This window comes from Arthrobacter sp. B0316-1-20 (assembly GCF_059091865.1).
Genome location: NZ_JBNHHC010000019.1, coordinates 1 through 115,343 on the forward strand (window position 1 = coordinate 1; position 115,343 = coordinate 115,343).

At 66.5% G+C, this 115,343-nt stretch carries 96 protein-coding genes, 1 tRNA gene and 1 pseudogene (1 of these 98 running past the window's edge); 71 read left to right on the forward strand and 27 right to left on the reverse strand.

The features are described from left to right. Nucleotides 1-453 precede the first annotated feature (453 nt). Complete coding sequence (locus tag AC5RW2_RS25950) at nt 454-1,164, reverse strand: hypothetical protein (protein WP_493961764.1); 711 nt, start codon at nt 1,162-1,164, stop codon at nt 454-456. Between the two features lie 141 nt (nt 1,165-1,305). Here AC5RW2_RS25950 and AC5RW2_RS25955 point away from each other — a divergent pair, with 141 nt between their 5' ends. The 10 genes from AC5RW2_RS25955 to AC5RW2_RS26000 all read left to right on the forward strand — a co-directional run bounded on the left by AC5RW2_RS25955 (nt 1,306) and on the right by AC5RW2_RS26000 (nt 11,103). Continuing rightward, nucleotides 1,306-2,232, forward strand: coding sequence for a hypothetical protein (locus tag AC5RW2_RS25955; protein ID WP_493961765.1), 927 nt, complete (start codon nt 1,306-1,308; stop codon nt 2,230-2,232). Further along, the gene (locus tag AC5RW2_RS25960; protein WP_493961766.1) at nt 2,222-3,202 is read left to right on the forward strand and encodes an HAD-IIA family hydrolase; all 981 of its coding nucleotides are present in this window, start codon (nt 2,222-2,224) and stop codon (nt 3,200-3,202) included. Before AC5RW2_RS25955 ends, AC5RW2_RS25960 begins: the two co-directional genes overlap by 11 nt. A gap of 61 nt (nt 3,203-3,263) precedes the next feature. Continuing rightward, on the forward strand, nt 3,264-3,464 hold the full coding sequence (locus AC5RW2_RS25965) for a hypothetical protein (RefSeq protein ID WP_493961767.1): 201 nt from the start codon (nt 3,264-3,266) through the stop codon (nt 3,462-3,464). Nucleotides 3,465-3,468: 4 nt separating this feature from the next. Then, on the forward strand, nt 3,469-4,341 hold the full coding sequence (locus AC5RW2_RS25970) for a TlyA family RNA methyltransferase (RefSeq protein WP_493961768.1): 873 nt from the start codon (nt 3,469-3,471) through the stop codon (nt 4,339-4,341). Next, the gene (locus AC5RW2_RS25975) at nt 4,338-5,333 is read left to right on the forward strand and encodes an NAD kinase (RefSeq protein ID WP_493950117.1); all 996 of its coding nucleotides are present in this window, start codon (nt 4,338-4,340) and stop codon (nt 5,331-5,333) included. The genes AC5RW2_RS25970 and AC5RW2_RS25975 overlap by 4 nt, the downstream gene beginning before the upstream one ends. Further along, nucleotides 5,330-7,042, forward strand: a complete 1,713-nt coding sequence (gene recN / locus AC5RW2_RS25980; protein ID WP_493950118.1) for a DNA repair protein RecN — start codon at nt 5,330-5,332, stop codon at nt 7,040-7,042. Before AC5RW2_RS25975 ends, recN begins: the two co-directional genes overlap by 4 nt. 119 nt (nt 7,043-7,161) lie before the next feature. Beyond that, complete coding sequence (gene pyrG, locus AC5RW2_RS25985; RefSeq protein WP_493950119.1) at nt 7,162-8,883, forward strand: CTP synthase; 1,722 nt, start codon at nt 7,162-7,164, stop codon at nt 8,881-8,883. After that, on the forward strand, nt 8,846-9,559 hold the full coding sequence (locus tag AC5RW2_RS25990; protein ID WP_493961769.1) for an NUDIX domain-containing protein: 714 nt from the start codon (nt 8,846-8,848) through the stop codon (nt 9,557-9,559). Before pyrG ends, AC5RW2_RS25990 begins: the two co-directional genes overlap by 38 nt. Nucleotides 9,560-9,574: 15 nt before the next feature. Further along, nucleotides 9,575-10,546 carry a site-specific tyrosine recombinase XerD gene (gene xerD / locus AC5RW2_RS25995; protein ID WP_493961770.1) on the forward strand — a complete coding sequence of 324 codons (972 nt, stop codon included), beginning with the start codon at nt 9,575-9,577 and terminating at the stop codon, nt 10,544-10,546. 53 nt (nt 10,547-10,599) lie between these two features. Next, nucleotides 10,600-11,103, forward strand: coding sequence for an 8-oxo-dGTP diphosphatase (locus AC5RW2_RS26000; protein WP_493950122.1), 504 nt, complete (start codon nt 10,600-10,602; stop codon nt 11,101-11,103). Here AC5RW2_RS26000 and AC5RW2_RS26005 read toward each other — a convergent pair. From AC5RW2_RS26005 to AC5RW2_RS26020, 4 genes are read right to left on the reverse strand one after another with little or no spacing between them, the layout of a single operon-like run. Further along, complete coding sequence (locus AC5RW2_RS26005) at nt 11,100-12,260, reverse strand: bifunctional 2-methylcitrate synthase/citrate synthase (RefSeq protein WP_493961771.1); 1,161 nt, start codon at nt 12,258-12,260, stop codon at nt 11,100-11,102. The genes AC5RW2_RS26000 and AC5RW2_RS26005 overlap by 4 nt on opposite strands. 21 nt (nt 12,261-12,281) lie before the next feature. Further along, entirely contained in the window at nt 12,282-13,187 is a 906-nt protein-coding gene (gene prpB, locus AC5RW2_RS26010) for a methylisocitrate lyase (protein WP_493961772.1), read from the reverse strand. Then, the gene (locus tag AC5RW2_RS26015; protein WP_493961773.1) at nt 13,188-14,708 is read right to left on the reverse strand and encodes an MmgE/PrpD family protein; all 1,521 of its coding nucleotides are present in this window, start codon (nt 14,706-14,708) and stop codon (nt 13,188-13,190) included. It abuts the gene before it with no gap. Beyond that, a complete protein-coding gene (locus tag AC5RW2_RS26020; RefSeq protein WP_493950126.1) occupies nt 14,708-15,427 on the reverse strand; it encodes a GntR family transcriptional regulator in 720 nt (239 codons plus the stop codon). The genes AC5RW2_RS26015 and AC5RW2_RS26020 overlap by 1 nt, the downstream gene beginning before the upstream one ends. A gap of 300 nt (nt 15,428-15,727) precedes the next feature. Here AC5RW2_RS26020 and AC5RW2_RS26025 point away from each other — a divergent pair, with 300 nt between their 5' ends. From AC5RW2_RS26025 to AC5RW2_RS26095, 15 genes are all read left to right on the forward strand, one after another. Next, nucleotides 15,728-16,117, forward strand: coding sequence for a VOC family protein (locus tag AC5RW2_RS26025; RefSeq protein WP_493950127.1), 390 nt, complete (start codon nt 15,728-15,730; stop codon nt 16,115-16,117). Nucleotides 16,118-16,254: 137 nt separating this feature from the next. After that, nucleotides 16,255-17,145: a ParA family protein gene (locus AC5RW2_RS26030; RefSeq protein WP_493950128.1), complete on the forward strand. Its 891-nt coding sequence runs from the start codon at nt 16,255-16,257 to the stop codon at nt 17,143-17,145. Continuing rightward, nucleotides 17,145-18,071, forward strand: a complete 927-nt coding sequence (locus tag AC5RW2_RS26035) for a segregation and condensation protein A (RefSeq protein ID WP_493950129.1) — start codon at nt 17,145-17,147, stop codon at nt 18,069-18,071. The genes AC5RW2_RS26030 and AC5RW2_RS26035 overlap by 1 nt, the downstream gene beginning before the upstream one ends. After that, the gene (gene scpB / locus AC5RW2_RS26040; RefSeq protein WP_493950130.1) at nt 18,064-18,699 is read left to right on the forward strand and encodes an SMC-Scp complex subunit ScpB; all 636 of its coding nucleotides are present in this window, start codon (nt 18,064-18,066) and stop codon (nt 18,697-18,699) included. Before AC5RW2_RS26035 ends, scpB begins: the two co-directional genes overlap by 8 nt. 59 nt (nt 18,700-18,758) lie before the next feature. Then, on the forward strand, nt 18,759-20,045 hold the full coding sequence (locus AC5RW2_RS26045; protein ID WP_493950131.1) for a pseudouridine synthase: 1,287 nt from the start codon (nt 18,759-18,761) through the stop codon (nt 20,043-20,045). A 3-nt stretch (nt 20,046-20,048) separates the two neighbouring features. Continuing rightward, nucleotides 20,049-21,167, forward strand: a complete 1,119-nt coding sequence (locus AC5RW2_RS26050; protein ID WP_493950132.1) for a prephenate dehydrogenase — start codon at nt 20,049-20,051, stop codon at nt 21,165-21,167. Beyond that, on the forward strand, nt 21,164-21,868 hold the full coding sequence (cmk, locus tag AC5RW2_RS26055; RefSeq protein WP_493950133.1) for a (d)CMP kinase: 705 nt from the start codon (nt 21,164-21,166) through the stop codon (nt 21,866-21,868). The genes AC5RW2_RS26050 and cmk overlap by 4 nt, the downstream gene beginning before the upstream one ends. A gap of 186 nt (nt 21,869-22,054) precedes the next feature. After that, complete coding sequence (gene der / locus AC5RW2_RS26060) at nt 22,055-23,608, forward strand: ribosome biogenesis GTPase Der (protein ID WP_493950134.1); 1,554 nt, start codon at nt 22,055-22,057, stop codon at nt 23,606-23,608. Between the two features lie 126 nt (nt 23,609-23,734). After that, a tRNA-Pro gene (locus tag AC5RW2_RS26065) sits at nt 23,735-23,808 on the forward strand. 169 nt (nt 23,809-23,977) lie between these two features. Continuing rightward, the gene (locus AC5RW2_RS26070; RefSeq protein ID WP_493961774.1) at nt 23,978-24,703 is read left to right on the forward strand and encodes a group I intron-associated PD-(D/E)XK endonuclease; all 726 of its coding nucleotides are present in this window, start codon (nt 23,978-23,980) and stop codon (nt 24,701-24,703) included. Nucleotides 24,704-25,038: 335 nt separating this feature from the next. After that, entirely contained in the window at nt 25,039-25,425 is a 387-nt protein-coding gene (gene gcvH, locus AC5RW2_RS26075) for a glycine cleavage system protein GcvH (RefSeq protein ID WP_127514488.1), read from the forward strand. Nucleotides 25,426-25,498: 73 nt separating this feature from the next. Then, nucleotides 25,499-25,978 (forward strand): FHA domain-containing protein, encoded by a 480-nt coding sequence (locus AC5RW2_RS26080; RefSeq protein WP_493950136.1) that lies wholly within the window; start codon nt 25,499-25,501, stop codon nt 25,976-25,978. A 9-nt stretch (nt 25,979-25,987) separates the two neighbouring features. Next, entirely contained in the window at nt 25,988-26,731 is a 744-nt protein-coding gene (gene ftsR, locus AC5RW2_RS26085; protein ID WP_493942932.1) for a transcriptional regulator FtsR, read from the forward strand. A gap of 11 nt (nt 26,732-26,742) precedes the next feature. Then, on the forward strand, nt 26,743-27,246 hold the full coding sequence (locus tag AC5RW2_RS26090) for a bifunctional nuclease family protein (protein ID WP_493940299.1): 504 nt from the start codon (nt 26,743-26,745) through the stop codon (nt 27,244-27,246). Nucleotides 27,247-27,476: 230 nt separating this feature from the next. Next, complete coding sequence (locus tag AC5RW2_RS26095) at nt 27,477-28,073, forward strand: MerR family transcriptional regulator (RefSeq protein ID WP_493950137.1); 597 nt, start codon at nt 27,477-27,479, stop codon at nt 28,071-28,073. Nucleotides 28,074-28,179: 106 nt separating this feature from the next. Here AC5RW2_RS26095 and AC5RW2_RS26100 read toward each other — a convergent pair whose 3' ends face one another. Then, nucleotides 28,180-29,019: a ParA family protein gene (locus AC5RW2_RS26100; RefSeq protein ID WP_493962274.1), complete on the reverse strand. Its 840-nt coding sequence runs from the start codon at nt 29,017-29,019 to the stop codon at nt 28,180-28,182. A gap of 314 nt (nt 29,020-29,333) precedes the next feature. On the opposite strand from AC5RW2_RS26100, the gene AC5RW2_RS26105 reads away from it, so the two are divergent. Next, entirely contained in the window at nt 29,334-32,765 is a 3,432-nt protein-coding gene (locus AC5RW2_RS26105; RefSeq protein WP_493961775.1) for a pyruvate carboxylase, read from the forward strand. Nucleotides 32,766-32,850: 85 nt separating this feature from the next. Here the strand turns inward: AC5RW2_RS26105 and AC5RW2_RS26110 are convergent, their stop codons facing one another. Continuing rightward, on the reverse strand, nt 32,851-34,659 hold the full coding sequence (locus tag AC5RW2_RS26110) for an AMP-dependent synthetase/ligase (RefSeq protein WP_493961776.1): 1,809 nt from the start codon (nt 34,657-34,659) through the stop codon (nt 32,851-32,853). Nucleotides 34,660-34,833: 174 nt separating this feature from the next. Here AC5RW2_RS26110 and AC5RW2_RS26115 point away from each other — a divergent pair, with 174 nt between their 5' ends. After that, the gene (locus tag AC5RW2_RS26115; RefSeq protein WP_493961777.1) at nt 34,834-35,793 is read left to right on the forward strand and encodes an ROK family glucokinase; all 960 of its coding nucleotides are present in this window, start codon (nt 34,834-34,836) and stop codon (nt 35,791-35,793) included. A gap of 26 nt (nt 35,794-35,819) precedes the next feature. Here AC5RW2_RS26115 and AC5RW2_RS26120 read toward each other — a convergent pair whose 3' ends face one another. Continuing rightward, complete coding sequence (locus tag AC5RW2_RS26120) at nt 35,820-36,290, reverse strand: hypothetical protein (protein ID WP_493961778.1); 471 nt, start codon at nt 36,288-36,290, stop codon at nt 35,820-35,822. After that, nucleotides 36,277-37,065 carry an alpha/beta hydrolase gene (locus AC5RW2_RS26125; RefSeq protein ID WP_493961779.1) on the reverse strand — a complete coding sequence of 263 codons (789 nt, stop codon included), beginning with the start codon at nt 37,063-37,065 and terminating at the stop codon, nt 36,277-36,279. The genes AC5RW2_RS26120 and AC5RW2_RS26125 overlap by 14 nt, the downstream gene beginning before the upstream one ends. 156 nt (nt 37,066-37,221) lie before the next feature. Between AC5RW2_RS26125 and AC5RW2_RS26130 the strand changes: the two are divergent. Both AC5RW2_RS26130 and AC5RW2_RS26135 read left to right on the forward strand, forming a co-directional pair. Next, nucleotides 37,222-37,908: pseudogene (locus AC5RW2_RS26130) on the forward strand (lysophospholipid acyltransferase family protein); the annotation flags it as partial. A gap of 454 nt (nt 37,909-38,362) precedes the next feature. Continuing rightward, nucleotides 38,363-39,748: a class II 3-deoxy-7-phosphoheptulonate synthase gene (locus AC5RW2_RS26135; RefSeq protein ID WP_493950143.1), complete on the forward strand. Its 1,386-nt coding sequence runs from the start codon at nt 38,363-38,365 to the stop codon at nt 39,746-39,748. Nucleotides 39,749-39,878: 130 nt separating this feature from the next. Here AC5RW2_RS26135 and pknB read toward each other — a convergent pair whose 3' ends face one another. Both pknB and AC5RW2_RS26145 read right to left on the reverse strand, forming a co-directional pair. Next, on the reverse strand, nt 39,879-41,861 hold the full coding sequence (gene pknB, locus AC5RW2_RS26140) for a Stk1 family PASTA domain-containing Ser/Thr kinase (protein WP_493961780.1): 1,983 nt from the start codon (nt 41,859-41,861) through the stop codon (nt 39,879-39,881). A gap of 80 nt (nt 41,862-41,941) precedes the next feature. Next, complete coding sequence (locus AC5RW2_RS26145; protein ID WP_493962275.1) at nt 41,942-43,210, reverse strand: LysM peptidoglycan-binding domain-containing protein; 1,269 nt, start codon at nt 43,208-43,210, stop codon at nt 41,942-41,944. Between the two features lie 739 nt (nt 43,211-43,949). Between AC5RW2_RS26145 and AC5RW2_RS26150 the strand changes: the two genes are divergently transcribed. Continuing rightward, on the forward strand, nt 43,950-44,303 hold the full coding sequence (locus AC5RW2_RS26150) for an Rv2175c family DNA-binding protein (protein ID WP_493961781.1): 354 nt from the start codon (nt 43,950-43,952) through the stop codon (nt 44,301-44,303). Nucleotides 44,304-44,373: 70 nt separating this feature from the next. On the opposite strand, the gene AC5RW2_RS26155 is transcribed toward AC5RW2_RS26150, so the two are convergent. After that, nucleotides 44,374-45,474, reverse strand: coding sequence for a polyprenyl synthetase family protein (locus AC5RW2_RS26155; RefSeq protein WP_493961782.1), 1,101 nt, complete (start codon nt 45,472-45,474; stop codon nt 44,374-44,376). Between the two features lie 213 nt (nt 45,475-45,687). On the opposite strand from AC5RW2_RS26155, the gene dinB reads away from it, so the two are divergent. The 25 genes from dinB (at nt 45,688) to nrdR (ending at nt 74,828) form a co-directional block, all read left to right on the forward strand. Continuing rightward, the gene (gene dinB, locus AC5RW2_RS26160) at nt 45,688-46,887 is read left to right on the forward strand and encodes a DNA polymerase IV (RefSeq protein WP_493962276.1); all 1,200 of its coding nucleotides are present in this window, start codon (nt 45,688-45,690) and stop codon (nt 46,885-46,887) included. 174 nt (nt 46,888-47,061) lie between these two features. After that, the gene (locus tag AC5RW2_RS26165) at nt 47,062-47,436 is read left to right on the forward strand and encodes an SCO2097 family morphological protein (RefSeq protein ID WP_493950148.1); all 375 of its coding nucleotides are present in this window, start codon (nt 47,062-47,064) and stop codon (nt 47,434-47,436) included. A gap of 412 nt (nt 47,437-47,848) precedes the next feature. Then, entirely contained in the window at nt 47,849-48,280 is a 432-nt protein-coding gene (gene mraZ / locus AC5RW2_RS26170; protein ID WP_127514456.1) for a division/cell wall cluster transcriptional repressor MraZ, read from the forward strand. A gap of 210 nt (nt 48,281-48,490) precedes the next feature. Then, on the forward strand, nt 48,491-49,480 hold the full coding sequence (gene rsmH / locus AC5RW2_RS26175; protein ID WP_493950149.1) for a 16S rRNA (cytosine(1402)-N(4))-methyltransferase RsmH: 990 nt from the start codon (nt 48,491-48,493) through the stop codon (nt 49,478-49,480). Continuing rightward, nucleotides 49,477-50,166, forward strand: coding sequence for a cell division protein FtsL (gene ftsL / locus AC5RW2_RS26180; protein ID WP_493961783.1), 690 nt, complete (start codon nt 49,477-49,479; stop codon nt 50,164-50,166). The genes rsmH and ftsL overlap by 4 nt, the downstream gene beginning before the upstream one ends. 27 nt (nt 50,167-50,193) lie before the next feature. Beyond that, nucleotides 50,194-51,972 carry a peptidoglycan D,D-transpeptidase FtsI family protein gene (locus AC5RW2_RS26185; protein WP_493961784.1) on the forward strand — a complete coding sequence of 593 codons (1,779 nt, stop codon included), beginning with the start codon at nt 50,194-50,196 and terminating at the stop codon, nt 51,970-51,972. After that, on the forward strand, nt 51,969-53,627 hold the full coding sequence (locus AC5RW2_RS26190; RefSeq protein ID WP_493961785.1) for a UDP-N-acetylmuramoyl-L-alanyl-D-glutamate--2,6-diaminopimelate ligase: 1,659 nt from the start codon (nt 51,969-51,971) through the stop codon (nt 53,625-53,627). Before AC5RW2_RS26185 ends, AC5RW2_RS26190 begins: the two co-directional genes overlap by 4 nt. 6 nt (nt 53,628-53,633) lie before the next feature. Then, complete coding sequence (locus AC5RW2_RS26195) at nt 53,634-55,157, forward strand: UDP-N-acetylmuramoyl-tripeptide--D-alanyl-D-alanine ligase (RefSeq protein WP_493961786.1); 1,524 nt, start codon at nt 53,634-53,636, stop codon at nt 55,155-55,157. Continuing rightward, a complete protein-coding gene (mraY, locus tag AC5RW2_RS26200) occupies nt 55,154-56,266 on the forward strand; it encodes a phospho-N-acetylmuramoyl-pentapeptide-transferase (RefSeq protein WP_493961787.1) in 1,113 nt (370 codons plus the stop codon). The genes AC5RW2_RS26195 and mraY overlap by 4 nt, the downstream gene beginning before the upstream one ends. After that, nucleotides 56,263-57,795, forward strand: coding sequence for a UDP-N-acetylmuramoyl-L-alanine--D-glutamate ligase (murD, locus tag AC5RW2_RS26205; protein WP_493961788.1), 1,533 nt, complete (start codon nt 56,263-56,265; stop codon nt 57,793-57,795). The genes mraY and murD overlap by 4 nt, the downstream gene beginning before the upstream one ends. Next, the gene (gene ftsW, locus AC5RW2_RS26210; protein ID WP_493961789.1) at nt 57,795-59,117 is read left to right on the forward strand and encodes a putative lipid II flippase FtsW; all 1,323 of its coding nucleotides are present in this window, start codon (nt 57,795-57,797) and stop codon (nt 59,115-59,117) included. Before murD ends, ftsW begins: the two co-directional genes overlap by 1 nt. Nucleotides 59,118-59,159: 42 nt before the next feature. Then, a complete protein-coding gene (murG, locus tag AC5RW2_RS26215) occupies nt 59,160-60,269 on the forward strand; it encodes an undecaprenyldiphospho-muramoylpentapeptide beta-N-acetylglucosaminyltransferase (protein WP_493961790.1) in 1,110 nt (369 codons plus the stop codon). Further along, nucleotides 60,266-61,690, forward strand: coding sequence for a UDP-N-acetylmuramate--L-alanine ligase (gene murC / locus AC5RW2_RS26220; RefSeq protein ID WP_493961791.1), 1,425 nt, complete (start codon nt 60,266-60,268; stop codon nt 61,688-61,690). Before murG ends, murC begins: the two co-directional genes overlap by 4 nt. Continuing rightward, a complete protein-coding gene (locus AC5RW2_RS26225) occupies nt 61,687-62,859 on the forward strand; it encodes a cell division protein FtsQ/DivIB (RefSeq protein WP_493961792.1) in 1,173 nt (390 codons plus the stop codon). Before murC ends, AC5RW2_RS26225 begins: the two co-directional genes overlap by 4 nt. Before the next feature lie 225 nt (nt 62,860-63,084). Then, nucleotides 63,085-64,275 carry a cell division protein FtsZ gene (ftsZ, locus tag AC5RW2_RS26230; protein WP_493961793.1) on the forward strand — a complete coding sequence of 397 codons (1,191 nt, stop codon included), beginning with the start codon at nt 63,085-63,087 and terminating at the stop codon, nt 64,273-64,275. 22 nt (nt 64,276-64,297) lie between these two features. Further along, the gene (locus tag AC5RW2_RS26235) at nt 64,298-65,011 is read left to right on the forward strand and encodes a purine nucleoside phosphorylase YfiH/LACC1 family protein (RefSeq protein WP_493961794.1); all 714 of its coding nucleotides are present in this window, start codon (nt 64,298-64,300) and stop codon (nt 65,009-65,011) included. Then, nucleotides 65,008-65,757 (forward strand): YggS family pyridoxal phosphate-dependent enzyme, encoded by a 750-nt coding sequence (locus AC5RW2_RS26240; protein WP_493950162.1) that lies wholly within the window; start codon nt 65,008-65,010, stop codon nt 65,755-65,757. Before AC5RW2_RS26235 ends, AC5RW2_RS26240 begins: the two co-directional genes overlap by 4 nt. 104 nt (nt 65,758-65,861) lie before the next feature. Beyond that, a complete protein-coding gene (locus tag AC5RW2_RS26245) occupies nt 65,862-66,380 on the forward strand; it encodes a cell division protein SepF (protein ID WP_493950163.1) in 519 nt (172 codons plus the stop codon). A gap of 69 nt (nt 66,381-66,449) precedes the next feature. Further along, entirely contained in the window at nt 66,450-66,737 is a 288-nt protein-coding gene (locus AC5RW2_RS26250; RefSeq protein ID WP_493950164.1) for a YggT family protein, read from the forward strand. A 150-nt stretch (nt 66,738-66,887) separates the two neighbouring features. Then, complete coding sequence (locus AC5RW2_RS26255) at nt 66,888-67,553, forward strand: DivIVA domain-containing protein (RefSeq protein ID WP_493961795.1); 666 nt, start codon at nt 66,888-66,890, stop codon at nt 67,551-67,553. A 126-nt stretch (nt 67,554-67,679) separates the two neighbouring features. After that, nucleotides 67,680-68,327: a signal peptidase II gene (gene lspA / locus AC5RW2_RS26260; RefSeq protein WP_493961796.1), complete on the forward strand. Its 648-nt coding sequence runs from the start codon at nt 67,680-67,682 to the stop codon at nt 68,325-68,327. Further along, complete coding sequence (locus AC5RW2_RS26265) at nt 68,320-69,255, forward strand: RluA family pseudouridine synthase (RefSeq protein WP_493950167.1); 936 nt, start codon at nt 68,320-68,322, stop codon at nt 69,253-69,255. Before lspA ends, AC5RW2_RS26265 begins: the two co-directional genes overlap by 8 nt. Before the next feature lie 108 nt (nt 69,256-69,363). Beyond that, complete coding sequence (gene dnaE, locus AC5RW2_RS26270) at nt 69,364-72,843, forward strand: DNA polymerase III subunit alpha (RefSeq protein WP_493950687.1); 3,480 nt, start codon at nt 69,364-69,366, stop codon at nt 72,841-72,843. A 34-nt stretch (nt 72,844-72,877) separates the two neighbouring features. Beyond that, nucleotides 72,878-74,227, forward strand: coding sequence for a histidinol dehydrogenase (gene hisD, locus AC5RW2_RS26275; protein ID WP_493961797.1), 1,350 nt, complete (start codon nt 72,878-72,880; stop codon nt 74,225-74,227). A gap of 100 nt (nt 74,228-74,327) precedes the next feature. Continuing rightward, nucleotides 74,328-74,828, forward strand: a complete 501-nt coding sequence (gene nrdR, locus AC5RW2_RS26280; protein WP_127514416.1) for a transcriptional regulator NrdR — start codon at nt 74,328-74,330, stop codon at nt 74,826-74,828. Nucleotides 74,829-74,891: 63 nt separating this feature from the next. On the opposite strand, the gene ppgK is transcribed toward nrdR, so the two are convergent. Continuing rightward, nucleotides 74,892-75,701 carry a polyphosphate--glucose phosphotransferase gene (ppgK, locus tag AC5RW2_RS26285; protein ID WP_493961798.1) on the reverse strand — a complete coding sequence of 270 codons (810 nt, stop codon included), beginning with the start codon at nt 75,699-75,701 and terminating at the stop codon, nt 74,892-74,894. 80 nt (nt 75,702-75,781) lie between these two features. Beyond that, the gene (gene map / locus AC5RW2_RS26290; RefSeq protein WP_493950170.1) at nt 75,782-76,660 is read right to left on the reverse strand and encodes a type I methionyl aminopeptidase; all 879 of its coding nucleotides are present in this window, start codon (nt 76,658-76,660) and stop codon (nt 75,782-75,784) included. A gap of 62 nt (nt 76,661-76,722) precedes the next feature. Here map and AC5RW2_RS26295 point away from each other — a divergent pair, with 62 nt between their 5' ends. After that, nucleotides 76,723-76,917 carry an SPOR domain-containing protein gene (locus tag AC5RW2_RS26295; RefSeq protein ID WP_493940343.1) on the forward strand — a complete coding sequence of 65 codons (195 nt, stop codon included), beginning with the start codon at nt 76,723-76,725 and terminating at the stop codon, nt 76,915-76,917. 28 nt (nt 76,918-76,945) lie between these two features. Here the strand turns inward: AC5RW2_RS26295 and panB are convergent, their stop codons facing one another. Further along, nucleotides 76,946-77,818, reverse strand: coding sequence for a 3-methyl-2-oxobutanoate hydroxymethyltransferase (gene panB, locus AC5RW2_RS26300; RefSeq protein ID WP_493961799.1), 873 nt, complete (start codon nt 77,816-77,818; stop codon nt 76,946-76,948). Nucleotides 77,819-77,981: 163 nt separating this feature from the next. On the opposite strand from panB, the gene AC5RW2_RS26305 reads away from it, so the two are divergent. The 4 genes from AC5RW2_RS26305 to AC5RW2_RS26320 all read left to right on the forward strand — a co-directional run bounded on the left by AC5RW2_RS26305 (nt 77,982) and on the right by AC5RW2_RS26320 (nt 83,171). Continuing rightward, nucleotides 77,982-79,322, forward strand: a complete 1,341-nt coding sequence (locus tag AC5RW2_RS26305; RefSeq protein WP_493961800.1) for a glutamine synthetase family protein — start codon at nt 77,982-77,984, stop codon at nt 79,320-79,322. 10 nt (nt 79,323-79,332) lie between these two features. Next, nucleotides 79,333-82,350, forward strand: coding sequence for a bifunctional [glutamine synthetase] adenylyltransferase/[glutamine synthetase]-adenylyl-L-tyrosine phosphorylase (locus AC5RW2_RS26310; protein ID WP_493961801.1), 3,018 nt, complete (start codon nt 79,333-79,335; stop codon nt 82,348-82,350). Nucleotides 82,351-82,497: 147 nt separating this feature from the next. After that, complete coding sequence (locus AC5RW2_RS26315) at nt 82,498-82,824, forward strand: cupin domain-containing protein (protein WP_493950174.1); 327 nt, start codon at nt 82,498-82,500, stop codon at nt 82,822-82,824. A gap of 206 nt (nt 82,825-83,030) precedes the next feature. Continuing rightward, on the forward strand, nt 83,031-83,171 hold the full coding sequence (locus AC5RW2_RS26320; protein ID WP_494074736.1) for a hypothetical protein: 141 nt from the start codon (nt 83,031-83,033) through the stop codon (nt 83,169-83,171). 118 nt (nt 83,172-83,289) lie between these two features. On the opposite strand, the gene glnA is transcribed toward AC5RW2_RS26320, so the two are convergent. Continuing rightward, nucleotides 83,290-84,714 (reverse strand): type I glutamate--ammonia ligase, encoded by a 1,425-nt coding sequence (gene glnA / locus AC5RW2_RS26325; protein WP_493961803.1) that lies wholly within the window; start codon nt 84,712-84,714, stop codon nt 83,290-83,292. A gap of 235 nt (nt 84,715-84,949) precedes the next feature. Between glnA and AC5RW2_RS26330 the strand changes: the two genes are divergently transcribed. Beyond that, entirely contained in the window at nt 84,950-85,387 is a 438-nt protein-coding gene (locus AC5RW2_RS26330; protein WP_493961804.1) for an RDD family protein, read from the forward strand. A gap of 90 nt (nt 85,388-85,477) precedes the next feature. On the opposite strand, the gene AC5RW2_RS26335 is transcribed toward AC5RW2_RS26330, so the two are convergent. The 3 genes from AC5RW2_RS26335 to lipB form a co-directional block, all read right to left on the reverse strand. Further along, nucleotides 85,478-86,233 carry a DUF4191 domain-containing protein gene (locus tag AC5RW2_RS26335; protein WP_493950178.1) on the reverse strand — a complete coding sequence of 252 codons (756 nt, stop codon included), beginning with the start codon at nt 86,231-86,233 and terminating at the stop codon, nt 85,478-85,480. A gap of 104 nt (nt 86,234-86,337) precedes the next feature. Then, nucleotides 86,338-87,342, reverse strand: coding sequence for a lipoyl synthase (gene lipA, locus AC5RW2_RS26340; protein WP_493950179.1), 1,005 nt, complete (start codon nt 87,340-87,342; stop codon nt 86,338-86,340). Beyond that, nucleotides 87,339-88,055, reverse strand: a complete 717-nt coding sequence (gene lipB, locus AC5RW2_RS26345) for a lipoyl(octanoyl) transferase LipB (protein WP_493961805.1) — start codon at nt 88,053-88,055, stop codon at nt 87,339-87,341. The genes lipA and lipB overlap by 4 nt, the downstream gene beginning before the upstream one ends. A 101-nt stretch (nt 88,056-88,156) precedes the next feature. Between lipB and AC5RW2_RS26350 the strand changes: the two genes are divergently transcribed. Both AC5RW2_RS26350 and AC5RW2_RS26355 read left to right on the forward strand, forming a co-directional pair. After that, nucleotides 88,157-89,953, forward strand: a complete 1,797-nt coding sequence (locus AC5RW2_RS26350; RefSeq protein ID WP_493961806.1) for a serine/threonine-protein kinase — start codon at nt 88,157-88,159, stop codon at nt 89,951-89,953. Nucleotides 89,954-89,990: 37 nt separating this feature from the next. After that, nucleotides 89,991-93,482: a S41 family peptidase gene (locus AC5RW2_RS26355; RefSeq protein ID WP_493961807.1), complete on the forward strand. Its 3,492-nt coding sequence runs from the start codon at nt 89,991-89,993 to the stop codon at nt 93,480-93,482. 81 nt (nt 93,483-93,563) lie between these two features. On the opposite strand, the gene AC5RW2_RS26360 is transcribed toward AC5RW2_RS26355, so the two are convergent. The 5 genes from AC5RW2_RS26360 to AC5RW2_RS26380 form a co-directional block, all read right to left on the reverse strand. Continuing rightward, nucleotides 93,564-94,001 (reverse strand): OsmC family protein, encoded by a 438-nt coding sequence (locus AC5RW2_RS26360; RefSeq protein WP_493950183.1) that lies wholly within the window; start codon nt 93,999-94,001, stop codon nt 93,564-93,566. A 174-nt stretch (nt 94,002-94,175) separates the two neighbouring features. Then, complete coding sequence (locus tag AC5RW2_RS26365; protein WP_493950184.1) at nt 94,176-94,526, reverse strand: hypothetical protein; 351 nt, start codon at nt 94,524-94,526, stop codon at nt 94,176-94,178. 170 nt (nt 94,527-94,696) lie between these two features. Then, a complete protein-coding gene (gene sucB / locus AC5RW2_RS26370) occupies nt 94,697-96,445 on the reverse strand; it encodes a 2-oxoglutarate dehydrogenase, E2 component, dihydrolipoamide succinyltransferase (RefSeq protein ID WP_493961808.1) in 1,749 nt (582 codons plus the stop codon). Between the two features lie 112 nt (nt 96,446-96,557). After that, entirely contained in the window at nt 96,558-97,940 is a 1,383-nt protein-coding gene (lpdA, locus tag AC5RW2_RS26375; RefSeq protein WP_493950186.1) for a dihydrolipoyl dehydrogenase, read from the reverse strand. A 182-nt stretch (nt 97,941-98,122) separates the two neighbouring features. Beyond that, nucleotides 98,123-99,646 (reverse strand): leucyl aminopeptidase, encoded by a 1,524-nt coding sequence (locus AC5RW2_RS26380; RefSeq protein ID WP_493961809.1) that lies wholly within the window; start codon nt 99,644-99,646, stop codon nt 98,123-98,125. Between the two features lie 265 nt (nt 99,647-99,911). On the opposite strand from AC5RW2_RS26380, the gene AC5RW2_RS26385 reads away from it, so the two are divergent. The 4 genes from AC5RW2_RS26385 to AC5RW2_RS26400 all read left to right on the forward strand — a co-directional run bounded on the left by AC5RW2_RS26385 (nt 99,912) and on the right by AC5RW2_RS26400 (nt 105,173). Beyond that, complete coding sequence (locus AC5RW2_RS26385) at nt 99,912-100,895, forward strand: proteasome assembly chaperone family protein (protein WP_493961810.1); 984 nt, start codon at nt 99,912-99,914, stop codon at nt 100,893-100,895. A gap of 34 nt (nt 100,896-100,929) precedes the next feature. Continuing rightward, on the forward strand, nt 100,930-102,285 hold the full coding sequence (locus tag AC5RW2_RS26390) for an MFS transporter (RefSeq protein ID WP_493961811.1): 1,356 nt from the start codon (nt 100,930-100,932) through the stop codon (nt 102,283-102,285). A gap of 95 nt (nt 102,286-102,380) precedes the next feature. Further along, nucleotides 102,381-103,652 carry a DUF4192 domain-containing protein gene (locus AC5RW2_RS26395; RefSeq protein WP_493961812.1) on the forward strand — a complete coding sequence of 424 codons (1,272 nt, stop codon included), beginning with the start codon at nt 102,381-102,383 and terminating at the stop codon, nt 103,650-103,652. 249 nt (nt 103,653-103,901) lie between these two features. Beyond that, entirely contained in the window at nt 103,902-105,173 is a 1,272-nt protein-coding gene (locus AC5RW2_RS26400) for an RNA polymerase sigma factor (RefSeq protein WP_493950191.1), read from the forward strand. 243 nt (nt 105,174-105,416) lie between these two features. On the opposite strand, the gene AC5RW2_RS26405 is transcribed toward AC5RW2_RS26400, so the two are convergent. Then, a complete protein-coding gene (locus AC5RW2_RS26405; RefSeq protein ID WP_136785104.1) occupies nt 105,417-105,638 on the reverse strand; it encodes a DUF7455 domain-containing protein in 222 nt (73 codons plus the stop codon). A gap of 251 nt (nt 105,639-105,889) precedes the next feature. On the opposite strand from AC5RW2_RS26405, the gene AC5RW2_RS26410 reads away from it, so the two are divergent. Beyond that, the gene (locus AC5RW2_RS26410; RefSeq protein WP_493961813.1) at nt 105,890-108,001 is read left to right on the forward strand and encodes a DNA gyrase/topoisomerase IV subunit B; all 2,112 of its coding nucleotides are present in this window, start codon (nt 105,890-105,892) and stop codon (nt 107,999-108,001) included. Here the strand turns inward: AC5RW2_RS26410 and AC5RW2_RS26415 are convergent. Both AC5RW2_RS26415 and AC5RW2_RS26420 read right to left on the reverse strand, forming a co-directional pair. Continuing rightward, nucleotides 107,998-108,975: a M56 family metallopeptidase gene (locus AC5RW2_RS26415; RefSeq protein ID WP_493950193.1), complete on the reverse strand. Its 978-nt coding sequence runs from the start codon at nt 108,973-108,975 to the stop codon at nt 107,998-108,000. The two genes, AC5RW2_RS26410 and AC5RW2_RS26415, sit on opposite strands and share 4 nt — an antisense overlap. Before the next feature lie 6 nt (nt 108,976-108,981). Continuing rightward, the gene (locus tag AC5RW2_RS26420) at nt 108,982-109,371 is read right to left on the reverse strand and encodes a BlaI/MecI/CopY family transcriptional regulator (RefSeq protein WP_493950194.1); all 390 of its coding nucleotides are present in this window, start codon (nt 109,369-109,371) and stop codon (nt 108,982-108,984) included. A gap of 186 nt (nt 109,372-109,557) precedes the next feature. On the opposite strand from AC5RW2_RS26420, the gene AC5RW2_RS26425 reads away from it, so the two are divergent. The 3 genes from AC5RW2_RS26425 to cydD all read left to right on the forward strand — a co-directional run. After that, nucleotides 109,558-111,186: a cytochrome ubiquinol oxidase subunit I gene (locus AC5RW2_RS26425; protein ID WP_493961814.1), complete on the forward strand. Its 1,629-nt coding sequence runs from the start codon at nt 109,558-109,560 to the stop codon at nt 111,184-111,186. 32 nt (nt 111,187-111,218) lie between these two features. Continuing rightward, complete coding sequence (gene cydB, locus AC5RW2_RS26430; protein WP_493961815.1) at nt 111,219-112,238, forward strand: cytochrome d ubiquinol oxidase subunit II; 1,020 nt, start codon at nt 111,219-111,221, stop codon at nt 112,236-112,238. A 73-nt stretch (nt 112,239-112,311) separates the two neighbouring features. After that, nucleotides 112,312-115,343, forward strand: partial view of a thiol reductant ABC exporter subunit CydD gene (gene cydD / locus AC5RW2_RS26435; protein WP_493962277.1) — the 5' portion only. 349 nt of this gene lie beyond the right edge of the window; the window shows 3,032 of its 3,381 coding nt (coding positions 1-3,032); its start codon is at nt 112,312-112,314; the stop codon falls past the right edge of the window.

Below are 115,343 nucleotides of genomic sequence, written 5' to 3' on the forward strand. Positions count from 1 at the left end.
GTACTGCACTCGGGAGGGTGTGGGAGAGTAGGTCACCGCCGGACAACCATTACAAGGGAAGGCCCCGCCAACGACGGCGGGGCCTTCCCCGTTTAACAGCCTGGATTCGTTAGTGGAGTCACAGGCAGGTCTCGTCTTGGCGCGAGATGGTGAACCGTTGACTGCACTAGAATGGATCGACGGTATGGGCGCGCCAGGAAAATCTGCGCCCGAATCAAGACAACGTTTATAGAGATTTTGATGGCTGTGGTTGGTTCGATCGACCCGGCCCGCACTGAGAGGAGTTCCGGCATGGCTGATTTCCGGGGTCGTGAAGGACGAGACGACAGGGGTGCAGGCCGAGGCAACTACGACCGGTCCAGCGCTGGCCGCTCCAGCGAGGGCGGTGAGCGGAAGCGCCCCGACTACGATAACCGTAGTAGTAACCGGTCGAGCACTGACGGCGGGTACCGTTCAAGGGATGATCGTCCGCGTCAAGATCGCGGGGAGCGGCGCGATTTCGCTGATCGGCCGCGTCAAGATCGCGGGGAGCGGCGCGATTTCGCTGATCGGCCGCGTCAAGACCGTGGGGAGCGGCGTGATTTCGGTGAGCGGCGTCCGCAGGGTGATCGTCCCGGTCAGGACCGTGGTGAGCGGCGTGATTTTGGTGAGCGGCGTCCGCAGGGTGATCGGCCGCGTGAAGATCGTGGTGAGCGGCGTGATTTTGGTGAGCGGCGTGACTTTGGTGATCGGCCGCGTCAGGACCGTGGTGAGCGGCGCGATTTTGGTGATCGGCGTCCGCAGGGTGATCGGCCGCGTCAAGATCGTGGTGAGCGGCGTGACTTTGGTGATCGGCCGCGTCAGGACCGTGGCGAGCGGCGCGATTTTGGTGATCGGCGTCCGCAGGGTGATCGGCCGCGTCAGGACCGTGGTGAGCGGCGCGATTTTGGTGATCGGCGTCCGCAGGGTGATCGGCCGCGTGAAGATCGTGGTGAGCGGCGTGACTTTGCTGATCGGCCGCGTCAGGACCGCGGTGAGCGGCGCGATTTTGGTGATCGGCGTCCGCAGGGTGATCGGCCGCGTCAGGACCTTGGTGAGCGGCGCGATTTTGGTGATCGGCGTCCGCAGGGTGATCGGCCGCGTCAGGACCTTGGTGAGCGGCGCGATTTTGGTGACCGGTCCCATGGCCGTCCGGCTGGCCCCCGCGAGCACAATGCCAGCGACCTCCGCAGTGCTAACCGCGTTGACCGTCCGCGGTCGCCGGAGATTGACGAGGACGTGTCAGGGTCGGAGCTGGACCGCGTTACTCGCGCACAGCTGAGGACCTTGGAATCGAAGAACGCAGAGTGGGTAGCCAAGCACTTGGTGATGGCGGGCCGGCTTCTCGACGAGGATCCGGAACTGGCCTTCCAGCATGCCCTGGCAGCTAGCCGCAGGGGCGGACGTATGGCTCCGGTGCGCGAAGCGGTGGGCCTGACTGCCTATGCGGCCGGCCACTATGGCGAGGCCCTCAGGGAATTCCGCACGTTCCGAAGGATCAGCGGTTCCAACGAGCACCTGCCCATCATGGCCGACTGCGAACGTGGACTCGGACGTCCCGACAGGGCGCTGGAGCTAACCCGCTCAGAAGACGCTGAGTCGCTTGATACCGCAGGCAAAGTTGAACTGGCCATTGTGGCTTCCGGCGCGCGGTCCGATTTGCAGCAGTTCGATGCGGCGGTCGCAGCTCTGGAGATTCCCCAGTTGGACCGGAACCGGGCCTTTTCATACAGCCCGCGGCTCTTCCGTGCTTATGCGGACGCTTTGGACGCAGCGAGCCGCGGTGATGAAGCGCAGCAATGGCGGCGCCAGGCAGCCGTGGCGGAGAATGCCCTAGGTGTTGGTGATTTCGCCGAGCCGGAGATCGTCGACCTGGTCGGCGAGGAAACGGAGGCTTTCGGCAGGCCGCTTCAGGGTACCGGCAGCCGGGCGCAGGAACGCGCTGATGCTGTCGCTGCCGAGCCAGAGGATACCGGCGAAGCTGCGGCGTCTGATTCTGAGCCAGAGGTTGCCGGCGAAGCTGCGGCGTCCGACTCCGAGCTAGCAGATGCCGATGAAGCCCGGCCCTCCAACGAGGAGGAGGCTGCACCCGTCGTCGGTTCTCCGGCGGGTGAACCAGAGGATGAACACGACGCCGCAGCTTCCATCGAGCCCGAGGAGAAGGACGCTCCGGCTACGGTGGACACGCCGGACAGCAGGGACGATGACGAGTAAGCCGCTGATCTCCGGCTACGACGCCTTGCTGTCCGACCTGGACGGAGTGGTCTATGCCGGGCAGCAGGCTGTCCCTGGAGCTACAGAGGCGCTGGAACGTCTTGCGGACACCGGAACGGCTCTGGGCTACATCACGAACAACGCGTCCCGGTCGTCCGAGCAGGTAGCCGCACACTTGCGCGAGCTCGGCGCGCCGGCCACTGCCGATCAGGTCTTCGGATCGGCACGAGCCGGCGCGCTGCTGCTGGCCCAGCACGTCCCCGCGGGTTCCAAGGTACTGGTCACTGGCAGCCAGACGCTGGCTGACGAAACAGCTGCCCAGGGATTTATTCCGGTCCGTTCTGCCCTCGAAGCACCATCGGCCGTGATCCAGGGATTCGACCCGGGGCTGGGATGGAAGGAACTGGCCGAGGCTTCCTTCGCAATCGCCGCTGGCGCCTTCTGGATCGCCACCAACACGGATATGACCATCCCCCGGGAGCGCGGCATTGCCCCGGGGAACGGCGCACTGGTGGCCGCGGTGCAGGCGGCCACCGGGGCGGCGCCACTCGTGGCGGGGAAGCCGGAATCCGGCATCTTTACGACGGCGGCGGAAGCCTTGGGCGCAAACCGTCCGCTGGTCGTGGGGGACCGTTTAGACACGGACATCCTGGGCGGGAACAATGCCGGCATGGACACAGCGGTGGTACTCACCGGCGTCGACGGTCCCGAAGCGGTCCTCGGCGCCCGCACAGCCGAACGCCCACGCTACTTGCTGGGCAGCCTGGCCGAACTGTATCTGCCCTACCCTGCGGTCACGCGCGACGGCGCCGGGTTCCGGTGCGGTGGCGCGATGGCCGCCGTCGAGAACGGAGGACTCCGCATCTCCGGCAGCCGGGATGATGTGGACACGTGGCGGGCAGCCTGCGCGGCGTGGTGGAATGCCCACCCGGACCAGACGGCAGCGGCAACGCCTGAGCTCGCCGACTGAACGCCGCTACTACACTGATTCACGGCGGTTGGGTACGCCGGCCGACGCAAGGGAGGAAAGCTTGGACCTGCCAGAATCGACGGAAAGCGGCAACCACACGCCGCAATGGCCCGCCCCCGCTGAGCCGACCCCGGACGAGTCCGTGAACAGCATCCTCGGCGAACTGACCCAGATCCCGGACCTCTCCGTCAGCGAGCACGAGCGGGTGTACCAGCGGATTCACGACGGATTGTTGGCCGACTTGGAGACAGAGGCTGATTGACCCGATGCCGCGACTTGACCAGGAGCTGGTATCCCGGGGGCTGGCACGCTCCCGCACCCATGCTGCCAAACTCATCGCGTCCGGGCGGGTCAGCCGCGCCGGAACAGTTTTGACCAAGGCATCGGCTGCCGTCGGCCCGGGAGAGCCGCTGGACGTGGCCCCTGATGCTGGCCCCGACTACGTCAGCAGGGCCGGACACAAGCTGGCGGGTGCGCTGGCAGCCTTCCCGGCGGTGGATCCGACCGGCCTGCGCTGCCTCGACGCCGGAGCCTCCACCGGCGGTTTCACCGATGTCCTGCTGCGCTCTGGAGCACGTGAGGTAGTCGCCGTGGACGTCGGACACGGTCAACTCGTTGACCAGATCCGCACGGACAGCAGGGTCAGCGTGTTCGAAGGGATGAACGTCCGCTATCTCGAAGCCGCGGAGATCGGCGGCCCGGTGGATCTGACCGTCGCCGACTTGTCGTTCATCTCCCTGACCCTGGTCATCGAAGCCTTGGCTAACGCCACGCGGCCCAACGGAGATCTCTTGCTGATGGTCAAGCCGCAATTCGAGGTGGGCCGGGAAAGCCTGGCGCGCACCGGCGTCGTCAGTTCAGAGGCCGAACGATTCCGGGCGGTAAAAAACGTTGTCTCGTCGGCCCTCAAAGCGGGTCTGCGGGTGCGCGGATTAGCGGCTAGCCCTCTTCCCGGGCAGGACGGAAACGTCGAATATTTCCTGTGGATAAGTGTTCCGGCGGGCAAACCGGAGCGCAGAACGGGTAGTGTGCTGGCAGGGGAAGTAGACGCAGCGATGGCCGATTTCCCGCATGGATCCAGACAATCGCCGGACAAGACTGACGAACCGAGAGGGCAGGAACCGGGAGTGGAGCGATGAGCCGGCGGATACTGGTGCTCGCGCACACCGGACGGGTAGATGCCATGGCGGCGGCCCAGGAAACCTGCGCCCAACTGCATGCCTCCGGGCTGGTTCCGGTCATGCGCCGTGAAGAAATGGCGCCCATGCGGGAAACCTATGGGCACTTGGCCGTTCCCTGCGAGACGCTGGACGAGGACGTCACTCTCGACTCCGTGGATCTAGGCATGGTGCTTGGCGGCGACGGAACCATCCTCCGTTCAGCCGAGCTGGTCCGCGAATCGGATGTTCCGCTGCTCGGGGTCAACCTGGGCCATGTCGGCTTCCTGGCGGAGAGCGAACGCGCGGACTTGGCGCAGACCGTCCACTGGGTGGTTAACCGCGAATATACGGTAGAAGAACGCCTGACCATCGATGTCCAAGTGTGGCTGGGCAAACGCAAGATCGGGCACACCTGGGCGCTGAACGAAGCCGCCGTGGAAAAGGGCAATAGGCAGCGGATGCTGGAAGTGGTCGTCGAAGTCGATGCCCTGCCCATCAGCTCGTTCGGCTGCGACGGCGTGGTGATGGCCACCCCCACCGGCTCGACGGCCTATGCCTTCTCGGCAGGCGGCCCGGTGGTCTGGCCGGAAGTTGAAGCACTGCTGATGACGCCGATCAGCGCGCACGCCTTGTTTGCCAAGCCGCTCGTGGTTGCGCCGGACTCCATCATGGCGGTGGAAGTCCTGAGCCGGAGCGACGCCAGTGGAGTGCTGTGGTGCGATGGGCGCCGCAGTCTTGAGCTGCCGCCGGGATCCCGGATCGAGGTGACCCGCTCGGACAAACCGGTGCGGCTGGCCCGCACCCGGCGGACCCCGTTCTCGGAACGGCTGGTCCGCAAGTTCGAGCTGCCCACGTCCGGGTGGCGCGGGCCCGTCAGCCCCTCTGAAGAACAACCGCCCACCTCGTCCCTGCCCACGGTCCGCACCGTGGAACCGCACTATACCCAGCCCGCCCAGCAGGAGCTGAAGTGATCGAAGAAATCAGGATCCGCAACCTCGGCGTCATCACCGAGGCCACCCTGCCGCTGGGGCCCGGCCTGTCGGTGGTGACGGGAGAAACCGGCGCCGGCAAAACCATGGTGGTCACCGCGCTGGGCCTGCTGCTGGGAGCGCGCGCCGACGCCGGCGCGGTACGCAGCGGGGCGGCCAACGCCGTGACCGAGGCCGTGGTCCGGCTGGCCGCGGACAGTCCCGCCCTTGCCCGTGCGGCTGAAGCCGGGGCTGACATGGACGAGTTCGACGGCGGGGCCGAACTGATGCTCGCCCGGACAGTGAACGCCGACGGCCGCAGCCGCGCGCATGTGGGCGGACGCGGAGCCCCAGTGGGAACGCTGGCCGAGATCGGCGGTCATCTGGTGGCGGTGCACGGCCAAACCGACCAGCTGCGGCTTAAAAGCCAGCAGGCACAGCGTGAGGCCCTGGACAAATTTGCCGGTGCCGCCCTGTCGCAGGCCTTGACCGGGTACGCCGCATCGTTTGTCCGTTGGAAGGAAGCCAAGGCCGAGCTGGAGACCCTGCGGACTGAAGCACGCGAACGGCTGCGCGAAGCCGAAGCGCTGCAGTTGGCCCTCGAGGAAATCGACGGGCTGGATCCGCAGCCTGGCGAAGACGACGCGTTGAAAGCCGTGGCCGTCAAGCTGGCCAACGTCGAGGAACTGCGCGCGGCTGCCACCTTGGCGCACCAGGCGCTGGTGGCCGAGGAATTTACCGACTCGCCGGATGCAGTAACCCTGGTGGACGCGGCGAAGCGGTCGCTGGAGCAGGTCCAGGACGAAGACGCCGAACTGGGACGGGCAGCCGCCCGGTTGGCCGAAGTGGGAATCATCCTCGCCGACGTGGCCGCCGAGCTGGCCAGCTACGGAGCATCGCTGGACAGTGAGGGACCGGGCCGGCTGGAGGAGGTCGAAGCGCGCCGCGCCGACTTGGCACGGCTGGTGCGCAAGTACGCCCCCAGCATCGACGAAGTCCTCGATTGGGCTGACCAGGCCCGCAGCCGGCTGGAAGACCTGACCGACGATTCCAGCCGGATCGAGCGGCTGGAGGCGGAAGTGGCGGCACTGGACGCGGCGTTGGCCACCCAGTCCGCCGAGGTCACGGCGCTGCGTCGGGAGGCTGCTGCGGAACTGGGCCACCGGGTGGGCACGGAACTATCGGCACTGGCCATGGCCGAGGCCGAACTGGTGATCGAGATTGAACCTGCGCCGGCGTTGACAGTGCACGGGGCCGACATCATCACCTTCCTGTTGAAACCGCACCGGGGCGCTCCGCCGCGCCCGCTGGGCAAGGGCGCATCCGGCGGCGAGCTCTCCCGCGTGATGCTGGCCATCGAAGTGGTGCTCGCGGAAGTGGATCCGGTGCCCACCTTCGTGTTCGACGAAGTGGATGCCGGCGTAGGCGGCAAAGCGGCGGTCGAGATTGGGCGTCGTCTGGCCATGCTGGGGCGCTTCGTGCAGGTCATCGTGGTGACCCATTTGCCACAGGTGGCGGCGTTCGCCGACCAGCACATCCGGGTGATCAAGACAGCAGGCAGCGGTGACGGCGGGATGACCGCCAGCGACGTCCGCCTGCTCGACGACGAGGGACGGGTGACCGAATTGGCCCGCATGCTCGCCGGCCAGGAAGAATCCGAATCCGCCCGCGCACATGCCCAGGAACTGATTGACGGTGCCAGGGCGCTGTAGCACCTGCTGCAGGCACAACCAGCCCCGCCGCCGGCGGGGGAGAAGTTGACTTAGCTGACGTGTGTTCGCGCACACGACAGCGGTCGGAGCGGCCTTGAGATCCGAGGGCGTCCAGAAAGGTGATAGGCTCGAATTCCGTGGTGCAGCGAACAAATTCCCGGTTTTCCAAGTCGTCCAAGACGACCAAACACATCTTCGTCACCGGCGGCGTCGCGTCTTCGCTCGGGAAGGGACTGACGGCTTCTAGCCTCGGCCACCTGCTCCGTGCACGCGGCCTTTCCGTGACCATGCAGAAGCTCGATCCATATCTGAATGTGGATCCGGGCACCATGAATCCCTTCCAGCACGGTGAAGTCTTCGTCACGGATGACGGCGCCGAAACCGATCTGGATATCGGTCACTACGAGCGGTTCCTGGACGAGAACCTGGACGGCTCGGCAAACGTCACCACCGGTCAGGTGTACTCCACGGTGATTGCCAAGGAGCGCCGGGGCGAATACCTCGGTGACACCGTTCAGGTCATTCCTCACATCACGGACGAAATCAAGCGCCGGATGCGCCTGCCTTCCGAACCGGCCGCGGGCAAAAAATCCCCGGACGTGATCATCACCGAGATCGGCGGCACGGTAGGCGACATCGAGTCGCAGCCGTTCCTGGAGTCGGCCCGCCAGGTCCGCCAGGACGTCGGTCGCAACAACGTCTTCTTCCTGCACGTGTCCCTGGTGCCTTACATCGGTCCGTCGCACGAACTCAAGACCAAGCCCACCCAGCACTCGGTGGCCGCGCTGCGGTCGATCGGCATCCAGCCCGACGCCATCGTGATCCGGTCCGACCGGGAGGTCCCCGCCGCGATGCGGGAAAAGATCGGCCGGATGTGCGACGTGGACATCGACGCGGTCATCGGCTGCCCGGATGCGCCGAGCATCTACGACATCCCCAAGACTCTGCACTCGCAGAACCTGGACGCGTACATCGTGCAGCACCTGGACTTGAAGTTTAAGGACGTTGACTGGTCCAAATGGGACCGGCTGCTGGCGGCGGTCCACAATCCGCAGCACACCGTTGAGGTCGGGCTGGTGGGCAAGTACATCGACCTGCCTGATGCCTACCTTTCCGTGACCGAAGCACTCCGCGCGGGCGGTTTCGCGAACCAGACGCGGGTGAAGATCCGCTGGGTTCCCTCCGACGACTGCGCCACCGAGGAAGGCGCTGCCGCTGCGCTCAACGGCGTGCACGCGATCTGCGTGCCCGGCGGCTTCGGCATCCGCGGCCTGGAAGGCAAACTCGGCGCACTCAAGTTCGCCCGCGAACACAAGCTCCCCACCCTGGGCCTGTGCCTGGGCCTGCAGTCGATGGTGATGGAGTATGCGCGCAACATCGTGGGACTGGAAGGCGCCTCGTCCACCGAGTTCGATCCCGACACCAAGCACCCGGTGATCGCTACGATGGCCGAGCAGTTGGACATTGTCGATGGCAAGGGCGACCTGGGCGGCACGATGCGCCTGGGGCTGTACGAGGCGGCCCTGCAGTCGGGGTCCGTGGTGGCCGAGACCTACGGCAGCACCAAGGTCAGCGAACGCCACCGCCACCGCTACGAGGTCAACAACGAATACCGCGACCAGCTCGCTGCTGCGGGCCTGGTGTTCTCCGGCACCTCGCCGGACGGCACGTTGGTGGAGTTCGTTGAGCTGCCCCGCGATGTGCACCCGTACTACGTCTCCACCCAGGCACACCCGGAGCTGAGTTCACGCCCCACGCGGCCGCATCCGCTGTTCGCCGGACTGATCGCCGCCGCCTTGAACCATGGCAAAGCCAAGGCGCCGGCAAAGTCCGGGGTCTGACGTGCAGGTGCAGCCGGACGCCTTTGCTGATGTCTCGGATCCGCGTCCGCTGGTTGAAAGCCGAACGGTGTACCGCGGCCGGATCTGGGACGTGGTCACCGATACCTTCAGGTTGGGCCAGGGCGACAACACCACGCTGGTGCGCGACTACATTGCGCATCCCGGTGCGGTGGCCATCCTCGCGATGGACCCGGAGGGGCGCGTGCTGCTTTTGAAGCAGTACCGGCAGCCCGCCAAGATGTCGTTGTGGGAGATTCCCGCGGGCCTGCTGGACATGGACGGCGAGGACTTCGTGGATGCCGCGGCGCGGGAACTGGCCGAAGAAGCTGATCTGGTGGCCGGCCGTTGGAACGTGCTGGTGGATTTTTTCAATTCGCCCGGTTCCTCCAGCGAGGCGATCCGGATCTACCTGGCCAGGGACCTCTCCGAGGTCCCCGCAGACCAGCGGCATGAACGTACCGAAGAGGAAGCCGAGATCGAGCACCTCTGGGTGGATCTGGATGATGCCGTGGACGCGGTGATGGCAGGCCGGCTGCATAATCCGTCGGCTGTGGCCGGGCTGCTCGCCGCTGCCCGGGCCGCCGCCACGAACTTCGACAATCTGCGTTCGGCGGATGCTCCCTGGCCGGAGCATCCCAGCCAACGTCCCGGCGCCGCTGACTCCGGCCGGGACTGAGCAACCGTGTTGCCGGTGCAGGCCGCGCCAGCCAATGGAGACGCTTTTACCGCGACGGCGCTCGGTCGCGCCGCAGGCGACTACCTGCAGCATATGGCGGTGGAACGGGGGCTCGCGACCAACACTGTGGCGGCCTACCGCCGGGACCTGGGCCGCTACGTGAGGTTCCTGCAGGAACGTTCCGTCAGCGAGCCGGCCTCGGTCAGCCGCCACGATGTGACGGCCTTTGCCCAGGCACTTTCGGACGGATCCGACGGCGCCGCCGCCCTGAGCGTCAGGTCGGTGGCCCGGACCATTGTGGCAGTGCGCGGCCTGCACAAGTTCTGGACGCTCGAAGGCATCACCGAAACCGACCCGGCCACAGACGTCCATCCGCCGATGCCCGGCAAACGCCTGCCCAAGGCCATCTCCGTGGCCGATGTGACACGGATCCTCGAGTCCACCGGCTCGGACAGCCCCACCGGCTTGCGCGACCGGGCGCTGCTGGAGTTTCTCTACGCGACCGGCGCCCGCATCAGTGAAGCCGTAGGCCTGGACGTTGACGATGTCAGCGTCGAACCCCAAGGCGACGGACCCGCCGTCGTCCGTCTCTTTGGCAAGGGATCCAAGGAGCGGCTGGTGCCGCTGGGCTCCTATGCTGCGCAGGCGGCCGACGCGTACCTGGTCCGTGGCCGGCCGGGACTGGCCGCAAAGGGACTCGGGACACCGGCCCTGTTCCTGAACGCGCGCGGCGGCCGGCTGAGCCGGCAAAGCGCCTGGACCATTCTGAAAGCGGCCGCGGAGAAGGCCGGCATCACCCAGCCCGTGTCCCCGCACACCCTGCGGCACTCCTTCGCCACGCACCTGCTGGAGGGCGGCGCGGATGTCCGCGTGGTGCAAGAGATGCTGGGCCACGCGTCCGTCACCACCACGCAGATCTACACGCTGGTCACCGCCGATACGCTCCGAGAGGTCTATGCCGCGGCGCATCCGCGCGCCCTGGGCTAAGACGACGACGGAGCGGACCGTCCGTGTAGCGGTTCCGGGCTAGACTCGCTGCCATGACCGTTGCCGTCGCCTTGTGCTTCCTGCTGTGGGAAGAATCCGGGCAGAGCTATGTGCTGCTCGGCCGGAAGAAGACCGGCTTCGGCACCGGGAAAGTCGTGGGGGTCGGCGGGAAACTGGAAGCGGGGGAGTCCGACGTCGAGGCCGCGTGCCGGGAGATGCACGAAGAGACGGGGGCGCGGGTAAGGCTTGAGGACCTGGAACCGGCCGGACGGATTCTCTTCGACTTCCCGGCGCGGCCCGCGTGGAACATGGACACCGCCCTCTTTGTCGCACGGCGCTGGAGCGGCGTGCCGGTCGAGTCGATGGAAATTGCCCCGTCCTGGCACCGCGTGGACCAGCTGCCGCTGGGGCAAATGTGGCAGGACGCCGGGCATTGGCTGCCACTGGCCCTGTCGGGAAACCAACCGCGGCTCCGGGTGCTGATGCGGCCCGATAACGAGACGGTGGCCGACGTCGAGAATCTCGACACCGGCCACCGTGTCGCCTGGCAGTTCTAGCGGCTCAACGCCCGCTGACCGGGACCGTTGTACTCACTGAGCGGCCGGATCAGCGAGTTCGCTTCCAGCTGCTCCATGATGTGCGCGGTCCAGCCTGTGATCCGGCTGGCCACGAACAGCGGGGTGAACATCTCCGTGTCGAAGCCCATCAGGTGGTAGGTGGGGCCGGCGGGGTAGTCAAGGTTCGGCTTGATGTCCTTCGCCTCGGCCATCGCGTGTTCCAGGCCGTCGTACAGTCCAAGGATTTCAGGCCGGCCGTAGTGGTCGATCATCTTGTCCAGCGCGGCCTTCATGGTGGGTACCCGGGAATCGCCGTGCTTGTAGACCCGGTGGCCGAAGCCCATCACCTTCTTCTTTTCCGCCAGGGCCTGCTCCATCCAGGTCCGGGCCCGGGCGGCGGCCTCCTCGCGGGATTCGTCGGTGCGGATGCCGATTTGCTCGAAGGTGTGCATGACCGCTTCATTGGCACCGCCGTGCAGCGGGCCCTTCAGCGCGCCGATGGCACCGGTGACGGCCGAGTGCAGGTCGGACAGCGTGGAGGTGATGACCCGGGCCGTGAAGGTGGAGGCGTTAAACGAGTGCTCGGCGTACAGGATCATGGAGACGTTGAACGCCTCCACCACCTCCGGGGCTGCCTCCTCGCCGAAGGACATCCAGAGGAAGTTCGCCGCGTAGCCCAGATCGTCCCGCGGCTCCACCAGGTCCTGACCGCGGCGCCTGCGCTGGTCGTAGGCGACGACCGCCGGGAATGCGGCAAACAAGTCCAGAGCCTTGGCCATGTTCGCCTCGGGTGAGGAATCCTCGGCCAACGGGTGGCGGGCTCCGATCACGCTGGCCGCCGTCCGGCAGACGTCCATCGGATGGGCCTCAACCGGCAGCGAATCGATGACCGACTTAACCACCGGATCCAGTGCGCGGCCGCCGCGTTCTGCCGCGGTGAAGTCCCGCAACTGGTCCGCGTTCGGCAGTTCCGAGTTCCACAGCAGATACGCCACCTCTTCGAAGCTGCAGTGTGCAGCCAGGTCCTGGACGGGGTAACCGCGGTACAGCAGCGAGTTGGTTTCCGCGTTGACCTTGGAGATTTTCGTGGTGTCGACGACGACGCCGGCCAGCCCTTTGTGGATCTGCGGTGCTTCGGTGGTTGCATCCGTGCTCATTGCGACTCCTATGTCTTGTGGTCAGTGCTGACCGGGCACTTGGAAATTGAATACAGAGGTGTCGAATTGGTTATACGCCTCATAATCCACCAATTCGTACAAACGCGCACGGGTCAACATGTTCCCGACCTGCGATTGCTGGGTTCCGTCGGCCTTGATCGCGTCCAGGGTCCGCTCGGCGGCCCCTATCGCGCTGCGCAGCAGGGTCACCGGGTAGATGACCATGTTCACGCCTACCGAGGCCAGCTCCTTGGCGGTGAACAGATCGCTCTTGCCGAATTCGGTCATGTTGGCCAGCACCGGCACGTCCACGGCGTCGCGGATGGCGGCGAATTCCTCCAGGGTGCGCATGGCTTCCGGGAAGATGGCGTCCGCACCGGCGTCAACCAGCGCGCGGGCGCGGTCCTGTGCTGCGGCCAGGCCGTCCACGGCCCGGATGTCTGTCCGGGCCATGATCAGGAAGTTCGGGTCCCGGCGGGCGTCGGCGGCGGCCCGGATGCGTTTGCTGGCGGTCTCCAGGTCCACCACGTTCTTGCCGTCCAGGTGGCCGCAGCGTTTGGGGTTGAACTGGTCTTCGATGTGGCAGCCGGCCAGGCCGGCGTTTTCCAGTTCCTGCACCGTGCGGGCCACGTTCATCGGCTCGCCGAAGCCGGTGTCGGCGTCGACCAGGGCGGGCAGATCGGTCATCCGCGCGATCTGCCCGGCCCGGGTGGCGACTTCGGTCAGCGTGGTCAGGCCGATGTCCGGCAGCCCCAGGTCGTTGGCCAGCACGGCGCCGGAGATGTAGACGCCGTCGAACCGCTTCTCCTGGATCAGCCGTGCCGAGAGCGGGTTGAACGCGCCGGGGAACTGCTGCAGCTTCCCGGAGGCCAGCCCCTCGCGAAGCGTCCGGCGCTTCTGCTCGGGTGTTGTTGCCGAGTAGAGCATTTAGAACAGCCCCTTCGGGCCCGCGGAGAGGTCGATGACGCCGTCGGCGGCCAGGATGTTCAGCTGGTCCAGCTCTCCGGCGGCCAGTTCGGGCAACCGCTCGACGGCGGCGAGGAACCGGTCGATTTCGGCGTCGTCGACGATTCCGGCGGCCAGGGTGCGCAGCTTGTTGACGTAGTGTTCGCGGATGAACGGGCGGGCGCCCAGCGGGTGCGCGTCGGCTACCGCGATTTCGTCCGTGATGACGGTCCCGTCGGTGAGCGTGATCTCCACCGAGCCGCCGAACGCCTTTTCGGCGATGTCCAGCGAGTGGTAGCGGCGGGTCCACTCCGGGTCTTCCTCGGTGCTGACCTTCTGCCAGAGGTCCACGGTGTCCGGCCGGCCGGCCCGCTCCGGGGCGTAGGAGTCAACGTGGTGCCAGGCGCCGTCCTGCAGCGCCACGGCAAAGATGTACGGGATCGAATGGTCCAGCGTTTCCCGGGAGGCCGTCGGGCTGTACTTTTGCGGATCGTTGGCACCGGAGCCGATCACGTAGTGCGTGTGGTGGCTGGTCTTGATCAGCACGGACTTCACGTTCTCCGCGTCGGTGGCCTCCGGGTGTTCGCGGTGCAGCTTGCGGGCCAGATCGATCCAGGCCTGGGCCTGGTACTCGGCGGAGTGTTCCTTGGTGTAGGTGTCCAGGATGGCGCGCTTCGCCTCGCCCTGGGCCGGCAGCGGGACGGTGTAGGAGGCGTCGGGGCCGTCCAGCAGCCACGCGATCACGCCGTCTTCTCCTTCGTAGATCGGCACCGGTGAGGTCTGGCCGCGCATCGCCCGGTCCACTGCCTCCACCGCCATCTTGCCCGCGAAGGCCGGGGCATGGGCCTTCCAGGTGGAAATCTCGCCCTTGCGCGACTGGCGGGTCGCCGTCGTCGTGTGCAGCGCCTGGCCCACGGCCTGGAAGATGGTTTCCACGTCCAGACCCAGCAGCGTGCCGATGCCCGCGGCCGCCGACGGGCCCAGGTGGGCCACGTGGTCGATCTTGTGCTTGTGCAGGCAGATGGCCTTGACCAGGTTTACCTGGATTTCGTAGCCGGTGGCGATGCCGCGGAGCAGGTCGCGGCCGTTGGAACCGACATGCTGGGCCACGGCCAGGATCGGCGGGATATTGTCGCCCGGGTGCGAGTAGTCGGCGGCCAGGAACGTGTCGTGATAGTCCAGTTCGCGCACGGCCACGCCGTTGGCCCAGGCCGCCCACTCCGGCGAGGTCTTCTGCGGGATGCCGAAGATACCGGCCCCGTCGCCGCCGCCGGAGACCGGGTGGCTCAGCGCCTGGGCCCGTGCGGCGACGATCGGGGAGCGGTTCAGCGACGCGATGGCCACCGAAGCGTTGTCGATGATCCGGTTGATCACCATTTCGGCCACGTCGGCGGACACCTCCACCGGATCGGTAGCGACGCGGGCGATCTTGTAGGCAAGCTGGTCTTCGCGCGGCAGGTTCTCTTCACTGCGGTAGACACGCAGATGGTTCTCGACGGTCATTAAACTGTCCTCTCGGCTGGCAGATCGGGTCGATGGTGGGGATTGGTGGACTTGAAATGTTCCAGGCTCTGATGCAGATGGATCCGGGTGGCCGCCGCTGCCACCTGGCTGTCGCCGTCGGCAATGGCGCCCGCGATGTTGGCGTGTTCTGCGGCGGAAGCCAGCAGCCTAGTTGGGTTGTCCCGGGCGAGCCGTCGGATCCGCACCAGATGGACGCGGAGGTTGGTCATCGCCTGGTGTAGGTACGTGTTTCCTGCCGCGCGATCCACGGCGGTGTCCAGCCGGCCGACCAGCTCGTAGTAGGCCTGCGGATCCGGCGCAGAGCCGCGCATGGCGTCCGCGGCGGCCAGGAATTCCTGCTGCAGCTGGCGGAAAACGGCCGGCTCGCCGCGTTGGGCGGCCAAGGCCGCCGCTTGGCATTCCAGCGCTGTACGCAATTCGAAGAGCTCGGTGACGTTTTCCAGCGAGATAGCGGCGACGACGACGCCGCGTCCAGCATGAGGGGCGGTCAGCCCTTCTGCATTCAGCCGGCCCAGTGCCTCCCGCAGGGGAGTGCGGGAGATGCCCAGCCGTGCCGCTTGTTCAACCTCGCCCAAGACGGTACCCGGAGGCAGCCGCCATTCGACGATGTCTTCGCGCAGCGCCCAGTACGCCCGCTCGCTGGCCCTGAGGGGCGGACCGCTTGCTGTTGTTGGCGCTTGCCGTTCCACGATGCTCACCTTCCTACTGTATACACGGAAGCGCGAGATTCGCTATAGGGAGCGCCCATGTCGCCGAATTAGTCCGCGTGTGTATACAGAAGCGGGTTCGTCGTGCCGTCCGGCAGGCCGCTGAAACGCCGCAGCCGGGCCAGGTCCGGACCCGTCGGCGGTGCAGGCGGGGTGCAGCGCGCGCATGGTTCCCATCGCTTGCCGAAGGGAGTTCCCAGCTACTAGTGGCCGAGCGGTTGTCGCCCTACACTTTGTCGATGTGGTGTGGATCACCGCGCCATCCCTTCACGCAGAATGCAGGTGAGAGCAATGGCCGGACGTGTGGTGCATTTCGAAATTCCAGCGGAGGACCAGGACCGCGCGAAAGAGTTTTACGCTTCAGCCTTTGGTTGGGATATCAGCACGATGCCGGAGATCGACTACACCTCGCTGGGGACAACCCCCACCGACGGCCAGGGCATGCCAACTGAGCCGGGAGCCATCAACGGCGGCATGTTCCGCCGCGAGGGCGAGCTGACCGGCCCGATTATCACCGTCGACGTCGATGATATCGACGCGGCATTGGAAAAAATCGGCGGTCTTGGCGGATCTATGGTCAAGGCCAAGGGCGCAGTACCGCAGATGGGGTACTTTGCCTACTTTCGGGATAGCGAGGGGAACGTGATGGGCCTGTGGCAGACTGACCCCGCTGCGGAATAACGGGCCGAACCTTATACCTCTACTTGAAGCTAAAGGCTCGCCGATCGTCAGCGTCCTGTCGATCGATGACAGGACCGTCGCTGTACCCTTGTGAGGAAGAAGTACGGCAGCGAAACGATGGAAGCTGGGTTTGATACGTGAACAGCGAACAAGGTTCGACAACCACTCTGCGGCCAGCGGACGAGGATGTCCTGGGCCCCACCGGCCGGCCGCTGACCGAGTTCCCTGAACCGCCCGTCCTGGCATCGCACGGCCCCGCGCGGATCGTCGCAATGGTCAACCAAAAGGGCGGGGTGGGTAAGACCACTTCCACCATCAACCTCGGCGCCGCCTTGGCCGAGGTCGGCCGCAAGGTGCTGCTGGTTGATTTCGACCCGCAGGGCGCGCTGTCCGCCGGGCTCGGCACGAATCCGCATGAGCTGGACCTGACCGTCTACAACGTGCTGATGGACCGCAAGACGGACATCCGGGAGGCGATCCAGGCCACCGAGGTGGAGAACATCGATCTGCTGCCGGCCAACATTGATCTCTCCGCCGCGGAAGTGCAGTTGGTCAACGAGGTGGCGCGTGAGCAGGTGCTGGCGCATGCGCTGCGCAAAGTCGAAGACGACTACGACATCATCCTGATCGACTGCCAGCCCTCCTTGGGCTTGCTGACCGTCAACGCGCTGACCGCGGCCCACGGCGTGATCATTCCGCTGATCTGCGAGTTTTTTGCGCTGCGGGCGGTGGCTCTGCTGGTGGAAACCATCGAGAAGGTTCAGGACCGGTTGAATCCGCGCCTGCAGATCGACGGCGTGCTGGCCACCATGTACGACCCGCGCACGCTGCACAGCCGGGAGGTGATCGGCCGCCTGCTTGAGGCGTTCGGAGACAAGGTCTTCGAAACCGTCATCAAGCGCACGATCAAATTCGCCGATGCCACCGTCGCCGCCGAGCCGATCACCAGCTATGCCGGTAACCACGCCGGTGCAACTGCCTACCGCCAGTTGGCCAGGGAACTCATTACGCGCGGCGGCGCCCCCTGATGACGCTGACGCCGGCGGACGACCAGCCTGCTGGCCGCCCTCCGGCAGTTACGGTGCCGGCGAGCCCGGAAGACGGCCAAAAGACGGCCGGGTTCGCTGTGACTTTGGACAACTTCAGCGGGCCCTTCGATCTGCTGCTGGGACTGATTTCCAAGCACGAAATGGACATCACGGAAGTGGCGCTCTCCCGCGTCACCGACGAATTCATTTCCTATATCCGTGGACTGCAGGCCGCCGGCGAGGACAAAGCCCTGGACGAAGCCAGCGAGTTCCTGGTCATCGCAGCCACCCTGCTGGATCTCAAGGCAGCCCGGCTGCTGCCGACCGGCGAGGTCGAAGACGATGAAGACATCGCCCTGCTCGAGGCCCGTGACCTGCTCTTTGCCCGGCTGCTGCAGTACAAGGCCTTCAAGGAAATCGCGGCGCTCTTGGGGCAGCGATTGGTCCGCGAAGCTGACCGCTTTCCGCGTCAAGTCTCGTTGGAACCGCACTTCGCGGCGCTGCTGCCGGAGCTGATCTGGCGCACGCCGCTGGCCGAATTCGCCGCACTCGCGGCCAAGGCACTGGAACCCAAGGAACCCGCCCCCACCCGGGTGGGGCTCTCCCACCTGCATGCGCCGCCGGTCAGTGTGAAGGAGCAAGCCGCCATTCTGGGCGCCCGGCTGCAGGCCGGCGGCCCGCTGTCCTTCCGCTCGCTGACCGCTGACGCAGACAGCACGTTGGTGGTGGTCGCGCGCTTCCTGGCGCTGCTGGAGATGTTCCGCGACGCGGTCATCGCGTTCGACCAGGCCGCGCCGCTGGGCGAACTGACGGTCCGCTGGACGGGCCCGGACTCGGAATGGACCGGCGAGAACCTGAGCGAAGAGTACGAAGACACCCCGGTGCCGGAAACGGCCACGGACGGAACGGAGGAGACCCATGACTGATCCTGTGGCGGACGCAGCGGGCGGGCCGGCGATTGACGTGGACCAGTTGCCTGGCGGCGCCCGCGCTGCCTTGGAAGCGGTGCTGATGGTCATCGATGAACCGGCCTCGGAGATCGAATTGGCCACCGCTCTTTCCCTGCCAGTGGACACGGTCCAGTCCCTGCTGCTGGATTTGCAACGGGATTACGACGGCGGTGCCTCCTTTGCCGGCCAGCCCGCCGCCGCGCCTCGGGGTTTCGAATTGCGCAACATCGCTGGAGGCTGGCGCATCTTCTCGCGCAGCGATTTCGCTCCGCTGGTGTCCAGCTTCGTGCTGGAAGGCCAGACCGCCCGGCTGACCCAAGCTGCCTTGGAGACGCTGGCGGTCATCGCCTACCGCCAGCCGGTCTCGCGGGCCCGGGTTTCAGCCATCCGCGGAGTCAACGTCGACTCGGTGGTTCGGACACTGACGCAACGCGGGCTGATCGAGGATTCCGGCACCGATCCGGAGACCGGAGCCATCCTGTACCGGACCACCTCGTATTTTCTGGAAAGATTGGGTATAGGAAGCATCGGCGAACTGCCGGAGATCGCCCCGCATCTGCCGGGGCTGGAAAACCTGTCCGAGTACGACGACGCTTCGCTCTAGACTGCCGGCACCCGGCAGCGCCAGACCAATGACGTAGTTCCCACGGGTAAGGATCCACCATGACACAACCGCCTCGTTCCGGTTCCGGACGGAATAATCCCCGCGGCGGAAAGCATCCCGGCGACGCCCGCCGTTCGGACGACGCCCAGCGCCGCCCGGAAGCCGGCTCGGCCCAGGGACGCGGCCGGGCCGGTCAGGCCAGCGGTTCCGGCGGCGCAGGCCGGACCGGTGCCGGCAAGCCCGGTGGCGGCCGCCCGGGTGCCGGCCGGGACCAGAGCCGCAACGAATATGGCAAGAGTGCCGGTCAGCCGGGAGGCCGCAGGGGTCCGGCCGAACCGGGTGCCGGCAAGCAGGGGGGCCGCAAGCCGTCGTCGGCCGGTCCCGCCGCAGGTAAGCCCGGTGCCGGTAAGCCCGCCGCAGGTAAGCCGGGCACCGGCAAACCGTACGGCAGCAAGGCAGCCGGCAAGGCCGGCGCGGGCAAGGCCCGCGGCGTGAAGCCGCAGCGCCCCGCCGGGCCCAAGGCCTTCGGTCGGGAGCGCTTCGGCCAGAATCTTGGCCCGGTGAGTCGAGCTGAGCGTCCTTCGCGCGGCACCGGAGCAGTTTCCGACTTGCACGATCCCGAGGGAGTGCGCCTGCAGAAGGTCCTCGCCGGGGCCGGTGTCGCCTCGCGCCGGGTGTGCGAAGAGTTGATCCAGGCCGGCCGGGTTGAAGTGGACGGCGTTGTGGTGCGCGAGCTCGGCGTGCGGGTGGACCCCGCCCACGCGGTCATCCACGTGGACGGTATTCGGGTGCAGATGGACGAGACGCTGACCTACCTGGTCTTCAACAAGCCCAAGGGTGTTGTCTCCACGATGGAGGACCCCGAAGGTCGCCCCTGCATCAGCGACTACCTCAAGCCCCAGCAGGGCCAGCGGCTTTTCCACGTGGGCCGGCTGGACCAGGCCACCGAAGGGCTGCTGCTGCTGACCAACGACGGCGAACTGGCCAACCGACTCACGCATCCGTCCTACGAGGTCCCTAAGACGTACCTGGTGCAGGTCCGTGGGCCGATGGCTCACGGTGTCGGGGCGCAGATGAAAGCCGGCATCGAGCTGGAAGACGGCGTTTCCTCGGTTGATTCGTTCAAGCTGGTGGACTCCACGCCGGGACACGTCCTGGTGGAAGTCGTGCTGCACTCGGGCAAGAACCGAGTGGTGCGGCGCTTGTTCGACGCCGTCGGGCACCCGGTGGAACGGCTGGTCCGGACCCAAGTAGGACCCATCCGGCTGGGCGATCAGCGCCAAGGCAGCGTTCGCGCACTGGGCCGCCAGGAGGCCGGGCACTTGCTGGCATTGGTGGGGATGTAGCAGGTGAATCCAGCACATGTGCAGGCTACCCATCTGTCCGGACCGGTCCTGGTGATCGGCACCGGGCTGCTGGGAGCCAGCATCGGTCTCGGCCTGCGTGCCCGCGGCATTGACGTCCTGCTGTCGGATCCGTCGCCGTCGGCCCAGGCCGTGGCACAGGACATCGGCGCCGGACGCGTCCTGCCGCCGGGCGAACGCGTGGAGCCACAGTTGGTGGTCGTCGCGGCGCCGCCGGACGTCACCGCCGTCGTCGTGTCCCAGGCCCTGCGCGATTACCCGGACGCCGTCGTCGTGGACATTGCCAGTGTCAAGACTGCCGTTTTCGAGGCCTTGGCCAAGGACCCGGATCTGACCGAGGCCGACCTTGGCCGCTACGTGGGCACCCACCCGATGGCCGGCCGCGAGAAATCCGGTCCGGTCGCCGCCCGCGGCGAGATCTTCACGTCGATGCCGTGGGTTCTGTGCCCGTCTGAACTGTCGCTGCCGGGCGCGGTGAAGACCGCGCAGGCTCTGGCTATTGACCTGGGCGCCGTGGTTTCGCGGATGTCCGCGGACGAACATGACACGTCCGTGGCCATGATCTCGCACCTGCCCCAGGTCATGTCCTCGCTGCTGGCCAGCCGGCTGCAGGACACGCCGGCGCATGCCTTGTCGCTCTCCGGCCAAGGCCTGCGCGACGTGACCAGGATCGCTGCCAGCGATCCCGCATTGTGGGTGCAGATCCTCGGCGCCAATGCGGCCCGGCTAGTGGACCTTTTGTATGGCGTGCGCGAAGACCTGGAACGGCTGATCAGGACTTTGGAACAGCCGGAGGCAGACGGTGCCCGGCTGGATATGGCCCAATTGATCAGCGAGGGGAACGCCGGCCAAGCCCGGATTCCGGGCAAGCACGGTGCACCTCCGCAGGCGTTCGCGTGGCTGACCGTGCTGGTCGACGATACCCCTGGCCAGATAGCCCGCTTGCTGACCGAAATCGGTGAGGAGGGCATCAACCTGGAAGATTTCCGCCTGGGACACTCGGCGGGTCAGCCGGTGGGGCTGGCGGAGATCGCAGTGCTGCCCAGCAAGCGGCACGAACTGATCGAATATCTCACCTCACATGGATGGAAGGTTGTGCAATGAGCGCGGCGGAAGTGGACATGGCTCGTTACCGGCAGGGCAAGGCGCTGGTGGTTGCCATCGACGGGCCGTCGGGCTCCGGCAAGTCGTCCGTGAGCAAGGAAACCGCGCGCCGACTGCACGCGTCCTATCTGGACACGGGCGCCATGTACCGCGCCGTGACGTGGTACTGCGTCAACACCGGTGTGGACCTGGCTGATGCGGCAGCGGTCGAGCAAGCCTGCAAGGACGTGGACCTGCTGATCAGCACCAACCCCGACGATGAATTTGTGCGCATCGGCTCGACCGACGTCACCGATGAGATCCGCGAGCCCTCCATCTCCGCATCGGTCAGCGCCGTGGCCACCACGTTGGGCGCGCGCGCCGAACTGGTCCGCCGTCAGCAACAGATCATTGCGGATTCGGGCCGCAGGATTGTTGCCGAGGGCCGCGACATCACCACCGTAGTCGCCCCCGACGCGGAGGTGCGGCTGCTGCTGACCGCCAGCGAAGAGGCACGGCTGCGCCGGCGCGGCCTCCAACTGGGCGGAACGCAGAGCGACGCCGACCTGCACGAGCAGGTGCTGGCCCGCGACGCCAAGGATTCGACGGTGGTGAATTTCTCCGAGGCCGCCGACGGCGTCTTCACCGTCGATTCGTCCGACCTGGACTTCGACCAGACCGTGGAAGCGGTGCTCGCCGTCGTTCGGCATGCTGCGCACTGAGCCCGCCCCGGCCGGACGGCTGCCCTCGGCCTCCGGCCGTGTTTCAATGGACACTGCAGCCGAAGCGATCCGCCGGCAGTTGTCCGGCCATGTCCGGCGCAGCGAGGCGTTCACCGGGCAGCGGCTTCCGGCCACCCCCACCCGCGACGAATAAACGGCTTGCAGCCTACCCAGAAGGAACAGACGATGAGTGAGACCCAGCCCGGACCCTCCCCGGCGGAACGGACGGCCGACGAGGAATACCGTCCGGCGGGCGAAGACCAGATCGCTGAGCACATGCTTGCGCTCGACGATGAGGACGCCGAACTGCGGGCGGCATCGCTGCGCGCCGGCTTGGCGGACTATGAACTGGATGACGAAGACGCCGCACTGCTGGCCGCCGGAGACGAGCCAATCTCCGAGGAAGAACCGCTGCATGTCGCACCGGTGCTGGCCATCGTGGGCCGGCCCAATGTGGGCAAATCGACTTTGGTCAACAGGATCCTGGGCCGGCGCGAGGCCGTGGTCGAGGACACCCCCGGTGTCACCCGCGACCGCGTCTCCTACTCGGCCCACTGGAACGGACGCCCCTTCACGCTGGTGGACACCGGCGGCTGGGAACACGACGCCAGGGGAATCCACGCCCGCGTGGCCGATCAAGCAGAGATCGCAGTGGACATGGCCGACGCCGTTCTGCTGGTGGTTGACGCCAACGTGGGCGCCACGGCCACGGACGAGGCAGTGGTGAAGATGCTGCGCCGGAAGAAGAAGCCGGTCATCCTGGTGGCCAACAAGGTGGACGACATCGCTCAGGAAGCTGAGGCCACCACCTTGTGGGGCCTCGGGTTCGGCGAGCCCTACCCCGTGTCGGCACTGCACGGGCGGGGCGCGGCCGACATGCTCGACGCCGTGATGGACGTGCTGCCAGAATTTTCCGCCTATGGGGGACTGGAGCGCACCGGCGGTCCGCGCAGGGTGGCACTGATCGGCCGCCCGAACGTGGGCAAATCGTCGCTGCTCAACAAGCTGGCGGGCAGCGAGCGGGTGGTGGTCGACTCCATCGCCGGCACCACCCGCGATCCCGTCGACGAAATGATCGAGCTCGGCGGACGCACCTGGCGGTTCGTCGATACAGCCGGCATCCGCCGCCGCGTGCACATGCAGCAGGGCGCCGATTTCTACGCCTCGCTGCGCACGCAGGCCGCGCTCGAAAAGGCGGAGGTCGCCGTCGTGCTGCTGGCCGTGGATGAAGTGCTCAGCGAGCAGGACGTGCGCATCCTGCAATTGGCTATCGATTCAGGCCGGGCGCTGGTGCTCGCCTTCAACAAATGGGACCTGCTGGACGACGACCGCCGCCGGTACCTCGAACGCGAGATCGAACAGGATCTGGCCCACGTGGAGTGGGCTCCTCGGGTGAATATTTCGGCCAAGACCGGCTGGCACAAGGACAGGCTGGTGCCGGCGCTGGACCGTGCGCTCGAGTCTTGGGACAAGCGCATCCCCACCGGGCGCCTCAACGCGTTCCTGGGCGAACTGGTAGCCGCCCATCCGCACCCGGTACGCGGCGGCAAGCAGCCGCGCATCCTGTTCGGCACACAGGCGTCGTCCCGGCCACCCAAGTTCGTGCTGTTCACCACCGGCTTCCTGGATCCGGGCTACCGCCGGTTCATCACCCGCCGGCTGCGCGAAACCTTCGGGTTCGAAGGCACCCCGATCGAAGTCAGCATGCGGGTCCGCGAGAAGCGGGCACGCAAGCGCTGACCTGTCTGTGGCTGCCGGACAACGCGCCGGCAGCCACAGCCTCCCTGCCCGCCCGTGGTCATCGGGCCCGCAAAAATGCTGTACAGTATTTGAGGTGGTTCCGCCGGATGCATGAAGGCGGAACTTCGGGTTGTGGCGCAGCTTGGTAGCGCACCTGACTGGGGGTCAGGGGGTCGCAGGTTCAAATCCTGTCAACCCGACAGAATAAGCCCTGATGGACGGTAAGTCTCATCAGGGCTTTGTCGTATCCAAGAGGTGTTTTTCTTTCCCCACCACCTCCGGCCTGTAGAGACTAGGTGGACGGCACGGGACAATGTGATAGCCCTCGACCGAAAACTGAGTGTCCGAGGTGCGTCGTACAGTTCAAGCATGGCGTGGGAACGAAGCTACACCGACAAGCAGCTCGTCGAAGCGATCAACGCATCGAGTTCTTGGCGTGGAACTTTGCGCGAGCTGGGGCTGGCGGCGACATCCGCCGGGGCAATGCGGTCGGTGCGTTCCCAAGCCAAGCGTATTGGCGTAGATTACAGCCATTTCAAGGGGCAACGTCGTTGGACTGAGGAGCGCCTTCGCAGTGCTGTATCCACTTCGAACTCCTGGACTGAGGTTGTTAGCGATCTGGGGCTTGACGGCGAGTCCTCCATCGCCAGAGTGAAAGGCCACGCTGCAAGGCTCGGCTTGGATGTCGCGCATCTGACGGTTCAGCCAGCTGCGGTAACGGACTTCGGAATTCTGCCACGTACCGAGAATCTTGACCGTGCCGGCCCACTCCTAGCGGCCGCCTGGTTCACATTGTGTGGTCACGACGTCTCCTGGCCGCTCGAGCCCTGCCGCTACGATCTGCTCATTTCTCTTGGCGACAGAATGCGGCGGGTTCAGGTAAAGACGACGACAGTTCCTGTGGGCGACACCTGGAAGGTCTATCTCTCAACCGCTCGCCGTGAACGAAGGACGTACGATCCGGACGAGATCGACGACTTCTTCATCATCGACGGAAGCCATGCGTACTATCTGATCCCGGTCGCCGCAGTCGGCGGCCTTGACGCGATTCACCTCAGACCCTATGACCAGTACCGCGTGGAACGGATACCGTGACGGGTAGAGGTAACGACCACATGATGGTCGTCCGAGTAAAGAGCGTCACGCTCGAGCATGTGGTCGAAGCTCTGTCGCCGCTACATTTCGGATCGAGGCCGCGTGTCGTCGGTTCCTCAAGTTATGCGGGTAAGTGAGCGCCGCTCCTGCGCCCGAAGTATTAGGTTCTGGTTCGATATCTGTCAACTTAACCGAGCAGCGAGCAGGTCCATTCAGTCGGGTCGCCTTTCCCATTAGCTCGTGCAGGGCCTTGTGTGCCTATACTTTCAGCGATGGCGGGGAACTCGGTTCCTTGCTTCAGCAACTGGACGTCCATGGTGCGAGAAAGGCAACCGATGAGCAATATTCCCGCCGACCTGAAGTACACCGCTGAGCATGAGTGGGTCGCTGCCGCAGATGCCGAGGGCACTGTGCGCCTGGGCATCACCGACTTTGCCCAAGACGCCCTCGGCGACGTGGTCTATGTGCAGATGCCGGAAGCCGGCTCCTCCATCACCGCCAACGACGTGGTTGGCGAAGTGGAATCGACCAAGAGCGTCAGCGACATTTACGCCCCGGTGAGCGGCGAAGTCGTGGCCGTCAACGACGCGCTGGAGTCCGACCCGGCACTGATCAACTCCGATCCGTACGGGGAGGGCTGGCTGCTGGAGGTCAAGCTTTCGGATCCGGGGGCACTGGAGACCCTGCTCAGTGCCCCGGAGTATGAACAGCAGGTAGGCTAGAGCTACCGGAACCAATCAACGGCCAGCCGGTCATGGACCGGTTGGCCGCTACATTTTTACGGAGGATCTATTGATGGTGGGCGACGCTCGCAACGCCGCAAACAACGGGAACGGCGACAGCCGGAACCCGGAGGCGAATGCGGAAACCACATCCATCTTTTTGCCGCCGCAGACGCTGATCCACGCAGCCACGCCGAACCTCAGCTCCGAGGAGGAAGCATCAGTGGCAGCGTTGCCGGCAGGGTCGGCGCTGCTGATAGCCCACGGCGGCCCTAATGCCGGTGCCCGGTTCCTGCTGGACCAGGACATCACCACGGCTGGCCGGCATCCGGATGCGGACATCTTCCTGGACGATGTGACGGTCTCCCGCAAACACGTCGAATTCCGCCGGTCCGGCGATGGATTTATGGTCGTGGACTCGGGCAGCCTAAATGGCACCTACGTCAACAACGACCGGGTGGACAGCCTGCAGTTGCGGACCGGCAATGAAGTGCAGATCGGCAAGTTCCGCCTGACCTTCTATGCAGGCACGGCGGCAAAGGGGCAGGGCTAACCGGTGCCGGTGTCCCAGCCAGCGCGGCGCACCCTCGGGTCGTCCCGGGAGGGCTACCGCAGCAGCGTCCTCAATATCGGCGAGGTGTTGCAGCAGCTGACGGACGAGTTCCCGCAGATCAGCGCCTCCAAGATCCGGTTCCTGGAGGAAAAGGGACTGATCAGCCCCCAGCGCACGCCGGCCGGCTACCGGAAATACACCGGGCAAGACGTTGAACGGCTCCGTTTCGTGCTGGCGCTGCAGCGGGACCAGTACCTGCCGCTCAAGGTGATCAAGGACTACCTGGACGCGATCGACCGCGGCGAGCGGCCGGATGCGCTGCCCGGCGGCATGACGTTGGCACCTCGGATGGTCTCGGATCCGCTGGCCGCTGAACTCAATGGCCGCGGCCGGGCACTGACACGAGGGGAACTCCTGCAGGTCAGCGAAGCATCGGCGGAATTAGTGGACGACCTGCTCGCCTACGGACTGATCCACGAGCAGGACTCCCGATTCGACGAGCACGCGCTCAAGGTGGTTCGCGCCTGCATGCAGTTGGGCAGCCACGGAATCGAACCGCGGCACCTCCGGTCCTTCCGGGCCGCGGCGGACCGCGAGGTGGGGCTGGTGGAGCGCGCCGTGGCGCCGTTGGCCTCCCGCCGCGACGTCGCCTCGCGGGCGCGTGCTGCGGAAACCGCCAAGGAAATCAGCGATCTGTGCCTGAATCTGCACACTGCCCTGGTCCATGGGCATTTGGCGCAGATGGAGCGCTGAACGGAGGAGCAATGCTCGAACTAGAGGTAGTCGGAGTCCGCATCGAGCTTCCGTCAAACCAGCCGCTGGTGCTGCTCAAAGAAACCGACGGGGAACGTCATATTCCGATCTGGATAGGCGCTCCGGAAGCCAGCGCGATTGCCTTCGCGCAGCAAGGCATCAAGCCGCCGCGCCCCATGACGCACGACCTGCTGAACGACGTGGTGGAGGCGTTGGGCCGGCGGATCACCGAAGTCCGCCTGGTCACTGTCCAAGACACCGTCTTCTTCGCTGAGCTGGTTTTCGACGGCGGCGCCACAGTCAGTTCCCGTGCCTCGGACGCCATTGCGCTGGCACTACGTGTGCCATGCCCCATCTACTGCGCGGACGAAGTGATGGAGGAAGCAGGGGTCAAAATCGCCGAAGCCTCCGACGATGAGGAATCCGGCGGCGAGGCGCAGGACAACGCGGAAAGCCAACTGCGCCAGTTCCGCGAATTCCTTGCCGATGTCGAGCCCGAGGATTTCGAAAAATAGGCGCTGCGGGGACAGGTTTCCCAGGTTCAAACCGGCCGGGCGACAGGGGCCGGATACGACACGCCGCAGCAAAAATGCCAGCGTCTTTGACCGGGGGCCCCCGCCGTTCTAACGTCGAAGCATACAGTTCCCATTGCACCGCAGGCCAACTCAGGGGAGACTGAAACCAGACCTCTGGGCTGTCTGCGATGCTCACTTCCCCACAGGGAACTTCGACAAGGAGGGTTCACGTGAGTCCTAAAGGTGATGCAGGCGAGATGCCGCACGCTCGAACGACCGGTGCTGCCATACCCGCAAGCGCCCAGGGCCTGCTGTTCACCGAAGACTTGCCCGTGCTTGATGAGGACGCCGGTTACCGCGGCCCCACTGCCTGCAAAGCCGCCGGCATCACCTACCGGCAGTTGGACTACTGGGCACGTACTGGACTGGTGGAACCCGCCGTCCGCGGCGCATCGGGCTCAGGCTCGCAGCGTCTCTACAGCTTCCGGGACATTCTGGTCCTGAAGGTGGTCAAGCGCCTGCTCGACACGGGTGTTTCACTACAGCAAATCCGCACCGCCGTTGAACACCTGCGCGAACGCGGTGTGGAGGACCTGGCCCAGATCACCCTCATGAGCGACGGCGCCAGCGTTTACGAGTGCACCTCCGCCGACGAAGTCATTGACCTTGTCCAGGGCGGTCAGGGCGTCTTTGGCATCGCAGTTGGCCGAGTGTGGCGGGAGGTCGAGGGCAGCCTCGCACAGCTCCCCAGCGAACACGCTGCCGAGCAGCAAGAGTTCCCCGATGACGAACTAAGCCGTCGGCGCGCAGCGCGCAAGATCAGCTGACCTGCTACCACTTAATGACAGCGGGAGGGGCTCCGGTTTCGGAGCCCCTCCCGCTGTTTAAACCTGATCTGGGCGGTTGCCGGCGCGTGGCTGTACAGCCGTCCGGTCAGCTGGGCTGGCGGCGCAGCGCACGGCTGCGCATGCGCCCCGAATCAGTGATGTTCTTGAGCAGATCGTCGAAGAGGGAGGCGGCTTGCCTGGCCGATTCACCCGGCCACTGATGGACAGAATGTGCCGCGCCCTGGATCTGCTGCCAGTTTGCCTGCTCCACGATGGTGGGGGAGAGCAACAGGTCACCGAACATCGTCTTCATTTCCGCTAGCCGGTAATTATGCTCGTTGGAGCTGGGCCGAACGCGGTTGGCCACCACACCCGCGGTTTTGAGGTCCGGCGCGAATTCCTCGCGAAACAGGTCGATCGCCCGCATGGTGCGTTCGGTGCCGGCAACCGAGAAGAGGCTGGGCTCCGCCACCAGCAACACCCGATTGCTGGCAGTCCACGCCATGCGCGTCAGGCCGTTAAGCGACGGCGGGCAGTCGATCAGTACCAGTGAATAGCCATTCACGCGCGAGAGCATGGTGGAAAGCCTGCGCAGGTCCCGGCGGCTCAGGTCGGGGCGGTCGTAGATGCCGGAGTAGGCCGAGCCGACGGCCACATCAAGGACGTTCCGGCCCGATGACGGGGCCTGCTCGGATTCCGCAGCACCTACCCAGCCGCTCGGAGCGACATTCCCGGCCAGATCGGCTTTGCGTGCATTCTTGAGCAGTCGCCCGATGTCGGTCTGGTGGGACGGCTTGACGCCAAGCCCTGTGGTGGCATCAGCGTGCGGATCCAGATCGATGACCAGGGTAGGAATTCCCGCTGCCAGCGCCGCAGAGGCCAGACCCAGCGTGACCGAGGTCTTGCCGACCCCGCCCTTGAGGCTGCTGATGCTCACTACTTGCACGTAAAAACCAAAACCTAACGTATCGAGTCGTGGGGCTTCTGCGCCGGACTTGTCCACGGCACCCTATCCATCATAGGTGGAGCACCGCGGGAGACTGTGCCATCGGCGCGGCCCGGTGGCGTTTCTCTCGGGCGACCGCCGCGGTCCCGTAACATGCCGACCGCGAACAACAACGGGAGGGTGATCTGTGCAACACTGGCTTGCCAGTTCAGCGGAACGTCCGTGAGACTTGGCTCACTGAGTCCGCCGGCTCCGGCGCCGGACGGTCATGTCTCAAATCCTCCGTCCGGACCCGGCAATGATGCAGGAGTGAAATGTTCTCAAAGATCCTGGTAGCCAATCGTGGCGAAATCGCCATCAGGGCTTTCCGCGCGGCCTATGAACTGGGCGCGAAGACCGTGGCCGTGTTCCCCCATGAGGACCGCAACTCGATCCACCGGCAAAAAGCCGACGAAGCGTATCTGATTGGCGAGCCCGGGCACCCGGTGCGGGCGTATCTCGACATCAACGAGATCATTCGGGTAGCCAAGGAGTCCGGCGCGGACGCCATCTACCCTGGCTACGGGTTCTTGTCGGAGAATCCCGATCTGGCACGTGCGGCTGCCGGGGCGGGAATAGCCTTCGTCGGTCCGAAGGCCGAAGTACTGGAGTTGGCCGGGCACAAAGTGCACGCCTTGCAGGCGGCCCGCAAGGCCGGGATTCCTGTGCTGAAGTCCACCGACCCCAGCTCCGATGCGGAGAAACTGCTGGCCGAGGCCGAGGACATCGGCTTCCCGATCTTCGTCAAGGCTGTAGCCGGGGGCGGCGGGCGCGGCATGCGCCGGGTCGATGACCGGAAGGACCTGCCGGAAGCGCTGGCAGCTGCCATGCGCGAAGCCGACACCGCCTTCGGCGACCCTACCGTTTTTCTGGAGCAGGCTGTGCTGCGGCCGCGCCACATCGAAGTGCAGATCCTGGCCGACGGCCAGGGCAACGTCATGCACCTCTTCGAGCGCGATTGCTCGCTCCAGCGCCGGCACCAGAAGGTCATCGAAATTGCCCCCGCACCCAATCTGGACGAGAACATCCGCCAGGCGCTGTACCGGGATGCGGTCAAATTCGCCGAGGCACTCGGCTACACCAATGCGGGTACGGTTGAGTTCCTCGTGGACACCGTGGGCGAACGGGCCGGGCAGCATGTCTTCATTGAGATGAACCCGCGGATCCAAGTGGAGCATACGGTGACGGAGGAGATCACCGACGTCGACTTGGTGCAGTCCCAGATGCGCATTGCCGCCGGTGAGAGCCTGGCGGATCTGGGATTGTCCCAGCAGACCGTGTTCATCAAAGGCGCAGCCATGCAGTCCCGGATCACCACCGAGGATCCGTCCAACGGCTTCCGGCCCGACGTCGGCAAGATCACCGCCTACCGCTCTGCCGGTGGCGCGGGCGTCCGGTTGGACGGCGGAACCATCTACACCGGCGCCGAGATCAGCCCGCACTTCGACTCGATGTTGGTCAAGCTCACCTGCCGTGGCCGGGACTTTGCGACGGCGGCCGTCCGCGCCAAGCGTGCGTTGGCGGAGTTCCGCATCCGCGGCGTCTCCACCAACATCCCGTTCCTGCAGGCTGTGCTGGAGGACCCGGATTTCCTGGCCGGCAACGTGGCCACATCCTTCATTGACGAACGGCCGGAGCTGCTCAAGGCCCGCGTCTCCGCCGACCGCGGCACCAAGCTGTTGACTTGGCTGGCGGATGTCACCGTCAACAAGCCGAACGGGGAGCTTCCGGTGGCCACCGCACCGGTGGAGAAGCTGCCGGAACCGGCGCGGCAGGCGCTCGAGGCGACTGGCGCCCTGACCGCGGTCCCGGCGTCCGGCTCGCGGCAGCGGCTTCAGCAGCTGGGCCCGGAGAAGTTTGCCGCCGAGCTGCGGGCGCAAACTGCCGTGGCGGTTACGGATACCACCTTCCGCGACGCTCACCAGTCGCTGCTGGCCACCCGCGTGCGCACCAAGGACCTGCTTAATGCCGCACCGGCCGTGTCGGCCCTGACCCCGCAGCTGCTTTCGGTAGAGGCGTGGGGCGGAGCGACCTACGACGTGGCACTGCGGTTCCTGGGCGAAGACCCGTGGGAGCGCTTGGCTGCTCTGCGCCAGGCGATGCCGAACATCTGCCTGCAGATGCTGCTGCGCGGCCGGAACACGGTGGGCTACACGCCGTACCCGGAGGAAGTCACTACGGCGTTCGTCCAGGAAGCAGCAGCCACCGGCATCGATATTTTCCGGATTTTCGATGCGCTCAACGATGTCTCGCAGATGGAACCGGCCATCCGCGCGGTGCGGGAAACCGGAACGGCCGTGGCGGAAGTTGCGCTCTGCTACACCGGCGACCTGCTGGACCCCGCTGAGGACCTCTACACGCTGGACTACTACCTCAACCTTGCCGACCGGATTGTCGATGCCGGGGCCCACATACTGGCGATCAAGGATATGGCCGGCCTGTTGCGGCCGGCGGCGGCAGCCAAGCTGGTCTCGGCGCTGCGTGAACGGTTCGATCTCCCGGTGCACCTGCACACCCACGACACAGCCGGCGGGCAGCTGGCCACGCTGCTGGCTGCCGTCGAGGCCGGCGTGGACGCGGTTGACGCTGCCAGCGCCGCGATGGCCGGCACCACCAGCCAGCCGTCAATGTCGGCGCTGGTCGCCGCCCTGGCCCACACCGAACGCGATACCGGCCTGGACCTGGCCGCCGTGGGCTCGCTGGAACCGTACTGGGAAGCGGTCCGCCGCGTCTACGCTCCGTTTGAGTCGGGGTTGCCGGGGCCGACCGGCCGCGTGTATGCCCACGAAATTCCGGGCGGCCAGCTCTCCAACCTGCGGCAGCAAGCCATCGCGCTGGGACTCGGCGAACGGTTCGAGGCGATCGAGGACATGTACTCGGCTGCCGACAAGATCCTGGGCCGGCTGGTCAAGGTGACTCCGTCGTCCAAGGTGGTGGGCGACCTGGCCCTGCAGTTGGTCGGTGCCAACGTTGACCCGGAGGATTTCGCAGCGGATCCGCGGAAGTACGACATTCCGGACTCAGTGATTGGCTTCCTTTCCGGCGAGCTGGGTGATCCGCCCGGCGGCTGGCCCGAGCCGTTCCGCACGAAAGCCCTGGAAGGGCGCAATATCAAGCCCCGCAACGAGGTGCTGTCCGCTGAGGACTCGGCAGCGCTGGCCGCGGACCCGGCCACCCGGCGGGCCACGCTGAACCGGCTGCTCTTTGCCGGACCCACCAAGGAATTCGAGAAGACCCGGGAAAAGTACGGGGATGTCTCCGTCCTGGACACGCTGGACTACCTCTACGGACTGCAGCCGGGGTCCGAACATGTGATCGCGCTCGAGAAGGGCGTCCGCCTGATCGCCATGCTCGGCGCCATCTCCGAGCCGGATGAGAAGGGCATGCGCAGCGTGCACTGCACGCTCAACGGCCAGCAGCGCAACGTGATGGTGCGCGACCGCAGCGTCGAATCAGAGGTCAAGGTCGCGGAAAAGGCCGATCCCGGACAGCCAGGACACGTGGCGGCTCCGTTCGCCGGCGCGGTCACGGTGATCGTCAAGCCGGGGGACACCATCAAGGCCGGCGACACGGTGGCAACCATCGAGGCAATGAAGATGGAAGCCGGTATCACGGCCCCGAGCGGTGGCACCGTGGCGCGGCTGGCGGTCTCCGCCGTCGAACAGGTCCAGGGCGGCGACCTGCTGCTGGTCATCGACCCGGCGTAGCGTCAGGCCGGTCCGCAGAACGGCCAGACAAACAACGGAAGGGCTGCCGCTGTGAAGCGGCAGCCCTTCCGTCGCGCCGGAGTGGTTATTGCCGGACGCTGGTGTAGATCTGCTCCACATACTCATCGAAATCGGCCAGCACCTGCGCCCGCTTGATCTTCAGCGACGGAGTCAGGTGTCCGGACGCTTCGGTGAAGTCGGACGGGATAACCCGGAAGGACTTGATTCCCTCCGCCTGCGAGACCGACTGGTTGGCCTGATCGATCAGCGTCTGGAGGGCGGTTTTCACGGCGTCGTGGTTGGCCGCCTGCTCCATCGTGGTGGTGGCCGGCAGCCCGTGGCGTTCCAGCCAGCCGGGCAGCGCTTCCTCGTCCAGCGTGATGAGTGCGGAGATGAACGGGCGGTTGTCGCCGATCACCACGCATTGGGATACCAGCGCGTCGGCACGGATCTGGTCTTCAAGCAGTGCCGGGACGACGTTCTTGCCGCTGGCCGTCACGATGATTTCCTTCTTCCGGCCGGTGATGCTCAGGAAACCGTCCGCATCCAGTTCGCCGATGTCGCCGGTGCGGAACCAGCCGTCGGTGAACGCCTCCGCGGTGAGATCCGGGCGGTTGTAGTAGCCGCGGAGCACGCAGACGCCCTTGGCGAGGATCTCGCCGTCGTCCGCAATCTTGACGGCATTGCCGGGCAGCGGTGCCCCGACCGAGCCGATCTTGATCATTTGGGGTGTGTTGACGGAGACCGGCGCCGTCGTTTCGGTGAGCCCGTAGCCCTCCAGCACCAGCAGGCCGATGCCGTGGAAAAAATGTCCCAGCCGTTCACCCAGCGGACCGCCGCCGGAGACGGCGTGCTCAACCCGGCCGCCCATGGCTTCGCGGATCTTGTGGTACACCAGCTTGTCGAAGAGCTTGTGCTTGAGCTTGAGGGTCAGCGGTACCTTGCCGGCCGCGTCGGCCCGCGACCAGGCGACGGCAGTGTCCGCGGCGGCGTGGAAGATCTTGCCCTTGCCGCCATCCTCCGCCTTGAGCATGGAGCTGTTGTAGACCTTCTCGAAGACGCGCGGAACGGCCAGGATGAACGTGGGCCGGTAACTCTGCAGATCCGGCAGCAGATTCTTGATGTCCGGGGTATGCGCCACGGTGGCCCCTGCAGCAACGCAGAGCACGGAGATAAACCGCGCGAAGACGTGGGCCAGCGGCAGGAACATGATGGTCTGCGCGCCCTCGTGGGCAACATCCGGCAGGGCTGCGGCGGCGTTCTTGGACAGCTCGACGAAATTTCCGTGGGTCAGCTCGCAGCCCTTGGGCCGTCCGGTGGTGCCGGAGGTGTAGATAATCGTGGCCAGGTCGTCGAGGCCGGCAATGCGGCGGCGTTCCTCCACGTCAGCATCCGGTACATCGTTCCCGGCGGTGCGCAGCGCATCCAGCGATTCTTCGTCCAGCTGCCATACGTGCTTCAGGTCTTCCAAGCCCTCGTCGAGGGCGGCCCGGCGCACCTTGGCCTCGTGCGCGGCGCTTTCGGCGAACACTGCCACCGCGCCTGAATCGCCCAGGATCCAGGCGATCTGGCTGGGGGAGGAGGTCTCATAGATCGGGACCGACACAGCGCCGGCGAACCAGACCGCGAAGTCCACCAGGGACCATTCGTAGCGCGTGCGGGCCATGATGCCCACGCGTTGGCCCGGCTGGACGCCGCTGGAGATAAGCCCCTTGGCCAGCCGTGTCACATCGGCGAGGAAGTCGGTGGCACGGACGTCCTGCCATGCCCCGGACGCATCCTTGCGGGAGAACAAGGCCGGGTTTGATGCCTTCTGCGCCTGCTCAACGACCAGGTCGGCGATGTTGGCATCCCGCGGAACGTCAACCAAGACGGGCACGCTGTATTCGCGCACGTTAGCTCCTCACTACTTCAGCTGTGGCCAGCTCTGCTCAGCCTCCCTGACGGAGGTTGCCTTTAGCCTATAACCTAAATCACAGTGATTACCGGCAGGTAACCCACGAAACGGTAACGGTCCTTCCCGCCCCAGCTGCCCGACACGCGGGCTCGGCTTGCCTACCATGGTGAGGTGGAGAACAGCGGACTGGCCGTGGGGATCGATATCGGCGGCACCAAAGTGGCGGCCGGCGCCGTCGATGGTTCCGGGAACGTGATCGCGGAGCTGGTCCGTCCTACTCCGGGTCACGATCCGCGGGACGTGGAAGATCTTATCGCGGCGCTCGTGCGCGAGGTGGCGTCGGAGCACCCTGTGGTGGCCGTGGGCGTTGGCGCGGCCGGCTGGATGGACCTGGCCGGCGGCACCGTGTTGTTCAGCCCGCACCTGGCCTGGCGGAACGAACCGCTGCGGGACAATCTGGAACGGTTGCTGCGCCGGCCCGTCACTGTAGTCAACGACGCCGATGCCGCCGCCTGGGGTGAATTCCGGTTCGGTGCGGGCAGGGGAGAGCCGCGACTGGTGTGTATCACGCTCGGCACCGGTATCGGCGGCGCCATGGTGATGGATGGCCGGCTGGAGCGGGGCCGCTGGGGAGTTGCGGGGGAATTCGGCCATCAGGTGATCATGCCCGGGGGACACCGCTGCGCGTGCGGAAACCGCGGCTGCTGGGAGCAGTATGCCTCCGGCAATGCCCTGGGCCGCGAGGCGCGGGAACTGGCCGCCGCCAATTCGCCGGTGGCGCAGCGGTGGCTGCAGGCCGCAGGCGGCGTGGTGGAAGACATTACCGGCGCGGTGGTGACGGAGCAGGCCAAGCAGGCCGACCCCGCCAGTGTGCGGCTGCTGGAGGAGACCGGCGAATGGCTGGGGCTGGGGCTGGCCAATCTGGCCGCGGCGTTGGATCCCGGCATGTTTGTGATCGGCGGGGGACTGGGTGAAGCCGGCGATCTGCTGCTGCAGCCGGCCCGCCATGCGCTGGAGCGGAACCTGACCGGCCGCGGGTTCCGGCCGCTGGCGGACGTCCGGCTGGCAGCCCTGGGGCCGCAGGCCGGGATGATCGGGGCCGCAGACCTCGCGCGGGCTGCTGCTGGCTGATCCGGCTGATCCTGCGGCCGGTCGCGTCAGACGCGCGCCCCGTCGTCGTACCCGTCGCGCTCCTTTGGCAGCCGGAAGAGCAGATAGACGGCGGAAGCCACGAAGAGGACCACCATTCCCAGCACCGTCGCGAACGGTGCACCGCGCCACAGCATGGCGGTCAGCAGCAGGCCCAGCGGAGCGCCCACGGCGCCGATCCACGCCAGCACCAGCAGCGGCTCGCCGGCGCCCAGCGGCTCGGGCTCCGGCGGTACGTAGCCCTCGTCCTCATCCGGTTCCTCGACGAAGTAATCCCGCGGCCCGGACGGGCCCTCCGGCGCGGGGACCTCCGGCAGGCGGTGCTCAAAGATAGCGCGCAAACGTTGCGGATCCGTACCGCTGTCCGCGGCCGGCTGGTCCGGCAAGGGGCCGTCCGGGCTCCCGGAGTCGGTTTCTTCCAGCCGGGCTACCAGATCCTGCCAGACGGCGTCGTCCCGGTCCTGATCATGTCCCGGCACGAGTGGCTCCTGTGTGCGTTGGTGACGTGGCCGCGACGGCCTGGATGAATTCCGCCGATCGGCGGTAGATCAGTTCGGCGTCATGGTCCATGGTGGCCACGTGGTAGCTGTCAGCGAGCGGCACCACCTCCAGCCGGGCAGTGCCGATGCGGCGCCGCAGCACCCGCATGGACGATTCCGGCACAATATGGTCCACGGCGGAGCGGAAGACCAGCGTCGGAGCGGTGACCCGGGGCAGGTCTGCCACCACCGTCTTGAAGAGCTGGCCCAGTTGGTGGGCTGCTGCCACCGGGGTGCGGTCGTAGGCGCCCTCGTCGATGCCTGGCATGTTGATGTCATTGCCGATGGCCGGCACCGACTTCAGGACGTACTTCATCAGTCCGCTGAACGGGGCCCGGGGATCGGCGATGGTCAGCCCCGGGTTCACCAGCAGCACGCCGGAGACCGGGCGGTGCGCAGCCAGCCGCAGCGCGAGCGCGCCGCCCATGGACAGGCCGGCAACGAAGACCTGGCTGCGCTCGCGGGCGAGTTCGGCGAAAGCCTGCTCGGCCGCTCCGTACCAGCTTTGCCAGCGTGACGTTCCCAGCTCCTGCCAGGTGGTGCCGTGGCCGGGCAGTAACGGCAGCCGCACCGCGAAGCCGGCAGCGGCCAAGCTCTCCGCCCAGCCCCGCATGCTGCGCGGGGAACCGGTAAAGCCATGCAGCAGCACCACGCCCAAACGGGAATTGGGGCCGTGCCCGGAGCTGGAAAAGGCCCCGTCGAGAGCAGAAGTCATGGCACTATCGTGTCATTATGGGAGCCGTTCGGCCATTGATTGCCGTCCTCTTCCTTGCCCGCGTTGCACGCGGCGCCGCCACACGGACGCCAAGCTGGAGTAGAGTCTCAAACGGAATTGTTATGCGGCCTGCGGCGGCGGAATGGAAAGGCACACGTGTTCTACTGGTTTATGAAGACCATTGTCGTGGGGCCGGTGGTTCGCCTGCTCTTCCGGCCGTGGGTCAAGGGCCTGGACAACATTCCGGATAACGGGCCCGCCGTGCTGGCCAGTAACCACCTTTCCTTCTCCGATTCGATTTTCCTGCCGTTGGCGGTCTCCAGGCCCGTGGTATTCCTGGCCAAGAGCGAATACTTCACCGGCAAGGGCATCAAGGGCAAGCTCACGGCAGCGTTCTTCAAGATGACGAACCAGCTGCCGATGGACCGGTCCGGCGGGGCAGCTTCGGCCACGTCCCTGCTGGCCGGACGGGACGCGCTGCAGGAGGGCGGGCTGCTGGGGATCTACCCGGAAGGCACACGCTCGCCGGACGGCAAGCTGTACCGTGGCAAGACCGGCGTGGCCAAACTGGTGCTGAGCACCGGGGTGCCCGTCATTCCGGTGGCGATGATCGGCACGGACAAAGTCCAGCCGATCGGCCGGCGCCTCCCCAACATCCGCCGGGTGGGCATCATCATGGGCAAGCCGCTGGATTTCTCCCGCTACAAGGGACTGGAAGACGACCGGTTCATCCAGCGCTCGGTCACCGACGAAATCATGTACGAAATCATGCGGCTCTCCGGGCAGGAATACGTCGACTCGTACGCCAGCACGGTCAAGGCGCGGCAATCCGCACGCAAACCGGCCCGAGGCGAAGGCCAGCGCCACACCGCCGTCGGACTGCCCACGGAGCAACCCGAACCGCCGAAGACCAAAGCGCCCGGTACCATTACGGTGATCGGCGCAGCGACCCCTGCCGCCGAGGTGCCCGTCCCTCCCGGGCCAGCGAAGGGGCAGCCCGGACCGACCGGGGCGGCTTCCGGCGACGCTGCCGCCGCCACCACACCTCCCGCCTCTGCAGCCGCAGCACCCTCCGTACCCCCTTCAAGCGCCGCACCAGAGGGCGCAGCCGGGCGGAATGAAGCAGCCGGCGGAACCGCCGCCCAGCAACCCGATACAATCCGGCTCCCGGACGGCGGCACAGCCCGGGAATCAGGTCAAGACCTCCCGCGCTAATCCAGCCGCAATGTGACGGCAAGCTGGCGGAGCATGACTTCCCCACATGAATCCGGGCAGAGCCGCGGTCTACGATTGAGGCGTGACCGATACAACCTACACTGCTTCCGTTCCCGACCAGCTGCCCACGGCGGCGAACTACCCCGGTTTGGATGACTGGCGCGAGCTGCCGGTGGTGCAGCAGCCCAGCTGGCACGACGCCTCGGTCCACGCCTCCGCCGTTGCCGAGCTGAACACTCTGCCGCCGCTGGTCTTCGCCGGTGAAGTCGACGTCCTGCGGGAACGTCTGGCCCAGGCGGCAGATGGCAAGGCCTTCCTGCTCCAGGGCGGGGATTGCGCCGAGACGTTCGGCGCAGCCACTGCTGACAAGATCAGTGCCCGGGTCAAGACCATCCTGCAGATGGCCGTGGTGCTCACTTACGGCGCCTCGCTGCCCGTGATCAAAATGGGCCGGATGGCCGGCCAGTTCGCCAAGCCCCGTTCGTCCAACGACGAGACCCGCGAAGGCGTGACGTTGCCGGCCTACCGCGGCGACATGGTCAACGGGTTCGACTTCACCCCCGAGTCCCGCGCGCACGATGCCAGCCGGATGGTGCAGGCCTATCACACCTCCGCCTCCACGCTGAACCTGATCCGCGCTTTTACCCAGGGCGGATTCGCCGACCTGCGGTTGGTGCACCACTGGAACAAGGGCTTCACCGCCAACCCGGCACATTCCCGCTACGAATCGCTCGCGCGCGAAATCGACCGCGCGGTGAAATTCATGGAAGCCTGCGGAGCCGATTTCGATGCGCTCAAGCGGGTGGAGTTCTTTGCCAGCCATGAAGCGCTGGTGCTGGACTACGAGCGGGCCCTTACGCGCATCGATTCGCGCACCGGTCTGCCTTACAACACCTCGGGGCATTTCCTCTGGATCGGCGAACGCACCCGGCAGTTGGACGGCGCCCACGTGGAATTCCTGTCCAAGGTCCGCAACCCGATCGGGGTCAAGCTGGGACCGACCAGCTCGGCCGACGACGCCCTCCGGCTGATCGACAAGCTGGACCCGGAACGCGAGCCCGGACGGCTGACGTTCATCACCCGGATGGGCGCCGGCAATATCCGCCAGAAGCTGCCGGAACTGGTCAAGCGGGTGACGGACAGCGGCGCCAAGGTGCTGTGGGTGACCGATCCCATGCACGGGAACACCGTCACCTCGCCGAACGGCTACAAGACCCGGAACTTCGACGACGTGATCGACGAAGTCCGCGGCTTCTTCGACGTGCACCACGAACTCGGCACCTTCCCGGGCGGCCTGCACGTGGAAATGACCGGCGACGACGTGGCCGAGTGCCTCGGCGGTGCCGATCCGATCGACCAGAACGCCTTTTTGGACCGTTACGAGTCCGTCTGCGATCCCCGGCTCAACCACATGCAGTCGCTGGAGATGGCGTTCCTGGTGGCCGGAGCACTGTCCCGCCAGCGGTAGCTGCCCCAGCTCCACCAAACAAACAGCAGAAGGCCCGGAACCATCGAACAGGTTCCGGGCCTTCTGGCGTCCTGAAGTGCTGCGGGGTCGCCCGTCCCACCCGGCCAGCGCACCGCCCGGGCCGCCCGAATCACACCACGGTCAGCGTGATGACGGAGCCTTCGGGGACCGACTCATTGACCGGATCCTGAGCCCGGACAGTGCCAAAGAAGCCGCCGAGGATTTCGTTGACTTCCACCTCGAAGCCCAGTTCCCTCAGCTGGCGCTCTGCGTCGTCTACCTGTTTGCCAACCATGTCCGGGACGTCGACCATCCGCGGTCCTTTGGAGAGGGTCAGGGTGACCGTGTCGCCGCGGACCACCTGGCCCCCGGCAGGAGCCTGCGACGCGACCGCTCCCTCCGGGACGTTGCGGTCAAAGACGGCCTCAGGTGCTATCTCCACCTTCAGCCCGGCTCCTCCCAGGGCGTCGACGGCGTCGCCCTGGGACTGGCCTACTACCTGGGGGACGTCAAAAGGTTTCGGCCCCTTCGAAACAGTCAGCTCGACCGCGGTGCCCCGCCTGAGCTGTTCGCCTTCGGCAGGTTTGTGGCTGAGCACCGTGCCCGCGGCCACGTCCTCGTCGTAGGCCTTCTTGACCTTGCCGGCGGTCAGATTGGCCTCTTCCAGCGCGTCGGTGGCCTTCTCCAGGGTCATGCCGGCCAGCGGCGGGACCGGGAACAACTCCGGCCCCTTCGACACGACGAGCGCCAGATGCTCGAACCGTCGCACTTCGATGGGCGCATCCGGCTCCGTGCCCACGGCGATTCCCTTGGCCACCTTTTCGTCGAAGACTTCCTGGAGCCTGTACTCCAGCCCTTGCTCTTGGAGCATGCTCTGGGCTTCCGCCACTGGTTTTCCGGCGACGTCGGGGACGGAAACGAGCGCGCCGGGACCCATGCCAAAGAACCACCCCGCGGCGGCAACCAGTGCGGCCACGATCGCCAGCACCACAATCCAGATCACGCCGCGCCGCCGCGGATTGCCGGGGCGCAGGTTCTGTTCGGGACGCCGGGCGTTGCGGGTGAGTTCCCGCTGGCGCTTTTTCGCCTCCCGAGGGGACAGCGGCCGCTGCTCCTCCGCCGGCGGCGCGGGTGCCTCGCCCGCGCTGAAAATCTGTGTGTGCTGGGTGGGACGGGAGATCACGGTGGTGCGGTGTGGATCGGAGGCGATGACCTCGGTGGACGATGCCCCGGCGGGTTTGGCCGGTGCGGCCTGGAGATCAAGTTGTGCGTCGCTGAGCGACTTGTGCACGTGCCGCAGTTCGCCGAGCAGGGCCGCTGCATCCACCGGCCGCTGTTCCGGGTCCGAACCCGTGCACCAGAGCACCAGTTCGTCCAGATCGGCAGCGAGCCCGGGGACCAGTGTGGATGGCGCCGGAACGGTGGAATTGACGTGCTGGAAAGCCACCTGGATGGGTACCTCGCCGGTGAAGGGCTGGCGTCCGGTCAGCATCTCGAAGAGCATGATCCCTACGGAATAGACATCGCTGCGTTCATCGGCCGCCGTGCCGGTGACCAATTCGGGCGGCAAATAGGCCACCGTCCCGATCAGGGTGCCGGTGCTGGTACTGGTGGTGATGGCGCGCGCCAAGCCGAAATCCCCCAGCTTGATCCGTCCGTCGTCGGACATCAGGACGTTCTCCGGCTTGATGTCGCGATGGACCAGGCCGGCGGCGTGCGCGGCGGAGAGCCCCTCGACGACAGGATCCAGCACGGCCAGTGCGTGCCGGGGCGTCAGCGGCGCAGACTCATTCAGCAAGTCGCGGAGCGTGTGCCCGCGTACGTACTCCATCGCCAGATAGGCGACGTTGCCGTCGATACCTTGGTCGTAAACGCCCACCACATGCGGGTGCGAAAGCCGGGCTGCCGATTTGGCTTCGCGCTCAAACCGCTCGAGGAAGCTTTGGTCTTCTGCCAGATATGGATAGAGGACTTTGAGCGCAACATTGCGATCAAGCCGGGTGTCGGACGCCAGATAGACGGTGGACATGCCGCCGCGCGCCAGGCGCGAGACAACACGGTAGCGCCCGTCGATCAGGGCGCCGACCAGTGAATCAGTTGCCGGTTGCTGCACTCTACGATCCTAGTCCGATGTGCGAAAGGACCCGAATCAACTCATGCGTTCGGGTCCTTTCGCAGTGGGCCGGTAGCCGGCTAGAACTTCTTCATGTGCGACTTCACCGCAGCCACGTAGGCCTTGGTGTCCTTGTACATGCCGTAGGTCAGCACGCCGTACTGGCCCTGGTAGTAGGACGCGATGGCGATGTCCAGGGACGTGCTGGTGCTGACCAGGGACCGAATAATGGCCACCCCGGCGGTTGCGTTGTCATAGGGATCCAGCAGGTTGAGCTTGCGGCCCACCAGGCCCGAGGCCCATTCGCCCGAGGAGGGGATGACCTGCATGGCGCCGATGGCGTTCGCCGGCGATACGGCGGTCTGCTGGAAGCCGGATTCCTGGTAGGCATGTGCCAGCGCCAACTTGGGATCGACGCCCATCTTGCGGGCGGTCTCAGCGATGATGTCCTTCATCTGCGCCTGGCTGGGCTGCGGCGTGGAGAGCAACAGCCGCTTGTTCTCGTTCGCCTTGGACACCACTGCCTCGGGGTAGGTGTAGTGCAGGAAGGTGCTCGGCACCAGCGGGGCGGTGGAAGCAGTGCCGACGTTCGACGTCGTGGTTTGCGAGGCCGTCGAGTTGCCGGGGACGCTGATCTTCTGGCCCGGGTAGATGATCGACGTCGACTTCAACCCGCTGGCCTGCAGCAGGCTGGAGAGCGTCACGTTCAGCTTGCCGGCGATGCCGGAGAGCGTGTCCCCGGACTTGACCGTGTAGCTGCCGGAGCCGGTGGCGGTGCTGCTCTTGGCCGGTGCCTTGGACGACGTCGATGCACTGGATACGGAGGCGCCGGTCACCTTGATCTTCTGCCCGGGATAAATCACCGACGTGACCTTGAGGTTATTGGCGGAGAGAACGGCGGCCAGGCTCATGCCGTGGCGGGCGGCGATGCCGGAGAGCGTGTCGCCCGGCTTGACCGTGTAGTTGCCGCTGGCGGAGGTGCTGCCGGTCTTAGTGGAAGCTTTCGCCGTGGTCTTGGGCGAACTGCTGGAAACGGAAGACGCTCCGCCCTTGACCTTGATCTTTTGGCCGGGGTAGATGACCGAGTTGATCTTGAGGTTGTTGGCGGAGAGGACCGCGGCCAGGCTCATGCCGTGCTTGGCGGCGATGCCGGAGAGCGTATCGCCGGACCTGACCGTGTAGTTGCCGGAACTGGAGGTTTGGCCGACCCTGGGGGAAGCTTTAGCGGTGGTCTTGATCGAGGCACTGGAAACGGAGGACGATGCGCCGTTGACCTTGATCTTCTGGCCGGGGTAGATGACCGAGCTGATCTTGAGGTTGTTGGCCGAGAGGACGGCGCCCAGGCTCATGCCGTGCTTGGCGGCGATGCCGGAGAGCGTATCGCCGGATTTGACCGTGTAGTTACCGGCGCCGGACGAGGTCTTCGCAGCCGTGCTGCCGGAGGACTTGGCCGCCGCCGAGCCTCCCAGCTTGATCTTCTGGCCGGGATGAATGATGGTGCTGGCTCTCATGCCGTTCAGTGAGAGCACCTTTTTGGTGGACAGGCCGTAGCGGGCAGCGATGCCGCTGATCGTCTCGCCGGCGCGCACCGTGTGGGCGGACGGAGTGGCCTGCGTCCGCAGCGCAGCCGGCAACTGGGCGGCGACCTGGGAGGCGGGAATGAAGCCGGCAGCCGGAACCGTGACGCCAGGAATCGCTGCCTTAGGCTGCAGCGCGGCGCGGGGCGGGAGCTCTGCCGCCTGCGCGGGCATGGCCAGGGCGGCGGAGGACAGCACGACGGCGGGAATCGCTGCGGTGGCTGCCGCGGACAGTAGCACCCGGCGGGGCTGGCTGCGGTCGTTGCGCGTGATCGGGCGCTGATCGGTCATTGATGTCCCTCATCCTTGTTCTGCGGCTTTGGCGAGCGTCCCCCAACGGGCCGCACAGTGGTACTAGTGTGTCATTTGTTATCAATGTTAAATATGTGGCTCAAGTGAATCTACACTATTGGCGCATAACACAACAGCCGCAGTTGGTGAATGAATAATGAAGGCGGCGTGTCGGGCTCTTGAAATGGCTCCGAATGGGTCGCCGTGGCACGCTTATACAGTGAGTGAACTAGAAGAATTAATTGCCGATTGGCTGCCGCTGCCCGATGTCGCCGAGCGACTGGACGTCTCGATGAGGGACGTACGCAGCTTGCTGGAGGAACGGGCTCTGCTGGCAGCTAAGGTGGGGGAGCGGCAGATCCGCTCGGTGCCGGCTGAATTCCTGGTCGAGTCAGGCGTCCTCGAGAGCCTCAAAGGCACGCTGGCGGTCCTCTCCGATGCCGGCTTCAGCGATGATGAAGCGCTGCGCTGGCTTTTCACCGCCGACGATTCCTTGCCCGGCCGGCCCATTGATGCTCTGCGTGAAGGGCGAAAGACCGAGATCCGCCGCCGCGCCCAAGCGCTGGGCTGGTAGCCGGCCGCACGGCCTTGTTCCTGAATCCGGGGTCTGGCCGCTCCTCGGGCGGGCGGACCCCGCTGCGCCTCTAGGCGCTGCGGCGCACCGCGGAGTCGGCCAGCCGGCCCAGCGCGTGGCGGACTTCCTCGGTCACCGGCAGGGCCGAAAGTGCTTCATCGACTGCGGCCGTTCGTTCGGAAATCATCCGCTCTGCGGCCGCCAGGGCGCCGCTGCTGGTAATCAGCCCGCGGAGTTCTTCCACCGTCTGGTCGGAAAGCTCCGGTGAACCCAGCTTGGCTTCCAGCAGGTCGCGTTCGGCCGGACTGCAGTGGTTCAAGGTGTGTGCGATCAGAACCGTGCGCTTTCCTTCCCGCAGGTCGTCGCCGGCGGGCTTCCCGGTGGCGGCGGGGTCGCCGAAGACACCCAGGACATCGTCCCGGATCTGGAAGGCTTCTCCCAGCGGCAGCGAAAACGCTTCATAGGCGCTGAGCAGTTCGGAGGATGCGCCGGCCAAGGCGCCGCCCACGCTCAGGGGGTGAACCGTGGAGTATTTGGCCGACTTGTAACGCAGGATCTGCAGGGCCCGGTCGACGGCGGCCTCAACCGGGCGGCCCGGGCCGGCAGCTTCTTCCAGCAGGTCCAGATACTGGCCGGCCATCACCTCGGCACGCATCCGATTAAAGATGGCGCGGGCGGGTGTCCCCGCAGCCGACTGTGCCCCGATGCCGGAAAAGACTTCCTCGCTCAGGGACAGGCAGAGATCACCGGCCAGCAGGGCGGCGGCCTGTCCGTAGCGTTCGGCGTCCAGTGACCAGCCATTGCGGCGATGCAACTGTTCAAACCGGCGGTGCACGCTGGGGTTTCCGCGCCGGGTATCCGAGCGGTCGATGATGTCGTCGTGGATCAACGCCGCTGCTTGGAAGAGTTCCAGCGCGACTCCGGCCTGAACTGCCGGTTCGGCCAGGACCGGCCCTCCGGCCCCGCGCCAGCCCCAGTAGGCCAGCAGCGCACGCAGGCGCTTGCCGCCCGCGGTGAGGTCCGCGATGGCCTCCACCAACGGCGCCGCGTCCGGCGCCGCGTCGAGCAGCAGTTCCTTCTGTCCGGCCAGGAATTGCTGCAACATCCCTGCAACGGCCTGCCGGAAGTCCTCCTGCTCGACAGGACTCGTTGTGGTCAGTGACGGCTCCATGCTTACCTCCGGTCTGCCCGTGTATGGCGGATTCCTGTTCGGCCGTACGGCATGGGGCGGAGCTCCTCGCGACGGTTCTGATCTCTGCAGACCAGTCTAGACAATCGCGTGCGGCCGCCTGTGCCGCCGTCACCGCACAGGACGCGGCGGCGAGCCTACGATAGTCCTGTGACTTCCCCTGACCAGCAGAACTGCACCATCCTCCACGTGGATATGGATGCCTTTTTTGTTGGCGTGGAACTGCTGGAGCGGCCCGAGCTTGTCGGACAACCGGTGATTGTCGGGTCCGCCTCGGGCCGGGCCGTGGTGCTGTCGGCCTCCTACGAGGCCCGCAAATACGGCGTCCGTTCGGCCATGCCGATGGCACGGGCGCGCATGCTGTGTCCACAGGCGCACATCATTGAGCCCAGCCACACAAAGTACCAGCAGGCCTCGGCGCGGATCATGGCGATCTTCCGGGACATCACCCCGCTGGTCGAGCCACTCAGCGTCGATGAGGCCTTCCTTGACGTGGCCGGCGCGCGACGGCGGCTGGGCGAGCCGCTGGAGATCGGGTCGCTGATCCGCCGCAGGATCTCCGCCGAGTTGGGCCTGACCGCGACGGTAGGCATTGCAGCCTCCAAGTTTGTGGCCAAAATCGCTTCCACCCACGCCAAGCCGGACGGCCTGCTGCTTGTACCCGAGGCCGAAACGCTGACCTTCCTGCATCCACTGCCGGTGGGTGCATTGTGGGGGGTCGGGGCCAAGACCGGCGAGATCCTCGCCCGCCTCGGCATCCGCACCGTGGCCGACGTGGCGCAGACTCCGCAGGCGGCACTGCACCGTGTTCTGGGCGCCACCGGCGACCACGTCCATCGGCTCGCCTGGGGCATCGACGATCGGATGGTGACACCCGAACGCGTGGAGAAGAGCATCGGCGCCGAGGAGACCTTCGAGAAAGACGTCGACGACGACCAGGTGCTGCACCGCGAACTGTTGCGGCTGGCGTACCGCACGGCGGCAAGGCTGCGGGCCGGCAGCCTGCGGGCCGGCACCATCGCCTTGAAGCTGCGCTATTCCGACTTCACCACCTTGAGCCGGTCGCGGAAGCTGCAGTCGCCGTCAAACAGTGCGAAGCAGCTCCAGGCAGCAGCCGCAGCCCTCTTGGCGGATCTTGGCGAGCGCCCGCAACCGGTCCGGCTGATCGGCCTCCGTGCGGAGCAGTTGGAGGACGCCGGCCGCGGCGGTCAGCAGCTCAGTTTCGACGGCCATGAGGATACCTGGCACAACGCTGAACAGGCCTTGGACGAAGTCAATCGGAAGTTTGGAGCAGCCGGCATCCTGCCCGCTTCGCTGCTCCAGCCCGGAGCCCGCCGACCGATGCCGCCCGGCCAGGGAACCGGCCGGCGGGGGCTGCCGGATCCCGGCGAGTGAAATCCTTGTGGGTGGGGTCACAGTTGCGTCACCGCAGCTTTCGATTGACGGGTTTGCGCTCTATTCTTAGTAGAAGGGGTCAAAAGGTTCCGGTAGGTGTCAGGAACTCTTGTCCCGCGGGGTTCGTTGAACGACTGAGTCAGCCCTCGGGGGACTGGAATAAAGGAGGCTCAGATGCCACTCTCAGAGCATGAGCAGCGGCTGCTGGATCAACTCGAGCAACAGCTGCATGCTGAAGACCCGAAGTTTGCCAGCCACATGGAATCGGCCAGCGGCCGATCGTTATCGACGCGCCACATCGTCGTGGGTTCCCTCGTCGCGATTGCCGGCATTCTGGTCTTGCTCACCGGCATCCTCAGCCAGATCATTGCGGTCGGGGTCCTGGGCTTCGTCATTATGGGCGCCGGAGTTTACTGGGCCACCACACGGCGGGCCGGGGCGGGGTCGTCGCGGTCAACCGGAAACAAGCAGTCGTCCTCGTCGAAAGGCGGCTTCATGGCCAACCTGGAAGAACGGTGGGACGAACGCCATCACGGCGAAGACCGATAACCGGCAGACCCCGTCAGGAACAGCCGCTGCGCTGGTCCACTTTGCTCCACCCGGCATCTGAGCGCCGCTCGGCACGAAGCTAAGGCCCGTTGAACAACGGGTCTTTTCGTGTTTAAGGGGCCCATGTGGCGCCAGTTCGCTCCTTTTCACCCCCCTGCGGCCCGCGCAGTCGCCCTGCGCATGGTGCGCAAACAGTTTCACGCTCCCGGGGCGCTCCAGCCCTCCACCGCCCCTCCACTTCGCTCCACCCCCGAACTTCCTTGCCGTACCGCGGAGAGCGCCAAACATTTCCAGCTACAAAACAGGGTCAAAACAGTTGACTGTGGCGTGATGTGGAGTAAAGTGGAGGACATAAGAGGGTAGTGGTGACGCAGGGGGTCGACGGTCTCCTCCAATCGGCAAGGCGGTGGCGATGTTCCTCGGGACACATTCGCCGCGGTTGGACGAGAAGGGGCGGCTGATACTTCCCGCAAAGTTCCGCGATGAACTTGCCGACGGTCTCGTCCTGACGAGGGGCCAGGAGCGTTGCATCTACGTCTTCAGCCAGAAGGAATTCGAACGGGTCCACGAGGAGATGCGGAAAGCTCCGATATCTTCCCGTCAGGCCCGTGACTACATTCGAGTCTTTCTGTCCGGAGCCTCTGACGAAGTACCTGACAAGCAGGGCCGAGTCACCATCCCGGCGGCGCTGCGAAGCTATGCAGGACTGGGCAGGGAACTGGCAGTGATCGGCGCGGGTACCCGTGCGGAGATCTGGGACGCCCAGGCTTGGGACAACTACCTCCTGGAGCAGGAAACCGCCTTCTCCGAAACAGACGAAGACGTATTGCCCGGAGTCTTCTGACCCGGTACCACAACACAACATGCGGCACGGAAGTTCTTGGATGAGATCTCCAGCCGCCCGGCAGGTTCAACCTGGCTCACTTCCCCGGAGCCAGGCGGGGCAGGCCAGGCGCGGATGGGGATCTGGTCCAAGGACCTTCGGCCTTAAAGCCTCCAGGGCCAGCCAGCCCGCCGGACGAGACAGACAGCAGCAGGAAAGAGGGCATCGAGGATGAACAGCGAGCGGCCGGCCGGTGAGCGCCACGTCCCGGTGCTCCGCGACCGCTGCATCAACCTGCTTGCCCCTGCCATCGAACGCGCCATCGAGGAACGCGGCCGGGCCGTGGTGGTCGACGCCACCCTTGGCATGGGCGGACATTCGGAGGCCATGCTGCAGCGTTTTCCGCAGTTGCATTTGGTCGGCATCGACCGCGACGAGCAAGCGCTGGCACTTGCTGGAGCACGGCTTCGGCCGTTCGCCGAGCGCACCGACCTGGTCCACGCCGTGTACGACGAGATCGCCGACGCGGTCGAGGACCTGGGCATCGGACAAATAGACGGTGCCCTGTTCGATCTGGGTGTCTCCTCGCTCCAGTTGGACGAGCGGGACCGCGGCTTTGCCTACTCCTACGATGCTCCCTTGGACATGCGGATGGATACCAGCAGGGGCATGACGGCCGCAGACGTGGTCAATACCTACACCGAGGCAGACCTGGTGCGCATCATCCGGCGCTGGGGCGAGGAAAAGTTCGCCGGCCGCATCGCGGCCAGCATTGTTGCCGCCCGTGACGCCGCCCCGCTGACCACCACGGGTGAGCTCGTGGAGGCCATCCGCAAGGTGGTGCCGGCCGCCGCAGCCAGGACCGGCGGCCACCCGGCCAAACGAACTTTCCAGGCGCTGCGCATCGAAGTCAATGAAGAGTTGGATGTGCTTGAGCGGGCGTTGCCCGCCGCCATCGACGTGCTGGCTCTCGGCGGACGCATTGTGGTGATGTCCTACCACTCGCTCGAGGACAAGATCACGAAATCGGTTTTCGGACGGCTCTCGAAGTCGTCCGCCCCGCGTGGATTCCCCGTTGAACTGGAAGAACACAAACCGCAGTTGAAGACCTTGACCAAGGGCACCGAAGTACCCACGGCAGCAGAAATCGAAGAGAACCCGCGCGCGGCGTCCGCCAAACTGCGGGCGGTAGAACGGATCCGGAACAGGAGCGCACAATGAGTGCCAGTGCCCACGCAGCCCGTCCCGACCAGCAGCAGTACGTGCACGGCAGCGCGGCTCCGGCCGGCCGGCCGGGCGCCTCGCCCAGGCAAGCCCCCCGGCGTACGCCTCTGTCAGTCGTTCCCACCGGCCCGGCCCGCAAGCGCGTACCGTTCGCACTGTTCTGCTTCACCGTCCTGGTGCTGGCCCTCGGCAGCGTGTTGGTGCTCAACATCTCGGTCTCCAGCGGGCAGTACAAACTGGTGGAGTTGCGCAACGAGCAGGTGTCCCTGGCCCAAGCCAACGAAAAACTGACACAGCAACTGGAAAACAACCAGGCTCCGCAGAATCTGGCCGCGAAGGCGGCAGACTTGGGAATGGTGACGTCGCCGTCGGTAGGGTCTATCGATCTGGGAAGCCAGAAAGTTTCCGGAAAACCGAAAGCGGCGGAACCGGGCGCAGCGCCGGAGCTGTTGGTGGCGCAGCCGGAAAACCCCGGCCACCAGCCGGCGGCAAAGCATGAGACAGCGAAGAAGAGCAGCGACGCCGTAGCCGCAAAGCCTGCTGCCCAGTCCGCGGCCGCGGCCGAGGCGGCGGCGAAGACGGCCCAGCAGAACACGGCAGAGAAGAAGGCGGCACAGAAGGGCGAGGGGAAGCAGCTCAACGGCGGCAGCATCCCGGCACCGAAGCAACGGACAGGGCAGTAACTGTCCGGCGACGCAAACGAGGTACCTGTGGCAGCACCGACGGCCCACCAGCAGCACCCCGACCGAACGGCGCGGGCCACCCGGCGGCTCCGGGCCGGACTCGCCATAGTGCTGGTCCTGTTGGTCATTCTCGGGGCCCGTTTGTTCCAGCTGCAGGGATTGGACACCGCCGGCATGGCGCAGGCTGCAGTGGACAAGCGCCTTCGCACGGTGGAACTGCCGGCTCTGCGCGGTGAAATCGTCGACGCCAACAACAAGGTGCTGGCCCGCAGCGTCCAGCGGTTCGACATCGTGGTGGACCAGCGGCTGGTGGAGGACTACACCAGGTTCGATCCGATCGGCCAGGAATCCGAAGACATCAAGATCGCCGACGCCATCGCGGAACTGGCCGGCATCCTGGGACAGGACACAAAGACCGTCACCAGAGCTGTCACCGGCGACAAGCCCTTTAACTACGTGGCCAAATCCGTCACCCCGGAAGTACAGCAAAAGATCGAAGACCTGGCTTTCCCCGGACTGTCGGCCCGCGAAACCACCGTCCGCAACTACCCGGCCGGTGCCGTGGCAGGTTCCGTGGTCGGATTCATGCGCTCGGACGGCGTGCCGCTCGAAGGCATCGAGGCGTCCCAGAACGACGTTCTCTCCGGGACGCCCGGCTCCAGGACCTACGAAATCGGCGCCGATGGCATCCGCATTCCGGTGGGAACCAATGAAGAAGTCCCGGCCGTCGATGGCCGGAGCGTCCGCCTCACCCTCAATACGGATATCCAGTGGTACGCGCAGGAAGTCATCGCGGAGACCGTCAAGGATTACGGGGCCGAATACGGCACCGTCGTCGTGCTCAATGCCAAGACCGGCGATCTGATCGCGCTGGCCGACTCCACCACGGTGGATCCCAACGACCCCGGCGCCACCCCCGACGGCGACCGCCAGTCGATGGCGGTGACGCGGTCCTTCGAGCCCGGCTCAACCACCAAGATGATCACCATGGCAGCCGCGATCGAAGAGGGGATCACCACGCCGGCGTCGCGGTACACGATCCCGCCCAAGTACACGGTCAACGGCCAGACCTTCCAGGACGCCACACCGCACGGTACGCTGACGCGCACCACGGCCGGCATCTTCGCCCAGTCGCTGAATACCGGGACCACCATGATCAGCCAGCAGCTGACCAGGCAGCAGCGGTATGACTACCTGCGGAAGTTCGGCATCGGGCAAAGCTTCGACATCGGCATCCACGGCGCCACCAGCGGCCTGCTGGCACCACCCGAGACGTGGGACGGCCGGCAGGAGTTCACCGTTATGTTCGGCCAGGGCCTGGCGCAGACCGCGCTGCACACCGCAGTCGCGTTTGGCACCATCGCCAACAACGGCGTGCTGATGCAGCCGCGGCTGATCGACGCCTACATCGACCCGGACGGCACCGTGCACGAGGTGCCGGTGGAGAAGGGCAGCCGGGCCGTCTCCAAGAAGACCGCCAACCAAGTGCAGGACATGTTGGAGACCAACCCGAAGTACCACAGCGGCAAGGCCGGTAATATTGAGGACTACCGGATCGGGGTCAAGACCGGAACTGCGGAAGCGCCCTCCGCCAGCGGGGGGTTCAGCGGCTACACCATCTCGATGGCCGGCATCGCCCCGATGGAGGACCCGGAGTTCGTCGTCGTCGCGACCATCCAGCGGCCGCAGGGCGGCGTGCTGACGCTGACCGCCGGACCGACGTTCAAGAAGGTCATGACCCAGGTCCTCAATGCCTACAACGTGCCGCCGTCCACCAGCAAACGGGTCGACCTGCCGCTGGAATGAGCCAACCTGGAGAATATGTGAGTTCCACCGCCGACCAGCCCCACCGGTCCGCCTCGCCCCTGCGGCCCCAAACGGTCAGGCCGGTCCGACTGGCGGAGCTGCGCAGCATGCTGCAGCGCCGCGGCCTTCCGGTACCGGAAGGCGGCCCGGCTACCGACGAACTGGCCTTCACCGGCATCACCATCGATTCACGCTCGGTGGAGCACGGGGACCTGTACATCGGCCTGCCCGGGGCGCGTCGGCACGGCGCCGGCTTCGCCGCGCAGGCGGAGGCGGCCGGTGCCGCCGCCATCTTGACTGACGACGACGGCGCCCGGCTGGCCGCCGGCGATGCCCCGGGACTGCCGGTGCTGCGGTCCGCTGACCTGCGTGCCCTCGTGGGCCCGTTGGCGGCAGCCATCTACCGCAGCCAGCCCGAGGGCGGCGCGGCACCCACGCTGTTCGGCGTGACCGGGACCAACGGCAAGACCACCACCACCTACTTCATCAATTCCCTGCTGGCGGCGCTGGGACTGAGCAGCGGACTGATCGGCACCATCGAGATCAAGGCGGGCTCCGAAGCGATTCCCAGCGCCTTGACCACGCCGGAATCGCCCGAAGTGCACGGCCTGTTGGCGCTGATGCGCGAACGGGAACTGGACGCTGCAGCGATGGAAGTCTCTTCGCACGCCATTTCCTACCGGCGGGTGGATGCCGTCCGGTTCGACGTCGCCGGCTTCACCAACCTCACCCAGGACCATCTGGACCTGCACGGCAGCATGGACGAGTACTTCGACACCAAGGCCCGCCTCTTCGACCCGGAACGGGCCCGCAAGGCGGTGGTCTGCGTCGACGACGACTGGGGCCGCCGGCTCGCCGACCGGGCGCGGGCCGCCGGAGTCCAGACCACAACGCTGGCCACGGACGGAAGCAGCGCCGACTGGAGCGTCCGAAGCGTGGTCCGCGAAGGACTGGGGCACCGGTTCGAGCTGCACGGCCCCGACGGCGAGGTGCTGCGGCTGCACACCGGCCTGCCGGGCACCTTCAACATTTCAAACGCCTCCCTCGCCGTGCTGATGGTGTTGGCATCCGGGACCGATCCGGCGCGGCTGCAGGAGGCGCTGGACGGCGCGGACCCGCTGACCGTCGAGGTGCCCGGCCGGATGCAGCTGATCAGTGAGAACCCGGCCGCCATTGTCGATTTCGCGCACAATCCGGACGCACTGGAGCGGACGCTGGCCTCGGTCCGGCGTCCCGAACCCGGCGCCCGGGTGATTGTGGTGTTCGGCGCCACCGGAGAGCGCGACCAGACCAAGCGCCCGCTGATGGGGGCCATCGCCGCCCGGCTGGCCGACGTGGTCATCATCAGCGACGACGACCCGCACGGCGAAGACGCGGCGCAGATTCGCGCCGATGTGCTGGCCGGCGCCCGGGCCGCTGCCGACAACGAACAGTTGCCGGCCGACATCGTCGAGGTTTTCCCGCGCGCCGAGGCCATCGAGCGGGCCGTGGCCATGGCTGCGCCGTCGGACACGGTGCTGGTTGCCGGCCGCGGACATGAGGTCTGGCAGGAGGTCAACGGGGAGAACCTGGCCCTCGATGACCGGGTGGAACTGCGCGAGGCGCTGCACCGGCACGGATTCGGACTGCTCTCCCCGAAGGCGGTAGAGTCCTAGATCGTCATGATTGAACTAACTGCAGCCGATATTGCGGCGATAACGGGCGGACGGGTCATTGGGGAGCCGGTCACCGGCACGGGGGAGACCGCCGGGATCACCGTGAGTTCCGCCACCACAGATTCCCGCGAGATCGAGCCCGGCGGCCTGTTCGTGGCCAAGCCGGGCGAGACCGCAGACGGCCACTTCTACGTCGCCACCGCGTTCGAAGCCGGCGCAGTGCTCGCGTTGACCGAACGGGAAGTTTCCGATGCCTCGGGCCGTGTGTTGCCGCAGATCGTTGTGGCCGATGCCGTGCTGGCCATGGGCGCCATCGCCGCGGCCATCGTCGCCCGGCTGCGTGCCGCCTCCGGGCTCGAGGTCGTGGGCATCACCGGCAGCGCCGGCAAGACCACTACCAAGGACCTGCTGGCCGGCATCCTGGGCCTGGTGGCGCCGACCGTGGCGCCGATCGGCTCCTACAACGGCGAGGTGGGCGTACCGCTGACGGTCTTCTCCGCGGACTACGACACCCGCTACCTGGTGGTGGAAATGGGAGCCACAGGCATCGGCCACATCGAGTACCTGGCCGACATGGTCAAGCCGGGCATCGGCGTCGTGCTGGGCGTCGGCAGCGCCCACGCCGGGGAATTCGGCGGCGTGGACAACATTGCCATCGCCAAGGGCGAGCTGGCCGAGGCACTGCCCGCCAGCGGAACCGCCGTGCTCAACGCCGACGATCCCCGGGTCAAGGCGATGGCCGCCCGCACCGGCGCCCAGGTGCTCTACTTCAGCTCCGACGACGGTTTCAGCCTGCCCGCCGGTACTACCGCACAGCTGCTGAGGGCCCGCGGAACCCACATCAACGAGGCCGGCCACCCCGAATTCACGCTGTGCTTCCCGGACGACACCGAGCACCCGGTCACGTCCGGTCTGATCGGCATCCACCATGTGACGAACCTGCTCGCTGCCGCCGGCGCCGCCTGGGCACTGGGCGTGCCCGCGGAAACCATCGCCGCCGGCCTGAGCGGGCGCGGGCCGGCCAGCCGCTGGCGGATGGAACGGACCGAACGGCCGGACGGCGTGACGGTGATCAACGATGCCTACAACGCCAACCCGGAATCCATGCGGGCGGCGCTGCGCACGCTGGCCGAACTGGGCCGCGGCCGCCGCACCTGGGCCGTGCTCGGCGAGATGCTGGAACTGGGCGAAGACTCCGTTCACGAGCACGACGCGATCGGCCGGATCGTGGTCCGGCTGAACATCTCGCGCCTGATCGTGGTCGGCACTGGCGCCAGGGCCATGCACACCGGAGCCGTGATGGAAGGCTCCTGGGGCAATGAATCGATGTGGGTCGCCACCCCCGATGAGGCCTACCGTGTGCTCGAAGAGCAGCTGGAGCCGGGCGATCTGGTGCTGTTCAAGTCCTCCAACGGGGCCGGACTGCGGCATCTGGGCGACCGGGTAGCATTAGGAAGCCCGTCGTCGGACGATCCCGCGGCGGCTGCAGTGCGCGGTCCCGAAACTCAACAGGAAGGCCAGGCGCAGTGATAGCCCTGCTGATCGGTTCTGCCCTGGCGCTGGTCCTGGCCCTGCTCGGGACGCCCTTGTTCATCAAGCTGCTGGTGAAAAAGGGCTACGGCCAGTTCATCCGCGACGACGGCCCGACGGCGCACCACACCAAGCGCGGAACGCCCACCATGGGCGGCGTGGTCATTGTGGCCACCGTGGTGGTGGCCTATTTCGCCACCCACCTGGGCATGTGGCTGATCAATGGGGGCGCACACCAGGGTCCCACGGCCTCCGGCGGCGTGCTGCTGCTGCTGATGGCCGGGATGGGCCTGGTGGGTTTTTTGGACGACTTCATCAAGATCTCCAAGCAACGCAGCCTCGGACTCAGGGCCTGGGCGAAGATCGTGCTGCAGGGCCTTGTAGGCATCCTTTTTGCCGTACTGGCGCTGAACTTTCCGGACAGCCTGGGCCGCACACCGGCGTCGCTGAACATCTCCTTCACCCGCGACATTCCCTGGCTCGACCTTGCCTTTGGCGGCACGGTCCTCGGTACCATCCTGTTCATCATCTGGTCCAACATCATTGTCACCGCGGCCACCAACGGCGTGAACCTGACCGACGGGCTGGACGGCCTCGCGGCGGGCGCCTCGGTGATGGTCTGCGGCGCCTACATGCTGATGGGCATCTGGCAGTTCAACCAGAGCTGCGGCTCCGTCAAGGTGCCCGGTGAGGCCTGCTACGAAGTACGCGACCCGCTGGACCTGGCGTTGCTCGCCGGTGCGCTGGCCGGGGCGCTGATCGGGTTCCTGTGGTGGAACACCTCGCCCGCCAAGATCTTCATGGGCGACACCGGTTCGCTGGCCATCGGCGGCGCCATTGCCGGCTTCGCCATCCTGTCCCGCAGCGAGTTGCTGCTGGTGGTCATGGCCGGGCTGTTCGTCATCATCTCGCTCTCCGTGATCATCCAGGTAGCGTTCTTCAAGCTCAGCGGCGGCAAACGGGTCTTCAAGATGGCTCCGCTGCAGCACCACTTCGAGCTCAAGGGCTGGGCCGAAGTCACCGTCGTGGTGCGCTTTTGGATCATCGCCGGGCTCTGCGTGGCGGCCGCGCTGGGTATCTTCTACGCAGAATGGGTGCTGGGATCGTGAACCGTCTCGATGGGCTGACATCCTGGGACGCGGACTGGGCCGGACTGCGCGTGGTGGTCGCCGGCATCGGACTGTCGGGTTTCTCCGCTGCCGACACGCTGATCGAACTGGGCGCCGCCGTGGTGGTCGTCGATGGCCGCGACACGAAGGAAAACCGGGCCAAGGCCGACACCTTGAAGATTGTCGGCGCGCGGGAGGTGCTGCTCGGTGCCGAGCACGGCAGCGCCCTGCCCGACGTCGGCGGCGAACCTGCCGAACTGGTGGTCACCTCGCCGGGCTGGAGCCCGCAGACACCGCTGCTGGCCGCCGCCGCGGACGCGGGTATCCCCATTTGGGGCGACGTTGAACTGGCCTGGCGGGTGCGCGAACGCGCCGGGCGTCGCACAGCCGATTGGCTGGCCATTACCGGCACCAATGGCAAGACCACCACAGTGGGCATGGCCGAATCCATGTTGCAGGCGGCCGGGTTGCGCGCCATCGCCGCCGGCAACGTGGGCACTCCCATCCTGGATGCCGTGCGCGATCCGATCGGCTACGACGTGATCGCCGTGGAACTCTCCAGCTTCCAGCTGCACTGGACCCACAGCATGTCCCCGCTGGCTTCCGTGGTGCTGAACGTGGCCGAAGACCACGTGGACTGGCACGGGTCCTACGCCGCGTACCTGGCCGACAAGGCCAAGATCTATGAGCGGACCAGGATCGCGTGCGTCTACAACGCCGAGCAGCGCGAAACCGAGGAGATGGTCGAAGCGGCCGACGTCGTCGAAGGCTGCCGGGCGATCGGATTCACCACCGGCATGCCGGCGGTGAGCATGGTCGGCGTGGTGGAGAACCTCCTAGTGGACCGCGCCTACATCCAAGAACGCCGCGACTCCGCGGCCGAGTTGGCCAGCCTGGCCGATCTGGGCGACATGGCGCCGCGGCACCAGGTGGCCAACGCGCTGGCAGCCGCCGCCCTGGTCCTGGCCTACGGCGTGGAACCGGCCGCGGTGCGCGAAGGACTGCGGCGGTTTGATCCGGGATCGCACCGGATCCAAAAGGTCCTGGAACAGGCCGGGGTGCTCTGGGTCAACGACTCCAAAGCCACCAACCCGCACGCTGCTTCGGCCTCGCTCGCGTCCTTTTCCTCGGTGGTGTGGATCGCCGGCGGATTGTCCAAGGGCGTCAACTACGACGAGTTGATCGCGGACCACGCGCGCAGGCTGAAAGCCGTCGTGCTGATCGGGACGGACAACTCGTCCCTGCTCGCCTCGTTGCAGCGACACGCACCGGATGTTCCGGTCATCGACGTCCCGCCGGAGGAAACTGAAGACAGGACCCCGACCTCGGGCAGCCTCGCCGGGGAGAGCGTGATGGCGGCAGCGGTGGAAGCTGCAGCCGGCATAGCCGCCGACGGGGACACCGTGCTGATGGCCCCGGCTGCCGCGTCGATGGACCAGTTCACGTCCTACGCGCACCGCGGCAACGCGTTCATGGAAGCCGTCCGCCGGTTCGGGGAAGGGCAGGCACCGTCGACCAAGGAGCAGTAATGGCCAGCAGCGGCACCCGCAGCGGAAGCCGGACGTCCGACCCCGGCGTCGTCCGCGAAACCGGCACCGCCCGGACAAAAGATGCCCCTGCGGCCAAGCTCCGGCAGCTGCGCGAACGCGGCACCGTCTTGCTGGACCGGATCCAGGGCACGGGAACGCAGTCCAGCGGCGCCAGCTACTACCTGATCCTCGGCTCAGCCCTCGCCTTGACCGCCATCGGCCTGCTGATGGTGCTCTCCTCGTCTGCGGTCGAATCCATCGCTGACGACAACTCGCCGTTCAGCCTGTTCATGCGGCAGGCGATTTTCGCCGGCCTCGGCGTCACCGCGATGCTGATCCTCTCGCGATGGAAGCCGGCCACCTACCGAAGGCTGGCCTGGCCGGGCCTCGCTCTGTCGGTCATCCTGCTGCTGCTGGTTTTCACCCCGCTCGGCGAGTCCGTCGGCGGCAACCGCAACTGGATCACGTTGCCCGGCGGGACGTCTTTGCAGCCCTCGGAAGTCGCCAAGCTGGGCATGTGCCTCTGGATGGCTGCCGTCCTGGCAGCCAAAGAACGGCTGCTGGGCAACTGGAAGCACCTGGTCGTCCCGGTGGTGCTGCCCGGTGCCATCCTGATTGTCGGACCGGTGCTGGCCGGCAATGACCTGGGCACCGCGATGATCCTGATGCTGATCATTGCCGGCGGACTGTTCTTTGCCGGAGCGCCGTTGAAGCTCTTTGGCATCGCCGGTCTTGGCGCTACGGCGCTGGTGCTGCTGCTGGTAGTGGTCAGCCCCAACCGGATGGGCCGCATCCTGATGTGGACCGACCAGGGCTGTGAAACCACCACGGGGCTCAACATGCAGTCCTGCAACGGGCTCTTCGCGCTGGCCTCTGGGGGCTGGTGGGGCGTGGGCCTGGGCCAAAGCCGACAGAAGTACAACTGGATTCCGGAAGCCCACAACGACTACATCTTCGCCATCATCGGCGAAGAATTAGGGCTGCTCGGCACCATGGTCATCCTGGCCCTGTTCGGCGTCCTGGCCATCGCGCTGGTGCGCACGGTGATGCGCCAGGAGTCCTTGTTCGTTCGGATCTTCGCCGGATCCATCATGGTCTGGATCATCGGCCAGGCCTTCGTGAATATTGCGGTGGTCACCGGCCTGCTGCCGGTGATCGGCGTGCCGCTGCCGTTCATCTCCTACGGCGGTTCCGCGCTGACCGTGACGCTCGCAGCCGTCGGTGTACTCTTGTCCTTTGCCCGGACCGGGGCACCCGGCCGGAAGAAGCCGGGAGGACTGATCAGCCGGCTGCGGCAGACAACGTCCGCCGGCACCCGCTGAACCACCCACCACAAGCCGAGCAGAAGGTAACCCAGCTACACCATGAACACTTCCGATCCCTCTGTGGTCCTGGCCGGCGGCGGCACCGCTGGGCACGTCAGCCCGCTGCTGGCCATCGCCGGGGCCGTGGTCGAAGCGGCCCCCGCGGCCCGCATCCTCGCCGTCGGCACCGCCGCCGGCATGGAGACCCGGCTGGTGCCCGCGGCCGGCTACCAACTGGCCACCATCGGGCGGGTGCCGCTGCCGCGCCGGCCGTCACTCGACCTGCTCAAGCTGCCGTTCAAATTCGCCGCGGCGGTGCGCCAGGCCACCGGCATTATCGACGGCGCGAAGGCCGACGTCGTGGTGGGTGTGGGCGGGTATGTCAGCACGCCCATGTACATCGCGGCCAGGCTGCGCCGGGTACCGATCGTGATCCATGAAGCCAACGCCAGGCCCGGCCTGGCCAACCGGGTGGGGGCCCGGCTGGCCGAGCGGGTGGCGGTGGCGTTCAAGGACACCCAGCTCCCAGGAGCGCACTGGGTAGGGATGCCGATGCGCCGGGAAATTGCCACCTTGGACCGGCAGGCGTCCCGCAGCGCCGCCCGCCAAAGGCTGGGGCTGGCGCTGGAGCAGCCGACGCTGATCGTCACCGGCGGTTCATCGGGTGCACTCAGCATCAACCGGACCATCGCCGCCGCGCTGCCGGACCTCGCGGCAGCCGGAATCCAGGTGCTGCACATCACCGGCCGAAACAAGGCGCTGCGGGATGCCGAGGGGCAGCTGCTCAGCTCTCCCGGCTACCACCAGGTGGAGTATGTGGACGGCATGCAGGACGTCTACGCCGCGGCCGACCTGCTGTTGGCGCGCGCCGGTGCGGCCACGGTGTGCGAAGTCGCCGCCGTCGGCTTGCCGTCCGTGCTGGTGCCGCTGCCGCACGGGAACGGCGAACAGGCCCTGAACGCCGCTTCCCTGGTGGAGGCAGGCGGCGCAGTGCTGGTCCGGGACGGGGACTTCAGCGCGCGCTGGGTGACGGACGAACTGGTGCCGCTGTTGAAGAATCCGGCACGGCTGGAGCAGATGTCGGAAGCGGCGCACGTTCTGGGGATCAGAGATGCGGACGCGCGAATGGCACAATTAGTGCTCGAGGCAATGGGGGAGGAGCACCGATGAAAGCCACTGATTTCCACACCACGGCCCGGCTGCCGTTCGGCGAGCTCGGCGCGGTGCACTTCATCGGACTCGGCGGTGCCGGGATGTCGGCCATCGCCCGGATCCTGCTGGCCCGCGGCGTGCCGGTGTCCGGTTCGGATGCGCGTGACTCGGCCGTGCTGCGGCAACTGGAGGCGCTCGGCGCCACGGTCTTCGTGGGCCATGAGGCAGGCCATGTTGGCGGCGCGGACACGGTGGTCGTCTCCACCGCCATCCGGCCGGAGAACCCCGAACTGCAGGCTGCGGTTGCCGCCGGCCTGAACATTGTGCACCGTTCGGTGGCGCTCTCCGCCGCCATGGAGGGAAAGCGGCTGATCGCCGTCGGCGGCACCCACGGCAAGACCACCACCACGGCCATGGCCACGGTGATGCTGCAGGCCGCCGGGCGCGAGCCCTCGTTCGCCATCGGCGGCGATGTGGCGGCGCTCGGCGTCAACGCCGCGCACGGGGACGGCGACCTGTTTGTCGCCGAAGCGGACGAATCCGACGCCTCTTTCCTCAACTACCGGCCCCAGGTCATTGTCGTGACCAATGTGGAGGCCGACCACCTGGACCACTACGGGTCCGCCGAAGCCGTCTACGCCTCCTTCGACCAGTTCGCGGCACTGCTTCCCACCGACGGCACGCTGGTGGTCTGCCTCGACGACGACGGCGCCCGCGCCTTGGCGGAGCGGGTGACAGCGTCCGGCGCCGCATGCCGGGTGCTTGGCTACGGCTACGCGGTGGACGCCGAGCTGCGCATCGCCGACAGCGAGTTCGCCGGCTCCGGCAGCGCCAGCCGGATCGACTACCCGGGCGGCAGCTGCACGCTGCGGCTCCAAGTACCCGGCGAGCACAACATCCGCAACGCGGCTGCGGCCGTCGCGGTGGCCATCACGCAGGGTATCGATCCCGCCACCGCAGCCGAGGGACTGGCCGGATTCACCGGGGCAGCCAGGAGATTCGAAGCCAAGGGCGCTGCAGCCGGGGTCCGCGTGTTCGATGACTACGCCCACCATCCCACCGAGGTCCACGCCGCCCTGACCGCCGCGCGGAAAGTTGCCGCCGGACATGCGGTGCATGTGCTCTTCCAACCTCATCTGTTCTCGCGTACCCGGGAGTTCGCCGCGGAATTTGCCCAGGCGCTGCAGTTGGCCGATTCGGCCGCCATCCTGGACATCTATGCGGCGCGTGAAGATCCGATCCCGGGCGTCACCAGTGAACTGATCACCAACCGGTTGCCTTCCGGCAGCTATGCACCGGACCCGGACCGCGCCGTCGCGGACATCGTTGCCCGCTCACGGCCCGGCGACATCGTGCTGACCGTCGGCGCCGGCGACGTGACCCAATACGGCCCCGTCCTGGTCGAGGCCCTGGAGCAGGCCTCCACGGCCGTGCAATGAGTCCGCGCAAGCCACGCACTCCGGCGGCCCGTCCCGCTGCCCCGGCCGGCCGGGCGGACGACGCGGCGCCGGCACCGGAAGCCGCCGGGCGGCCGCCCGGACCCGAAAGCACGACGGCGGACGGCCCGGGGGCGGGGGTGCGGATCACCTACAAAAGAGTGACGGCACTGCCGGCGCCGGCATCCGGCACCGCCGCCAGGTCCGGCACCGCCGCCAGGTCCGGGACTGCCGACGCGCCGGGGACCGGGGCAGCACCGCGGCGGACGGGGGCCACCACGTCCGCCGCCGGCACCCACCGGCCCGAACACGGCACCGGCGCACCCGCAGCCAGCGCAGGAAAGTCCGCACCCGCATCGACGCCCCAGCGCGGCGCGCCGGCGGGCTGGTTGGCGCGTTGGCGCAGCCCGCGGCCCGGTCCGCCGCACCCGTCAGGCGGCGGGGGAGCCGATGCCACGGTGGTCAGCTTCCCGGAACCGGCCCGACGCAAGACCCGGCGCCGATTGCTGATCGCGGCCGGCATCGTCGTCGTGCTCCTTGCCGTGTTGATGTCCGTCATCTTCCTGTCGCCGGCACTGGCGGTGAAAACCATCACCGTGGAGGGGGCCAAACTCACGGATTCCGCGACGCTGAGTGAGGCGTTGGAGCCGTTGAAGGGAATCCCCCTGGCGCGCGTTGGGGAACGGGAAGTGGCTGCCCACGTAGACCACTTCCCGGCGGTCGAGTCGGTGGAAGTCGTTGCCAAGCCGCCCTCGGAACTGCACGTGAGGATCATCGAGCACACACCCGTTGCCGTGCTGAAGGACGGCAAGAAATTCGTGCTGATCGACGAATCGGGGAGGGCGCTGGCCTCGGTCCGCAAGCGCAGCGAGGCGAAACTGCCGTTGATCGACGGCGCGAAGGCGGCCGAGGATCCCGACGTCTTCGCCTCTATCACCGGCGTGCTCGGCGCCCTCCAGCCGGCCGTGCTGAAACAGCTAGACCATGCCTCGGCCCGGTCGGTGGACTCGGTGGAACTCCAGCTGGTCAACGGCCAAAAGGTGCTGTGGGGAAACGCGGGACAGCAGGAGCTCAAAGCCACCGTGCTGGAGGCGCTGTTGCAGGCAAAGGGCGTCAAGGGCAAGGCAAGCGTCATCGATGTGAGCACCCCCACGCGTCCGGTGACCCGTTGAGACCCGTGGCGGCCGGCAGCGAAACGCAACAGCCGGCGATCGCGCGACACGCGGAGCCCGGTCATTGTGCCGGCCCGGCCTTCCGTCTAGCGTCTCGGATAGGAACTACTTGACATAACTCTAACCTTCAAGTTGAGGGTTAAGGTTCAGGTGAAACTACCGGACCGGGGACCCGCCCGCTTCGGCAGAACTGATCAGTGCAGACTCGAGCAAGGGACACAGGACGTGGCAGCACCGCAGAATTACTTGGCCGTCATCAAAGTCGTCGGCATCGGCGGCGGTGGCGTGAATGCCGTCAACCGGATGATCGAGGTGGGGCTCCGCGGCGTGGAGTTCATCGCCATCAACACCGATGCTCAGGCACTGTTGATGAGCGACGCCGACGTGAAGCTCGACGTCGGACGTGAGCTCACCCGCGGACTGGGCGCCGGAGCCGACCCGGAGGTGGGCCGCAAGGCCGCCGAAGATCATGCCGAAGAGATCGAGGAAGTCCTGCGCGGGGCGGACATGGTCTTTGTGACGGCCGGCGAAGGCGGCGGTACCGGTACCGGCGGCGCGCCCGTGGTGGCCCGGATCGCCCGTTCACTCGGCGCGCTGACCATCGGCGTCGTCACCCGGCCGTTCACGTTCGAGGGCCGCCGCCGGTCGAACCAGGCCGAAACCGGCATCGAAACGTTGCGCGACGAAGTGGACACCCTGATCGTGATCCCGAACGACCGCCTGCTGTCCATCAGCGACCGCAACGTCTCCATGCTGGATGCCTTCCGGTCCGCCGACCAGGTGCTGCTCTCCGGCGTCCAGGGCATCACCGACCTGATTACCACGCCCGGCCTGATCAACCTCGACTTCGCTGACGTCAAGTCCGTGATGCAGGGAGCCGGTTCGGCACTGATGGGCATCGGCTCCGCCCGCGGCGAGGACCGTGCAGTCAAGGCCGCCGAGCTGGCCATCGCGTCCCCGCTGCTGGAAGCTTCCATCGACGGTGCGCACGGCGTGCTGCTCTCGATCCAGGGCGGGTCGGATCTCGGCCTGTTCGAAATCAACGAGGCCGCGCGGCTGGTGCAGGAAGTCGCCCACCCCGAGGCGAACATCATCTTCGGCGCCGTCATCGACGATGCGCTCGGCGACGAAGCCCGGGTCACCGTCATCGCCGCCGGCTTCGACCAGGTGGATGTCACGTCGGCTGCCCCGGGCCAGAAGCCTGCCGTGGCGCCGGCCGGTGCCCCCGCCGTGCCCGCGGCGCAGCCCTCCGTTCCGGTTTCCCAGCCGGTGGAGCATGGCTTCGGCGGCATGGTTTCGCAGTCCGCGCAGGTTCCCGCCGACGCCGGCTTCGACATGGACCTTCCGGCCATCGTGGAGCCGGACCTTAGCGCGGGCCGGATCGACGACCTGGATGTTCCGGATTTCTTGAAGTAACCAGTCCAAGAAGGGGTCGGCAGTGTTCTGGTGGAAGCAGCAGGTCCACACCGGCGTGTGGGTCGCTTTCACCGACCGGTCAGCCGGCAATCTGGGCCTCCATGTGGGGGACGACGCAGCCGCTGTTCACCGGCGGCGTGAGCTGCTGGAGGGCGCCCTGCCGGTGGCAGCCGGTTCGCTGCGGTTCATGAACCAGGTGCATTCGGCCGAGGCCGCCGTCGTGGCTGCCGGCCGTCCGGCTCAGACGGAGCCGGCGGTGACGGCCGATGCGCTGGTGAGTCCCGACGGCGCGTCGCCGCTGGCGGTGATGGTTGCGGACTGCCTGCCGGTGGTGCTGGTGGGGACCCTGCCCGACGGCGGTGCCGCCACCGCGGTGGCACATGCCGGCCGCCGCGGCCTGCTGGACGGCGTGCTGGCCAATGCGGTGGCCGGACTCAGTGATGCGGGCGCCGACGGACTGCAGGCCTGGATCGGGCCGTCCATCTGCGGAGCCTGCTACGAGGTGCCCGAGCAAATGCAGGCCGACGCGGTGGCCCGGATTCCCGAGCTGGCAGCGAGGACCGCCTGGGGTACGCCGGCACTCGATCTTGCCGCCGGGGCCACCGCCGAACTGGTCGGACTCGATGTGGAAGCGCACCGGGTGCCTGGCTGCACCCGGGAGGAAAGCCGGTTGTTCTCCTACCGGCAGGATCAACACACCGGCCGGCTCGCCGGCCTGGTCTGGAAGGACGCATGAGCACCAACTCCCGGAAGGCCGAACTCTCAGCAAACTTGGAACGGGTCCGGGCGCGGATCGCCCGGGCGGCCGTCGGGCGTCCGGCGGAGCCGGAACTGATTGTGGTGACGAAGTTCTTCCCCGCCTCCGATGTTGCGCTGCTGCAGGAACTGGGGGTGACCGACGTCGGGGAGAACCGGGATCAGGAAGCCGCCGCGAAGGCCGCGGAGCTGGCCGGCCGCGGGCTGCGCTGGCATTTCATCGGGCAACTGCAGACCAACAAGGCCAAATCGGTGGTCCGGTACGCCGATCTGGTCCACTCGGTGGACCGGCCGCAGCTGGTCCGGGCCCTGGGCAAAGCCATGGCGGCCGAGCAGGAACGGCGGCAGGCTGCCGGGCTCGAGCCCCGTGCGGCTCTCGGCTGCCTGATGCAGGTGGACCTTGACGAGTCGGACCGGCCGCAGGCGGCCGGAACGGCGGCCCGCGGCGGTGCCCGTCCCGGGGAGATCCGGGCGCTGGCCGACGCCCTCCAGGAGGCCGAGGGGCTGGCCCCGGCCGGGCTGATGGCGGTAGCGCCGTTGGGCGCAGACCCGGCCCGGGCCTTCGGCCGGTTGGCGGAGCTCTCGCATCGGCTTCAGGAAGAGCATCCCGAGGCGGTCATGGTCTCGGCAGGGATGAGCCAGGACCTTGAAGCAGCGGTTGCCGCGGGCGCGACACACCTCCGTGTCGGATCAGATGTCCTCGGACCACGACCGGCCGTGCGGTAGCGTTTTGGCTAGGCAGGCTCTTTGCCGGAACCCGTGTCCGTGAACCTTCATGACCGGGGCCGCGCAAGGCAGACAGCAGCGCTGAAGACAGGATGGGAGCTACCATGGCAGGCACACTGCGCAAGACAATGATTTATCTTGGGCTCGCCGATGGTGACGAGCACTACGAACCCGAGCAGCCGGACACGGCCGCGCGAGATGAGGAGCAGCCCGTGGACCAGCCCCGACAGGAGCGCCGCGCGGAGCCTGCAGCGGCACCGGTGAAGCCGGTTGCCGAGGAATACCGGGCCCCGGTGACACCGATCAAGCGCGCTCCGTCCGCCCGCGAGGATGCCACCGTGCTGCATCAGATCACCACCGTGCACCCGCGCTCCTACAACGACGCCAAGGTTATTGGCGAGAGCTTCCGGGACGGAATCCCGGTGATCATGAACGTGACGGACATGGGCGAAGCAGAAGCCAAGCGCCTGGTTGATTTCTCGGCCGGCCTGGTTTTCGGTCTGCACGGTAGCATTGAGCGGGTAACCAATAAGGTTTTCCTGCTCTCGCCGTCAAGTGTGGAAGTGTTGGGTGAGGACCGAAAGTCCAGCGACCAGCAGGCCAGTTTCTTCAACCAGAGCTAGCCAGCCGCACTTCCCGCACGGCGTGCCGCCCGTCAATATCCTTCTAGCGCTAGGAATCGTGGAACCGGCGTGTCCATCATTTTCGTCCTGCTGTACCTGATCTTGATGTTGTTCCAGCTGACCTTGATCGTGCGCATCGTTTTTGAAGTCGTGCAATCCTTCGCCCGCCGCTGGAGGCCGCGCGGCATCGCGCTGGTCTCGGCTTCCGTTATCTACACCGTGACCGACCCGCCGCTGAAGGGCCTCCGCAGGCTCATTCCGCCGCTGCGGATCGGCGGATTCGCGCTCGATCTTGCCTTCCTGGTGCTGTTCCTCGTCGTAACCATCGCCATGGCGGTTGTGGCGGGTCTGGCCTGACCGAGGGCGCGTTAGTGTTCGTCTCCGAAACGATATATTCTGATTCAGATATAGCTGGCGGATGTCCGTTGCACGGGGATATTCGCTACCGTTGTTATGAATCCAGCACGTGGCATTCATGACCCACACGAACCAGTATGAGGTGACCAGATGGCTTTGACGCCAGAAGACGTTGTCAACAAGCGGTTCCAGCCGACTAAGTTCCGCGAAGGCTATGACCAGGATGAGGTTGACGACTTTCTCGATGAGATCGTCGTTGAACTGCGCCGGCTGAACCAGGAGAACGACGAACTTCGCAAGAAGCTGGCTGAAGCCACGTCGGGCCAGGCTCCGGAGGCCTCCGTGCCGGCTCCGGTCTCGGCCGCCCCGAAGACCGAACAGGTCCGCGAACAGGTCAAGGAAGAACCGAAGGTCGAGCCCAAGGCGAAGGAAGAGCCGAAGCCGGCTCCGGTCGCCGCCGCAACTCCCGCGACCGACCGCTCCGCTACCGCCGAGTCGGCGGCCGGCGTGCTGGCAATGGCCCAGAAGCTCCACGACGAGTACGTCACCGCCGGCGTGGAGCAGCGGGACAAGATCATTGCCGAGGCACAGTTGGAAGCCAGCAGCCTGGTCAACGACGCCGAGGAAAAGAGCCGCAAGACGCTGGGCAACCTGGAGCAGCAGAAGGCCGTGCTGGAGCGCAAGCTGGAGCAGCTGCGTGGTTTCGAGCGCGACTACCGTGCCCGTTTGAAGGCCTACATCGAAGGCCAGCTTCGCGATCTGGAAGCCCGTGGTTCCTTCGCTGCTCCCGAGGTCAAGGACAGCGCCGACGCGTAAGCGCGGAAGGTAACTGACGGCCCTGTTCCACAGGGACCCCATGGCCGGCGCCGGGATCATCCTGCCGCCGGCCATTGCCTTTGCACACCGCATCGGTGCCCGGACGGCACTGAAGACAAGAGAGACATGTCAGAAACTCCACCGGCAGCTGATCGATCCAACGAAGGGGCGGCCGCGGCCGGACAAGGCAAGGGCAGAGCCCGTTTCATCCTGCTGCTGGCCGGTTGCGCGGCCTTCGCCTATGCCTTTGACCAATTGACCAAGTGGTGGGTCGTGTCCACCATGACAGAGGGGCAGATCACTCCGGTGCTGCCGCCGCTGCTGCACTGGCATTTCATTCGCAACTCGGGCGCGGCGTTCTCCATCGGCCAGGACCACACCTGGGTGTTCACCCTGGTGATGTCGGCCGTTTCGATCGCGATCCTGGTTTACGCCCGCAAGGTCCGCTCCCTGTGGTGGTCCGTGGCACTCGGCTTCCTGCTGGGTGGCGCGCTGGGCAACCTGACCGACCGGCTGTTCCGCGAACCCGCTTTTGGCCTCGGCCACGTAGTGGATTTCATCGCCTTCCCGAACTTCGCGATCTTCAACATCGCCGACTCCGCCGTCGTCGGGGCGGTCATCCTGTGGTGTGTGCTGACTTTCATGGGAATTGGCATGGACGGCACCCGGCAGACCGCCAAAACCGGGGACCGCACGGCCACCCCGGACGGCACATCCAACGGGGACGGCAAGCCGCTCGACGGGGGCAAACCAGCAGGGGAGAGCGGTGACTGACGACGTCAGGGTCGTCGAGCTGGACAGCGGGACGGCCGGTGAACGGGCAGACACGGTGGTCGCCTCGCTGCTGGGCGTGTCCCGCACGGCCGCCGCGGCATTGTTCGGCGACAAGTGCGTGGAACTGGATGGCCGTGCCATAGCCAAATCGGCGAAGCTCCCGGGCCAGGGGAGCCTGCGCATCGTCGTACCGGAGCAGCGGGATCCGCTCGCCATCGTGGTGGAAGAGGTTGAGGAGTTGAAAATACTCGGAGACGAGGACGATTTCGTCGTCATCGACAAACCGGTGGGAGTGGCAGCGCATCCGTCGCCGGGGTGGGTGGGCCCCACCGTGGTCGGTGCGCTGGCTGCCCGCGGCTACCGGATTTCGACATCGGGTGCCGCCGAGCGTGCCGGGATCGTCCACCGCCTGGACGTGGGAACATCCGGCGTGATGGTGGTGGCCAAGACCGAACACGGTTACACCTTGCTGAAGCGTGCGTTCAAGGACCGCACGGTGGACAAGGTCTATCACGCACTCGTGCAGGGGCTGCCGGACCCGCTGGAAGGAACGATCGATGCGCCGATCGGCCGGCACCCCGGCTTCGACTGGCGGTTCGCCGTCGTCGAGGACGGACGCCATTCGCTGACCCACTATGAGGTCATCGAGGCCTTCGGCAAGGCTTCCTTGGTCGAGGTGCATCTGGAGACCGGCCGGACCCACCAGATCCGCGTTCACTTCTCGGCGCTCCGGCATCCCTGCGCCGGCGACCTGACCTACGGTGCCGATCCGAAGCTTGCCGCAGCGCTGGGCCTGACCCGGCAGTGGCTGCATGCCAAAAAGCTTGGCTTCCATCACCCCGGCACCGGGGAGTGGGTTGAATACGAAAGCGAGTACCCGCAGGACTTGGCTTACGCGCTGCAGGCACTCGCCGAACACCGCGTGTAGCCCGGACTGGCTGGCTCCGACACCTAGAATGAAACCGTGGCAGCAGTGACTTCTTCCAAGACCGGCAACGATTCCTTCGTCCATCTCCACAACCACACCGAGTACTCGATGCTCGACGGTGCCGCGCGGCTGACCGACTTGTTCAGCCACACCGAGGAACTGGGCATGAACGCGGTGGCGACGACGGACCACGGGTTCGTCTTCGGTGCCTTCGATTTCTGGAACAAGGCCCGCAACGCCGGGGTCAAACCCATCGTCGGCGTCGAAGCGTACCTGACTCCGGGCACCGCCCGGGCGGACAAGACGCGCGTGCGCTGGGGCGACGGCGGACGCAACGACGTCTCCGGCGCCGGCGCCTACACCCACATGACCATGTGGGCCGAGACCACCGAAGGCATGCACAACCTGTTCCGCGCCTCGTCGCTGGCCTCGCTGGAAGGCTATCTGTACAAGCCGCGGATGGACCGGGACCTGCTGCAGACCTATGGCAAGGGCCTGATCGCCACCACCGGCTGTCCGTCCGGTGAAGTCCAGACCAAGCTCCGGCTGGGCCTGTACAACGAGGCGAAGCAGGCTGCCTCCGATTTCCGGGACATCTTCGGCAAGGAAAACTTTTTCTGCGAACTGATGGACCACGGCCTGGACATCGAGCGCAACGTGCAGGCCGATCTGCGCAAACTGGCGCGCGAACTCGGGCTCCCGTTCGTGGCTACAAACGACCTCCACTACACACACGCCGAGGATGCCAAGTCGCATGCGGCGCTGCTGTGCGTGCAGTCCGGTTCGTCGCTGGCCGACCCGAAGCGCTTCAAGTTCGATGCGGACGAGTTCTACCTGAAATCCCCGGCGGAGATGCGGGCCATTTTCCGCGATGTGCCCGAAGCGTGCGACAACACCCTGCTGATCGCCGAGCGGTGCAACGTGGAGTTCAATACCAAGGCCTCCTACATGCCGGTGTTCCCGGTGCCGGAGGGGGAGAACGAGGAATCCTGGTTCGTCAAGGAAGTCGAGAAGGGCCTGCATTACCGGTTCCCGGCGGGCATTCCCGATGACGTGCGCAAGCAGGCCGAATACGAGATCGGCATCATCCTCCAAATGGGCTTCCCGGGCTATTTCCTGGTGGTGGCCGACTTCATCAACTGGTCCAAGGACAACGGCATCCGGGTGGGCCCGGGCCGCGGCTCCGGTGCCGGCTCGATGGTGGCCTACGCGATGCGGATCACTGACTTGAACCCGCTCAAGCACGGACTGATCTTCGAGCGCTTCCTGAACCCGGACCGTGTTTCGATGCCTGACTTCGACGTGGATTTCGATGACCGGCGCCGCCCCGAGGTGATCAAGTACGTCACCGAGAAGTACGGCGACGACCGCGTGGCCATGATCGTCACCTACGGCACCATCAAGGCCAAGCAGGCGTTGAAGGACTCGTCCCGCGTGATGGGCTATCCGTTCTCCACCGGCGAGCGGCTGACCAAGGCCATGCCGCCGGACGTCATGGGCAAGGGCCTGACGCTGAAGGAAGTGCACGATCCCAGCGCCAAGCGCTACGGCGAGGCCGAGGAGATGCGCGAACTGCTCAAGTCCGATCCGGATTCCGCCAAGGTCTTCGAAACCGCGCTGGGCCTGGAAGGGCTGAAGCGCCAGTGGGGTGTGCACGCAGCCGGCGTCATCATGTCCTCGGATCCGCTGATCGACATCATCCCGATCATGCGCCGCGAGCAGGACGGCCAGGTCATTACGCAGTTCGACTACCCCACCTGTGAAGGCCTCGGCCTGATCAAGATGGACTTCCTCGGTCTGCGCAACCTGACGATCATCACGGACGCCATCGAGAACATCAAGATGAACCAGGACATCGACCTGGATCTTGAATCGCTGGACCTTGACGACCGCGGGTCCTACGAACTGCTCGCCCGCGGCGACACCCTGGGCGTCTTCCAGCTCGACGGCGGCCCGATGCGGTCGCTGCTGAAGATGATGCGGCCGGACAACTTCGAAGACATCTCCGCGGTCATCGCCCTGTACCGGCCGGGCCCGATGGGCGCCAACTCGCACACCAACTACGCGCTGCGCAAGACCGGGCTCCAGGAGATCACCCCGATCCACCCGGAGCTGGAAGAACCGCTGCGGGACATTCTGGACACCACCTACGGCCTGATCGTGTACCAGGAGCAGGTGATGGCGATCGCCCAGAAGGTGGCCGGCTTCTCGCTGGGCCAGGCGGACATTCTGCGCCGCGCGATGGGCAAGAAAAAGAAGTCCGAGCTGGACAAGCAGTATGCGGGCTTCCACCAGGGCATGGTGGACCGCGGCTACTCCGAGGCAGCCATCAAGGCGCTGTGGGACATCCTGCTGCCGTTCTCCGACTACGCGTTCAACAAGGCGCACTCGGCCGCCTACGGCCTGGTCTCCTACTGGACGGCCTATCTGAAGGCGCACTACCCGGCCGAATACATGGCCGCGCTGCTCACCTCAGTCGGCGACGACAAGGACAAACTGGCGCTGTACCTGAACGAATGCCGCCACATGGGCATCACGGTGCTGCCGCCGGATGTGAACGAATCGGCGCTGAACTTCACCCCCGTGGGCAAGGACATCCGCTTCGGCATGGGCGCCATCCGCAACGTCGGCGCCAACGTGGTGCACGCCATGGTGGCCGCCCGCGACGAGAAGGGCAACTTCGCCAGCTTCAGCGATTTCCTGCAGAAGGTTCCGGCCGTGGTCTGCAACAAGCGCACCATTGAGTCGCTGATCAAGGCCGGGGCGTTTGACTCGCTGGGCCATCCGCGCCGCGCGCTGGCAATGATCCACGAAGAAGCGGTGGACTCGGTCATCGTGCTCAAGCGCAACGAGGCCGCCAACCAGTTCGATCTCTTCAGCGCGTTCGACGATGGCGGTGAAACCGCCGGGGGACTCGCGGTCGATGTGCCGGACCTGCCCGAGTGGGACAAGAAAGACAAGCTCGCGTTCGAACGCGACATGCTGGGCCTGTACGTTTCCGACCACCCGCTGCAGGGACTGGACGGGATCCTGAGCCAGCACGCGGACATGTCCATCACCTCGCTGATCGGCGAGGACGGCCCGCCGGACGGACAGATCATCACGATTGCTGGCATGATCACCTCGCTGCAGCGCCGGATCGCCAAGAACAGCGGCAACGCCTATGCCCGGGCCGAAGTCGAGGACCTCGGCGGCTCGATGGAGGTCATGTTCTTCGGCCAGGCCTATGCGCCGATCGCGACCGTGCTCGCGGAAGACCTGATTGTGGTGGTGCGGGGCCGGCTGCAGCGCCGCGACGACGGGGCAGTCACCCTGAATGCGCAGGAACTGACCGTGCCCGACCTCAGCGACGGGCACTCCGGCCCGGTGGTGATTTCGATGGCCAGCTTCAAGGCGACCGAGTCGGTAGTCACCGCGCTGGGGGACGTGCTGCGCACCCATCCCGGCACTACCGAGGTGCAGGTGCGGCTGAACAGTTCCCGCAAGGTCGAGGTGATGAAGCTGGGGGTGGACCTGCGGGTCAATCCGAACCCCTCGCTGTTTGGCGACCTCAAGGTGCTGCTGGGGCCGGCCTGCCTCGACGCCTGACCACGCGGCGGCGAGCGGTCAGTAGAATGGGTGGGTGACTTCCGCAGCCTCCGCCCAGCCCTTTACCGATTTCCGCACGCTGGACCTGCGCGGCCGCAGCCTCGGCACCGCCGAGCTGAAAGCCGCCATGCCACGTGCGGAAACCACGTTCGACGCCGCCACCGGTGCCGTCGAGGAGATCATCGGCAAGGTGCGCGCGGACGGTTTCGCAGCCCTGGCCGACCTCGCTCGCAGGTTCGACGGCGTGGAGCAGCTGCATCCCCGGGTGCCGGCGGCGGCACTGGACGAGGCCTTGGACCAGCTGGACCCGCAGGTCCGTGCCGCCCTGGAGGAGGCCATCGAGCGTGCGCGGCGGTTCGCCGCGGCGCAGAAGCCGGGGGACACCGACGTCGACATCAGCGACGGGGCAGTGGTGACGCATAAGTGGATCCCGGTGAACCGGGTGGGACTGTACGTCCCCGGCGGACTGGCCGTGTACCCGTCGTCCGTGGTCATGAACGTGGTACCGGCACAGGCAGCGGGCGTGGCATCCATCGCGCTGGCCTCGCCCCCGCAAAAAGACTTCGGCTCGCTCCCGCACCCCACGATCCTGGCTGCCGCCAAACTGCTGGGCATCGAAGAGGTCTACGCCATCGGCGGCGCGCAGGCGGTTGCAGCGTTCGCCTACGGTGTGCCCGCCAACGAACACGGCGCGGCCCTGGAACCCGTGGACGTGGTCACCGGACCCGGCAACGTCTTCGTAGCCACGGCCAAGCGGCTGGTCAAGAGTGTGGTGGGCATCGACGCGGAAGCGGGCACCACCGAGATAGCCATCCTGGCCGACGAAACCGCCAATCCAGCCTTCGTGGCCGCCGACCTGATCAGCCAGGCCGAGCACGATCCGCATGCCGCCTCCGTCCTGGTCACCGCGTCGGAGGAACTGGCGCAGGCGGTGCGCGGGGAACTCGGCGTACAGATTGCCAGGACCAAGCACTCCGAGCGGGTGCGCCAGGCGCTGTCCGGACCGCAGTCGGGCACCATCCTGGTGGATGGGCTGGAACAGGGCATCGCCGTGTGCGACGCCTACGCTGCCGAGCACCTGGAGATCCAGACCGCCGACGCCGCCGCGGTGGCCGGCCGGATCCGCAACGCCGGCGCGATCTTCGTGGGTGACTACAGCCCGGTGAGCCTGGGCGACTACTGCGCCGGCTCCAACCATGTGCTGCCCACCAGCGGCACCGCCACCTTCGCCAGCGGCCTCAACGTGACCACCTTCCTGCGAGCGGTCCAGGTGATCAACTACGGCAGCGAAGCGCTGCGGGAAGTCAGCGGACACATCGGCGCACTCTCCCGCGCCGAGGACCTTCCGGCGCATGGCGATGCCGTGGCCATCCGGTTCAACTGAGCACCCCCAACCCCAACATGTAGTAATCACAGTCTTGTAATTCACCTAGATATAGTTCTAGGATGAATTAGTCGGTGTTCCCCCTTGGAAGGAGTGTTGCGTGTATTGTCCGTTCTGCCGCAACTCCGATTCCCGGGTCGTGGACAGCCGGCTCACCGACGACGGCTCGGCGATCCGCCGGCGCCGGCAGTGTCCGGCCTGCGGGCGCCGCTTCACCACGGTGGAGACCACCAGCCTCAGCGTGATCAAGCGCTCGGGCGTCAGCGAGCCGTTCAGCCGCACCAAAGTAGTCAACGGCGTGCGCAAGGCCTGCCAGGGCCGGCCGGTGACGGAAGACGACCTGGCCATGCTGGCGCAGGAAGTTGAAGAATCGGTCCGTGCCAGCGGCGCCGCGGAAATCGACGCCCACGAGGTGGGGCTGGCCATCCTTGGCCCGCTCAAGAAGCTGGACCTGATCGCGTTCCTGCGGTTCGCCAGCGTCTACCAGGGCTACGAGTCGCTGGAGGATTTCGAATCCGCCATCGACCAGTTGCGCCGCGATGCGCAGAAAAACGGCCAGCAGGGGCCGGAAGGCCGGCAACGGCCGTTGACGGCGCAATAGCGCACTCAGACTCCGGTGGCGGCTGCGGAGGGGAAGCCGGGGCCGCCACCGGCACCAACTGTTTTACTTGGCGAATCCGAAGTGGATGGCCGACTGCAGCGCTGCGCCGACGATGCCGGCGTTGTTGCGCAGCTGGGCCGGGATGATCGGCGTGGCCAGCTGAAGCAGGGGCAGGAAGTCCTCGCTGCGTTTGGAAATACCGCCGCCAATGATGAACAGCTCCGGCGAGAACAAGAACTCCACGTGCGAAAAGTATCGCTGCAGGCGCTGCGCATACGCCTCCCAGCCCAGACCGTCGCGTTCGCGGGCCGCAGCGGAGGCCTTCGTCTCGGCGTCGTGTCCGTCCAGCTCCAGGTGCCCCAATTCAGCGTTGGGCACCAACGTGCCGTTGAAGATGAAGGCCGACCCGATGCCGGTGCCCAAGGTGATGACCAGTAGGGTCCCCTTCACACCGGACCCGGCACCAAAATGGGCCTCCGCCACCCCTGCCGCATCGGCATCGTTGATGACCTGGACCGGACGGGACATTTTGTCGGTGAGCAGCGAGTCGACATCGGTGCCGATCCAGCTGGCATCGACGTTGGCCGCGGACCGGGCCACGCCGTGGCGGATGATGGCCGGGAACGTGACGCCCACCGGGCGGTCCGGTGCCGGGCCCTCCGGGCGGGCGGAGAGTTCGCTGACGATGCGCGCAACGACGTCGGCCACGGCCTCCGGAGTGGATGGACGGGGAGTGTCGTAACGGATGCGTTCGCCGACCAGGTTCCCCTTTTTGAGGTCGACGATGCCGCCCTTGATACCGGTTCCGCCGATATCAATCCCGATTGCCGAGCGTGATGCCCGTTTGGCTGCCTTGCCGTCCTGGGTCGCCATGCCACCTCCGTATGCGCGTGTCTCCGGCATGCGGCGCCGGACTATCGGTAGCCTACCCGTTGCGGCCGGACGCTGTCGGATTAAGGCAGGGTGAGGATCTCCGCACCGGATTCGGTGACCACCAGGGTGTGCTCGAACTGCGCGGTCCGTTTGCGGTCCTTGGTGACCACCGTCCAGTTGTCGTCCCACATCTCCCAGTCGATGGTGCCCAACGTCAGCATCGGCTCGATGGTGAAGACCATGCCCGGCTCGATCACCCGGCTATAGGCGGGGGCGGCGTCATAGTGCGGGATGATCAGCCCGGTGTGGAACGCTTCGCCGACACCATGGCCGGTGAAATCGCGGACCACGCCGTAGCCGAAACGCTTGGCGAAGGATTCGATGGTCCGGCCGATCACGTTGATTTCACGGCCCGGGGCAACTGCCTTGATGCCGCGGCGCAGTGATTCCTGCGTGCGCTCCACCAGCAGGCGCGACTCCTCATCGACGTCGCCCACCAGGAAGGTGTAGTTGGTATCCCCGTGGACGCCGTCCAGGTAAGCGGTGATGTCAATGTTGATGATGTCGCCATCCTGCAGCACGGTGGTATCCGGAATTCCGTGACAGATCACTTCATTGATCGAGGAGCAGATCGATTTCGGGAAACCGCGGTAGCCCAGGCAGGACGGATACGCGCGGTGGTCCAGCAGGAATTCATGTCCGATCCGGTCCAATTGGTCGGTGCTGACGCCCGGTTCGATGTGCTTGCCGACCTCCACAATGGCCTGTGCAGCGATCCGTCCAGCGGTGCGGATTTTCTCGATGGTCTCCGGCGTCTTGACCTCGGAACCGGTGAATTTGGCCGGCGCCGGTTTCCACGCGTACTCGGGCCGTTCGATCGAAGCGGGGACCGGCAAAGTGGGGCTGACGCTGCCCTGAACGAGGGTTCCGACGGGTGCTGTTGCTGCATTGTGGGGCATAGTATCGATCATATAGGTGCTGCAGCGGTGCCCGGGCGTGCAGACGCCGGCGGGCAACAACGCTGCAGCGGCGCCGTCAACTTAAGGAGGCCGGCATGGCGGATTTTTGGTACAACGTCGTCACCCACCAGGTGGAAGTGGGCGCGCAGTCCGACTGGACCCAGCTGATCGGCCCCTACGCGACCCGCGAAGAAGCCGAGCACGCGTTGGAAAAGGTGCAGCAGCGCAATAAGGAGTGGGACGCGGAGGAGGACTGATCCAGCCGGCCGACGTTCCCGCCCCGGGCTAGAAGGAGTGCTCCGGGCCGGGGAACGCGCCGTCCTGGACGTCGGAGCGGAAGGCGGCAGCGGCGTCGGAAATAATGCTCCGCACGTCCGCATACTGCTTGACGAATTTGGCCATCTTGCCGCCGCGCAGACCCACCATGTCCTGCCAGACAAGAACCTGGCCGGTGGTTGACGGACCGGCGCCGATCCCGATCGTGGGAACATGCAGGGCCTGGTCCACCTTGGCGGCCGCCTCGGCCGGGACCATCTCCATCAGCACCGCAAAAGCCCCGGCGGCTTCCAGCGCCAGCGCATCCTCAACCAGCCGCCCGGCGTCGTCGCCGCGGCCCTGGACCCGGTAGCCACCGAGCGCGTGCTCGCTCTGCGGAGTGAAGCCGATGTGTGCCATCACCGGAACACCGGCCTGCACCAAGGCCCGCACGGTGTCCGCGTAGTAGGCGCCGCCTTCCATCTTCACCGCGTGCACGCCCGTTTCCTTCAGGAAGCGCACGCCGGTTTCGACCGCCTGCGCCGGCGAGACCTCATAGCTGCCGAAGGGCAGGTCGGCAACGACGAAAGCACTGCGGGCGGAACGGGCGACAGCCCGGCAGAGCGGCAGCATTTCGTCCACCGTGATCGGCAGCGACGTCTCATTGCCCAGCACGTTGTTGGACGCCGAGTCGCCGATCAACAGCACCTCGATCCCGGCCGCATCGAAAATCTCCGCGGTGTACTGGTCGTAGGCCGTCAGCATCGCGAAGCGGCGGCCCTCGTCCTTGGCCTGCTGCAGGTGGTGGAGGCGGGTGCGGCGGGACGGGCGCGACGCCGAAGACGCCGCGGGCGTGCCGTAAGGAGCCGGCTGCTCTGCGCCGGAAGGCTGTGAAGTGGGCATGTGGTAGAGCCTAATCCTCGGACCTCTGCTTGCTCCACTTGTGTGCGGATGCGTTACCTGGGCGGAAACTTCGGCGGTGCTGCCAGTAGGCTAAGGGAAAGTACAAGGCAGGCTCTGGCAAGCGGCTTCACATGCCGGGCGCGGATACAGTGAAAGGCAGCCCATGGACCGTCAGCAGGAATTCGTCCTCCGTACCATCGAAGAGCGCGACGTGCGGTTTGTCCGGCTCTGGTTCACGGACATCGTCGGGTCGCTGAAGTCCGTAGCGCTGGCTCCTGCTGAAGTGGAAGGTGCGTTCGAAGAAGGGCTCGGCTTCGATGGTTCATCGATCGAGGGTTTGGCCCGGGTCTTCGAGTCGGACATGCTGGTCCAGCCGGATCCCACCACGTTCCAGATCCTGCCCTGGCGGGGTGAAGCGGAGCAGACCTCGCGGATGTTCTGCGATGTGCTCACGCCCGACGGCGAGCCCTCCAGCGCCGATCCGCGCAACGTGCTGAAGCGGACGCTGAGCAAGGCGGCGGAGATGGGCTTCACCTGCTATACCCATCCGGAAATCGAGTTCTATCTGCTCAAGTCCGATGAACTGGGTCCGGACGGGATCCCGGTGCCCGTGGACCGGGCCGGCTATTTTGACCATGTGCCCGGCGGCGTCGCACAGGACTTCCGCCGCACCGCCGTGACCATGCTGGAAAACGTGGGCATCTCGGTGGAGTTCAGCCATCACGAGGACGGTCCCGGCCAGAACGAAATCGACCTCCGCTACGCCGATGCCCTGCAGACCGCGGACAACATCATGACCTTCCGCACGGTGGTCAAGGAAGTGGCGTTGATGGAGGGGATCTATGCCACCTTCATGCCGAAGCCTTTCTCCGACCATCCGGGCTCCGGCATGCACACCCACTTTTCACTGTTCGAGGGCGACTCGAACGCGTTCTTCGAACCCGGCGCCGAATTCCAGCTGTCCAAGACGGCCCGCCAGTTCATGGCCGGGATCCTGCACCACGCTCCGGAGTTCACCGCCGTCACCAACCAGTTCGTCAACTCGTACAAACGGCTGTGGGGCGGGGGAGAGGCACCCAGCTACATCTCCTGGGGCCACAACAACCGTTCCGCCCTGCTGCGGGTGCCGCTGTACAAGCCGAACAAGGGCCAGTCCGCCCGCGTCGAATACCGCGGCATTGATTCGGCGGCCAACCCGTACTTGTCCTACGCGGTGCTGCTCGGGGCCGGCCTGAAGGGGATCGAGGAAGGCTACGAGCTGCCGCCGGCGGCGGAGGACGACGTTTGGAGCCTGAGCACTGCCGAGCGGCGCGCCATGGGGCTGGACCCGCTGCCCTCCAGCCTGCACGACGCCATCCGGGCGATGGAAGAGTCGGAGCTGGTGGCCGGCATCCTGGGCGAGCAGGTCTACGAAATCTTCCTGCGGAACAAGCGGGCCGAATGGCACGACTACCGGCTGCAGGTCACCCCGCACGAGCTGAAGCGCAACATCGGAATCCTCTAGGACCCCGCCAGTGCTCACCAACCGGCGCTTGATCGCCCGCGGGTTCCACGATCTGGAGCGCAGTACCCGTTTCCTGCAGGCCTCGGAACTGTCCGGCGTCAGCCAGGAACGGTTGGACGCGGGGTTCGCAGTCAGCGCCGACCCGGACCAGGCGCTGGTCTCCCTGGTCCGGCTGCTGGAGAAGAACCCGTCCCTCGTTGACGTCATCAACACCGGTGGGGACGGCAGCGAAGCCCTGTTCCGGCTGCTCGGGGCGTCGGAAGCACTGGGTGAATTCCTGCTCCGCCGGCCGGAGCACTTGGACGTCCTGGACACGCATATCGGCCCGGAACCCGGGAATGTGCCGGCGTCCCGGCTGCGCAGTGCGATGCTGCAGGCTGTTGGGGCAGATCCGCTGTCCGAACAACCGGTCGCTTCCTTGTCCGGCAAGGACGCCTACATGGGGCTGCGGAGCACGTACCGCCGGCACTTGGCAGAACTCGCCATCCGCGACCTCTGCGCAGCCTCGCCGGTCGACTTCATGCCGGCGGTCGGCCGGGAACTGGCCGACCTGGCCTCGGCAGCGCTGGAAGCCGGGTTAGCGGTGGCCCGGGCCGAAGCGGCGGAACGCTTTGGTGCCGATGACGTTGCGGCGGTGAAGCTGGCCATCATCGGCATGGGCAAGTGCGGCGCCGGCGAGCTGAATTACATATCCGACGTCGATGTTGTCTACGTGGTCGAGGGCGAAGGGCTCGACGACGGCGTTGTCGCTGCCATTGGCGCGGCGCTGGCCACCGGAACGGCCCGCGCCATTTCGTCACCCGGGCCGGAGCCCGGTCTCTGGGAAGTCGACGCGAATCTGCGGCCGGAGGGCAAAGACGGGCCGCTGGTGCGGACCTTGGACTCGCATCTGACGTACTACCGGCGGTGGGCCCAGAGCTGGGAGTTCCAGGCGTTGCTGAAGGCCCGGGCGGTGGCGGGAGATGCCGAGCTGGGCCGCCGGTATGAGGAAGCGATCTCACCGCTGGTCTGGTCCTCGTCGGAGCGCGAAGGCTTTGTGGAATCGGTGCAATCCATGCGCCGCCGGGTCACGGAGAACATCCCGGCCCACGAGCGCGGCCGGCAGATCAAGCTGGGGCGCGGCGGGCTCCGCGACGTCGAGTTCACGGTCCAACTGCTCCAGCTGGTTCATGCCCGGGTTGACGAATCCATCCGCCAGCGCGACACCACCTCGGCCATCGAAGCGTTGAGCGTGGCCGGCTACATTTCCCGGACGGACGCCCGCGAGTTCGACGAGGCGTACCGGTTCCTGCGGGTCCTGGAACACCGCGTCCAACTGGTGCATTTGCGCCGGACCCACCTGATGCCCGACGCCGAACAAGCCCAGCGGGTGCTGGCCAAGGCCGCGCAGGGTGCGCTGCTGGAACGGCGCCCGGCACCGGCAGAGCTGATGGAGAAGTGGCAGCAGACCAAGCGCCGGGTGCGGGCGCTGCATGAGCAAATCTTCTACCGGCCGCTGCTGGCCGCCGCATCCAACCTGAGCCTGGACGAGGTCCGGCTCAGCCCGGAGGCCGCCCAGGGACGGCTGGCCGCCCTGGGCTACCAGGATCCCCGCGGCGCCATGCGCCACATCGAGGCGCTGACCGGCGGAGTCAGCCGGAAGGCATCGCTGCAGCGCCAGCTGCTGCCGGTGCTGCTGGAATGGATTGCGTCCGGGGTTGACCCCGACGCCGGGCTGCTGGGCTTCCGGCGGTTGAGCGAACGGCTGGGCGACTCGCACTGGTACCTGGGCATGCTGCGCGACTCCAGCTCCGCCGCCGAACGGTTGTGCCACGTCCTCTCCAGCAGCCGCTTCATCACCGACTTGCTGGAGGTTTCGCCGGAATCGACGGCGTGGCTGGGCACCGACAAGGATCTGGTGCCGCTGGCTTTCGACGCGCAGTGGCAGGAGATCCAGTCCAAAATGTCCCGCCATCCGGTGCCGGAAGAGGCTATCCGGCTGATCCGGCTGATCCGCCGCCGGGAAACGCTGCGCATCGCGCTCGCCGACTCCTCCGGGCTGCTGGAGCAGAGTCGCGTGGGCGCGGCCCTGGCCGACGCCGACCGGGCTGCGGTGCTTGGCGGACTGCATGTGGCGGAAACCTCCGTGCTGGAGACCGAGGAACGGCTGACCGCACTGCTGGTGGTGGCCATGGGCCGCCAGGGCGGGCGCGAAATCAGCTACGGCTCCGATGCGGACGTGATGTACGTGCACCGGCCCCTGCCGGGCGCGGATCCCGCCCAGGCCCAGCAGCAGGCGGAGCGCATCGTGGCCCGGATTTCTTCGCTGCTGAAGCAGCCTTGTACTCCGCCGGTGCTTGCCGAACGGGTGCTGGAGGTGGATGCGGCCCTGCGCCCGGAAGGAAAGAACGGCCCGTTGGTGCGGTCGCTGGACTCGTACCGCGAGTATTACCAGCGCTGGTCGCTGGTCTGGGAGGCACAGGCCTTGCTGCGCGCCCGCCCCATGGCCGGAGACGACGCCCTCGGCGAGGACTTCACCGCGCTGGTCGATCCGATCCGCTACCCGGCGGACCTCAGCAGCGATCAGGTCCGCGAGATCCGCCGGATCAAGGCGCGGGTGGAATCCGAGCGGCTGCCGCGCGGCGCCGATCCGGCCCGGCATCTGAAGCTGGGCCGCGGGGGCCTCAGCGACGTGGAATGGCTGGTCCAACTGCTGCAACTGCAGCACGCGCACGAGCGTCCGGAGCTGCGCACCACCAACACCTTGGAGGCACTGGCCGCCATCGCCGCCGCCGGGCTGCTCCCCGAAGACGACGCCGCCACGCTCGGCCGCAGCTGGAGCCTGGCTACCCGGATCCGTTCGGCCAATGTCATCTGGGCCGGCAAGAATTCCGACCTGCTGCCCGCTTCGCGGCGGGACCTGGAAGCCGTGGCGCGCTGGTGCGGGTACGAGCCGGGGAACGCGGCGGCCATCGAGGAAGACTATCTGCGCCTGACCCGCCGTGCCCGGGCCATCTTCGAGCGCTACTTCTACGGTTACGGCACCTGATCCGCCGGGCCAACGCGCTCTGAACGGCCGACGGCGGCGCCAGCCGACCATAGGAGGCACCGCCGTCGGGCCCTCCCATGCTTGATGGCTGCCGGCAGGGGACCGGGTTAGGCTGATGCCGGAACCCGAGCGAAGGAGACCCCCAAGATGACCGACATCGATGTGGTTGGACGCGAACACCTGGCGGTGGCGGTCGGATCGCCGCACGGACGCAGCGCCGCCTTGGTGGCGCAGGACGGTCCGCTGCGCCAAACCGTGCTGGCGCTGAAAGCCGGCGCCGAACTGGGGGAGCATAATGCTCCTCTAGCCGGCACGTTGCTGGTCCTGGAAGGGTCGGTGACCGTGGTCTCCGCGTCCGGACGCGTGGCGGTCAACCAGAACCAACTGGCCGTGATCCCGCAGGAGCGTCACTCCGTGCAAGCATCCGAGGACTCGGTGTTCCTGCTGACGGCCGTCACCGAAACGCGCCTCTAGGCCCCTCGAACGCCTGGGCCGCACGGCGCCGGATGGCCCTATCCCGGCGGCATGACGGGCGCGGGCGGCCGGCCGGTCAAAACATGACGGATGCGGTAGAGCCGGCCAGGGACAGGACGTGGTGCTGCGGGGCGTGGCAAAATGTGGCTATGGGTGGAAACGGAGGATCCACACCCAGCGGCCACACACCGCGACCGGTGCGGAGCATGCTCATCGTAGCGCTGGTCTCGTTTCTGGTGCTCCTGGTGATACTCCGGATCGGCGTCGCCTATTCGATCGTGCTGACTGTCACCGCGCTGTTGTTCGTTGGTGCTGTGGCAATCATCCGCAGGGCGTTAAGCCGCTAGCGGGTACATGTTGACGCACGAAAGCGGCCCACCAACTGCCTGAGGGCAGTAGCGGGCCGCTTCGGGTAGTTCAGGATGGGTGCGGCCGCCGGAGCAGCAGGCCTACCGCGGGCTGGAACTAGCAGCCGTAGTAGAGCTCGAACTCGTAGGGGTTCGGGCGGGCGGCCAGCGGCAGGATTTCCTCTTCGCGCTTGTAGGCAATCCAGGTGTCGATCAGGTCCTGGGTGAAGACACCGCCGGCCTGCAGGAACTCGTTGTCCGCCTCCAGTGCTTCGAGCGCTTCCTCCAGTGAGCCCGGAGCCTTCTGGATGTCCTTGGCTTCTTCGGCGGGCAGCTCGTACAGGTCCTTATCGATCGGGTCTGCCGGCTCAATGCGGTTCTTAATCCCGTCCAGGCCAGCCATCAGCTGGGCTGCGAAGGCCAGGTACGGGTTCGAGCTGGGGTCCGGAGCACGGAACTCGATGCGTTTGGCCTTGGGGTTGGAACCGGTGATCGGGATGCGGATGCCGGCTGAGCGGTTGCCCTGCGAGTAGACCATGTTCACCGGGGCCTCGAAGCCCTTGACCAGCCGGCGGTAGGAGTTCACGGTCGGGTTGGTGAACGCGAGCACTGCGGAAGCGTGCTTGAGCAGGCCGCCGATGTACCAGCGGGCGGTGTCCGACAGGCCGGCGTAACCCTTCTCGTCGTAGAACAGCGGCTGTCCGCCGGTCCACAGCGACTGGTGGCAGTGCATGCCCGAGCCGTTGTCGCCGAAGACGGGCTTGGGCATGAAGGTGGCGGACTTGCCCCAGGCATCGGCCACGTTCTTGACGATGTACTTGAACTTCAGCAGGTCGTCGGCGGCGTGCGTCATGGTGCTGAACTTGTAGTTGATCTCCGCCTGGCCGGGCGCGCCGACTTCGTGGTGGGAGCGTTCGACCTCGAGGCCGACGGCGTCCAGCTCCACGCAGATCGCGTCGCGCAGGTCGGCCTGCTTGTCCGTGGGCGCAACCGGGAAGTAGCCGCCCTTGACCGGGGTCTTGTAGCCCTGGTTGCCGCCTTCTTCCCTCTTGCCGGAGTTCCAGTGCGCCTCGACCGAGTCCACCCTGTAGAAGGAGTGCTCCGGGCTGGACTGGTACCGGACGTCGTCGAAAATGAAGAATTCGGCTTCCGGGGCGAAGAACGCGGTGTCGGCGATGCCGGTGGAAGCAAGGTACGCCTCGGCCCGCTCGGACACGCCGCGGGGGTCGCGGTGGTACGGATCACCGGTACGCGGGTTCACGATGGAGAAGTTCAGCGCAAGCGTCTTCTCCACCCGGAACGGATCGATGAATGCGGTGGTGACATCCGGGATCAGCTGCATGTCGGATTCGGCGATGCCCTGGAAACCGCGGATCGAGGAGCCGTCGAAGAGCTGCCCGTTCACGAAGAAGTCGGCGTCGACGGTTTTCGCCGGCACATTGAAGTGCTGCTGGACGCCGGGCAGGTCGGTGAAACGGATATCGACGAACTTGACGTCTTCGTCGGCGATGTATTTGAGGACCTCGTCCGCATTCTTGAACATCGGGTCATGCTCCTTACGCATTCTGGGGGAACCTGCCTCCGCAGCACGGGGCCGGCAACAGTTACAACAGTAGAAGCAGGGAATTTCCCGTCGGTGTCGCAATTGTTTCGGGCAGGTTACTTAAATCGATGTGCACGGCAAGTTTACCGGCAGCTGTCTTGCCGCTGGGCCAGCAGGCGCCGCAGGCCCGAAATTCCGGGGGAAACGGCGTCATGGATGCCGGTAAACTTGAGGGGTGGTAAGTAGACGCGATCTTGGTTCCTGGCTTCAAGGCCCTCCGCAATCCAACATGCAGCAGTGGCCCGGCCAGCGGCTGGGGCTACCCCAATCCGGCAGCGGCTCGATAGCCCGCCCGGGCCGCCGGATCGTGGCGCTGCTGATTGACTGGCTGCTCTGTTACGCGATCGCCAACGCGTTCCTGGGCGGCGGCCAGTTGGCCATCCTGGGCGTGTTCGCCGTCGAGCAGTTGCTGCTGGTCGGCACCCTGGGTTACAGCATCGGCCACCGGCTGCTCGGCATCCAGGTGTGCAAACTCGACGGTTCCGCTCCCGGTTTGCTGGCCGCTGTAGTCCGCACCGTGCTCTTGTGCCTGGTGATTCCGGCGGCAATTTTCGACGCCGACCAGCGCGGCCTCCACGACCGCGCCATGGGCACCATCCTGATCCGCCGCTGAGGCGGCCGGCAACGCGCACAACTTACAGACTCCAGACATACGTGAGGGGCTGCCGGTTCGCTACCGGCAGCCCCTCACACGTATCCAGGATCAGCGTCCGCGCATCGCCTTGCGGTCCGGGCGGGCCTTGAACGGGTCCACACCCTTCGGGATCGGCAGCTTGCTGCTGCCCAAGGCCTGCAGCCGTTTGTCCACGGCGCTGACTTCCTGCTTGGTCAGTTCCTTCTTGAGCTTCTGCACGGTCTTGGCCACCTTGCTCAGCTCCACCTGGCCCTCGCCGCGGCCGGTCTCGATCACGTGGATCTTGACGTTGGGCAGGATCCGGCGCAGCCGGCGCCGCTCCGATTCGACCAACTGGCGCACGCGGTGCGAGGGGCCCTCGGTGACCAGCACAATGCCGGGCCGGCCCACGGCGCGGAACACCGCGTCCTGGGTCCGTGGATTCACGGCCACCGGCTGGTCCTGCAGGATCCAGCCGCGGCGCAGTACGCTCAGCGCCGCCCCTGAGGCACCGGGCTGGCCCTCAATCTGCGAGAACGCCGCCCGTTCGGCGCGGCGCGAGAGGATGAAGGTGGCAGCCAGCAGGCCCAGCGGGATGGAGATGATCAGCAGCGTGACCCAGTTGTTGATCAGCAGGCCGACGGCCAGGCCCACGGCGACGATGCCGAGGAAGGCCAGCAGCATGAACCAGACCACGTTAGGGTCATTGCGCCGGGTCATCTGGAAGACCTGGCCGATCTGCTTCAGCCGGCCGGGCTGCTTGTTGGCTTTGGACGGCTTCTCAGCCTTGGGCTTGCGTGAGAAGAGACCCCGTTTCGGGGCGTCGGAATCGGTGCGGTTGGCCATAATGTCCAATTCTATCGTGACGGACGGGTCGCTCGCGCCCGACCTCCGGACACGGCGACGGTCCGGCAGCCTGACGGCTCCGGACCGTCGTACGGCCGGTTCAGTTAACGGGAGGCGATCAGCGTGGCAGCTTCCTGGCGGGTGCTGCCGGATTCGCCGATATGGGCCAGCTCGGGCGGAAGTTCCAGGCCTTTCTTGCGCATGGCGGTGGCCCAGAGGCGGCTGGCCCGGTAGGACGAGCGCACTAAAGGTCCACTCATCACACCCAGGAAACCGATCTCCTCGGCCTCCTGGCTCAACTCGACGAATTCCTCGGGCTTGACCCAGCGCTCCACCGGGTGGTGCCGTTCGGTCGGGCGCAGGTACTGGGTGATGGTGACCAGGTCGCAGCCGGCGGCGTGCAGGTCGCGCAGCGCCTCGGAGATCTCTTCGCGGGTTTCGCCCATGCCCAGGATCAGGTTGGACTTGGTCACCATGCCGTGGTCGCGGCCCTGGGAGATGACGTCCAGCGAACGCTCGTAGCGGAAGGCCGGCCGTATGCGTTTAAAGATGCGCGGCACGGTTTCCACGTTGTGCGCGAATACCTCCGGCTTGGCTTCGCAGATCGCGGTGATGTGCTCCGGCTTGCCGGAGAAGTCCGGAATCAGGATTTCGACGCCGGTGCCCGGGTTGAGCTCGTGGATCTTCCGGATGGTCTCGGCATAGAGCCACACGCCCTCGTCGGCCAGGTCGTCGCGGGCCACGCCGGTGACGGTGGCATAGCGCAGGTTCATCTGCTGGACCGACTGGGCCACCTTGGTGGGCTCCAGGATGTCGACCGGAGACGGCTTGCCGGTGTGGATCTGGCAGAAGTCGCAGCGCCGGGTGCACTCCGATCCGCCGATCAAAAAGGTCGCTTCGCGGTCTTCCCAGCACTCAAAGATGTTGGGGCAGCCCGCCTCTTCGCAGACCGTGTGCAGCCCTTCCTTTTTGACCAGGTTCTTCATGGCCACATACTCGGGTCCCATGTTGACCTTGGCTTTGATCCAGTCCGGCTTGCGCTCCACGGGGGTCGCGGCATTGCGGGCCTCGACGCGCAGCAAACGGCGTCCTTCGGGGGCGAGGGTCACAGCAGGGCTCCTTCGGTCTGGCGGTGGCCAGGGTCGGTGTCGGTGGCAGCGGGTCCGGTGGTGCCGGCCTTGACCAAGGAAGTTTCATACGAGCGGAGTTCTGTCTCCACCCGGTCGGCGATGTCGGCCGGAGCAACGTCCAGCCCGGTTTCGGTCTGGATGGTGGTGGTGCCGGCATCGGTGATCCCGCAGGCAATGATTTGGCTGTAAGGGGCCAGATCGTTCCGGCAATTGAGTGCGAAGCCGTGCATGGTCACCCGGTGGTTGACCCGGATGCCGATGGCAGCGATCTTGCGGGCAGGGCCGCGTTCGTCGGCGTCGATCCACACACCGGACCGGCCTTCGATCCGGGTGCCGGCCAGACCATAATCGGCGAGCACATTGATCAGGACCTGCTCCAGGATATTGACGTAGTCGGCCACCTTGGTGGGATCGGGCAGGGCCACGATCGGATAGCCCACCAGCTGGCCGGGGCCGTGCCAGGTCAGCTTGCCGCCGCGGTCCACGCTGACCACCGGGGTGCCGTCCAGCGGCCGTTCGTGTTCTTCGGTCCGTTTTCCGGCCGTGTAGACCGGGCTGTGTTCAAGCAACAGCACCGTGCTGGGAGCGGAGCCCGCCACCACTTCGGCGTGCAGCCGGCGTTGCAGCGCCCAGCCTGCTTCATAATCGACGTAGTCAGGGGCGAATCCTACCCGCGAAAACTCAAGAGCCATTCCGCAAGCCTACGCTTCGGCGCCCGGCACTTCTATTTGTGTAACGGAGCTGATTGTGGATAACTCCTGCGCGCTGTGGCCAAACCGAGTAGAAGTAATGGATGGGAGACGACGAGCGGACAGATGGCGCGACCCCCGCCGGGCAGGAACCGCCGCGTCCGGTGGCACCGGGTTTCATCGTGCAGCGGTGGCTCGGCAGCGGCGCATCGGCCTCGGTGTGGCTGGTCCGGGAAGCGGCCACGGGTACCGAGTATGCCCTGAAAGTGTTGTCTGACCCGCCTTCCACTGCCAACCGCGACGACGCCGGTGCAGCGCCTTTGACGCGTCGGGCGGCACGGCAGGGGACGGGTGCCGAGGTCGGCAAACCGGCGCCTTGGGCCGTGGTGAGCAGGCAGCAGGGGGAGGCAGCGGTCGCGGCGGCGGACCGCGAAGCGGCCTTGTTGGCGGGCGGGCATCATGAGCATCTGCTGCAAACGCATGGTCAGCTGGCGACGGATCGGGGTCCGGGGCTGCTGCTGGAATTTGCTGCCGGCGGTTCGCTGGCAGCACTCGTCGCTGCCCGTGGCCCCCTGGCGGTGGGCGAAGCGGTCACCATACTGACTCCGGTGGCCAATGCTCTCGACTACCTGCACGGCATCGGCGTGGTCCACGGCGACGTGTCGCCCGGCAACGTGCTGTTCACGGCAGTCGGTAAACCCATGCTGGCCGATCTGGGGGTAGCGCGTGCGCTGGGCAGCATACGCCCGCGTGCGGCAGGCACGCCCGGGTTCAGGGCACCGGCCAGAGAGACGGCCGAGGGCGCGCTGGACCCGGAAGCGGACGTTTATGCACTGGCAGCCATCGGTTGGTTCGCGCTCACCGGCCGGGTGCCTGGAGCCACTGCGCACCGCCCGCCGATGGGCGTGTTGGTTCCTGACGTGCCGAACGACCTGGTCGCCCTCCTGGAGGAAGGACTGGCGGAGCGCGCGGCCGAGCGCCCGTCGGCGGCAGAGTTCGCCCGGCGGGTGATCAGGACCGCACGCCCCGAGGCGCTGGACCTGACGGCGTCGGCACATCCTTCGGTGGCCAGCCAACTGCTGACCCGGCGCGAGACAGCGGCAAGGCGGACAGGCCGCCTGGCGGGAACGCTGCCGGCACCGTTGGCAGGGGTCCGTCCCCGGACCAAGGACGGCGCACGGTCCGGGATGCAACGGTGGCCGCGGGACAGCGGCAGGGGCAGCCGGCGACAGCGGGCGCCCGCCGGAACCGTTGTTGCCCCTCAACGCGCCCGGTGGGGCAAGGCAGCAGTCGCGCTGGCGGCCGTGGCCGCGGCGGTGGGCCTGACCGTCGCAGCCGGGCACTCCTTCACCGCCGCTCCGCAGCGTGCCTATCAGGCGCTCCAGGTAACCGGCCGCGGGCAGTCCGCGCAACAGGCTGCCGCGGCGCAGCGTGACGGGCGGCCTGCGGCACCGCCGGAAGCACGGACCATGCCAACAGGCCTTGAACAAGCGCTGCAGGGCGAGGACGCAGCGGCCGCAGTACCAGCCCTGGCTTGGTTGCGTACCGAAGCCTTGCGAACCAGGGATGCCGCGCTGCTCAACCGGGTCAATGTTCCCGGAACCGCAGTAATGGAAACCGACCAGGACATCATCGCGGCGCTGACCGACTCCGGCGACTGGCTGGCGGATTTTGAAACCAGGGTGGAGGACCTAGACCCGGCGGCGGAAGTCGTGGGGGAACCGGAAGCGGCCACGGTGGCTGCGACGGTCATCACCCCGCCGTTCCGCCAATTAGCGGCCGACGGCAGCGTGGTGGAGGAGCATTCCACACCGAGCGCGCAGCGGATCCAGCTGGAACTGGTGCGGCAGGGCACGGGGTGGCTGATCCGGGCGGTCTATGAAACGCCGCCGCTCCGATGACCGAAGGGCTGCTGCCGGCCGTGACTAAGATCGAGGCATGACTTTATCCAGCTACTTCCGCTACCCGCACGTGCACGCCGATCTCGTCACGTTCGTCGCCGAGGACGATGTGTGGGTGGGACCCCTTGCCGGGGGCAGGGCGTGGCGGGTTTCGTCACTGCAATTGCCGGCCAGGAACCCCAGGTTTTCGCCGGACGGGCAGAGTCTGGTCTGGGGCGTGGTGCAGGCAAGCGCGCCCGAGGTGGTGACGGCCTCGGTCGATGGCGGCGGCTTCCGCCAACTGACCTACTGGGGCCATGCCTCCACAAGGGTCAAAGGTTTCACGCCCCAGGGGGAAGCCTTGGCGACCAGCTCGTTCCAGCGTGAGGAATCCCGGCATACCTGGGCCTACGCCGTGCCGCTGGACGGTTCCGGTGCCCGCGTGTTGCCCTTTGGCCCGGTCGACTCCGTCGCGTTCGGCCCGGAGCTTGGGGACGAGCGCCCCGTGGTGGTCGGCAGCGTGCTCTCGCGCGAACCGGCCTGGTGGAAGCGGTACCGTGGCGGCACGGCCGGGAAACTGTGGATTGACCGCGATGGAGGCGGCGAATTCGAGCGCCTCGCCGCTGAGCTGGACGGGAACCTGGCCGATCCGATGTGGATCGGAGACCGGATAGCGTTCCTCAGCGACCATGAAGGCCATGGCAACCTGTATTCGGTGCGGCCGGACGGTGCGGACCTGCGCCGGCACACCGATCATGCCGGCTTCTACGTCCGCCACGCTTCAACCGACGGCACCCGGGTGGTCTTCGAGTCCGCCGGCGAGCTGTGGCTGCTCGATTCCCTGGCGGCGGAACCGCGCCGGCTTCACATCACGTTGGGGTCGGCCTCGACCAGCCGCCGCGGCCGCCCGCTCAACGTGGCACAGCATCTGGCGTCGGCCGTGCCGAATCCGAAGGGAACGGCCTCGGTCATCGAGGCCCACGGAACAGTGCATTGGCTGACCCACCGGGACGGTCCTTCGCGCGTCGTGGAGTCGACGCCGGGCGTCAGGGCTCGGCTGGCGCGGCCGCTGGGGGACTCGCGGGTGGTCTATGTTGCCGACCACGGGGGCGAAGAGGCCCTCTACATCCGTCAGGTTTTCGAACAGCTTCCGCACCTCGAGGTGCCTGCCCCGACCGAAACCAGTGCGGCACCTGCTGAACCGGAGCAGGTCGGCTTGCCGCGCCCGGTCTCGGCCTCCGCCGTCGTCAATCCGACCCAATCCCAACCCATCGTGGAGGTGCGTTCCGTCGGAAAGCAGAGCGGCAGCGGAGCGGGCGTCCAGGAAGCGGAGGCGCGTTCGGCCGCAGCCCTGGCTCCGCAGCAGTTGCGCCGAGTGGAACTGCCCGGACCGGACCGGGTGAGCGCGCTCGCCGCCAGCCCGGACGGGACGTTGGCGGCGGTGGCCACCGAGTACGGACTGCTGCTGGTCCTGAACGCGGAGAGCGGGGATCTGCGCCGGCTCGCGGGCACCGACCACGGGGCAGTCAATGAGCTGGCCTTCTCACCCGATTCGCGCTGGATCCTGTGGGCCGAGCCTGTGACGGCGGAGGGTACCCGGACGCGTCTGCGGCTGGTCCGGGCGGACGGCACTGGCGGCATCATCGACGTGACCGACGGACGCTTCCGCGACCACGGGCCGGCGTTCACCCCGGACGGCAAGTTCGCCGCCTTCCTCTCGGAGCGAAGCTTCGACCCGGTCTATTCGACCCACAGTTTCGATTTGGGTTTCCCGGCATCAACCAAGCCGTTCCTGGTGGCCCTGGCCGCCGCCACTCCCTCGCCGTTCGGTCCCTCGGTGCACGGCACCTTGCCGGATGCGCCGCCGGCAGGGGAGAAGGAAGACGGCTCGCCGGACGGCGGCGAGACCAAGCCTGCAGCCGCGGAGATCGCCGTCGATGCGGAACGTCTGGCTGAGCGGATCATCCCGGTCCCGGTCCAGCAAGGCCGCTATACACGCCTCACCGCGGTGGACGGTGCCTTGCTGTGGCTGGCCACTGATCCCGCCGGCGTCACCGGAGAAGGACGTGCTTCGGCGGAGGATGCAGAGCAATCCCAGCGGCTGGAGCGGTTCGACCTGTCCCGCCGCGAGGTTTCCGTGCTGGTGCCGGCGCTGGATGCCTACGAAGTGTCGCATGACCGCAAACGGGTGGTGTACGTGCACAAGTCGAAGGTCAGGGCCGTGCCCGCCACCGGAAAGGTCGACGACGACTCGCCGGAGAGCGTGCAGGTGGACCTGAGCCGGATCCGGCTCACGCTGGAGCCGGTCAAGGTCTGGGGCCAGGCCTTCGACGAGGCCTGGCGGCTGCAGCGCGACTTCTACTGGGCCGAGGACATGGCGGGTCTGGACTGGCAGGGCGTCTACGACCGCTACCGGCCGCTGGTGGAACGCCTCGGCTCCCACGACGACCTGGTCGACCTGCTCTGGGAGCTGCACGGCGAACTGGGCACGTCGCATGCCTACGTCACACCCGCACCGGTCACCGAGCCCGGCGCCGGCAAGCAGGGACTGCTGGGGGCCGATCTGGTCCGGACCGACGCCGGCTGGGCCGTGCAGAAGATCCTGGCCGGGGAATCATCGGATCCGCTCGCTCTGTCTCCGCTGACCGCCCCGGGCGCGGCCGTCCAGCCGGGCGACGTGATCGCGGCCGTGGACGGTATCCCGGTGGACCCGCTCGCCGGGCCGGCGCCGCTGCTGGTGGGCGCCGCCGGCAAGACGGTTGAACTGACCATTATCAACGGAACCGGCAGCCCGGAAGCCGGCCTGCAGCGGCGGATTGCCGTGATCCCGATCCGTGACGAGGAGCGGCTCCGCTACCAAAACTGGGTCGCCGGCAACCGCCGCAACGTCCGTGATGCCTCGAACGGGCGCTTCGGCTACCTGCACATTCCGGACATGGTGGCACGCGGCTGGGCCCAACTGCACCGTGACTTGGACGTGGAGACAGCCAAGGACGCCCTCGTCATCGATGTCCGGCGCAACCGCGGCGGTCATACCTCGCAGTTGGTGGCCGAGCTGATCGGCCGCAAAGTCAACGCCTGGAGCCTCGCGCGCGGCGAGCAGCCGGGCACATATCCCGCACATGCCCCGCGGGGTCCCGTCGTCGTCCTCACTGATGAATATGCCGGCTCCGACGGCGACATCATCACGCAGGTGAGCAAGCTGCGCGGCATCGGCCCCGTGGTCGGGACAAGGACCTGGGGTGGCGTGGTCGGCATTGACGCGAAATTCGCGCTGGCCGACGGCACGGGCGTGACCCAGCCGCGGTACGCGTTCTGGTTCACGCAGGGCGTGGGCTGGGGCGTCGAGAACTACGGCGTGGAACCGGACATCGAGGTGCCGTTCCCGCCGCACGCGTACGGTGCGGGGGAGGACCCGCAGTTGGAGCACGGGGTGGGGATCCTGAAAGAGATGCTGGGCGAACTGCCGACCGACCAGCCACCGGCCCGCACCGGCTACCCCGTGCTGCGGCCCGGACCGCTGCCGCCGCGCCCGCAGGACGTGCGCTGACCTTCGCCGGGTCGCAGTTGGCCTCAACAGAAAAGCCCCGACGCACCAGGATGCGTCGGGGTTTTCTTGTCTTGTTCGGGCCTAGCTGGCCAGGGTGGCGTCAAGCGTGATGCTGGGCACCGAGGCCAGCGCCTTGGACACCGGGCAGCCTTCCTTGGCAGCCTGCGCACTGGACTGGAAGTCGTCCTCGCTGATGCCGGGCACGGTGGCACGGACGGTCAGGCGGATTTCGCTGATCTGCGCACCGTCAGAGGTATCGAAATCCACCTCGGCAGTCGTCTTGATGCTTTCGGCCGTGTGGCCGGCTTGCTTGAGAATGTTGCTGAACGCCATCGAGTAGCAGGAGGCGTGCGCCGCCGCAATCAGTTCCTCGGGGCTGGTCTTGCCTTCCGACTGTTCAGTGCGTGCCTTCCACGTGACGTCGTAGGTGCCGATTCCGGACGTTTCGAACGTCGTCTGGCCGCTGCCGCTGGCGAGATCGCCCTTCCAGTTGGTGCTTGCGGTACGTGTTGTAGCCATGTGTCCTCCTTGGTCGATGTGCTCGGATGCGTTCCGGCCGTGCCGGCCGGGTGCGGCCGATGCCGTCATCCTCATCCTAGGGGAGTTGCCGCGGCCTGTCCGGTGGCACCGGGTTAAGCCTCTGCGGCCGGCCCCAAGTCCGGGGCCGGCCGCAGAGACAAATGCTTCAGCGGGTTAGTTCCACAAGGTCGCGATGGCAACGTTGAGGAGCGCCAGACCACCGACGGAATGGGCCAAGCCGGCGGAAATCGGTTCGCCGGCCTTGTACTTGCGGCGGCCGATGAACGCGAGGACGAGGACTACAAGCGCGATGACCAGCTTGATGCCCAATTTGATGTAATTCGCGTCCAGGTCCATGGCCGGTATCAGGCCCATCATGATGACGCCCGTGATGACCTGCAGGGCCGCGCCGTCGAACTGGCGCGGGTGGACGGTGGGCTTTTTCATGTTGCCGATCCAGATGCCGACAATCATGGCTGCACCAACGATGTGCAGGAAGACAAGGATGTTGTAAAGGATCACCATAGGCCCAGCTTAGCGGCCGGCCGCGGGCTCCAATCCGCGGCATGCCGCGGTACGCCGAATTTCTCTACCTGTTGTAGAGCAACGCCGAAGGGAGACGAAAACAGCGGCGGGCTGCGTCCAAGAGTGAACGCAGCCCGCCGCCGATTCATGCGTCGTGCGGAACGGCCGGGTTAGAGGCCCAGGTCTGCCTCGAACTGCCCGGCTTCCAGACGTGCCCGCAGCGTCTGCAGGAAACGCCCGGCATCCGCGCCGTCGACCAAACGGTGGTCGTAGGTCAACGAGAGGTACATCATCGAGCGGATCGCGATCGAGTCGTCGCCGTTCTCATCCTGAACCACCATCGGCCGCTTGACGATGCTGCCGGTCCCGAGGATACCCACCTGCGGCTGGTTGATGATCGGGGTGTCGAACAGGGCCCCGACGCTGCCGATGTTGGTGATGGAGAACGTGCCGCCGGAGAGCTCGTCCGGGCCGATCTTGTTGCTCCGGGTGCGGGCCGCCAGGTCGGCGATCTTCCCCGCCAGACCGGCAAGGTTGAGGTTGCCTGCGTCATTGATGACCGGTACCAGCAGGCCCTTGTCGGTATCCACCGCAATCGCCAGGTGCTCGGCGTTGTGGTAGGTGATCTCCTGCTTTTCCTCGTCGTATTCTGCGTTCAGCTTCGGATGTTGCTTGAGTGCCTCCGCCACAGCCTTGGCGATGAAGGGCAGGAAGGTCAGCTTGACGCCGTTCTGTTCCTGGAACGACTTTTTGGCGCGTTCGCGGAGCTTGGCCACCTTGGTCATGTCGATCTCGTGGACCTGGGTGAGCTGCGTGGAAGCGTCGAGAGACTCGCGCATCCGGCGGGCAATGACCTGGCGGATCCGCGGAGCCTTCTCCACCGTTCCGCGCTTGGTTGAGGCTGCTGCCTGGGCGGGAGCTCCTGCGGTGGCTGCCGGGGCTGACGGAGCCGCCGTCTTCGCGGATTCGGCTGCTTCCAGTACGTCCTGCTTGCGGATGCGTCCGCCCACGCCGGTGCCCTTGACAGTGGACAGGTCCACCTTGTGCTGGTTGGCCAGTTTGCGGACCAGCGGAGTGACATAGCCGGAGTCGGAAGCTGCGGACGCATCGGCTGGGGCAGGCGCCGCCTTCGGTGCTTCTGCAGCAGGCGTCTCGGCCTTGGGCGCTTCGGCCTTCGGCGCTTCCGCGGCGGGCTGTTCGGCCTTGGCGGGCTCCTGGACCGGGGCCTCGCGGTCCTGGGCCGGCGCGGCGGCCACCGGCTCGGCTTCCTTCGGCTCCGCCTTGGCGGGACCGGCACCGGTGCCAATGATGGCCAGGACGGAACCGACCTCGGCGGTCTCGTCCTCGGCGACCTTGATTTCCTGGACCGTGCCGGCGACGGGGGACGGGATTTCGGTGTCGACCTTGTCGGTGGAGACCTCGAGCAGCGGCTCATCGACCTCGACCGTGTCGCCGACCTGCTTCAGCCAGCGGGTGACGGTGCCTTCGGTGACGCTTTCGCCCAGGGCCGGAAGGGTGACTTCGGTGCCTTCGCCGGACCCGGCGGCCGGAGCCTCCTCGGCCGGGGCTTCCTGCTGGGCCTCTTCCTGCTGCGGTGCTTCCTGTGCAGCGGCCTCCTGCTGCGGCTCTTCTGCCGGGGCTTCCTCGGCGGGAGCCTCTGCGGCAGCCTGGCCGGAATCGGAACCGTCGCCAATGCGCACCAGCGGGGCTCCGACGTCGGCGGTCTCGTCCTCAGCCACCAGAATCTCTTCAACCACACCGGCCACGGGAGAGGGGATTTCCGTGTCGACCTTGTCGGTGGAAACCTCGAGCAGCGGTTCGTCGACTTCCACCCGGTCGCCGACTTGCTTCAGCCAGCGGGTCACAGTGCCTTCGGTGACGCTTTCACCGAGGGCGGGCAAGTTCACGGTTTCAGACATGTCGTCCCCGTTCTCCTTTGAGTCTATTTTCCGGCCTGGCCGGTACATCGAGTCTTACTTTTGAGCCTAGTGCACCCGCCCGGTGAGGGCGGGTGCACTAGGGGGAAGCTTGTTATCCGTGCAGCGGACGGCCGGCCAGGGCCATGGCGGCTTCGCCGAGCGCCTCGTTCTGGGTCGGGTGCGCGTGGAGGAGTGCTGCAACATCCTCCGGGTAGGCTTCCCAGCTGACGATCAGCTGCGCTTCGCCGATCTGCTCGCCGATGCGGCCGCCGATCATGTGCATGCCCACGATGGGGCCGTCCTTCTCGCGGACCATCTTGATGATGCCGCTGGTGCCCAGGATGGAGCTCTTGCCGTTGCCGGCCAGGTTGTACTCGACCGTCTCCACGTTGTCCTTGCCATACTTCTCTTCGGCCTGCGGCTGGTTCAGGCCGACGGAGGCGATCTCCGGATCGCAGTAGGTGACCTTCGGGACGTTGATGTCCTCGATCACGGCCGGCTTGTTGCCGGCGATTTCCTCCGCCACGAAGATGCCCTGCTGGAATCCGCGGTGGGCCAACTGGACGCCCGGCACGATGTCGCCGACGGCGTAGATGTTGCCGACGCCGGTGTGCAGGCGCTCGTTGGTGATCACGAAGCCGCGGTCAACGGTGACGCCGGCTTCCTCGAAGCCCAGTCCGGCAGTGCTCGGCCCGCGGCCTACTGCAACCAGCAGCAGGTCGGCCTCGAACGTCTTGCCGTCCGCCAGGGTGACCACGACGCCGTCGTCATTCTGCTCCACCTTGTCGAAGAACACCCCGGTGTTGAACTTGATGCCGCGCTTCTTGAACGCACGCTCCAGCTGCTTGATGATGGCCGGGTCCTCGTTCGGGACCAGCGAGGGCAGGCCCTCGACGATGGTGACGTCCACACCGAACGACTTCCAGACGGAGGCGAACTCGACGCCGATCACGCCGCCGCCGAGGATCACCGCGCTCTTGGGCAGGGTGTCCATCTGCAGGGCGTGGTCGGAAGTGATGACCTTGCCGCCGATTTCGAGGCCGGGGAGCGTCTTCGAGTAGGAGCCGGTGGCCAGGACGATGTTCTTGCCCTTGTAGGCGGTGCCGTCGACCTCAACGGTGTCCGTGCCGACGAGCTTGCCTTCACCCTCGATGACGGTGATGCCCTTCGACTTGATCAGGCCGGTGAGGCCCTTGAACTTGCCCGCAATGATGCCGTCCTTGTAAGCGTTGACGGCGGCCATGTCGATCGAGTCCATGCTCAGGTTCACGCCGTACTTCGAGGCGTCCTTGGCGTGGTCGGCCAGCTCGGCCGAATGCAGCAGAGCCTTGGTGGGGATGCAGCCGTTGTGCAGGCAGGTGCCGCCGAGCTTGGCCTTCTCCACCAGGCCGACGCTGAATCCCAGCTGTACGGCGCGCAGGGCCGCGGCATAACCGCCGCTGCCGGCGCCGAGGACCAGGATGTCGAATTCTTGCGCTGTTGCCGAATCGGCCACGTGAACGCTCCCTCGCGTGTTCGCAACGTGTGGTGACACGTCAATGAGTTGATTGGGGTTGAGATCGAAGTTGGTTTGGGTTTCACCTTAGCGGTCCCGCATACCATCATCTACTCGGTGACAGCACCAAGTGGGCGGATTGTGGGCGGACTCACGCCGGAAGGTGGGCAGGCATACGTGCCTTAGGCGCTGCGGGCAACCACATCCTCGGCGTAGGCCACCAGGGTGCGGACTGCGACGCCGGTGCCCTCCTTCGGGGTGTAGCCATGCGGCGACCCTTCGTTGAAGGCCGGGCCGGCGATATCCAAGTGCGCCCAGGGGATGCGCACGCCGGCGGTTTCGCCCACGAACTCACGCAGGAAGATCGCGGCGGTCAGCATGCCGCCGTACTTGTCGCCCATATTGGACAGGTCTGCCACCTGGGAATCCAGGCCGGAGCGCAGTTCCTCCGGCAGCGGCATTGGCCAGAACAGTTCCCCCGCCCGATCCGCGGCAGCCTTCACGGCATCGCGCACCGGTTCTTCGCCCATGACGGCGCCCACCCGGCTTCCCAGCGCAACCATCTGCGCGCCGGTCAAGGTGGCGACGTCCAGCAACACATCCGGATGTTCCTCGCTGGCCGCGGCCAGCCCGTCCGCCATCACCAACCGGCCTTCGGCGTCGGTGTTGAGCACTTCCACCGTCTTGCCGCCATACATGGTTAATACGTCGGAGGGGCGGGACGCGGTGCCGGAGGGCATGTTTTCCGCCAGGCAGAGCCACGCGGTGGCCTTCACCGGCAAGCCCAACTCGGCGATGGCTAAAACAGCGTTCAGAACGACGGCGGCACCCGCCATGTCGCACTTCATGGTCATCATGCCGGCGGCCGGCTTGAGCGACAGGCCGCCGGAGTCGAAGGTGATGCCCTTGCCGACGAAGGCGAGTTTCGCCTTGGCCCGGACCGGGGCATATTCCACCTTGACCAACCGCGGCGGCCGGGTCGATCCCTTGCCGACGCCGGTCAGGCCGCCGTAGCCGTCCTTCTCCAGCTTGTCCTCGTCCAAAACGGTGACTTTGACCGGCAGGCCCTTGGCCATCTGTGCTGCTGCCTCGGCGAACGACGCAGGATAGAGGTGGCTCGGCGGCTGATTGACCAGGGAGCGCGTCGCATTGACCGCGCGGCCCAGCACGGAGGCCCGTTTAAGGGCCTTGGCCAGTTGTTTGTCGCCGGCAACGGGCGTGAGCACCGTGGCCTCGGCGACCGGGCTGCGGCCACCGTTTTCGCGGCTGCGGTGTTCAGTGAAGGCATAGGCGCCGAGCGCCGCGCCTTCGGCCACAGCCGCGGCTTCGGCCACTGTTGCCGCCGGCAAGCCCAAGGCCACGGACTGGACCCCGGCCAATTGGCGCACCGCCGAGCCGGCGGCACGGCGCAGGGTCTCGATGGTCACAGCGTTGCCGGGCAGCAGCTTCCCGACGCCGGCCAACACCAGCACGTCGGTGCCGGATTCCGGCAGGCCCGGCAGCCGGTGGACTTCGTCGGCCGCGCCGGTGACGCCGAGCAGCGGCAGGGCATCCGCGAGGGCCTGGGCGGACTTGGCTGACAACGGATTCTCCAGCAGGATCGGGCCGTCGCTGCCCTGCCCGACCGCGATGACGAGGGCATCGGACTTAGCTTTTTTGACATCCTTGGCAATGGCGCTGAGCTTCAGCTCGGTCGTGGGGATCACGCAGATCTGTCCTAACTTCTCCTTCAGCCGGCCAGCGCGGAACGGGTGTGGCCGTCGCTCACCGGTTGCATACCGTTGTGTTTACAGTGGTTCCAGCAGAAAAAACCCGAACAGGCATTCGCCGGAACCAGGGCCTGCACCTGTCGATCGTAGTCTCTCCCGCCCGGATGCGCTGTTTCGCACGCCCTGCCGCGGGTCCGCAGCCGCGGAATTTTTCCGCGTGTCCGGGCGCTGACATGACAGAGGGCCACGCACGGCAGGGAAGATGATGCCGGAGGAGGAGGGAACATTGTTGGATCCACGGTCGCTGATGTCGACCAACGCTGAGTTGTTCGATTCACCCGCGCTGCGCGGGCTTGACCTCATCATGGGGTTCACCGGAGCAGCCGAAGCAGGTCACGTGGTGGAGCAGATCGGCGACGAATTGCTCGATGAGCTCGATGCCCAGCTGGTTGCTGCCTTCGACGCCGACCAGCTGGTGGACTACCGCAGCAGGCGGCCCAAAATCAGGTTCGCGGGGGATCACTTCACTGACTACGAAGCACCCGCCATCGAGCTCTACCGGCTGGTCGATGGGCTCGGCACGCCGTTCCTGCTGTTGACCGGTCCGGAACCCGACTACCAGTGGGACCGTTTCTCCGGTGCGGTCGTCTGGTTGGCGAACCGGCTCCAGACGCGTTTGGTCGCATGGGTCCAGTCGTTGCCGATGCCGGTGCCGCACACCCGGCCGATTGGCGTCACGGTCCACGGCTCGCGGCAGGATCTCATCAACGGCATGACCACGTGGAAGCCGCAGGCGGAATTGCAGGCGGGCATCGGCCCGCTGCTGGAAGTGCGACTGGCCGAGGCCGGTCGGGACGTCGTCGGCTATTCCATCCATGTGCCGCACTACCTGGCCGACGCCCAGTACCCGCCTGCCGCCGTCGCCGCCTTGGAGTACATTGGCGCCGCTACCTCGCTGATGCTCCCGACCGACCGCCTGCGCGAGAACGGGCGCGACATCGAGGGGCAGATTGACCGGCAGGTACAGGACTCCGCCGAGGTCCAGCGCGTCGTCGGCCACCTCGAAGAGCGCTACGACGAATACGCCGGGCACGAAGAGCGACGGTCCCTGCTGGTCAAGGACAACGAAGAGCTTCCAGACGCCGACGAACTCGGCGCCGCGGTAGAAGCGTTCCTCGCCACGCAACCCGCGGTCGACAGCGACGGAGGCAAGGGGCCTACCGCCAAGCCCGGACCCTCCGATTAGTCCTGCGCCGCGGGCAGCGGGCAATATTGGAGGCATGGATTCGCGGCGTGCATGGTGGGTGTGGGGCAGCGGAATCTTCGCCTATCTGGTCGCGATCACCCAGCGCACCTCTTTCGGTGTAGCCGGCCTGCAGGCCACTGAGCGCTTCGACGCCACTGCCGCCGCTCTGTCGACCTTCACCGTGGTCCAACTGGTGGTGTACGCGGGACTGCAGATCCCCGTTGGCCTCATGGTGGACAAATACGGTCCGCGGGTGATGGTGGCCGGGGGCGCCCTGCTGATGCTCGGCGGGCAAACCGCACTGGCCTTTGCATCGTCCGTTCCGGAAGGGCTGGTGGGCCGCATCCTGGTGGGGGCCGGCGATGCCATGACCTTTGTGTCCGTGCTGAGGCTGTTGCCCAGCTGGTTTAGCGCAAAGCGCATTCCGCTGCTGACCCAGCTGACGGGCCAGCTGGGCCAGATCGGCCAACTGCTCAGCGTCATCCCCTTCGTGGCGGTCTTGAATCTTGCGGGTTGGGCGTCGGCGTTCCTCTCCGTTGCCGCGCTGTCCGCAATTGCCTTCGTGCTGGCGCTCGCCGTGGTCCGCAACGAGCCGGGTCAACAGAAGAAGCCGTTGCCGCCGACGCTGCGCCAGACCGGGGCATCGCTGGCCGATGCCTGGCGGGAACCGGGCACCAGACTGGGGCTGTGGACTCATTTCACGGTCCAGTTCCCCGCCAACGTGTTCATGCTGATGTGGGGCTACCCGTTCCTCATCTCCGCCCAAGGCCTTACGCCGGCCGCAGCATCAGTGCTGATGACGGCAGCGGTGCTGACATCCTTCGTTGCAGGTCCGTTGCTGGGCGGCTGGGTGGGCCGGCATCCATTGAGACGATCCACGATGGTCCTGTTGATCATTGGAACAATGTCGGCAGCCTGGCTGTGTGTGCTGCTCTATCCCGGCCCTGCGCCGTTCTGGCTGCTTCTGCTGCTCGTGATGGCGGTATCGATCGGAGGCCCGGGGTCCATGATCGGCTTCGATTTTGCGCGGACGTTCAATCCGCTCAGCCGGGCCGGTACGGCAACCGGCATCGTGAACGTCGGGGGTTTCATCTCCGCGTTGCTGGTGATGTTCGGCATGGGCGTTGTGCTGGACGCGTTGCTGGCCAGCGGCTTTTCGCAGGGCGAGTTGTATGCGCTGGACTCGTTCAAGCTGGCCTTCAGCCTCCAATTCGTCTTCCTGATCGGCGGCACGCTGGCGATTTTGACCGTGCGCAAGCGGGTGCGCACGCGGATGTCCCACGGCGGTATCACTGTGCCGCCGCTGCGCGATGCGCTGGCAAGGGAGCGGCGCAGGCGGCGCGAGCGGATTCAGGAACGCCGGGAGAGCGGCGGCAGCCGGCGCGGCTGACAACCTTCCCTCCACACGGCCTTCTGCGGCGTGCTTGTCCACAGGAGCGATCCGTTGCCTAGCCGCCGCGGCCGCTGGGGCGGCAAGCTCCTGCCATGGAGAAGAAGAAGTTCACGGCCCGCCAGCCCGTCGACGTCCTGGGCTTCGTGCCGCACACACTCGGCTTCTTGCCTTCCGACAGCGTGGTGCTGTTGTCCCTCTCCGGCGGCCGCCTCGGTGCGACCCTGCGCCTGGACCTTCCCGGAAGCGGGGACACGTGCCATCTGGAGTTGTTCGCCGATACCGCAGCCGACTACCTGCGCTCCGACGAGGGCGCCGACTCCTCGCTGCTCATCCTCTACACCGACCACGCGTGGCGCACACCGGACCGGCAGCCACATGCCGAACTTGTTGCCGCCCTCGGCCGTTCCTTAGGTGCTGTTGGGCTGCCGGTCCGCAGCGGTTGGACGGTCGGCACCGAGCATTGGCGGGAGCTCTACTGCAGCGACACCTCCTGCTGCCCGCTGCCCGGGCGTCCGGTGTCGCAGATCCGGGACAGCGCTTTGAACGCGGAACTTGTCTACAGCGGCAGTATGTATGCCGCGTCGGCGGCGGCCGCCGCGGCCGGTCCTGCACCGGCGCCAACTTCCCGCGGAGAACACGCAGCAGTCGGGTTCGTTCAAGATGACGGAGAAACGGCATCAGGTGCCTCATCATCCCCGGAATCCCTTCCGCCGGTCATCCAGCGGGAGGCAGAGCAACTGGCCGATGGCCTTGCCGGAAGCTGGACGCATCCGTCTTTCTTCTTCTATACACTCCGCCGGTGGGAGCATTGCTTGGCTGCCAACCAGGCGAAAACATTGACCGCCCCTGCGCAAGCCTTCCTGCTCGCAAGCCTGACTGAAAACGCGGTTCGGGACGCCATCGCCATCTTCGCGTGCAACGGACTGGAGACCGCTTACCTCTGGGCGGGTGCGGCAGGCCTGCTCCGCGAGCCGGATCCCCGAGCGGATGCGGCGGCGGACTGTGAGCCGCTGCCGAAGACCGACGATCCTGGGGCAGCCCGGAACTGGTCGAAAATCCTGGTCGGTGATTCGCCCCAGGCTCCGGACTGGGAGCGTGTGGATGCCACCGCGCACCTGCTGGCACAACTGCACACGGTGGGTGCCGGCCGCTCTCGCGCCGCTGCCGGTACGCTGCACGCCTGGATTGAATGGGCGCGGGGCCGCGGCTCGCATGCCTATCAGCGCGCCGAGGCGTGCCTGGGCGAACAGCCCGGATACCGGCTCGCCGAGCTGGTCCGGGAACTCGCGGGCAGCGGAATGCTGCCGATGTGGGCACGCCGGCGCGAGACGGCTTGGCCCGGCCACAGGCATTTGACCGCTTAGCCGGCACGCCAGCGGCGTCAAATCCGGTTCTTCCGGCAGCCTGAATCGTGAGACAATGGGAACCGAGACCCGGTTGGGTTCGTGTTTCAAACAGCGGTACTTCCTTCGGGGAATACCGCAGCCGCGGAGCAGGTTATGCCATGCAGACCCTGCGCCCGTGACATGGTTTGAAATCAAACACGGACTTGACAGGGTCATAGTGGTGTTGCCCGCAGGTAGCGTCACAGACCGCCGTACGAAAGGTTCTCTGTGTCACCGGACAAGAAGACTGTTGCAGCTCCCGACGAGGAGACTGCTGCCTCCGCTCCGAAGAAGTCCGCGACTGCCAAGCGCACCGGCGCCCAGTCAGCGGCAGCGGCAGAAGCCGCTCCCAAGCGGCGCGGCCGAAAGCCGGGTGCTGCCGCCAAGAAGGATGCGAACACTGCCGAGCCGGCCACGGAAGAAGTCGACGAAGATCCGGACGTCGAGCCGGAACCCGCGGACGAGGATGTCGAAGCGACCGAGGAAGCCGGCGGCAAGAAGGGCAAGGAAGGCGAAACCGGTTCCGGCTTCGTTTACTCCGACGCTGACGACGACGACGCCCCGGCCCAGCAAGTAGTCTCCGCCGGTGCCACCGCGGACCCCGTCAAGGACTACCTGAAGCAGATCGGCAAGGTCGCCCTGCTCAATGCAGAGCAGGAAGTGGACCTCGCGCTGCGGATCGAGGCCGGTCTCTTCGCCGAAGAGAAGCTGGCCAAGGACGACGGCACCATGGAAACGCGTTTGCGCCGCGACCTGGAGCAGATTGTCCACGACGGCAAGCGAGCCAAGAACCACCTGCTCGAAGCCAACCTCCGCTTGGTGGTTTCGCTGGCCAAGCGCTACACCGGCCGCGGCATGCTGTTCCTGGATCTGATCCAGGAAGGCAACCTGGGTCTCATTCGCGCGGTCGAGAAGTTCGACTACACCAAGGGCTTCAAGTTCTCCACCTATGCAACGTGGTGGATCCGGCAGGCCATCACCCGCGCGATGGCCGACCAGGCCCGCACCATCCGCATCCCGGTGCACATGGTGGAAGTCATCAACAAGTTGGCCCGCGTGCAGCGCCAAATGCTCCAGGACTTGGGCCGCGAGCCTACGCCCGAAGAGCTGGCAAAGGAACTGGACATGACCCCCGAAAAGGTCGTCGAGGTCCAGAAGTACGGCCGCGAGCCGATCTCGCTGCACACGCCGCTGGGTGAGGACGGCGACTCGGAGTTCGGCGACCTGATCGAAGACTCCGAAGCTGTGGTTCCCGCCGACGCGGTCAGCTTCACCTTGCTCCAGGAGCAGCTCCACTCCGTGCTGGATACGCTGTCCGAGCGCGAAGCCGGCGTGGTGGCCATGCGCTTCGGCCTCACCGACGGTCAGCCGAAGACTTTAGACGAAATCGGCAAGGTCTACGGCGTCACGCGTGAGCGCATCCGCCAGATCGAATCGAAGACCATGTCCAAGCTGCGGCACCCGTCGCGGTCGCAGGTCCTCCGCGACTACCTGGACTGATCCCAACGTCAGCAGCAGGGCCGGCTTCCCGAAAGGGGGACCGGCCCTGCTGCCGTTAACCCATCTGCGATGTAGCAGCAGCACAAGCCGCGAGGCGGTCGCGGGCAGCGGCCTCGACCGCCGGACACAGCGACCGGACACAGCGAAGGGCGCCGTTCCCCCGGCGGGGAAACGGCGCCCTTCAAACGTGGCTACCTGCCATGCCGCGCGGTGAGGCTGCGCTGGCAGCTCTTCCGGCAGGGCTTATTCGGCGCTGGCGCCGGCCTTTTCGGTCAGCCGGCCGGTCTCGTCCTGCCACTCCGAGGCTTTCGAGCGAAGCTGCGGCTCGTGCTGCCGGGCATGGTGCCCGCAGAAGAGGAGCTCGCCGCCGGAGGAGGCCAGGACCACCCGTACATAGGCTTGGGCACCACACCGGTCGCAACGGTCCATTGCGGTCAGTTCACGGGGGGCTACTGCTGTTGTCATGATGACCTCCTTACGAGTGCGTCTATCCATACAACCATCCGGGCCTCGCAAAACTTCGCACCTTTAGGTCACTTTCGCTCACCGCGTATCACATGTGGGTAACAGCAGGGAGCTGCGTCACATGCGGCCGCACGGTTCGGCGCGGTGCACAAGCGCGTCCGCAAAGGGGATTAGCCTAGTAACGGTCCGTTATTCACGGCGGGCCGCGGCCAGGAACCGCAGTTCTGTCTTGCCAAGGAGCACCTGTACACGTGGCGCCAACGAAGTCTGAGTACACAGCACGCCATCTTTCCGTCCTGGAAGGGCTGGAAGCCGTCCGCAAACGGCCGGGCATGTACATCGGTTCAACCGACTCCCGCGGTTTGATGCACTGCCTGTGGGAAATCATCGACAACTCGGTGGACGAGGCCCTGGCAGGCTACGGGCAGAGCATCAAGATCACCCTGCACCCGGATGGGTCGGTGGAAATCCACGACGACGGCCGTGGCATCCCGGTCGACGTCGAGCCGAAGACCGGTTTGAGCGGCGTTGAAGTGGTGTTCACCAAGCTGCACGCCGGCGGCAAGTTCGGCGGCGGCTCCTACACCGCCTCCGGCGGCCTGCACGGCGTGGGCGCCAGCGTGGTCAACGCGCTGTCCTCCCGGCTGGACGTCCAGGTGGACCGCGGCGGCAAGACCTACGGCATGTCCTTCCGGCGGGGTGAGCCCGGCAGATTCATTGACCCGGCCAAGGGACCGAGCCCGGAGTCCGCGTTCGAGCCGTTTGTCACCGGCTCCAAGCTGGAGGTGGTGGGTACCGCCAAGCGCGGCGTGACCGGCACGCGCATCCGCTACTGGGGAGACCGGCAGATCTTCACCCCGGACGCCAAGTTTTCCTATGAAGAACTGCAGAACAGGGCCCGACAGACCTCCTTCCTGGTTCCCGGCCTGAAGATCACGCTGCGCGACGAGCGCAGGTTGCCCGGCACCCCTGGCGAAGACGGTCCGTTCGAAGAGGTGTTCCACCACGACGGCGGCATCGCCGAGTTCGTCGACTACCTAACCAACGATAGCGCCGTCACCGACGTCTGGCGCTTCCACGGTTCGGGCAAGTTCAAGGAAACTGTTCCGGTGCTGGACGAAAACGGCCACAGCAAAATTACCGAGGTCGACCGCGACTGCGAGGTAGACGTGGCCCTGCGCTGGGGCATCGGCTACGACACCACGGTGCGTTCGTTCGTGAACATCATCGCCACGCCCAAGGGCGGCACACACCAGAGCGGTTTCGAACAGGCGCTGCTGAAGACCTTCCGCAAGGTGATTGAAGCCAACGCCCGCAAGCTCAAGGCGGGCAACGACAAGATCGAGAAGGACGACGTCTTCGCGGGCCTGACCGCCGTGCTCACCGTCCGCCTGGCCGAGCCGCAGTTCGAAGGCCAGACCAAGGAGATCCTCGGCACCTCAGCGGTACGGGCCATCGTGTCGCGCGTGGTGGAGAAGGAGCTGGCAGCGAAGCTGGGCTCATCGAACCGCGGGGACAAGGCGCAGGCCGCGCTGCTGCTGGAGAAGGTCGTCAGTGAGATGAAATCCCGCATCTCGGCCCGCGTCCACAAGGAGACGCAGCGGCGGAAGAATGCGCTGGAGACCTCCACCATGCCGGCAAAGCTGATCGACTGCCGCACCAACGAGGTCGATCGGTCCGAGCTGTTCATCGTCGAGGGCGACAGTGCCCTGGGCACCGCCCGGCTGGCTCGTTCTTCCGACCATCAGGCGCTGCTGCCGATCCGCGGCAAGATCCTGAACGTGCAGAAGGCCTCGGTGGGCGACATGCTGTCCAACGCCGAATGTGCCGCGATCATTCAGGTGGTGGGGGCCGGGTCAGGCCGCAGTTTCCAATTGGACGCCGCCCGCTACGGCAAGGTCGTCCTGATGACCGACGCCGACGTCGACGGCGCGCACATCCGCACGCTGCTGTTGACACTGTTCTTCCGCTACATGCGGCCTTTGGTGGACGCCGGCCGGGTCTACGCCGCGGTGCCACCGCTGCACCGGGTGGAGATCATCAACGCCGGTTCCAAGCCCAACGAAGTGGTATACACCTATTCGGAGAATGAGCTGCACAAGCTGCTTGCCACCCTCGAACAGGACGGCAGGAAGTACAAGGAGCCGATCCAGCGCTACAAGGGGCTGGGCGAGATGGACGCCGACCAATTGGCCGAAACCACCATGGAACCGAGGCACCGCACGTTGCGCCGGGTGCGGATCGAGGACGCTGAAGCGGCCGAACGGGCCTTCGACCTGTTGATGGGATCGGATGTGGCGCCGCGCAAGGAGTTCATCGTGGCCGGAGCCTCGATGCTGGACCGTGAACGGATCGACGCCTAAGACGCCAGACCCGGCGCTACCAGCAGCACGGTCGGCACCGCCAGCAACAGTGCCGACCCCAGCAGCACCGCCGATTGCGCGGCGCGGCCGAGAGCCGGAACGGGGGAGAGCAGCCGCCGCAGCCGGTGCGCCGTGACAAAGGTTTCCGTTTCTGCCGCGCCGAGCAATGCCTTGGCAGGGTCGCCGACGCCGGGGGCAACAACCGCTGCCCCCGCCTCCGGCCGCTCGCCCGCGGCGACGACGGCGATCGCCCGGACGAGCGTCTCACGGTCCGAGGTCTTCAACGCGTGGTCGTCCGCGAGCATCTCGGTGAGTTCGTTCACGGCCGTCCTGGCCAGCTTCGACGTGGGGAGCCACGGCAGGGCTGACCGCCAGGCGGCGAAGGCCCACAAAAGCAGGTCGTGGCGTTGGTCCAGATGTGCCTTTTCGTGCGTCATCACGGCCTGCAGTTCGTCGGGGGAGAGCAACTCAAGCAGTCCGTTCGAGAGCACCGTGACTGAACCGCCGCCGCCTGGCAGGCAGTAGGCGACCGGTGCCGGATGGTTGATCACCAGGGTCCGCGGGGAGTCTTCGGACGGGGAACTGAGCAAGTTGAGCAGGTCGCGGTGCCGGCCGCGCTGTTTGCGGATTTTGTAGTAGGTCAGCAGCAGAGTGAAGACTAAATGGACCGTCAGCAGCAGGGCCGCGCTCAGGGCGAAGACGTGAATCAGGTCCAGTCCGGCATCAGGGCTGTTGTCCAGCAGCAGGCCGGTCAGGCCACGAAGGCCCTGCAATAGGTTTTCCCCCAGCGGTTCCAACCCCCACGTCAGCATGGCGCCGATCATGGACAACCCGCCGGCCAAGGCGATGGCCTGCCACAGCACCAGCGCCGTCTCCGGGCTGCGGGCAGTCCAGCGCGCCCGCGAGAGCAGGATGGGAGCCGGCCAAGCCAAAATGACCGCCAGAGCGGCCAGCAGGTAGGAGGCCAGAAACATTCGGTGTTAGTTGGAGGAGAGGATTTTGCGCAGCGCTTCGGCCTCTTGCTCAGTGACAGTGCCGATGAAGCGCGCCAGAACGGCCTCGCGGTCCGGCGCCGAGCCCAGGACCTCATGCATCAGCTCTACGGTGTGCTCCTCGCGGCTGGTGACGGCCCGGTAGCGGTGCGGGCGGATGTCCCGGCCGCGCTGGACCAGTCCCTTTTTCTCCAACCGGGACAGCACTGTCAGAACCGTCGTGACGGCCAGTTCCTTGCCGTCCGCTCCGTCGGCGGTGGTTTGTGCCAGCAGGTCGCGCAGTTCGTTGGCCGTCAACCCGGTTGCTTCAGGATCGGCGGCGTTCTGGGACCACAGCACGTCCATGACTGCCCGTTCCAGATCTCCGAGAGTAGCCATATGGTTCCTTTTCGTCTCTTAACGTCGAATCAACGGTTGCGATGCTTTCCCGCGACCGTGCTCTTGGTCTCTAATTTACCGTCTTTCCGGCAAATGTTCTACAGTACGTAGAAGATTTAGTTCTACGTGTTGTAGAAAACGGTTTCCGGTTCCTCCGGGAACCACGTCAGTCCGGGAGGCAACGGGTTGGAAGCACTCGAAATCGCGCGGTGGCAGTTCGGCATCACCACCGTCTACCACTTCCTGATGGTGCCGTTGACCATTGGCCTGGGGCTGCTGGTCGCGATCATGCACACGGCTTGGTACCGCACCGGCAAGGACCAGTACCTGCGGATGACCAAGTTCTGGGGCAAGTTGTTCCTGATCAACTTCATCATGGGCGTGGCCACCGGCCTGGTCCAGGAGTTCCAGTTCGGCATGGCCTGGAGCGAGTACAGCCGCTTCGTCGGCGACGTCTTCGGCGCCCCGCTGGCGATGGAAGCCCTGCTGGCGTTCTTCGTGGAATCCATCTTCCTGGGTTTGTGGATTTTCGGCTGGGGCCGGTTGCCCAAGGCCATCCACCTGCTCAGCATCTGGTGTGCCTCGCTGGCCACCGTCGCCTCGGCCTACTTCATTCTGGCCGCAAACTCTTGGATGCAGCACCCGGTCGGCGTCGAAATGATCGACGGCCGCCCCGTCATGGTGGACGTCTGGGCCGTGCTGACGAACAACACCCTGCTGGTGGCCTTCCCGCACACGATCTTCGGCGCGCTCTCGGTGGCCGGCGGCTTCCTGCTGGGTATCAGCTGGTACCACCTGTGGAAGCGCCGCCGCGACGGCATAGACACCGTCGGTGCGGACGGCACGGTGGTCGTCGGTTCGGACCCCTCCCGCGGCCGGGACGCGGCCGACCACAAGGTCTGGCTCCGCTCGCTGCGGATCGGCGCCGTCGTAGCGGTTGTCTCCTTTGCCGGCGTCTCCCTCACCGGTGACCTGCAGGCCAAACTGATGTTCCAGCAACAGCCCATGAAGATGGCCGCGGCCGAGGCCGCCTGCCACGACGGCACCGGCTTCTCCATCCTGTCCGTCGGCAACCTCGGGTCCAAGGACTGCGACGACATGGTCGCCGTGGTGGAACTGCCCGGACTGCTCTCCTTCATGGCCAACGGCGACTTCGACACCGACATCCGGGGCATCAACACCCTGCTGCCCGAGTACCAGGAGCGCTTCGGAACGCACCTGCCCGACAACCCGATCTACGGCGAGCGCGCGGGCAGCGAAATCGACTACGTGCCGGTCATGGAAGTCACCTACTGGGGCTTCCGGATGATGATCACCTTCGGCATGCTGGCAGCGGCCGCCGCCGTCGTCGCCCTGTGGGTGGTGCGCAAGGGCACCGTGCCCGAATCGAAGTGGCTGATGCGGCTGGCCGTGTTCGGCATCCTGGCACCGTTCGGCGCGAACTCGGCCGGCTGGATCTTCACCGAAATGGGCCGCCAGCCGTTCGTCGTCGCGCCCAACCCGGACCCCGACGGCATCGACAACGTCTTCATGTTCACCGCCGCCGCGGTCTCGCCGGGCGTCTCGCTCGGGGAGCTGATCTTCTCGCTGAGCGCCTTCACGCTGGTTTACGGCACGTTGCTGGTGGTCGAAGTGAAGCTGCTCGCGACCTACTGCCGCGGCGGTGTGCCGGCGGCAATGCCTGAACTGCTGCACGGATCGTCCGCGGACGGCGCGGAGAAGGACGACGACGGCGGCCCGGACGGCGGCGGCGACGGCACCGGCGGCCGCGGCAAGGACGGCGGCGCCGATGATGTGCTCGCCTTCGCCTACTGAACTTATCTCCCACGGAACGATAAGAGGACTACATGGAAACCCTGCCCACTGTCTGGTTCATCGTCATCGCCTTCTTCTGGACCGGCTACCTGTTCCTGGAAGGCTTCGACCTCGGCGTCGGCATGATGATGCGCGGCTTTGCCCGAAACAACACCGAACGCCGCGTGCTGCTGAACACCATCGGCCCGGTCTGGGACGGCAACGAAGTCTGGCTGGTCACCGCGGGCGCCGCCACGTTTGCGGCTTTTCCCGAGTGGTACGCCGCCCTGTTCTCCGGCCTGTACCTCCCGCTGGTGCTCGTGCTGCTGGCCCTGATCTTCCGCGCCGTCGGCATTGAATACCGCGGCAAGGTGAACACCGACCGCTGGCGCGCCGGATGGGACTGGGCAATAGCGCTGGGCTCGTTGGTCGCGGCATTCGGTGTCGGGGCCATGCTCGGCCTGACCACCACCGGCCTGCCGCTGAATGCCAACGGCGACCGGGTGGGCGGACCGTTCGCCTGGTTTAACGGATATGCAGTGCTCGGCGGGCTGGCCGTGGTGGGCTTTTGCCTGGTCCACGCGGCTGCGTTCCTGGCGCTGAAGACCGACGGCGAGATCCGGTTGCGGGCCAAGAAGCAAGTCCTGCGCTGGCTGCCGCTGGGGCTGCTGCCGATGGCCGCCTGGGCTGCGGCATTGGTGCTGAGCAACGGCAAGGCGGTTACCGTCGTGACGCTGCTGGTAGCCGCTTTAGGCGCGGTGGCCGCCTGGCTGCTGGCCAAGGCCGGCAGGGACGGGCTCTCCTTCGCCGGGCTCGGCACCTTCTTGGTCGCCGGGACGGTGACAATCTTCACCGCGGTGTTCCCCACCGTGCTGCCCTCCACCCTCGACGAAGCCTTCAGCCTGACGGTGGAATCCGCCTCGTCGTCGGATTACACACTCGGCGTGATGAGCGTGGTGGCGCTGTTCGGCATCCCGGCCGTGCTGGTGTACCAGGGGTACACCTACTGGGTGTTCCGCAAACGGGTGAGCTCCTCCGCCATCCCCGCTGCACACTCCGTTGTCGCCCAGTGAGCAAACACAGTGAAGCAAGCACAGTGAAGCAAACACGTGAAGGAAGCCCAGTGAAGGAAGCCCAGTGAAACCCATGCTGCCGGTGGGCGCAGCGGGAAAACGCGCGCTGTACCTGCTGGGGCTGGCCGCTGCGGTCAAAGCCGCCGGACTGGTGCTGCTCGCGTCGGCGGTGGCCGCCGGTGTGGCCGGCCTGGCAGCCGGGACCTTTGGCTGGGACGGCGTGCTGCTGCCCGGCATCATCGGCGCCCTGTTGCGTTCGGCGGCTGCCTGGGGCCAAGATGTGGCGGCACAGCGGGCCGCAGCCGGAGTCAAGGAGGACCTGCGGGCCCGCCTCTCCGCGCGGATCCTGGCAGACGGAGGTGCCGCCTCCAGCGAAGCCGTCCCCGCCGGCGACGGTGCCTTGAGCGTGCTGGCCACCCGGGGCCTGGACAATCTGGACGACTATTACACCAAGTACCTGCCGGCGCTGGTGACCTGCGCGGTGGTGCCCCTGCTGGTGGGGCTGCGGATCCTGGCCGCGGACTGGGTGAGCGCGCTGATCGTGGTGCTCACGCTGCCGCTGGTGCCGGTCTTCATGATCCTGATCGGTAAGCACACCGAGGACCGGACGGAACAGGCCGCCGCGGCCTTGGACCGGCTCTCCGACCACCTGCTGGAATTGGCCCGCGGACTACCGGTCCTGGTCGGCCTGGGCCGCGCTGCCGCGCAGACCAGGGCGCTGCGCAACGTCGCCAGCGCCTACCGCGAACGGACTATGGCCACCTTGCGGGTCGCTTTCCTCTCCTCGCTGGCGCTGGAGCTGATCGCCACCATTTCCGTGGCCGTGGTGGCGGTGTTCGTGGGCATCCGGTTGGTCTACGGCGGGATGGAACTGGAAGCCGGGTTGCTGGCCCTGATCCTGGCGCCGGACTGTTTCCAGCCGCTGCGTGACCTGGGCTCGGCGCACCATGCCAGCGAAGACGGACTGGAATCACTCAAGCGCAGCAAAGCCGTGCTGGACGCGCCGACCGGCCGGCCACTGGTGCCCCCCGCCGGTCCGGTGCCGGCAACGGGCGCGGGAGCACCGGAAGTGCGGGTGTCCGGGCTGACCGCCGGGTACCCCGGGCGGGGGCAGGTGGTGGAAGGGCTGGATTTCACCGCCCCGGCGGGTCGGATCACCGCCCTATCCGGACCGAGCGGCGGCGGCAAGAGCACGGTGCTGGAAGTTCTGGCCGGCCTGCGCCGCGACGCCGCCGGCATCCGGTTGGCCGGGGAGGTGTCCGGCATCCACCGCGGCCGGATTGCCTGGATTCCGCAACACCCGGTTCCCTCGGAAGCCACGGCTGCCGAAGAGGTGGCACTGTATGCCGGGCTGACCGGACCGGCCGGGCGTGCGGCAGCGTCGGAAGCGCTGGCACGGGTGAACGCTTCCCCCCTGATGGACGCTGACACCGGCGACCTCAGCCCCGGCGAGCTGCGGCGGGTGGCCGTGGCGCGGGCGCTGGCTCGGATCGAGCACGTCCCCGGTGTGGACGTGCTGCTTGCCGATGAACCCACGGCGCATGTGGACGAGCGCAGCGCGCGCGCCATCGAGGCAGCGCTGGCCGGGCTCCGCGGCCGCGTGACCACGGTGCTGGTGGCCCACGATCCGGACACCGCGGCGCTCGCCGACCACGTGGTGCCGGTAGCGGCGTCCCGAGAGGAAGCCGCCACTGTTGCCACGTCGCCTGGCTCTGTTGTTCGGGCGCCGGCAGCGGAGCCGGACGCAAGACCCAGCGGCTCTGCGGCCGAAGCACCGTTCGCTGGACATGCGGATGCACCGGCCACGGGCGGCGCCGCTGCCGGACCCGGCCTGTGGCGGCAAGCGGCCCTGCTGCGGCCGTGGAGCCCGCGCTTCCTGGCCGCGCTCTGCTTTGGCCTCGGCGCGGCCCTCTTCGCCGTCTCGCTGGCCGGTCTGTCCGGCTGGCTGATCGTCTACGCCAGCGAGCAACCCCCGATCCTGCACCTGATGACGTCCATCGTCGGAGTCCGGTTCTTCGGCATCGGGCGCTCGGTACTGCGGTACCAGGAACGGCTGAAGCTGCACGACGCGGTCTTCGAAAGCACCGACCGGCTGCGGATCCGGCTGTGGAACGGACTGCTGCAGCGGCCGGCAGCCTGGCGGCGGCTGGCACGCGGCGGCGGCGCCCTGGAACGGCTGGTCGGAGATGTGGACGAACTGCGCGATGTGGCGCCGCGGGCCGTTTTCGCCCCGCTGGTCGGCCTGCTGGTGGCCGCAGCCTCCTGTCTGGCCACGGCGCTGCTAATGCCCGCGGCCCTCGGCTGGCAGATGCTGCTTGCGGCGGTATGCGTGCTGCTGGCGCCGGCCGTGACGCGTTGGGCCGACCGCCACGCGCAGGCTACCAACGTGCAGCTAAAGGGCCGGTCGCTGAACGCTGTGACGCGGCTGCTGGCAGCCGCGCCGGATCTGGCCGCCAACACGGCTGCCCGGCCGCTGCTGCAGCGGGCCCGGCGGCTGGACCGGCAGGCGACGGCGGCGGTGCAGCGCAGCGCATGGGCACAAGGGTTGGGCCACGGTCTGACCGTGCTGGCTTGCTCGCTGGCCGCGGTGGTGATGATCGGAGCAGCGGACGGCACCGCGCCGGGGGTGGCCGCCGTCGTCGTTCTGATGCAGTTGGCGCTGGTGGAGCCGTTCATGGCCGTCAACACCGCGGTGCAGCAATGGGGTGCCTGGCGCGCTGCCGGTGCCCGGGTCGCCCCGGATCTGGGCAGCACGACGATTCCGGCCGACAATCCGGCGACCTGGGCTGTCGTCGAAGCGCTGGAACTGCGGGACGCGTCCTATCGGTATCCCGGCGCGGCGCAGGACGCCTTCGCCGGAGTGGATCTGCGGGTGGAGCGCGGGCAATGGCTGGCCGTGACCGGTGCGTCGGGCAGCGGAAAGTCCACGCTGCTGGGCGCGCTGCTGGGATTCCTGCCGCTGGCATCAGGCCAGTACCTGGTCAACGGCGTGGCCAGCGATGCGCCGCGCTCCGCCATCGCCTGGATGCCGCAGGAAGCGCACCTGTTCAACTCCACCGTGCGGGCCAACCTGCTGCTGGCCCGCCCGCGTGACGAGGCACCCAG

What these genes read in the sequence shown, in the direction of transcription:
- dinB (WP_493962276.1), top strand. Translation starts at nt 45,688, where the DNA reads ATGGATGCCTTTTTTGTTGGCGTGGAACTGCTGGAGCGGCCCGAGCTT.
- prpB (WP_493961772.1), bottom strand. Translation starts at nt 13,187, where the DNA reads ATGCTCTACTCGGCAACAACACCCGAGCAGAAGCGCCGGACGCTTCGC.
- gcvH (WP_127514488.1), top strand. Translation starts at nt 25,039, where the DNA reads ATGAGCAATATTCCCGCCGACCTGAAGTACACCGCTGAGCATGAGTGG.
- AC5RW2_RS26155 (WP_493961782.1), bottom strand. Translation starts at nt 45,474, where the DNA reads ATGGAGCCGTCACTGACCACAACGAGTCCTGTCGAGCAGGAGGACTTC.
- AC5RW2_RS26080 (WP_493950136.1), top strand. Translation starts at nt 25,499, where the DNA reads ATGGTGGGCGACGCTCGCAACGCCGCAAACAACGGGAACGGCGACAGC.
- AC5RW2_RS26420 (WP_493950194.1), bottom strand. Translation starts at nt 109,371, where the DNA reads ATGGCTACTCTCGGAGATCTGGAACGGGCAGTCATGGACGTGCTGTGG.
- AC5RW2_RS26390 (WP_493961811.1), top strand. Translation starts at nt 100,930, where the DNA reads ATGGATTCGCGGCGTGCATGGTGGGTGTGGGGCAGCGGAATCTTCGCC.
- AC5RW2_RS26350 (WP_493961806.1), top strand. Translation starts at nt 88,157, where the DNA reads ATGGGAGACGACGAGCGGACAGATGGCGCGACCCCCGCCGGGCAGGAA.
- AC5RW2_RS26000 (WP_493950122.1), top strand. Translation starts at nt 10,600, where the DNA reads ATGACCGTTGCCGTCGCCTTGTGCTTCCTGCTGTGGGAAGAATCCGGG.
- ftsW (WP_493961789.1), top strand. Translation starts at nt 57,795, where the DNA reads ATGGCCAGCAGCGGCACCCGCAGCGGAAGCCGGACGTCCGACCCCGGC.
- AC5RW2_RS26015 (WP_493961773.1), bottom strand. Translation starts at nt 14,708, where the DNA reads ATGACCGTCGAGAACCATCTGCGTGTCTACCGCAGTGAAGAGAACCTG.
- AC5RW2_RS26005 (WP_493961771.1), bottom strand. Translation starts at nt 12,260, where the DNA reads ATGAGCACGGATGCAACCACCGAAGCACCGCAGATCCACAAAGGGCTG.
- cydB (WP_493961815.1), top strand. Translation starts at nt 111,219, where the DNA reads ATGGAAACCCTGCCCACTGTCTGGTTCATCGTCATCGCCTTCTTCTGG.
- lspA (WP_493961796.1), top strand. Translation starts at nt 67,680, where the DNA reads ATGTCAGAAACTCCACCGGCAGCTGATCGATCCAACGAAGGGGCGGCC.
- mraZ (WP_127514456.1), top strand. Translation starts at nt 47,849, where the DNA reads ATGTTCCTCGGGACACATTCGCCGCGGTTGGACGAGAAGGGGCGGCTG.
- AC5RW2_RS26335 (WP_493950178.1), bottom strand. Translation starts at nt 86,233, where the DNA reads ATGGCCAACCGCACCGATTCCGACGCCCCGAAACGGGGTCTCTTCTCA.
- glnA (WP_493961803.1), bottom strand. Translation starts at nt 84,714, where the DNA reads ATGTTCAAGAATGCGGACGAGGTCCTCAAATACATCGCCGACGAAGAC.
- AC5RW2_RS25990 (WP_493961769.1), top strand. Translation starts at nt 8,846, where the DNA reads ATGGCAAAGCCAAGGCGCCGGCAAAGTCCGGGGTCTGACGTGCAGGTG.
- scpB (WP_493950130.1), top strand. Translation starts at nt 18,064, where the DNA reads ATGACTGATCCTGTGGCGGACGCAGCGGGCGGGCCGGCGATTGACGTG.
- AC5RW2_RS26245 (WP_493950163.1), top strand. Translation starts at nt 65,862, where the DNA reads ATGGCAGGCACACTGCGCAAGACAATGATTTATCTTGGGCTCGCCGAT.
- AC5RW2_RS26165 (WP_493950148.1), top strand. Translation starts at nt 47,062, where the DNA reads ATGCCACTCTCAGAGCATGAGCAGCGGCTGCTGGATCAACTCGAGCAA.
- lipB (WP_493961805.1), bottom strand. Translation starts at nt 88,055, where the DNA reads ATGGCTCTTGAGTTTTCGCGGGTAGGATTCGCCCCTGACTACGTCGAT.
- AC5RW2_RS25950 (WP_493961764.1), bottom strand. Translation starts at nt 1,164, where the DNA reads ATGGGACCGGTCACCAAAATCGCGCCGCTCACCAAGGTCCTGACGCGG.
- rsmH (WP_493950149.1), top strand. Translation starts at nt 48,491, where the DNA reads ATGAACAGCGAGCGGCCGGCCGGTGAGCGCCACGTCCCGGTGCTCCGC.
- AC5RW2_RS26025 (WP_493950127.1), top strand. Translation starts at nt 15,728, where the DNA reads ATGGCCGGACGTGTGGTGCATTTCGAAATTCCAGCGGAGGACCAGGAC.
- AC5RW2_RS26255 (WP_493961795.1), top strand. Translation starts at nt 66,888, where the DNA reads ATGGCTTTGACGCCAGAAGACGTTGTCAACAAGCGGTTCCAGCCGACT.
- ftsL (WP_493961783.1), top strand. Translation starts at nt 49,477, where the DNA reads ATGAGTGCCAGTGCCCACGCAGCCCGTCCCGACCAGCAGCAGTACGTG.
- AC5RW2_RS26305 (WP_493961800.1), top strand. Translation starts at nt 77,982, where the DNA reads ATGGACCGTCAGCAGGAATTCGTCCTCCGTACCATCGAAGAGCGCGAC.
- sucB (WP_493961808.1), bottom strand. Translation starts at nt 96,445, where the DNA reads ATGTCTGAAACCGTGAACTTGCCCGCCCTCGGTGAAAGCGTCACCGAA.
- AC5RW2_RS26315 (WP_493950174.1), top strand. Translation starts at nt 82,498, where the DNA reads ATGACCGACATCGATGTGGTTGGACGCGAACACCTGGCGGTGGCGGTC.
- AC5RW2_RS26045 (WP_493950131.1), top strand. Translation starts at nt 18,759, where the DNA reads ATGACACAACCGCCTCGTTCCGGTTCCGGACGGAATAATCCCCGCGGC.
- dnaE (WP_493950687.1), top strand. Translation starts at nt 69,364, where the DNA reads ATGCTCGACGGTGCCGCGCGGCTGACCGACTTGTTCAGCCACACCGAG.
- AC5RW2_RS26355 (WP_493961807.1), top strand. Translation starts at nt 89,991, where the DNA reads ATGACTTTATCCAGCTACTTCCGCTACCCGCACGTGCACGCCGATCTC.
- AC5RW2_RS25970 (WP_493961768.1), top strand. Translation starts at nt 3,469, where the DNA reads ATGCCGCGACTTGACCAGGAGCTGGTATCCCGGGGGCTGGCACGCTCC.
- murC (WP_493961791.1), top strand. Translation starts at nt 60,266, where the DNA reads ATGAAAGCCACTGATTTCCACACCACGGCCCGGCTGCCGTTCGGCGAG.
- AC5RW2_RS26360 (WP_493950183.1), bottom strand. Translation starts at nt 94,001, where the DNA reads ATGGCTACAACACGTACCGCAAGCACCAACTGGAAGGGCGATCTCGCC.
- murG (WP_493961790.1), top strand. Translation starts at nt 59,160, where the DNA reads ATGAACACTTCCGATCCCTCTGTGGTCCTGGCCGGCGGCGGCACCGCT.
- AC5RW2_RS25960 (WP_493961766.1), top strand. Translation starts at nt 2,222, where the DNA reads ATGACGAGTAAGCCGCTGATCTCCGGCTACGACGCCTTGCTGTCCGAC.
- AC5RW2_RS26090 (WP_493940299.1), top strand. Translation starts at nt 26,743, where the DNA reads ATGCTCGAACTAGAGGTAGTCGGAGTCCGCATCGAGCTTCCGTCAAAC.
- cmk (WP_493950133.1), top strand. Translation starts at nt 21,164, where the DNA reads ATGAGCGCGGCGGAAGTGGACATGGCTCGTTACCGGCAGGGCAAGGCG.
- map (WP_493950170.1), bottom strand. Translation starts at nt 76,660, where the DNA reads ATGCCCCACAATGCAGCAACAGCACCCGTCGGAACCCTCGTTCAGGGC.
- der (WP_493950134.1), top strand. Translation starts at nt 22,055, where the DNA reads ATGAGTGAGACCCAGCCCGGACCCTCCCCGGCGGAACGGACGGCCGAC.
- AC5RW2_RS26320 (WP_494074736.1), top strand. Translation starts at nt 83,031, where the DNA reads ATGCTCATCGTAGCGCTGGTCTCGTTTCTGGTGCTCCTGGTGATACTC.
- AC5RW2_RS26195 (WP_493961786.1), top strand. Translation starts at nt 53,634, where the DNA reads ATGATTGAACTAACTGCAGCCGATATTGCGGCGATAACGGGCGGACGG.
- AC5RW2_RS25975 (WP_493950117.1), top strand. Translation starts at nt 4,338, where the DNA reads ATGAGCCGGCGGATACTGGTGCTCGCGCACACCGGACGGGTAGATGCC.
- AC5RW2_RS26395 (WP_493961812.1), top strand. Translation starts at nt 102,381, where the DNA reads ATGGAGAAGAAGAAGTTCACGGCCCGCCAGCCCGTCGACGTCCTGGGC.
- AC5RW2_RS26070 (WP_493961774.1), top strand. Translation starts at nt 23,978, where the DNA reads ATGGCGTGGGAACGAAGCTACACCGACAAGCAGCTCGTCGAAGCGATC.
- AC5RW2_RS26415 (WP_493950193.1), bottom strand. Translation starts at nt 108,975, where the DNA reads ATGTTTCTGGCCTCCTACCTGCTGGCCGCTCTGGCGGTCATTTTGGCT.
- panB (WP_493961799.1), bottom strand. Translation starts at nt 77,818, where the DNA reads ATGCCCACTTCACAGCCTTCCGGCGCAGAGCAGCCGGCTCCTTACGGC.
- AC5RW2_RS26385 (WP_493961810.1), top strand. Translation starts at nt 99,912, where the DNA reads ATGATGCCGGAGGAGGAGGGAACATTGTTGGATCCACGGTCGCTGATG.
- AC5RW2_RS26035 (WP_493950129.1), top strand. Translation starts at nt 17,145, where the DNA reads ATGACGCTGACGCCGGCGGACGACCAGCCTGCTGGCCGCCCTCCGGCA.
- AC5RW2_RS26190 (WP_493961785.1), top strand. Translation starts at nt 51,969, where the DNA reads ATGAGCCAACCTGGAGAATATGTGAGTTCCACCGCCGACCAGCCCCAC.
- ppgK (WP_493961798.1), bottom strand. Translation starts at nt 75,701, where the DNA reads ATGGCGACCCAGGACGGCAAGGCAGCCAAACGGGCATCACGCTCGGCA.
- AC5RW2_RS26240 (WP_493950162.1), top strand. Translation starts at nt 65,008, where the DNA reads ATGAGCACCAACTCCCGGAAGGCCGAACTCTCAGCAAACTTGGAACGG.
- AC5RW2_RS26405 (WP_136785104.1), bottom strand. Translation starts at nt 105,638, where the DNA reads ATGACAACAGCAGTAGCCCCCCGTGAACTGACCGCAATGGACCGTTGC.
- AC5RW2_RS26365 (WP_493950184.1), bottom strand. Translation starts at nt 94,526, where the DNA reads ATGGTGATCCTTTACAACATCCTTGTCTTCCTGCACATCGTTGGTGCA.
- AC5RW2_RS26125 (WP_493961779.1), bottom strand. Translation starts at nt 37,065, where the DNA reads ATGACTTCTGCTCTCGACGGGGCCTTTTCCAGCTCCGGGCACGGCCCC.
- AC5RW2_RS26145 (WP_493962275.1), bottom strand. Translation starts at nt 43,210, where the DNA reads ATGAGCCTGGGCGCCGTCCTCTCGGCCAACAACCTCAAGATCAGCTCG.
- AC5RW2_RS26225 (WP_493961792.1), top strand. Translation starts at nt 61,687, where the DNA reads ATGAGTCCGCGCAAGCCACGCACTCCGGCGGCCCGTCCCGCTGCCCCG.
- AC5RW2_RS26105 (WP_493961775.1), top strand. Translation starts at nt 29,334, where the DNA reads ATGTTCTCAAAGATCCTGGTAGCCAATCGTGGCGAAATCGCCATCAGG.